General features: G+C 44.4%; 77 protein-coding genes (2 of these 77 running past the window's edge). 38 read left to right on the forward strand and 39 right to left on the reverse strand.

What is annotated here, in order from left to right:
- Positions 1-188, reverse strand: partial view of an efflux RND transporter periplasmic adaptor subunit gene (locus tag QUF19_RS25240; protein WP_286300895.1) — the 5' portion only. The gene continues 868 nt to the left of window position 1, outside the view; only the first 188 of its 1,056 coding nucleotides appear in the window; the start codon lies at positions 186-188; the stop codon falls past the left edge of the window.
- Positions 188-1,276 carry an efflux RND transporter periplasmic adaptor subunit gene (locus QUF19_RS25245; protein WP_286300897.1) on the reverse strand — a complete coding sequence of 363 codons (1,089 nt, stop codon included), beginning with the start codon at positions 1,274-1,276 and terminating at the stop codon, positions 188-190. Before QUF19_RS25245 ends, QUF19_RS25240 begins: the two co-directional genes overlap by 1 nt.
- A gap of 150 nt (positions 1,277-1,426) precedes the next feature.
- Here QUF19_RS25245 and QUF19_RS25250 point away from each other — a divergent pair, with 150 nt between their 5' ends.
- A complete protein-coding gene (locus QUF19_RS25250; protein WP_286300899.1) occupies positions 1,427-2,173 on the forward strand; it encodes a TetR/AcrR family transcriptional regulator in 747 nt (248 codons plus the stop codon).
- Positions 2,174-2,292: 119 nt separating this feature from the next.
- Here the strand turns inward: QUF19_RS25250 and QUF19_RS25255 are convergent, their stop codons facing one another.
- From QUF19_RS25255 to QUF19_RS25265, 3 genes are all read right to left on the reverse strand, one after another.
- Complete coding sequence (locus QUF19_RS25255; RefSeq protein WP_102434911.1) at positions 2,293-3,564, reverse strand: DEAD/DEAH box helicase; 1,272 nt, start codon at positions 3,562-3,564, stop codon at positions 2,293-2,295.
- Between the two features lie 57 nt (positions 3,565-3,621).
- Positions 3,622-4,233 (reverse strand): acyl carrier protein phosphodiesterase, encoded by a 612-nt coding sequence (locus tag QUF19_RS25260; RefSeq protein ID WP_017105911.1) that lies wholly within the window; start codon positions 4,231-4,233, stop codon positions 3,622-3,624.
- A 174-nt stretch (positions 4,234-4,407) separates the two neighbouring features.
- Positions 4,408-4,536 (reverse strand): hypothetical protein, encoded by a 129-nt coding sequence (locus QUF19_RS25265; protein WP_017059831.1) that lies wholly within the window; start codon positions 4,534-4,536, stop codon positions 4,408-4,410.
- A 446-nt stretch (positions 4,537-4,982) separates the two neighbouring features.
- On the opposite strand from QUF19_RS25265, the gene QUF19_RS25270 reads away from it, so the two are divergent.
- The 3 genes from QUF19_RS25270 (at position 4,983) to QUF19_RS26535 (ending at position 8,318) form a co-directional block, all read left to right on the forward strand.
- A complete protein-coding gene (locus tag QUF19_RS25270) occupies positions 4,983-6,206 on the forward strand; it encodes an aromatic amino acid transport family protein (protein ID WP_102434913.1) in 1,224 nt (407 codons plus the stop codon).
- 148 nt (positions 6,207-6,354) lie between these two features.
- Positions 6,355-7,779 (forward strand): methyl-accepting chemotaxis protein, encoded by a 1,425-nt coding sequence (locus QUF19_RS25275; RefSeq protein WP_286300909.1) that lies wholly within the window; start codon positions 6,355-6,357, stop codon positions 7,777-7,779.
- Between the two features lie 323 nt (positions 7,780-8,102).
- A complete protein-coding gene (locus QUF19_RS26535; protein ID WP_080585209.1) occupies positions 8,103-8,318 on the forward strand; it encodes a hypothetical protein in 216 nt (71 codons plus the stop codon).
- Here the strand turns inward: QUF19_RS26535 and QUF19_RS25280 are convergent.
- The 3 genes from QUF19_RS25280 to QUF19_RS25290 form a co-directional block, all read right to left on the reverse strand.
- On the reverse strand, positions 8,260-8,988 hold the full coding sequence (locus QUF19_RS25280) for an HAD-IA family hydrolase (protein WP_286300911.1): 729 nt from the start codon (positions 8,986-8,988) through the stop codon (positions 8,260-8,262). The two genes, QUF19_RS26535 and QUF19_RS25280, sit on opposite strands and share 59 nt — an antisense overlap.
- Positions 8,989-9,322: 334 nt before the next feature.
- The gene (locus QUF19_RS25285; RefSeq protein WP_286300913.1) at positions 9,323-11,119 is read right to left on the reverse strand and encodes an HD domain-containing phosphohydrolase; all 1,797 of its coding nucleotides are present in this window, start codon (positions 11,117-11,119) and stop codon (positions 9,323-9,325) included.
- A gap of 60 nt (positions 11,120-11,179) precedes the next feature.
- The gene (locus tag QUF19_RS25290; protein ID WP_286300915.1) at positions 11,180-11,674 is read right to left on the reverse strand and encodes a hypothetical protein; all 495 of its coding nucleotides are present in this window, start codon (positions 11,672-11,674) and stop codon (positions 11,180-11,182) included.
- A 248-nt stretch (positions 11,675-11,922) separates the two neighbouring features.
- Here QUF19_RS25290 and QUF19_RS25295 point away from each other — a divergent pair, with 248 nt between their 5' ends.
- The 4 genes from QUF19_RS25295 to QUF19_RS25310 all read left to right on the forward strand — a co-directional run bounded on the left by QUF19_RS25295 (position 11,923) and on the right by QUF19_RS25310 (position 18,095).
- Positions 11,923-12,399 carry a CreA family protein gene (locus QUF19_RS25295; RefSeq protein WP_102434919.1) on the forward strand — a complete coding sequence of 159 codons (477 nt, stop codon included), beginning with the start codon at positions 11,923-11,925 and terminating at the stop codon, positions 12,397-12,399.
- Between the two features lie 116 nt (positions 12,400-12,515).
- Entirely contained in the window at positions 12,516-13,820 is a 1,305-nt protein-coding gene (locus QUF19_RS25300; protein ID WP_102413509.1) for an inosine/guanosine kinase, read from the forward strand.
- Positions 13,821-14,114: 294 nt separating this feature from the next.
- Positions 14,115-15,863 carry a formate--tetrahydrofolate ligase gene (locus QUF19_RS25305; RefSeq protein WP_286300924.1) on the forward strand — a complete coding sequence of 583 codons (1,749 nt, stop codon included), beginning with the start codon at positions 14,115-14,117 and terminating at the stop codon, positions 15,861-15,863.
- A gap of 327 nt (positions 15,864-16,190) precedes the next feature.
- Positions 16,191-18,095 (forward strand): sensor domain-containing diguanylate cyclase, encoded by a 1,905-nt coding sequence (locus QUF19_RS25310; protein WP_286300925.1) that lies wholly within the window; start codon positions 16,191-16,193, stop codon positions 18,093-18,095.
- A gap of 90 nt (positions 18,096-18,185) precedes the next feature.
- On the opposite strand, the gene QUF19_RS25315 is transcribed toward QUF19_RS25310, so the two are convergent.
- Positions 18,186-18,791 (reverse strand): beta-phosphoglucomutase family hydrolase, encoded by a 606-nt coding sequence (locus QUF19_RS25315; protein ID WP_102352214.1) that lies wholly within the window; start codon positions 18,789-18,791, stop codon positions 18,186-18,188.
- Positions 18,792-18,878: 87 nt separating this feature from the next.
- On the opposite strand from QUF19_RS25315, the gene arfB reads away from it, so the two are divergent.
- Positions 18,879-19,289, forward strand: a complete 411-nt coding sequence (arfB, locus tag QUF19_RS25320; protein ID WP_286300928.1) for an alternative ribosome rescue aminoacyl-tRNA hydrolase ArfB — start codon at positions 18,879-18,881, stop codon at positions 19,287-19,289.
- Positions 19,290-19,383: 94 nt separating this feature from the next.
- Here arfB and QUF19_RS25325 read toward each other — a convergent pair whose 3' ends face one another.
- Positions 19,384-19,701, reverse strand: coding sequence for a helix-turn-helix transcriptional regulator (locus QUF19_RS25325; protein WP_102434922.1), 318 nt, complete (start codon positions 19,699-19,701; stop codon positions 19,384-19,386).
- Positions 19,702-19,902: 201 nt separating this feature from the next.
- Between QUF19_RS25325 and QUF19_RS25330 the strand changes: the two genes are divergently transcribed.
- The gene (locus tag QUF19_RS25330; RefSeq protein ID WP_286300930.1) at positions 19,903-20,229 is read left to right on the forward strand and encodes a hypothetical protein; all 327 of its coding nucleotides are present in this window, start codon (positions 19,903-19,905) and stop codon (positions 20,227-20,229) included.
- 100 nt (positions 20,230-20,329) lie between these two features.
- On the opposite strand, the gene QUF19_RS25335 is transcribed toward QUF19_RS25330, so the two are convergent.
- The 3 genes from QUF19_RS25335 to QUF19_RS25345 all read right to left on the reverse strand — a co-directional run bounded on the left by QUF19_RS25335 (position 20,330) and on the right by QUF19_RS25345 (position 23,907).
- A complete protein-coding gene (locus tag QUF19_RS25335; protein WP_286300932.1) occupies positions 20,330-21,391 on the reverse strand; it encodes a S1 family peptidase in 1,062 nt (353 codons plus the stop codon).
- Positions 21,392-21,656: 265 nt separating this feature from the next.
- Positions 21,657-22,790 (reverse strand): glycine cleavage system aminomethyltransferase GcvT, encoded by a 1,134-nt coding sequence (gcvT, locus tag QUF19_RS25340; protein WP_029223675.1) that lies wholly within the window; start codon positions 22,788-22,790, stop codon positions 21,657-21,659.
- 493 nt (positions 22,791-23,283) lie between these two features.
- A complete protein-coding gene (locus QUF19_RS25345; RefSeq protein WP_017105927.1) occupies positions 23,284-23,907 on the reverse strand; it encodes a helix-turn-helix domain-containing protein in 624 nt (207 codons plus the stop codon).
- Positions 23,908-24,348: 441 nt separating this feature from the next.
- Between QUF19_RS25345 and QUF19_RS25350 the strand changes: the two genes are divergently transcribed.
- The 3 genes from QUF19_RS25350 (at position 24,349) to gcvP (ending at position 29,041) form a co-directional block, all read left to right on the forward strand.
- Positions 24,349-25,641, forward strand: a complete 1,293-nt coding sequence (locus QUF19_RS25350; RefSeq protein ID WP_017105928.1) for a serine hydroxymethyltransferase — start codon at positions 24,349-24,351, stop codon at positions 25,639-25,641.
- Positions 25,642-25,692: 51 nt separating this feature from the next.
- Positions 25,693-26,073: a glycine cleavage system protein GcvH gene (gene gcvH, locus QUF19_RS25355; RefSeq protein ID WP_004730871.1), complete on the forward strand. Its 381-nt coding sequence runs from the start codon at positions 25,693-25,695 to the stop codon at positions 26,071-26,073.
- 88 nt (positions 26,074-26,161) lie between these two features.
- Positions 26,162-29,041, forward strand: coding sequence for an aminomethyl-transferring glycine dehydrogenase (gcvP, locus tag QUF19_RS25360; RefSeq protein WP_286300949.1), 2,880 nt, complete (start codon positions 26,162-26,164; stop codon positions 29,039-29,041).
- Between the two features lie 139 nt (positions 29,042-29,180).
- On the opposite strand, the gene QUF19_RS25365 is transcribed toward gcvP, so the two are convergent.
- Positions 29,181-30,020: an alpha/beta fold hydrolase gene (locus QUF19_RS25365; protein WP_286300951.1), complete on the reverse strand. Its 840-nt coding sequence runs from the start codon at positions 30,018-30,020 to the stop codon at positions 29,181-29,183.
- A 342-nt stretch (positions 30,021-30,362) separates the two neighbouring features.
- The gene (locus QUF19_RS25370) at positions 30,363-31,577 is read right to left on the reverse strand and encodes a DUF3644 domain-containing protein (protein ID WP_286300953.1); all 1,215 of its coding nucleotides are present in this window, start codon (positions 31,575-31,577) and stop codon (positions 30,363-30,365) included.
- Between the two features lie 397 nt (positions 31,578-31,974).
- On the opposite strand from QUF19_RS25370, the gene QUF19_RS25375 reads away from it, so the two are divergent.
- A complete protein-coding gene (locus QUF19_RS25375) occupies positions 31,975-33,357 on the forward strand; it encodes an MATE family efflux transporter (protein WP_286300955.1) in 1,383 nt (460 codons plus the stop codon).
- A gap of 96 nt (positions 33,358-33,453) precedes the next feature.
- Here QUF19_RS25375 and QUF19_RS25380 read toward each other — a convergent pair whose 3' ends face one another.
- The 10 genes from QUF19_RS25380 to dsdA all read right to left on the reverse strand — a co-directional run bounded on the left by QUF19_RS25380 (position 33,454) and on the right by dsdA (position 45,731).
- Positions 33,454-33,996 (reverse strand): type II secretion system protein, encoded by a 543-nt coding sequence (locus tag QUF19_RS25380; protein WP_286303308.1) that lies wholly within the window; start codon positions 33,994-33,996, stop codon positions 33,454-33,456.
- A gap of 385 nt (positions 33,997-34,381) precedes the next feature.
- The gene (locus QUF19_RS25385; RefSeq protein WP_286303309.1) at positions 34,382-35,908 is read right to left on the reverse strand and encodes a methyl-accepting chemotaxis protein; all 1,527 of its coding nucleotides are present in this window, start codon (positions 35,906-35,908) and stop codon (positions 34,382-34,384) included.
- A gap of 454 nt (positions 35,909-36,362) precedes the next feature.
- Positions 36,363-36,989, reverse strand: coding sequence for a LysE family translocator (locus QUF19_RS25390; protein WP_055319497.1), 627 nt, complete (start codon positions 36,987-36,989; stop codon positions 36,363-36,365).
- Positions 36,990-37,273: 284 nt separating this feature from the next.
- Positions 37,274-38,134, reverse strand: a complete 861-nt coding sequence (locus QUF19_RS25395) for a delta-class carbonic anhydrase (protein WP_286300960.1) — start codon at positions 38,132-38,134, stop codon at positions 37,274-37,276.
- Between the two features lie 364 nt (positions 38,135-38,498).
- Entirely contained in the window at positions 38,499-38,930 is a 432-nt protein-coding gene (locus QUF19_RS25400; protein ID WP_286300962.1) for a hypothetical protein, read from the reverse strand.
- A gap of 134 nt (positions 38,931-39,064) precedes the next feature.
- Positions 39,065-39,442 carry a VOC family protein gene (locus QUF19_RS25405; RefSeq protein ID WP_286303310.1) on the reverse strand — a complete coding sequence of 126 codons (378 nt, stop codon included), beginning with the start codon at positions 39,440-39,442 and terminating at the stop codon, positions 39,065-39,067.
- 218 nt (positions 39,443-39,660) lie between these two features.
- Positions 39,661-41,727 (reverse strand): M4 family metallopeptidase, encoded by a 2,067-nt coding sequence (locus tag QUF19_RS25410; RefSeq protein WP_286300964.1) that lies wholly within the window; start codon positions 41,725-41,727, stop codon positions 39,661-39,663.
- A gap of 400 nt (positions 41,728-42,127) precedes the next feature.
- Positions 42,128-43,150 carry a tryptophan--tRNA ligase gene (gene trpS, locus QUF19_RS25415; RefSeq protein WP_286300967.1) on the reverse strand — a complete coding sequence of 341 codons (1,023 nt, stop codon included), beginning with the start codon at positions 43,148-43,150 and terminating at the stop codon, positions 42,128-42,130.
- A 296-nt stretch (positions 43,151-43,446) separates the two neighbouring features.
- Positions 43,447-44,220, reverse strand: coding sequence for a hypothetical protein (locus QUF19_RS25420; protein WP_286300969.1), 774 nt, complete (start codon positions 44,218-44,220; stop codon positions 43,447-43,449).
- A 161-nt stretch (positions 44,221-44,381) separates the two neighbouring features.
- Positions 44,382-45,731 carry a D-serine ammonia-lyase gene (dsdA, locus tag QUF19_RS25425; RefSeq protein WP_286300971.1) on the reverse strand — a complete coding sequence of 450 codons (1,350 nt, stop codon included), beginning with the start codon at positions 45,729-45,731 and terminating at the stop codon, positions 44,382-44,384.
- A 157-nt stretch (positions 45,732-45,888) separates the two neighbouring features.
- Between dsdA and QUF19_RS25430 the strand changes: the two genes are divergently transcribed.
- A complete protein-coding gene (locus QUF19_RS25430; RefSeq protein WP_286300973.1) occupies positions 45,889-47,082 on the forward strand; it encodes an MFS transporter in 1,194 nt (397 codons plus the stop codon).
- Positions 47,083-47,097: 15 nt separating this feature from the next.
- On the opposite strand, the gene QUF19_RS25435 is transcribed toward QUF19_RS25430, so the two are convergent.
- The 3 genes from QUF19_RS25435 to QUF19_RS25445 all read right to left on the reverse strand — a co-directional run bounded on the left by QUF19_RS25435 (position 47,098) and on the right by QUF19_RS25445 (position 50,022).
- Entirely contained in the window at positions 47,098-47,895 is a 798-nt protein-coding gene (locus QUF19_RS25435) for a helix-turn-helix transcriptional regulator (RefSeq protein WP_286300975.1), read from the reverse strand.
- A gap of 64 nt (positions 47,896-47,959) precedes the next feature.
- On the reverse strand, positions 47,960-48,493 hold the full coding sequence (locus QUF19_RS25440) for a YbhB/YbcL family Raf kinase inhibitor-like protein (RefSeq protein ID WP_286300978.1): 534 nt from the start codon (positions 48,491-48,493) through the stop codon (positions 47,960-47,962).
- 203 nt (positions 48,494-48,696) lie between these two features.
- Positions 48,697-50,022, reverse strand: a complete 1,326-nt coding sequence (locus QUF19_RS25445; protein ID WP_286300980.1) for a metal-dependent hydrolase family protein — start codon at positions 50,020-50,022, stop codon at positions 48,697-48,699.
- 441 nt (positions 50,023-50,463) lie between these two features.
- Here QUF19_RS25445 and QUF19_RS25450 point away from each other — a divergent pair, with 441 nt between their 5' ends.
- The 4 genes from QUF19_RS25450 (at position 50,464) to QUF19_RS25465 (ending at position 55,793) form a co-directional block, all read left to right on the forward strand.
- Entirely contained in the window at positions 50,464-51,873 is a 1,410-nt protein-coding gene (locus QUF19_RS25450) for an ATP-binding protein (RefSeq protein WP_286300982.1), read from the forward strand.
- Positions 51,851-52,501 carry a response regulator transcription factor gene (locus QUF19_RS25455; RefSeq protein WP_286300984.1) on the forward strand — a complete coding sequence of 217 codons (651 nt, stop codon included), beginning with the start codon at positions 51,851-51,853 and terminating at the stop codon, positions 52,499-52,501. The genes QUF19_RS25450 and QUF19_RS25455 overlap by 23 nt, the downstream gene beginning before the upstream one ends.
- Positions 52,498-53,316 carry a DUF2861 family protein gene (locus tag QUF19_RS25460; RefSeq protein WP_286300986.1) on the forward strand — a complete coding sequence of 273 codons (819 nt, stop codon included), beginning with the start codon at positions 52,498-52,500 and terminating at the stop codon, positions 53,314-53,316. Before QUF19_RS25455 ends, QUF19_RS25460 begins: the two co-directional genes overlap by 4 nt.
- A 161-nt stretch (positions 53,317-53,477) precedes the next feature.
- Positions 53,478-55,793 (forward strand): glycoside hydrolase, encoded by a 2,316-nt coding sequence (locus QUF19_RS25465; protein ID WP_286300988.1) that lies wholly within the window; start codon positions 53,478-53,480, stop codon positions 55,791-55,793.
- Positions 55,794-55,908: 115 nt separating this feature from the next.
- On the opposite strand, the gene QUF19_RS25470 is transcribed toward QUF19_RS25465, so the two are convergent.
- Positions 55,909-56,811 (reverse strand): LysR family transcriptional regulator, encoded by a 903-nt coding sequence (locus tag QUF19_RS25470; protein WP_286300991.1) that lies wholly within the window; start codon positions 56,809-56,811, stop codon positions 55,909-55,911.
- 127 nt (positions 56,812-56,938) lie between these two features.
- On the opposite strand from QUF19_RS25470, the gene QUF19_RS25475 reads away from it, so the two are divergent.
- The 5 genes from QUF19_RS25475 (at position 56,939) to QUF19_RS25495 (ending at position 63,202) form a co-directional block, all read left to right on the forward strand.
- Entirely contained in the window at positions 56,939-58,003 is a 1,065-nt protein-coding gene (locus QUF19_RS25475) for an HlyD family secretion protein (protein WP_286300993.1), read from the forward strand.
- 3 nt (positions 58,004-58,006) lie between these two features.
- Positions 58,007-59,557 carry a DHA2 family efflux MFS transporter permease subunit gene (locus tag QUF19_RS25480; RefSeq protein ID WP_286300995.1) on the forward strand — a complete coding sequence of 517 codons (1,551 nt, stop codon included), beginning with the start codon at positions 58,007-58,009 and terminating at the stop codon, positions 59,555-59,557.
- Between the two features lie 330 nt (positions 59,558-59,887).
- On the forward strand, positions 59,888-61,477 hold the full coding sequence (locus tag QUF19_RS25485; protein WP_286300998.1) for a response regulator: 1,590 nt from the start codon (positions 59,888-59,890) through the stop codon (positions 61,475-61,477).
- The gene (locus QUF19_RS25490; RefSeq protein ID WP_102434952.1) at positions 61,471-61,803 is read left to right on the forward strand and encodes an Hpt domain-containing protein; all 333 of its coding nucleotides are present in this window, start codon (positions 61,471-61,473) and stop codon (positions 61,801-61,803) included. The genes QUF19_RS25485 and QUF19_RS25490 overlap by 7 nt, the downstream gene beginning before the upstream one ends.
- Positions 61,804-62,305: 502 nt before the next feature.
- Positions 62,306-63,202 carry a sigma-70 family RNA polymerase sigma factor gene (locus tag QUF19_RS25495; protein WP_286301003.1) on the forward strand — a complete coding sequence of 299 codons (897 nt, stop codon included), beginning with the start codon at positions 62,306-62,308 and terminating at the stop codon, positions 63,200-63,202.
- Between the two features lie 145 nt (positions 63,203-63,347).
- On the opposite strand, the gene QUF19_RS25500 is transcribed toward QUF19_RS25495, so the two are convergent.
- Together QUF19_RS25500 and QUF19_RS25505 are read right to left on the reverse strand one after the other, a co-directional pair.
- Positions 63,348-63,701, reverse strand: coding sequence for a hypothetical protein (locus QUF19_RS25500; RefSeq protein WP_286301005.1), 354 nt, complete (start codon positions 63,699-63,701; stop codon positions 63,348-63,350).
- Between the two features lie 218 nt (positions 63,702-63,919).
- Positions 63,920-84,865: a tandem-95 repeat protein gene (locus tag QUF19_RS25505; RefSeq protein WP_286301009.1), complete on the reverse strand. Its 20,946-nt coding sequence runs from the start codon at positions 84,863-84,865 to the stop codon at positions 63,920-63,922.
- A 186-nt stretch (positions 84,866-85,051) separates the two neighbouring features.
- Between QUF19_RS25505 and QUF19_RS25510 the strand changes: the two genes are divergently transcribed.
- The 10 genes from QUF19_RS25510 (at position 85,052) to QUF19_RS25555 (ending at position 99,591) form a co-directional block, all read left to right on the forward strand.
- Entirely contained in the window at positions 85,052-85,414 is a 363-nt protein-coding gene (locus QUF19_RS25510; protein WP_286301011.1) for a hypothetical protein, read from the forward strand.
- Positions 85,415-85,417: 3 nt separating this feature from the next.
- Entirely contained in the window at positions 85,418-86,767 is a 1,350-nt protein-coding gene (locus tag QUF19_RS25515; protein ID WP_286301013.1) for an HlyD family type I secretion periplasmic adaptor subunit, read from the forward strand.
- A gap of 3 nt (positions 86,768-86,770) precedes the next feature.
- Positions 86,771-89,002, forward strand: coding sequence for an ATP-binding response regulator (locus QUF19_RS25520; RefSeq protein WP_286301015.1), 2,232 nt, complete (start codon positions 86,771-86,773; stop codon positions 89,000-89,002).
- Positions 88,977-90,401, forward strand: a complete 1,425-nt coding sequence (locus QUF19_RS25525; protein ID WP_286301017.1) for a TolC family protein — start codon at positions 88,977-88,979, stop codon at positions 90,399-90,401. Before QUF19_RS25520 ends, QUF19_RS25525 begins: the two co-directional genes overlap by 26 nt.
- Complete coding sequence (locus QUF19_RS25530) at positions 90,391-91,977, forward strand: ABC transporter transmembrane domain-containing protein (RefSeq protein WP_055319490.1); 1,587 nt, start codon at positions 90,391-90,393, stop codon at positions 91,975-91,977. The genes QUF19_RS25525 and QUF19_RS25530 overlap by 11 nt, the downstream gene beginning before the upstream one ends.
- A complete protein-coding gene (locus QUF19_RS25535; RefSeq protein ID WP_286301024.1) occupies positions 91,974-94,112 on the forward strand; it encodes an ATP-binding cassette domain-containing protein in 2,139 nt (712 codons plus the stop codon). Before QUF19_RS25530 ends, QUF19_RS25535 begins: the two co-directional genes overlap by 4 nt.
- 107 nt (positions 94,113-94,219) lie before the next feature.
- On the forward strand, positions 94,220-94,594 hold the full coding sequence (locus QUF19_RS25540; RefSeq protein ID WP_286301026.1) for a hypothetical protein: 375 nt from the start codon (positions 94,220-94,222) through the stop codon (positions 94,592-94,594).
- A 214-nt stretch (positions 94,595-94,808) separates the two neighbouring features.
- Entirely contained in the window at positions 94,809-98,036 is a 3,228-nt protein-coding gene (locus tag QUF19_RS25545) for a response regulator (RefSeq protein ID WP_286301028.1), read from the forward strand.
- 9 nt (positions 98,037-98,045) lie between these two features.
- Entirely contained in the window at positions 98,046-98,522 is a 477-nt protein-coding gene (locus QUF19_RS25550) for a hypothetical protein (RefSeq protein WP_286301030.1), read from the forward strand.
- Between the two features lies 1 nt (position 98,523).
- On the forward strand, positions 98,524-99,591 hold the full coding sequence (locus QUF19_RS25555; RefSeq protein ID WP_286301032.1) for a sulfate ABC transporter permease: 1,068 nt from the start codon (positions 98,524-98,526) through the stop codon (positions 99,589-99,591).
- Between the two features lie 89 nt (positions 99,592-99,680).
- On the opposite strand, the gene QUF19_RS25560 is transcribed toward QUF19_RS25555, so the two are convergent.
- The 5 genes from QUF19_RS25560 to istA form a co-directional block, all read right to left on the reverse strand.
- A complete protein-coding gene (locus tag QUF19_RS25560; RefSeq protein ID WP_286301034.1) occupies positions 99,681-100,091 on the reverse strand; it encodes a type 2 periplasmic-binding domain-containing protein in 411 nt (136 codons plus the stop codon).
- Positions 100,092-100,100: 9 nt separating this feature from the next.
- Positions 100,101-101,237: a hypothetical protein gene (locus tag QUF19_RS25565; protein ID WP_286301036.1), complete on the reverse strand. Its 1,137-nt coding sequence runs from the start codon at positions 101,235-101,237 to the stop codon at positions 100,101-100,103.
- Between the two features lie 119 nt (positions 101,238-101,356).
- The gene (locus tag QUF19_RS25570; protein ID WP_286301037.1) at positions 101,357-102,823 is read right to left on the reverse strand and encodes a methyl-accepting chemotaxis protein; all 1,467 of its coding nucleotides are present in this window, start codon (positions 102,821-102,823) and stop codon (positions 101,357-101,359) included.
- Positions 102,824-102,945: 122 nt separating this feature from the next.
- Positions 102,946-103,668: an IS21-like element helper ATPase IstB gene (gene istB / locus QUF19_RS25575; RefSeq protein ID WP_286291966.1), complete on the reverse strand. Its 723-nt coding sequence runs from the start codon at positions 103,666-103,668 to the stop codon at positions 102,946-102,948.
- A 10-nt stretch (positions 103,669-103,678) separates the two neighbouring features.
- On the reverse strand, positions 103,679-105,211 hold the full coding sequence (gene istA / locus QUF19_RS25580; RefSeq protein WP_286291968.1) for an IS21 family transposase: 1,533 nt from the start codon (positions 105,209-105,211) through the stop codon (positions 103,679-103,681).
- Positions 105,212-106,020: 809 nt separating this feature from the next.
- On the opposite strand from istA, the gene ggt reads away from it, so the two are divergent.
- Positions 106,021-107,751 (forward strand): gamma-glutamyltransferase, encoded by a 1,731-nt coding sequence (gene ggt, locus QUF19_RS25585; protein WP_286301040.1) that lies wholly within the window; start codon positions 106,021-106,023, stop codon positions 107,749-107,751.
- 189 nt (positions 107,752-107,940) lie between these two features.
- Here the strand turns inward: ggt and QUF19_RS25590 are convergent, their stop codons facing one another.
- Both QUF19_RS25590 and QUF19_RS25595 read right to left on the reverse strand, forming a co-directional pair.
- Positions 107,941-109,017 carry a tetratricopeptide repeat protein gene (locus QUF19_RS25590; protein WP_286301042.1) on the reverse strand — a complete coding sequence of 359 codons (1,077 nt, stop codon included), beginning with the start codon at positions 109,015-109,017 and terminating at the stop codon, positions 107,941-107,943.
- 93 nt (positions 109,018-109,110) lie between these two features.
- Positions 109,111-110,442 (reverse strand): anaerobic sulfatase maturase, encoded by a 1,332-nt coding sequence (locus QUF19_RS25595; protein ID WP_102434970.1) that lies wholly within the window; start codon positions 110,440-110,442, stop codon positions 109,111-109,113.
- A gap of 137 nt (positions 110,443-110,579) precedes the next feature.
- Here QUF19_RS25595 and QUF19_RS25600 point away from each other — a divergent pair, with 137 nt between their 5' ends.
- Together QUF19_RS25600 and QUF19_RS25605 are read left to right on the forward strand one after the other, a co-directional pair.
- The gene (locus QUF19_RS25600) at positions 110,580-111,368 is read left to right on the forward strand and encodes a formylglycine-generating enzyme family protein (protein WP_286301046.1); all 789 of its coding nucleotides are present in this window, start codon (positions 110,580-110,582) and stop codon (positions 111,366-111,368) included.
- 149 nt (positions 111,369-111,517) lie between these two features.
- Positions 111,518-113,200 carry an alkaline phosphatase family protein gene (locus QUF19_RS25605; protein ID WP_286301049.1) on the forward strand — a complete coding sequence of 561 codons (1,683 nt, stop codon included), beginning with the start codon at positions 111,518-111,520 and terminating at the stop codon, positions 113,198-113,200.
- A 122-nt stretch (positions 113,201-113,322) separates the two neighbouring features.
- Here QUF19_RS25605 and QUF19_RS25610 read toward each other — a convergent pair whose 3' ends face one another.
- The gene (locus tag QUF19_RS25610; protein ID WP_286301052.1) at positions 113,323-114,417 is read right to left on the reverse strand and encodes a substrate-binding domain-containing protein; all 1,095 of its coding nucleotides are present in this window, start codon (positions 114,415-114,417) and stop codon (positions 113,323-113,325) included.
- 81 nt (positions 114,418-114,498) lie between these two features.
- Here QUF19_RS25610 and QUF19_RS25615 point away from each other — a divergent pair, with 81 nt between their 5' ends.
- A protein-coding gene (locus QUF19_RS25615; RefSeq protein ID WP_286301055.1) for a substrate-binding domain-containing protein crosses the window boundary here: on the forward strand, positions 114,499-115,343 show its 5' portion. The gene runs 274 nt beyond the window's last position; only the first 845 of its 1,119 coding nucleotides appear in the window; it begins with the start codon at positions 114,499-114,501; its stop codon lies off the right edge, out of view.

Genomic DNA, 115,343 nt, shown 5'->3' on the forward strand with positions numbered 1-115,343 from the left:
AATGCCAATGGTGTGAGTTCAGCAGGCATCACCTGTCCGTTAAAACTTCTGAATTGATCAGTCAGTGGTGCACCTACTTCAAAGGTTGAAACCAAAAGTGAAGGTTGCTCACGGTGGTCAGTTCCACTATTACAAGCTTGAAGCAATAACGCAGATACAACCACAACTGATAATTTGGAAAGGTTCATTAAATACCGCCCTCACGTAACCAAGCTTTTACTTGTTGCCCATCAGATAACACATCGACACCCGCTTCTACGATCAAGTCGCCAGAAGACAGGCCTTCAATAACCTTGCCTTGCCCATCAAGGGTGACTTGTACTTTAGAAATCAATTGAGACTCTGGGTTGTAGCGCCACAGTTCACCGTGGTCTGCTTCTTTGCTTAACCAAGCTGAATCAACAATGCCAATACCGTAGTCCGACTTATTTTTCTGAACTTCAACTTGTGCCGTCATGCCAGAAAGCAGATTAATACCTTCAGGTTTTTCTATAGACACAACTGCTTGGTAGCTGTTGGTGTCTTCGTCTGGTTGCGTTGAGATCTCTTTAAAACGTGTTGGGATACGAATGCCGCGGTGGCTATCCATCACAACCCACATGTTTGAGTTGGTTAGGTCTTGAATAGAACGGTCTTCAAGCTTTGAAACAGGAATAGAGAAAGTCACATCCATCTCGCTGTGATTCAAAATATTAAGTACCGGCTGCTTTTCAGCGATTAACTGATATTGCTTACCAAACACCATCGATACCACGCCATCGAATGGAGCAACTAATGTGGTGTAACCAAGGTTTGTTTGTGCTTGGTCCAACTCAACTTCAGCGGCAGTAAAGGTGTTTACGGCTTGGTCGTAGTAATCGGTGCTTACAAGCTTCTTCGAGTACAACTCTGACGCTTGCTTGTATTGGCTGTTCGCCAGATCAAATTTTGCTTGAGCTGCATCAACCGCAATACGGTAGTCCGTTGCATCTAGCACAGCGAGTACTTGGCCTTTCTTCACCTCTTGTCCCATGCGAACAGAGAACGTTTCAATATCTCCACCCACTTGGAATGAAAGTGCGGCACGGTCGGTCGCATCCACTTTTGCGATAAAGCTATCAAGCTCGATATCCGTCTGCTGAGGGATCTCAAACAGTTTGACTGGCTTAACAACTTGAACCGTTTCTTCTGACTGAACCTTATTACATCCAGTCAAAGAGCCTGCGAGTAATAGTGCAGCAAACGCCACTCCTATCTGCTTACCCGTCTTGGCTTGAATAGACAACTTGGATTGCATGATGCTTCTCCATTTAATTATTATGATTTATTACACAGGTGGGCAGTATATTCAAAATCTCGGAATCCACAAGCTTTACTTTCCACCTGTGCAGTATTTTTTATTTGAGTAAAAACAGTGTAGAATGTGGTAATCAGGTAAATGTGTGAAATGAAGATGACTGAAAAGAAACAAGGTAGAAGAAGCGCTAAAGACGCTGAAGAGACTCGATTTCAAATAATGGCTGTTGCAGCAGATATGTTTTGTGATGCAGGTTATGAACGAGTTTCGTTACGTAATATCAGCGAAAAAGCTGGGGTATCTCATAGCCTCATTCGCCATCACTTTGGTAGCAAAGAGAAGATATGGCATGCAATAAGTGATTGTTTACACGCATATTTTCAGTCTTATATCAGCAAAATCATGCAAGAGTTACCAAAAGACATTGCGCCAAATATTTCGATCTATTTATTCGCGATGCGCCTTTTTACCAACATGATTCACTCACGCAGACCGATGCAACTTCTCTCGGATTCTGTACGTCAAGAAGACAACCTCGTCGATTACTTCATCGACAACGTGGGCGACCTTGAGTACGAAATCAATATGTTGGCTGACCAATACAACAAAGCAAATCCGGAAAAAACCGTTAATATTTTCGAAATAAAATGGCAAATGATCATGTTCGCCAACGGAGCGGTTTGTTTAACTCCTTTCATGGAAAGCACTTGGAACGAAGGCGACATGGAAACGAGTGCAGAGGAAGCTTTAATGAAGCATTGGCAAATGTTCAATTCGCAGATGATCAATCAATTTAGTATTGAGGAGAAATGGGTACTTAACCCGGAGACTCTTGAAGAGCTAATTTACGAAGTGCCGTGCGTGTGGAAGTGTAATCCAGAACACAATAAATCCTGATACTGTTCTCCAAGTCCGAAGCAAGTGTACTTAATACAAAAACGCGCCGTTACAGAACCAACTGTAACGGCGCGTTTTTATATGTATAGATCTTTAATCTAGTTCTTTAAATCGGCTTATTAGCGACGTGCTTTACCGCGGTTTTGGTGAATCTTAAGCTTTGCTTTCATCTTACGTTTTTCTGATGAGCGACCCTTACTGCGACCACCGCGATCAGGTGCCACGTCTTTCTCAAGGCTTGGTTCAAAGCCTTCTAGCCACTCTTGAGGTAAACGTGTATCCAGTAATCGTTCAATATCACCCAGTAGGTAAGCTTCATCCTGACTCATCAAAGAAATCGCTAAACCGCTGTTGCCTGCGCGGCCTGTACGACCAATGCGGTGTACGTAATCTTCAGCTTTGAATGGCATGTCATAGTTAACCACTTGTTCTAGCTGTTGAATATCGATACCACGAGCTGCCACGTCGGTTGCAATCAACGCGCGTACCTTGCCTGATTTGAAATCGTCCAGTGCCTTTTGACGCGCACCCTGGCTCTTATCACCATTGATTGATGCTGCTTTAATGCCGTCTAGCTTAAGTTCTTTAACCAGAGCATCCGTACCCTGCTTAGTTTTAGTGAATACCAACACTTGTTGCCAGTTCTTTGAACCGATCAAGTAAGCCAGCAGTTCACTCTTACGTGATTTATCAACCGGATAAACCATCTGGGTAACCGTGTCCGCAGTGCTGTTTTTTGGCGTGACTTGAATTTCACTTGGCGACTGCATCATACGGTGAGCAATCGTCTTAATCTTATTATCAAACGTTGCCGAGAAAAACAGGGTCTGACGAACGTCATTCATGCGTGAAAGAATGCGTTTAATATCAGGCATGAAGCCCATGTCCAACATGCGATCCGCTTCATCAAGTACCAACACTTCAGTGTGGTTTAGTACGATGTTCTTAGTGAAAATATGGTCGATAAGACGACCAGGCGTTGCCACTAAGATATCTGCGCCGCCACGTAGGTTATCAGTTTGAACCTTCATGCTAACGCCACCGTAAGCCACAACCACTTTAATGTCGGTACCTTTCGCGTAGCTGGTGACGTTATCAAACACTTGTTGTGCTAGTTCACGTGTTGGCACTAACACCAATGCACGAACTAACTTAGGGTTTGGGATAACGTTGTCTTTAGTCTCGATTAATCTTTGAATAATCGGCAAACCAAAAGCAGCCGTTTTACCCGTACCCGTTTGCGCACCAGCCAATACATCTTTGCCTTCTAGCACCAATGGAATCGCTTGCTCTTGAACACTGGTTGGAGCCGTAAAGTTAAGCTCGGTGAGTGTTGTAAGCAATTGGTCAGACAATCCAAGTTGGTTAAAAGATTTAGTAGGTTCAGACATAGTATGATGCTCAAAGATTAAATAGGCGCGGATTGTAGCAAACCTGCATTACGCTGTTTACCTTTCCTTTTGATTTTTCGTCAATTGAAGCGCACTAAACTGGTTTGCTTCTTCTAAAACGCTTGGATATAGCTCATTAAAGTGACACTGCAACTTATCATAGTGGCGTTCTAGGTCGTCATAACAGTTTTTGAGCATACCTAGCTTAGGCCTTCTTAACGCCATTCGTTGTAATACCAACTCAATGGAAGACATGTCTTGATAGCTTTCCAACCACCGCTGTTCCGCCATCTTCTGATGAATAGTAATGAAGTTCTCAGGCCAGTGTGACTCTTGATGTTCGAAAATCTGCTGATGACTGTCTGAACAAAAGTGCTCTAATGATTGTGTCGAGAACTGCCCCCAATGATTGGCTAAGCAGTGATCCCAGAAGACATCGAGAGCAATAGGAGCAAAACGCTTTGTTTGATCTGAAAAGAGAGATTTTGCAGAACGAGACACATCATGACGGTCGGTATAACTATCAACGAATCGATGAAGTCTTATCCCGTTAGAAAGCGAATCTGAATAGTGTTTATTAGGGTCACCCTTAACGAAGTCACCTAACAGATTACCGGCTAAGTTACTGTTGCAGTGTTGGGCGATGTGCAGGTGTGCGAGAAAGTTCATTGAACCTCATTAAAGTATCGAGAACTAAGTAACATGGTAAACGTACTCGTTTATCTTCGCGAACTTTAATGAGGATAGTTTTGATATGACGTGTGAGCGAATGAGATTTGCTCAGTTTAAGAATTGTCTAATTTGAGAACGTTGAACTACAGAAATCTTTAGTTCAGGTAAAACTTAGTTCGAAGACTTAAAAAGTTCTTCTGCTAATTGTTTAACTGTTTGTTCATAGTCAGATAAATCAATGCCAATTTCCATAGCATCTAACAACTCAAGACTTTCGTCATTATAAGATTGGTCACTCATAGTGCCCCCTCTATTCCTTGATGTGGACATAATGTCCTGTTAACCAGTGCACCATCTTGGACTTATATTATGTCACTTTGATGAACGCACTCTACTCTACCCATTCCATATTTATAGCTTGAAGCTACTCGCGTTCATTAACGCTTGTTTACGTTAAAGGGGTATACGCGAACGACATATGTACTGCCACCTTACACCAAGTACAACAAATTACTCTACAAATTTTGAAGCCGATCATGGTCAAACGTTTGCTTAGGCATTTTCGATGCCCTGCCACCCACCAATGTAAACATTAATTTACAGTGGATATTTTTAATTACATTAGAGATTGCATTTGGAATTAAACTCAATCAGAATACTTCAAAATCGAGATATTCTTTGGGTTTATGCGCTTAAGCTAGAAGAATTACAATGAAAACACACTCTAACGTAAAGAATTATATACAATGAATAAATCAAAGGTTTTTGGTAGTACTTTGATCATTGCAGGCACCACTATTGGTGCTGGCATGCTCGCTCTTCCACTTGCGTCTGCAGGTATTGGCTTCTCAACTTCGCTTTTCTTAATGTTATGTCTTTGGGCATTGATGGCCTTTACCGCTTTATTAATGGTAGAGCTTCATCAGTTCGCAGAATCAGACGCAACCCTACACACTTTAGCTCACACAATTTTAGGGACCAAAGGAAAGTGGATTGCGAGCTTCGCCGTTATGTTTCTGTTTTACGCTTTATGTGCGGCCTACATTGCAGGCGGTGGTGCTCAATTCAACCAACGTATTGCGGATATTGCGGGCATTGAACTCAACGGCCAAATCACAACCCTTCTATTTACTCTGTTAGTTGCTGGCGTTGTGACGATTGGTACACACAGTGTTGATAAAGTTAACCGTGTTTTGTTTGGCTTAAAGCTAATCGCGATGGTTCTAGTACTTAGCTTTCTAGCACCTAACATTACTTCTCAGTACCTAATGAGCATGCCTTTACAACAAGGCCTGATTGTTGCTGCGATTCCGGTTGTGTTCACCTCTTTTGGTTTCCACGGCAGCATCCCTTCGATTGTTCGATACCTAGATGGTGACGTTCGCTCTTTACGTAAGGTCATGATTATTGGCTCTGCACTGCCTTTGGTCATCTATGTTTTCTGGCAGAGCGTGACTTTAGGTGTGATTAGCCAAGAGCAACTATTGTCAGACACCAGTTTGGGCGCACTGTTAGTGTCACTGTCACAGACCGTTCATCAATCTAACCTTAGCGTGATCGTTGGTGTGTTTGCCGATCTTGCACTGTTAACCTCATTTATTGGCGTGAGCTTGGGCCTATTCGAATTCATGGGCGATTCATTGAGCAATAAGTTAGGTAGCGCTAAGCGCGTTAAAACGGCATTGATCACTTTTGTTCCACCACTTGGCTTTGCTTTGTTTTACCCACAAGGCTTTATTATGGCTCTGGGTTACGCAGCAATCGCGCTAGCAGTACTTGCAATCTTGTTACCGACAGTGATGGTTTACAAAGTTCGTTACACTGATTTCGCCGTTGATGGCCAAAATACTCAAGAGACTTACCAAGTATTAGGTGGAAGCAAAGCGTTGTTTTTAGCGGGCAGCGTTGGCGTGTTTATCATTGCAATTCAAATCCTTATTTCAGTAGGGTTACTACCTTCATTAGGCTAATAAACCTATACGCTGTATAAATACTTGATTGAGATCTCATAAACGATATGTTGGTATCATTAATTTTCACAATTAGTCGATTGGCATCACATTTTTATTGAGGTCGGTTATTTAGAGTCCACGGTAAAGGATTTACCGTGGAGTTTTTATGAAAGAAGTACAATTTCGAACGATAGACAAGCTGTTTATCAAAATGTCTATCAACGACAAGTTTTGGGTCATTTTCTTAATCTTTTTTGCCGCTGTGGCAAGCCTAGCTGGACTCAACTACGTCAACAAAATGGAACAAATTGACGCGAGTGCAAAACAACAGGTTGAGTATCAACTCAAAGGGATTTTATCAGCGTCAGATTCCCCTGCCTCTGTTCGTTCTGTTAGCCAACAAACTCGTCCTCAAGAAACCATCATTGCTAACAATGGCGCGGTTACCGCAACGGCTATTGCACAAGATGGTCACTACTACTCTCTTACCGTTTCAAATAACGATACACAAAACCAAAAGCAGCAAGCACTGTACACTTTATTACTCAGTCTTTTATGGTGTGTGCCTTTTGGTCTTTTCTGTTACTGGGTTGCGACCTTCCTAGGTGGTGCTTTATGGGTTCTTTACTCAACCACTCAGAAGATTGGTGACGGTGACTTAACCTCACGTCTTGGCTTCCATCCTGGCCGTGATGAATTTGGTACGATTGGGTGCGCACTTGACCGTTCAATGGACACGCTAAGTGAGCTAGTGAACAACGTAAACCGCAGCGCAACGACACTAAGCGAAACGTCAGCTTCTTTCGAGACAGAGATGAAGCGCAGCGAAACACAAATCATGAGCCAAAACGCGTCTCTTGACTCTGTTGCAACCGCAATGGACCAAATGACGGCATCAGCTAACGAAGTGTCGAATATCTCTGCACGTTCAACTGAACAAACAGAACAAGACGCACAGCAGATCAACGATAGCCACTCGAAGGTTCAACAAGCCATCTCAGAGATCAGCACACTTTCTTCTCTGATTGAGCAAACCTCATCTTCGGTTACCAGCTTAAATGTGAACACCAGCCAAATTAACGAAGTGATCACAACGATCAACGCTATCTCAGAGCAAACCAACCTACTTGCCCTGAATGCTGCGATTGAAGCGGCTCGTGCGGGTGAACAAGGTCGTGGATTCGCAGTTGTTGCGGATGAAGTACGAACGCTGGCAAGCAGAACACAATCGGCTACCGTTGAAATCCAAGCGATGATTGAGCGCCTGCAACAAGAAAGCCAAAACATCGCTAAAATCACAGAACAAACGGTTGACCAAGCACAAACCAGTAGCCAGCTGATTTCAAATATCGGTGATGACGTGAACTCTATCGCAGCTTCTGCTAATACGTTAATGGACATGAGTATTCAGATAGCCACTTCTGCCGATGAGCAAAGTAATGTAGCGAATACCATCGCAGCAGAACTTAACGATATCCGTAGCCAATCAGATGTGATTAAAGATGTCGCTCAAAACTCTTCAAATGGCGTATCTAAGCTAACTGAAGCGTCAGTGTCTCTGTCTCAAACTTTGGCTAGATACCGCACTTAGGGCTCGACGCTATAAAGTCCAAAGCTATAACGTTCAAAACCAACGCTAAAGTGGCTTCCAGCTAACGTGAATAGAAAACAAACTAAAAAGGACTCACAATGAGTCCTTTTTTATTGGCGACCGTTAATAACAACTCCCACCAATAACAACTTCCGTCAATACCAATAGGAAATACATGGTCTTTAACGATGAGATTATCATTACCATGAAGCAAGTCGCAAAGGAGAGATTATGAAGGGGCAAAACTGTCTAATAATCGAGCTTAGGAGTAATCTAGTTAAACGGGTCTTATTTTCGCTTACCCTCTTGCTGCAGGTGACATAATGAATAATACAGAAGCACCAAACAACGAAGACATCACATGCCCTCTATGCCAACACGACGAATATCTGCTCTCAGAAAGCGGAGAGAAGTTTACGTGTGCATCTTGCGGTTTCCACACAAAACAATTTAGTAAAATAGTCAGCCTTCAAATAGGCACTACCCCACCAAAACTCCAGAGTTCGGTATACCGCTCGTTGAGCAATGCTTGCCATTAATCCAAACTGAAATCTCTTCCAAACTGTAAATATCCTGAGCCGCTAGCTCTGCTATGTCGGCTTCTGGATCATCATTCAATGAATCTTCAATCGTTGGTCGTAATCTAAAAGATTGAATCCCAGCTCGAACGCCAGCTTCAATGCCTTTCACTGTGTCATCAACATAAATACATTCGTTTGGTAAAAAGCCCATGTTCATTGCGGTATACATGATCAGGTCAGGCTCCGGCTTCCAACTATTTGCGTCAAAAGCCGAAAACACTTTCCCTTTGAAGTCGTCGAGCATGCCCGTCATTGCTAATGATGATTCGACTCTCGATTTAGGCGCATTTGAAGCGATACAAAACTCGATGTCTTGTCGTTTGAGAAATTCAATCAACTCAATCGCGCCATCCATAGGCTTCAAGTGACGTTGGAAAAGCGCTTCGAGTTCTGTGCGATAGAGGGGTTCAAGCGTATCAACGGATATCGAAAGTCCAAGGCGTTCTTGTGTATCCACCAAGATATCAGCCAACTTTCCACCCTGAAAATGGGCATAACAGTCGTTCACGTTTAGATCAGCGCCAAAACGTGAAAATACGTTCACCAGCGCCTGACAGCACAGTCTTTCGCTATCGATTAACGTTCCGTCACAATCAAAAATTACACACTTAGTTTGTTCCAACCGCATAGAAATCCCACTCGCTTTGAATCCAAGCTTTATCCTATAGGGTTATCTTCAGAGTCGGCATGATTAAGCTAACACTTTACCGAAACCTAGTTATTTTTCTTTGCAAAATATGCAGCTGATCACCTTATGATTCAATATGCTTAAGCATTTTCATCTAACTTAGAGAAATATGAATAGTGTTTTTAGCTTCGTATTTTATAAATGATAATCAGTTTCAAATGTAAATATAAACAAGTGGGATATGTAACGTAGAATGGATGACGGAATGAATGGGTTTGCTCGCTCTACTATGAGCTAACTAAGAACTAACTAGCTAGCTAACTAGGAGCTAAATTTACGCACAATTAGCTTCCTGAGTATTAGCAGCTAATGTAATAGGTTCTGAATGGGAACTATCAGGGTAAGTATCTCTGATCGCGACAAACTCTGGTAAATGCTTCAACAACAGCTTAGTAAGTTCAGGATCAAACTGTCGACCGCACTCACGTTCAAATAGGTCTACAACCATTTCTAATGGCCATGGCTCTTTATAACAACGTGCGCTCAACAAGGCGTCGAAAACATCGGCTACGGCAGTAATGCGCGCAAACAAATGGATTTCATCAGCAGCCTTGCCATTTGGGTATCCTTCACCATCCCATCGCTCGTGATGCTCATTGGCGATAATCGCCGCTAAGTTAGTGATGTCACCCGCTCCACTGATCAGCAAATTGTAGCCTGCCGTCGTGTGCAACTTCATCACTTCCCACTCTTCATCCGTTAATTTACCTGGCTTGTCGAGAATCGATTCAGGCACTGAAATTTTACCTACGTCGTGCATCGGGCTGATGATCTCTATCATCTCGACTTCTCGGTGACTTAAACCACTATGCTTCGCCAATAGTGCTGACAGCTTAGCAACGCGCTTAACGTGGTTACCTGTCTCACCCGAGCGCGTTTCAATGGCTTCACCTAACACATGAATCATGTCTTTCTGAACGTTCAGTGTTTGCTTCTGTAGAGCGAGGATCCGCTTGTTCTTCTTTGCCAGTTCTTTCTTCTGACGTAAGGTGATGAACTGCATCAAGATGATCAGGCTTAAGCCCGCAATCACCATGGTTAAACCCATCAACAGCTGGAAGTTCTTACGAATAAATGAAGAAGGTTCATTGATAACGACCGACTCTTCAGGTAATGCACTCTCACCGATACCGAACTTTTTCATCGCAGGATAATTGAACACAAAGCGTATGTTGTCACCCGGCACCAATGGTGAAGAGAAACCAAGCGATACGTACTTGTCTAACGCATCAACGGCCTCTTCTCCCATGCTTTGCGAATGATTAACGTAACCGCCCAACACATCACCTAAGATATAAAACTGCCACAGCGCGAACACAGGTGCCGCACTCGATACTGACAAGGTTTCAGCGATCTCTTGATAAGAGTGATAAACGCCTTGTGCGAGTTCCGTGTTGTAGTGACTCAGCAGAACGGCATCATCAGCAGAAATAGTTTTTAAGTACTGGCTCGTCTCTTCAAGGGTTTTGTTTCGGATTTCAACCAAATTGATATCAGGAAAATCAACCATCACCTTCTGTACTTCTTTGCGAATCAACTCAGAAGTGACACTGTAATCATTTACAAAGTACAGGTTCTTAAGGTTTGGTCTTAACTGTGAGATCAACTCGATGTTTATGTCGATATGGTCATTTTCATGAAGCACTGTTGCTCTGTCAGTAATGGCGTACATGTCGGTACTGGTGTCATTAATACCTACCGCAACAACAGGTGTATTTCGGTCAATTAGAGAGCTTATGGATTCAAGAAAATTTGCAGCGTTATCATCAGCAACAATGACGCCATCAAGGTGGTAACCCGAATACTTGGCTTCAAAGTAGTTGACTAGAGAGTCGTAATATTCTGGACTGTTGATACGCTTGGTATCTAGGTACTCAATTGAAAGTTTAACTTCGACTTGAGATTGACTGAACGCGCTATCTATTCCCTTTTGGAAATCGGCGGTCCATTGATAGGAAGGTCCATAGGAGTGGATAACTAGGATGTGCTTGATATCCCAGTTGTTAGCGTAAGTAGCTGTAGAAAAAGCGCTAACACACAATACAGCGATTGATATCAATAGCTTGTACATACCGAACCCTGTTTAAAAGACGGTGTATTGTACTCAGATTAACGCTTTCTCAAAGACTCTTTAGCTTTCCAACCATACTTTATGGCTAGAAACTTGATCTTGTGCCCAAAATTCGTGTAACTGTTTAGCAAACCCAATAGCGTCTTGGTCATGCTGGTTTACGACATCTGAGATCAGCACTGAATCGTCAGTCGCAGTAACAATCGCACTCGCCACTACATCGCCATTCTTGGTGCCTACATATAGTTCATGCTCATCTGACAACATTATCTGGCTTAAGAACTCTAAAATATGCGCTCTTTCGCTTTCATCTTGATACGCGCTAGCTTGGTTAAGCGAGAACAGAACCGTCAGTTTATGAAAGTCGACTTTGTGTAATTCGTCTAGTTGAGTAGGTGTTTGATCTTGCGGGAGGAGTTGATACGTTTTCTGAGGAAGCTTGCTTTTATAGAGGTCTCGACCGAGAAGGCTCTCTTTTGCGGGGTACGCAATGTCGAGTTGGCTGAACAGCCATTGGTTTTTCTTGTGTGCATTTTCAGGTATTTCGTTATTCATTCTATTAGTACCTACGTTTAGTATCCCCAAATATCACAGTTATTTGGAAGACATATGGTCGACTGAGGTGCCGAGCTACAAGCAGAGAGCATACAGAGCATGACCAAGGCCAACAAGTACTTTAAATGCTTCATATTTTTCATTCTCCAACAACATCCTTTAAGAACTCGGTGAAAAGCTCTACACTCGTATTCAAGCTTTCAATATTCCTATAGTAAACAGAACTATATAAATAAAAAGGACTTCTTATGAAAAAAGCCTTAATAGCAGTTGGTATCATGACATTGTTGGCTGGCTGCTCAGACAACGAGGTTGGCGACGTTTCTCTTGGTTTCTTCACAATGAAGGATATCAAGATGTCTTCTTTAGACGACGATAAGATCGCGGGTGTAACTTGTCATATCGCATCCATCGAAGCGAACCTTAGCCTATCGGATCCAAGTGATAGCTCAATCTCTTGTCGTCAAACCGGTGAAATCACCCCTGAAATGATTGCTCAAATAGATAAGAGTAAATCAGGTGAAGTGGTATTTAAGAAATCGAAAAGTATCTTTTTCAAAACAATGAAAGTTCGCCGCATCTACGACGCAGAGAATCAATCATTGCTCTACTTGTCTTACACCACTAAAGAAACAGAGGGTAGCTTCAAACACAGCCTTTCCACTGTTCCTCTATGGGGTACAAAGGCTTACGTTGATCCTGCTACGTTAGTCCCTACGGAATAATGAGCTTGAATCACCTGTACAGACATTGTGCAGGTGATTCAAAATGTAATAAAAATGAAAGAAACAGAAACAAAATGTGATATCATGCGGCAAAATTTTTTCACTGTATTTTTCATATGAAGTTTCCTGGACAGCGTAAATCTAAGCACTATTTTCCAACTCACGCCCGTGATCCGTTGGTCAACCAAATTCAACAAACGCCTAAGTTGCATCGCGCGACTATTGTCGGCGTAGGTCAAACTATTGTTGATATCGAAGCCCGTGTTGACAACGCGTTCCTTGAAAAATACGAACTGAGTAAAGGTCACTCGCTTGTACTGGAAGAAAGTAAAGCCGATGCCCTGTACGAAGAGCTAGTTGAACGTGGTTTGATCACGCATCAGTACCCTGGCGATACCATTGGTAATACGCTGCACAACTACTCTGTTCTTGCAGACAGCAAATCGGTTCTGCTTGGCGTTATGTCTAAGAAAATCGAAGTAGGCTCGTTTGGTTACCGCTACCTTTGCCGTACCTCTTCTCGCATGAACTTAAACCACCTACAAACAGTTGATGGTCCAATTGGTCGTTGTTACACGCTGATTACCGAAGATGGCGAACGTACGTTTGCGATCAACGAAGGACACATGAATCAACTGCTTCCTGAAAGTATTCCTGAGCAAATTTTCGAAAAAGCATCTGCATTGGTTGTATCTTCATACCTAATGCGCGGCAAGCCTGAAGATCCAATGCCAAAAGCCGTACAAAAAGCGATTGAATATGCGAAAGCACACAATGTGCCTGTTGTACTGACGCTTGGTACTAAATACGTGATCGAAGGTAATGCTGAATGGTGGCAAGAATACCTGAAAGAGAACGTCACTATCGTCGCTATGAACGAAGACGAAGGTGAAGCACTAACCGGTGAAAAAGATCCATTACTTGCAGCGAATAAAGCGCTTGAATGGGTTGACCTTGTTTTATGTACCGCTGGCCCTATTGGCCTGTACATGGCAGGTTACACGGACGAACTAGCGAAACGTGAAACCACACTGCCACTGTTACCGGGTAACATCCCTGAGTTCAACAAGTTTGAATTTAGCCGTGCTATGCGTAAGCAAGACTGTGTAGACCCAGTAAAAGTGTACTCTCACATTGGCCCTTACCTTGGTGGTCCACTTGAGATTAAGAACACCAATGGCGCAGGCGACGGTGCACTTTCTGCACTGCTACACGATATGGCAGCGAACAGCTACCACCACGTGAATGTGCCAAACTCAGAGAAACACGAGCACGCTTGTCTAACGTACTCGTCATTGTCTCAAATTTGTAAGTATGCCAACCGTGTAAGCTACGAGGTATTGACTCAACACTCACCTCGCCTTTCTCGTGCCCTACCGGAACGTGAAGATAGCTTAGAAGAAACATACTGGGATCGTTAATCGATCCTATTAGGTTGTCTACTGGTTGAGGTTAACGCCTAGTTAGATTACCCATTTATCGAAGGGCTGCTATATGCAGCCCTTTTTGTATTCGTTATTTATGCAAACACAATTAAAGGTAATCAAATCGAATATTTTGCTTGTTTAAGATTTGATCTCGCGCAATGACTCTTTAGATCTGTTATCTTCCAGCACATAATTCGTGTGGTTTGCCTTTACTTGGCAAAATTATACAGTACTATCGCCACGCAAACGTTTACGTACCACCTTTCGGTTCTGATATAAGGATCAAATATGCTATCTGATATTGATATTTGTCGCTCTACTCCCCTTAAAAACATCAGTGAGGTTGCTGAACAAGCAGGCCTGAATCAAGATGAACATCAACCGCTAGGACTCCATAAGTCTAAGGTTTCTTTAAGCTCCCTTGAACGCCTGTCTGGGCAACAAGACGGCAAATTGATCGTTGTGACTGCTATTACACCTACGCCACTCGGTGAAGGTAAAACAGTCACCACAATTGGTCTTGCACAAGGTCTCGCTAAAATTAACCAATCTGCGATGGCGTGTATTCGTCAACCTTCTATGGGGCCAGTATTTGGTGTCAAAGGCGGTGCTGCTGGCGGTGGTTATTCTCAAGTGGCGCCAATGGAGCAGTTAAACCTCCACCTAACTGGCGACATTCATGCAGTGACAGCAGCTCATAACCTCGCCTCTGCCGCTATTGACGCTCGTTTGTATCATGAGCAACGTGAAGGATTAGAAGCCTTTGAAGCACGCTCTGGCTTAAAAGCGCTAGATATAGACCCAAGCAGAATCGTTTGGCGACGCGTGCTCGACCATAATGATCGTGCACTGCGCATGATCACTGTCGGTAAGAACGAGGCAGACAAAACAATCAACGGTTTTGAACGCGAAGATGGCTTTGATATCTCGGCCGCTTCAGAGCTCATGGCCATTCTTGCGTTAGCTGACGACCTTCAAGACCTGCGCAAGCGTATTGGTCGTGTGGTACTCGCTTATAACCACCAAAGCATGCCATTAACCGCAGATGACTTCAACGTTGCAGGCGCAATGACCGTAACAATGAAAGATTCAATTGAACCAACATTAATGCAAACACTTGAAGGGGTGCCAACGTTGATTCACGCAGGGCCTTTCGCAAACATTGCACATGGTAACTCTTCAATCATTGCCGATAAGATTGCTCTCAAACTGAGTGATTTTGTTGTGACTGAAGGCGGTTTCGGCTCCGACATGGGTTTTGAAAAAGCGTGCAACATCAAGGTTAAAGCATCGAATAAAAAACCTGATTGCGCAGTGATCGTCGCAACACTACGTGGCCTAAAAGCTAACTCAGGCTTATACGATTTAAGACCGGGTACAGCATTGCCAGAGTCAATCTTCAATGATGACCAAAACGCCCTTATCGCTGGCTTTGAGAATCTAAAATGGCACATCAACAACGTTAAGCAATACCAAGTGCCTGCCGTTGTCGCCATCAACCAATTCCCACAAGACTCGATTCAAGAATTGAACACGTTGAAACAGCTGATCACCGATTTTGATCCGAATGTGACCGTTGAAATCAGCGAAGCTTTTGGTAAAGGCGGCGAAGGTGCGACGTTGTTAGCTCAAGCCGTGGTCAATGCTTGTGAAAGCGAGAGCGACTTTAAACCGCTTTATGAGTCGGAGCAGAGCTTAGAAGAAAAGCTAATGGCAGTTGCCGAGGTCGGTTATGGTGCAGCAAGTATTTCGCTATCACCTTTAGCGAGGAAACAACTCGCTGAATTCAATCAACATGGATACAGCAACCTGTCAGTGTGTTTGGCAAAGACACCGCTATCTATTTCGACAGAAGCACAAGTTAAAGGCGCGCCTACCCAGTTTGATGTACCCGTTAGAGAACTGAAGCTTTGTGCCGGAGCAGGTTTCATCTACGCTTTGTGTGGCAATGTAATGACCATGCCTGGCTTACCGGATAAACCAGCTTTCATGTCTCTCGACATCGATGCCAATGGCAACATTATCGGATTAAGCTGATTTATTGATTCACTAATTCTTTATAATTCATCAATAAACGCAGTTACATGTTAACTGCGCTTATTGGCAGTTCTGCAATAGAATCCCTATTGAACCCAATATACTTCCACCAAACCGAACGACCATCAGCAACCCCAAAACACTTAATTAAACACAAACGGATCTGCAAAGTTTTCGTGGTACTTAATTGTCCAACTGGCAAGCTTAATTGCAAAAAGTTGCACTAAAACCATGATTATATGCAAAGCTTGTTTTAAGTTCTGGGTCAAGATCACATTAAAAACCCCATAAAATATATAGTATTGCGCTGATTCTTTGAGGACAGTGATGAATACGAGTATAAAAAAACTAGTCAGCCAATTTCTATGTACCATTTTTGCCCTAGGACTAGTCCCTGCCCTCTATATTAACTCTGAGTTTGATCGGATAGATGCTCAGCACACGCTAAATATTAAGCAATCAAGTCAAAACCAAATTGAATACAGCTTCCACGAGCTTTCTGTCATCGTGGAGCAGATATCTAACTCCGTTCCCTCTATAGCAAATTCACAAACCCTTCTTCGTGCCATTGAAGAACCCTCAACGATTCACAAAGAAACGCTGCAAGACTTGTGGGTGATGCTTGCTCGCGGACAAAAATATTACTCACAACTTCGTTATCTCGATATCCAAGGAAATGAAGTGTTCCGCATCAACTACAAAGACAACCAAGCCACAGTCGTTGCAGACAAGGAACTGCAAAACAAATCAGCGCGCAGTTACTTCGATACTCTTCAAAAATTAGACATTGGGCAAGTTAGTTCAAATGGTATCGATCTAGAAGTCGAAAACGGTGAAATAGTTCATCCGTTAATACCGGCTCTTCGTATCATGACGCCTGTGACGTCAAAAAATCGCATCATTGGTTACTTTATTGCAAACCTCAATATGCTTGAGATTTATGATCGCCTGCATTATCAAATCGGAACATCGTCTGCTGTTCCGGTACTCCTGAATAAAACAGGCCATGTCATCATGGGTCCCGACCCAGAAGAATCATTTGGTCATGTTCTTGAGTCTCGTGCTGACATCACTTACGCCAAGCGCTATCCAGAGTTATGGGAAGCAATTAAAGACAACACGTCCTCTAGCTATTTTGATGGCGAAAACTGGTATTTCCACTCGGATATCAGCCCTAAGATAGATCAGTTTGAAGGGCCTATTTATATGGTTCTTCACGTTAAAAACCATCAGTTTAATAACCAGTATCAGCAAGAACACCACGCTATCATCGTACAGATCATTACCTTAACGATACTGATATCAATGATTTCTGCTGGGTTTGTGCTGTGGAATCGAAACCACAAGAAGAACAGCATTGATAGCCAACTTGCTAAAGCAGCAATGAATGGTATGTCGGCCTTGGTCATCACCGATAGAAACAACCGAATAATCAAAGTAAACCAAGAGTTTACCCGCGTAAGTGGTTACAGCCTGGAAGATGTAAAAGGTCACCAACCTTCTATGTTTGCCTCTGGTCGCTACAATCAAGAATTCTACATAAAGATGTGGAGCATTATTACTAAGACTGGAGTATGGGAAGGTGAAGTGGTAAATCGCCGCAAAGACGGTTCTCTGATCACTGAAATACTACGAATCCAAACGATTAAAGACTCAAAAGATGTGATTCAGTTTTATGTCGCGTCATTTGTCGATATAAGCAAACACAAAGAACTTGAGAATAAACTGAGAAACCTAAGTGAAAAAGATTCGTTAGCAGGCTGTTGGAACCGTCGCAAGTTCGATCTTGAGCTGCGCGATGAATGCTCTCGTGTTAATCGTTACCCTACTCGCGAGCAGTCTTGTTTAGCTATCTTGGATATTGACTACTTCAAACGCATTAATGACCGATTTGGGCATGACTACGGAGACCGAGTCATTCAAACGGTCGCTAAAGTGCTCCAGCGCGAATGTCGCGAAACCGATTTTGTTGCTCGTATTGGTGGAGAAGAGTTTGGTGTTATTCTGCCTCACACTTCAACAGAAGAAGCTGAATACGTCCTTAACAGGTTGAGAGTCGCTGTCAGTCTTGAGCTCGACAACGTAGTGACTGTGAGTGGCGGAATCACTAACATCACCAGCGATCCTGCTCTTAACTACAAGTGCGCCGATTTAGCGTTATATGAGGCCAAAGCGGCAGGTCGAAACAAAGTCTGTTTATTTCTAGACAAAGAAATGAGCGAAATCGCCTAGCAAAAATCTACACCGTCCTGCTAGGCTTTAATCAGACCGAGAGCCATTGACTTAGCAGCCTTATCTTTCAGTAACATCACAATTTAGCAATCAGCTTGGTGCAGGATAGAACTCTAACTTATTCCCTTCGACCACCAGAATACAATCCATATTCGCCGCATGAGCAGCCTGCTTACCAAGATTAGTATCTTCAAACACAACACATTGCTTGGGTTGCAATCCCATACCGAAACACGCGTCCAAGAAGGTATCTGGATTTGGCTTATGGTTCTTCACATCTGTTGCTGTCACTAAAATATCCAGCTTGCTCAAGATATCCGTTTTATCTAATAGCTGTTCTGCGCTTTTACGCTGGCTGCCTGTCCCTACCGCTATTTTCTTGTTGCCTAGATGTTCTATTAGAAGAGAATGCGTACAAGGAATAATATCTCCTTTGTCTTCAATCGCCGCAAACGACGCCATCTTAAACGTAGATACCGCTTGTGGGTCGAGTGACAAACCGTATTTACTGTTCACCTCACCCGCGATCTTATAACTCGGCATGCCACCTAAGCTGTGCAGCCAAGATGCTTCGAAATGAAAGCCGAACTCTTCAGCCGTTTGCTGCCATGCTTTTACATGTGCTGGCATTGTATCGATCAACGTACCGTCCATATCAAAGATTAATCCTTCATACGCCGTTAAATCTATTTTCATCACTGCTACCACTCTTTAAGAAAGTTACTGATACCATAACCAATATTCAGTATCATGACCCCATATTACCGTTCAAAATGGAAGTTTATGTTACAAATATCTAACTCTGTTTCGATTCAAGACTGGGAACTTCAGTTAACCGCGATCAGAGCACAAGGAGCCGGCGGCCAAAACGTCAATAAAGTATCGAGCGCGATACATTTACGTTTTGACATCAAGCACTCCACCCTACCTGATTTCTATAAAGAAAAACTCCTATCGCACAAAGATAGCCGTATTACTAAAGATGGCGTGATTATCATTAAGGCGCAGCAGTATAGAACTCAAGAACAAAACCGTGATGATGCTTTGGTGCGTTTGAAAGAACTGATCTTGGAAGCAACAAAGGTTCAAAAAGTAAGACGAGCAACTAAGCCGACGCGTGGCTCTCAGAAAAGACGTTTAGAAGGTAAGAAGCAAAGAAGTACCACCAAACAACTGCGTGGAAGAGTAGAATAATTGTTTCATGTCCCCCAGTGACCACGTCACCCATGAAACAACCGCTCTAACTCTATTTATTTAAATAAAAGACGACACCGATTAGACCAAATCGCTACGGCTGTTTTTTGACCGACAAAATCAGTTTGATCAACAACATTCTCTCTTCGCTGGTCAGTAAACGACTGACAGCTGCAACATCTTCCGCCGTGGCTTGCGTTGCACCAACAATATCTAGCACGACATCCAAATCCGTCACTTTTAAGGTTCTTGTTATAGAACGATACTGAGACATTTTGATGTCAGCTTCCCCTCGCTCAATACGTTGATAGGTTTTTAAACTCATTCCTGCACTTGAGGCTAACTTCTCTTGCGACAAATTGGCTTGCTTCCTGCGCTCAATCAGCGCCATGACGATGGGCTCTTGTGACATGAGCTTCTCCTAACTAGACAGTTATGACCTAAATTCAGCAAGAAGCAGACCATATTGACTCGTAACGGTTTACATACGCCATCAAAGGCATATTATGCGATTATTAAAAAACGTTACGTTTCATAAACTTTCACACTTTGATCGGTCGTGGACGTGCAGGCTAGTAAACTTGATTACTCAAGTGTTGGGAAATAATAGAAATTGCAAATTGCGAATAACAAAGACGTCAAATTGGAAATTGCGAATCGTTATACATTGGCATTTCCTTGCATAAAGCACGCTTTAGAATCAGAGAATACCCGCAGTCAAATTATCGCGGTACAGCATAGGCTACTCACCTATAAAGAAGTGTTGTTGCACGGGAACATGTTGGAAGATAAGGAATTAAAACGGGCTTTTTCTGCATTAAACCCAAGCGAAAAAGGTGTCGCGCAAGGTGGTATCAAAAGCATCAATGATGCAATAAAAGAAATGGATGAGATTCTAGAAAGGTACAGCCGAAAAGCGGTTGTAGAACTAAGCAGCTAAGTAACTAAGCGGGTAAATGACTAAACAGATAAACCTGCAGAGATAAAAAAGTCGACGCTATAGTTAGATAAAGCGTCGACTTGTTCAAAACATTGAAGTTCTAACGTAACACGGCTTTTCTAAGACCCGCGAACAACATCAGCATACCTAGCAAACCAAATGACACACTGCCACCGCTGCTACCAGAGCCAGTTGAAGAACTTCTACCAGCAACAGCAACTCGTTTTGCTTCTGTCGCGGTAAATTGGACAGTTTCAGCGCTATCGATTACTCCATTAGTCACATCAGTTATCCAATCTTTATAGTCATATATCTCTGTAAATACCGATGTAACACCGATGCCAGCACCACAAGTGGTCGGTCCAAAACTCGTTATACCGACCTGTTCATATGTAGAGCCATTTTTCCAAAATACCGGACCACCGGAATCGCCTTGGCATGTACCACCGTATAGGCCATTATCCGGTCCATTACCATTGAAACAAATTTGTTTATCAGTGACTAACGGACCGAAGACAGCTTTACAATTAAGAGTATCAACATATGTCAGGTCTACTTTTTGCAACAAAGTAGTGCTGTCCTCTCCTGATTTTGTATTACCGTGTCCTACTGCAACAAAACTGTTATTGATATCGCGATATGTTTCGAAATCAGGAATTTGAGTTTCTGAGGATGAAGTCAAACCAAGAGATGATTCTAACTTCAAAATAGCGATATCGTTCGGCAAAAGATTGGCTTCGAGGTCTGAATAGTCACTACGATAATAAACGTCAGATACTCGAACTTTCTGGACACCGCCACTTGGGAATAAAGAGGTATCTTGTAATTGCGGAACAACTACAGTGAAAAGTTGAGCATTCTCGTCATCATAGATACAGTGAGCAGCCGTTAACACATGATAGTTATCTAAAATGGTCGCGCCACAGTAAGGGCCTGTAGAGTAAACACCATCATAATCAATACGATCAATGAACAAGCTCGCCATTGAAGGAAATTCAGTTACCGAAGCATTGCTACCATTAACGATATAAGGTGTTACGCTCGCGTCAGGAGTACTTTCGATCGAGTTTTCTGTCGCCATAACACTTGATGTATAGATTAATGGCGCTAAAAGCCCAAGAACGGTCTTACGAACCGGACTCATTGTATGGTTCTCATTCATAGATAACTCCTTGTAACCCCTACTACTTATTTACAAAATTAATGAATCGCCACCATAACACGTACTAATCATCATTATAGTAAGTATTTGTAACGATATGGCCACATCTCTCATTTTATAAACGAATTTATAAACAACTTACCTCAGCTCATCATCTTAAGTTTTATACGTTACGAAAAACAAAAAAGCCTACCGTTAAACTCCTCAATACAGAGAAGCAAACAATAGGCTTTTGGTTAAACTTGGTGGTTTCTCTTAAAAGAGATTAGCCACGGTAGTAACGTTGAGGTACGAATGGCATTTTTTCTACTGTCATTGGTAGCTTCTTGCCACGAACGTCAGCGAATACTTCAGTGCCGATCGCAGCTAGGTCAGTACGAACGTAAGCCATTGAAACTGGCTTACCAGCATTAGGGCCGGCTGTACCACTTGTTACAACGCCAATCTTGTTGTCTTCAGCATCGAACAGCTCAGCGCCTTCACGTACTGGAGCCTTAGTTTGACCCACTAGACCAACACGCTTACGTTGAACATCTTTAGTCGCGATTTGCTCAAGGATGATATCAGCGCCAGGGAAGCCGCCTGCACGTTCACCGTCAGTACGACGAACTTTTTGAATACCCCATAGAAGGCTAGCTTCAACTGGAGTAGTTGTTGTATCTAGGTCATGACCGTATAGACATAGACCACACTCAAGACGAAGTGAGTCACGAGCACCAAGGCCGATCCACTCTACTTCTGCTTCTGATGTTAGTTTACGAGCAAGCGCTTCAGCGTGATCGTTCGGTACTGAGATTTCGTAGCCATCTTCACCTGTGTAACCACTGCGGCTCACGATGCATTCAACGCCGTCGATATCAACTTTTTGAACGTCCATGAACAGCATGTCAGCAACGCTTGGTTGGAAACGAGCTAAAACTTCAGACGCTTTAGGGCCTTGAAGTGCTAATAGAGCGCGATCATCAATCACTTCCATTTCTACGTCAGCTGGAAGGTGCGCAGTTAGATGGTCGATATCTTGTGTCTTACATGCTGCATTCACAACAACAAACAGGTGATCGCCTAGGTTAGCAACCATCAGGTCATCCATAATGCCGCCCTGCTCGTTAGTAAAGAACGCATAGCGCTGTTTACCAGAAGGAAGGTCAATAATATCTACAGGAACCAAAGATTCTAAGACAGCAGCTGCGTTCGCGCCATGAAGACGAAGTTGCCCCATGTGAGAAACATCAAAAAGACCGGCAGCATCACGAGTGTGTAAGTGCTCTTTCTTTACACCTAGTGGATACTGAACTGGCATATCGTAGCCAGCGAAAGGAACCATTTTTGCACCCTCTTCAACGTGAAGTGCATGCAGTGGTGTTGTTAGTAGGTCTTGATTAGCGTGTTCTTGAGTCATTTTCTTCTCCATGAAGCGTTGCAGGCTTTCCAAATCGAGTCTGCCGCTTATATCTCTATTTAGAGTCGCTTCTAACGATAAGTTTCATCATTAGTCACCTCAGCGTATTCGCGTCAGTAACCTTGGCGTCTTAACCTTAGAAACAGTAGATAGTAAAAAGTGATGTCTTTTATATAGGCTTATATCGTTAGCTTGATAAATCAGGTTAGCTGTACAAAAGCTCTACAAGTCACTTTCTAAGAATTCACTTCAGTAAACTTCAATCAACATGAGTAAACCGTGTTCACTATAATAAACAAGCCTGCGTCAGTTTTACACCCTTAACAATAGTCAAACAGCTCAAAATGTGACATTTAACAATTTAAAAACAATTATTCGGTACATACAAAAACGCGATATTGATGATTATCACACCAATATCGCGTCTATTGTCTAACGTTCGAAACAAAAGCAAACGTTTGCATTCACTATAAGAAATTCTGAGATTGTTAATTTATTTTGCAGTCACCCACAAAATGAGCGCGTCTTCTGCGCTGGTCGAGATAAGCATATGACCCATATTGGCATCGTAATACATGCTATCGCCTTCACTCATCGGTACGGGTTCATAGAATTCTGAGTAGAACATCACATCGCCAGAGATGATCATTAAGAACTCTTCCCCGTCGTGGCGAACCCAATCATTGTACTCTTCAAAAGTACGCGCTCGCACGCGGCTCTTGAACGGCATCATCTTCTTATTAGACAGCTCAGTGGCAAGCAGCTCATGCTCATAAGTCGGTGTTGGGTGTGGTTTACCTTGGCCAGCCTTGGTTAAGTCACGACGTCCTGTTGCAACTTTTTTCCTTGGTGGTTCAAAGAGTTGAGGCATATCAATTTGCAAACCCATCGCAAGTTTTTGCATAGCCTGAAAGGTTGGCGAGATTTGTTCGTTCTCAATTTTGCTGAGCGTAGAACGCGCCAAGCCAGTTCTTTGGCTTGCTTCTTCTAGCGTAATCCCAAGCTTGCCGCGGATATCTTTAATGCGCTGGCCAAGCCTAAGTGGTTCAATATTCTGGTCTAACGTTTCCTTCGCCAACGTTAAAGATGGGTACTCATCATAAATGTCTTCTGACATAGGTCCCTCATTAATTTCTTGCTTCCTGTCTATTAATTTCATTGTTGCATGAAGCGCTTTGTTGATTAAAGAGCACACAGAGAAATAAAGCGTGCTCCCCGTAGCAAAACAAGAAAAGTTGTTTCCTATTGGAAATTTTTGTTGAAAATTGATTTTATCGGAGCTATGTTATCGACTTGTTAGATGAAGAGATGCTACTTCAGCTTGCAGCAAATGATAGATTTAACATTTGTAAGAGCTGTTTTTTACCCGAACTTTTTGGGAAACAATTCGTGCTGCATTGACCCTACAACGATCGCTTAGACGCTGTAAGAGTATATTTATAACGCAATTCACGTTTATCTATACCTATATAGCGCAAACGATACCGATGCAGAAATCAACGTAAGACCTAATGGACTATAAAAACAATCACCATTAGCTTAATGAAAGGTCTCGACAATGAACGCTTACCAAAACCATAGCTTAGACAGTTTTTTCACTACGAACCTATCTGGAACAGACGATGCAGTATTTGCTGGCATCCAAGCAGAGAACACTCGTCAAAATGAACAAATCGAACTTATTGCTTCTGAGAACATCGTTTCTAAAGCAGTAATGCAAGCTCAAGGCACTTGCCTAACAAACAAATACGCTGAAGGCTACCCAGGTCGCCGTTACTACGGTGGTTGTGAACATGTAGATACAGTTGAAGCGATTGCGATTGAACGTGCGAAACAACTATTCAAATGCGAATACGTAAACGTACAGCCTCACTCAGGCGCTCAAGCAAACGGTGCAGTTAAACTTGCCCTACTTCAACCTGGCGACACTATCCTAGGCATGTCTCTAGACGCAGGTGGCCACCTTACACACGGTGCACGTCCTGCAATGTCTGGTAAGTGGTTCAACGCAGTTCAATACGGCGTAGACCGCGAAACTCTAGAAATCGATTACGAAGCGGTTCGCGCTTTAGCTATCGAAAGCCAACCTAAAATGATTATCGCTGGTGGTAGTGCTATCCCACGCGTTATCGATTTCGCTAAGTTCCGTGAAATCGCTGACGAAGTTGGCGCTATCCTAATGGTCGATATGGCACACATAGCAGGCCTTATCGCGACAGGTGCTCACCCTAGCCCACTACCACACGCACACGTTGTTACAACAACAACGCATAAAACACTTCGTGGCCCACGCGGCGGTATGATTCTTACGAACCACGAAGACATCAACAAAAAGATCAACTCTGCAGTGTTCCCTGGCCTTCAAGGCGGCCCACTAATGCACGTTATCGCGGCTAAAGCAGTGGCGTTTGGCGAAGCACTTGGCCCAGAATTTAATACTTATATTGATTCAGTGATCGACAACGCAAAAGTTCTTGCTGAAGTGTTGCAAACTCGCGGTTGTGACATTGTGACTGGCGGAACAGACACGCACCTAATGTTGGTTGACCTTCGTCCTAAGGGCTTGAAAGGTAACGTAACTGAAGAAGCATTAGAGCGTGCAGGGATCACATGTAACAAAAATGGCATACCATTCGACACAGAGAAGCCTATGATTACTTCGGGTATTCGTTTAGGTACGCCAGCTGGAACCAGTCGTGGTTTTGGCACTGAAGAATTCAAACTTATCGGTGAATGGATCGGCGATGTACTTGATGGCTTAGTTGAAAGCCCTGAAGGCAACGCTGAAGTTGAGCAACGTGTTCGCAAGCAAGTTAAAGAGCTTTGCAAACGCTTCCCTCTTTATCGTTAAACCGTTTTTAAGATTTAAATTAAAACCTCATAAATTTTTGGAGAATAAGCAATGGACAATACACTAAAGTTTGCAGACAGCCACGAGTGGGTAAAAGACAACGGTGACGGTACTGTAACTATCGGTATTTCTGAGCACGCTCAAGAGATGCTAGGTGACGTTGTGTTTGTTGACCTGCCTGACACTGGAGACGAAATCGAAGCTGGCGAAAGCTTCTCTCTAGTTGAATCAGTGAAAGCAGCTTCTGATATCTACGCACCAATCTCTGGCGAAATCGTAGAAATCAACGAAGAATTAGAAGATAGCCCTGAGTTAATTAACGAAGAATCTTATGAAGGTGGCTGGATTGTTAAAGTGAAGATGTCTGATGCGTCTGAACTAAACAACCTTAAAGATGCGGAAGAATACCTAAGCTCTATCGAAGAAGACTAATAGGTTCCTCATTACGATAAAGCTGCTCTTTAGAGCAGCTTAATTTTAGGGGCTAGCTCACGGCTCCAAAGAGAAAGTAGAACATATCATGACTGAATTACTTCAAAGCCAATTACTAAAAGACTTGGGTACTCAAAACGAGTTTGTTGCTCGTCATAACGGCCCTAATAAAGCAGACCAGCAGAAAATGCTTGATGCGATCAACGCGACTAGCTTAGACGCACTGATCGACGAAACAGTTCCTGCACAAATCCGTCTTGAAAAACCAATGACACTTGCTGCGCCACTGAGCGAAATGGACATGCTGACCTCTCTTAAAGAGATCGCTAACCTAAACCAAGTGAAACGTACTTTCATTGGCCAAGGCTACTACAACACATTCACTCCAAACGTTATTCTACGTAACGTTTTAGAGAACCCAGGCTGGTACACAGCTTACACACCATACCAACCAGAGATTTCTCAAGGTCGTCTTGAAGCTCTACTCAATTACCAACAAATGGTAATGGACCTAACAGGTATGGAAATCGCGAACGCATCCCTTCTTGATGAAGCGACAGCGGCTGGCGAAGCTATGACACTGTGTAAGCGTGCTGGCAAAAGCAAGAGCAAAGTATTCTTCGTTGCTGACGATGTTCACCCTCAAACACTAGAAGTTGTTAAAACTCGTGCTGAGTACATCGGTTTTGAAGTAATGGTTGGTGCTCTTGAAACACTTCCAGAGCAAGACGTATTTGGTGCGCTTCTTCAATACCCGAGTACAACGGGTGAAGTTCGTGACCTAACAGACATCATTGCGAAAGCTCAAGCAAACAAAACACTGGTAACGGTTGCTACTGACCTACTTGCTTCTGCTCTACTTAAGCCTGCGGGCGAAATGGGCGCGGACGTAGTAATCGGTTCAGCGCAACGTTTCGGCGTTCCTATGGGTTACGGCGGTCCACACGCTGCATTCATGGGTACTCGTGAAAAGCATAAGCGTACAATGCCAGGTCGTGTAATCGGTGTATCTATCGATACTCACGGTAACCAAGCGCTACGTATGGCAATGCAAACTCGTGAGCAACACATCCGCCGCGAGAAAGCGACATCGAACATCTGTACAGCTCAAGCACTTCTAGCAAACATGGCGTCTTTCTACGCGGTTTACCACGGTGCAGAAGGCCTACGTACTATTGCTCGTCGTACACACCACATGACAGCTATCCTAGCGGCTGGCCTGACTAAATCGGGTTACGAGCTAACAAACAACAGCTTCTTTGATACCATCACGATCAACTCTGAAGAGAAGACAGATGCACTGTACGCGAAAGCGCAAGCAGCAGACATCAACCTTCGCCTTCTTAAGGGTAAAATCGGTATCAGCTTAGACGAAACAACAACGATCGACGACGTGAATGCACTGTTCGCAATCTTCGACGTGAAAGAAGACGTTCAAGCACTATCTTCTGACATTGCATCAAACGAGTTTGCAGCAATTCCAGAAAACTGCCGTCGTGAATCTGAGTTCCTAACTCACCCAGTATTCAACACGCACCACAGCGAAACGCAAATGATGCGTTACCTAAAACAGCTTGAGAACAAAGACTTCTCACTAACGCACGGCATGATCCCACTGGGCAGCTGTACGATGAAGCTGAACGCTGCTGCTGAGATGATTCCAGTAACATGGCCTGAGTTTGGTTCAATTCACCCATTCGCACCTCTTGATCAAGCAGCGGGTTACACTGCGCTAGCGAAAGATCTTAAAGAGAAGCTATGTGAAATCACTGGCTACGACGATTTCTCACTACAACCTAACTCTGGTGCATCTGGTGAATACGCGGGTCTAATCGCGATTCAACGTTACCACGCAAGCCGCGGTGAAGCTCACCGTAACGTTTGTCTGATTCCGAGCTCTGCGCACGGTACTAACCCTGCAACAGCATCAATGGTTTCAATGAAGGTAGTGGTTGTTAAGTGTGATGAAGATGGCAACATCGACATGACAGACCTAGCAGCGAAAATCGAGAAGCACAAAGAAAACCTATCAAGCATCATGATCACTTACCCTTCTACGCACGGCGTATACGAAGAGCAAGTGAAAGAAGTGTGTGAACAAGTACACGCAGCAGGCGGTCAGGTTTACCTAGACGGCGCGAACATGAACGCTCAAGTAGGTCTAACTTCACCTGGCTTCATCGGTTCAGACGTATCTCACTTGAACCTACACAAAACATTCTGTATTCCACACGGTGGTGGCGGTCCGGGTATGGGTCCTATCGGTGTTAAATCGCACCTAGCACCTTTCCTACCAGGTCACATCGAAAACGGTGTACAAGGTTCTGACTACGCGGTATCAGCTGCAGATCTAGGTAGTGCTTCAATCCTACCTATCTCTTGGGCTTACATCGCAATGATGGGCGAACCTGGCCTAACAGACGCGACTAAAGTTGCGATTCTGAACGCGAACTACGTGATGGAGAAACTACGTCCTCACTACCCTGTTCTTTACCGTGGCACTAACGGCCGCGTAGCGCACGAATGTATTATCGATATTCGTCCGCTTAAAGAAGATACAGGCATCAGCGAAGAAGATATTGCTAAGCGTCTAATGGACTTCGGTTTCCACGCACCGACTATGTCTTTCCCAGTTGCTGGCACGCTAATGGTAGAGCCAACTGAATCAGAAGATTTAGAAGAGCTAGACCGTTTCTGTGAAGCGATGATCGCAATCCGTCACGAAATGGCAGCAGTGAAAAACGGTGAATGGCCACTAGACAACAACCCTCTAGTGAACGCACCGCACACACAAGTTGACCTTTCAGGCGCAGAATGGGATCGCCCTTACTCTCGCGAACTGGCTTGCTTCCCATCGAAAGCAACGAAGAACTCGAAGTACTGGCCTACTGTTAACCGTGTAGACAACGTATACGGCGACCGTAACCTAATCTGTTCTTGCCCAAGCATCGATAACTACGAAGACTAATTTTTGTAGATATTAGATAAACAAAAGCGAACCACTTGGTTCGCTTTTTTGTTTTTGGAGAATCAATCATTTCAAGGTGAGAGGCAAAGATCGATCAAGCTGACCAGCAATCCACATATTAGCTTTCTATTATCGTTATTCAATATCTAAGCTTTGTTCTATTTGTAACGCCAGTAATAAACTTATCTACCTCTTCATAGAATTTGGCAGGGTCGTTTTGCACCCAGTGGTTTGCCCCCTCAAACGAAACATTGTCTAGCGTACTAATAAACGCTTTCGCACGTTCACACCCCTTTAGGCTGTCAGTACCCCAAAAATATACTTTAGGTATGGATAAGTTTTCGTAGATTTGCCCACAGCCAACCACGCCACGGATATCTTGAGTCGCATGTTGCCCGTAGATTTCACTGGCGGTTTGACCAAGAACCTCTGGCTCACACCGTCTAACTGACGAAAGATACTTAACACCCGCTCCGTGTCCCCACGCCATGGCAAAACGTTTTGCGAAACCTTCTCCTTTCACCCAGTTCGTAAATTCGTCAGTACTTAGTTCAGAATATGTGTCTGCAATAATCTGGGATAGGATGATGCTTTCTTCGTGCAACCCGCCTTCAGCATTAATGAAACCACGCACGATACCTTTCGTGTCGTATTCACAAACCAACGTCGATGTATCACCTCCCCAAGAGTGCCCAAGCAGAAAACAATCATGGATGCTCAATTGGTCGAGTGCTTTCAACATTCGCTTTGCTTGGCTTTCTGTTGAGTGGGATATATTTGAAGCAGGAGAATAGCCATAACCACACAGGTCGAACATGATTAAGTTGTAATTCGGGAGCCAATCTAACGCGTCGGAAAAACATAAATGTGACTCACCCAACCCATGAATTAACACTAATGTTTCCTGAGACTCTTTGATGTCAGTCGACAAGCAATAAAGCTGGTCACCATCAATCTCTAACCACTTTTCTATCAGCAACTTACCCTCTCACTTCTAATCGCAGAATTTGAATTTATCATAACGAATCCAACACGATAAGATAGGTTAAGTTGATTAAATTTTATAAACTCATTGACCTTACCGTAAGGGAAAGGTTTAAGGTGAAAAGAAATTCACGCTCGATTAGGAAATGATTATGGGGTGTTGTAACAAAGCGCCAAAAGGTGGAGCCCCTCTTGGCCTGCTTCTAAAAGTAACGCTTGGGATTGGGTTATTTGTGTTTCTGTTGGCTTTGTGGCAGTAGGAAGCTAAGAAGTGATGGTTAAGTAAGGGTTAGATAGCGCCAAATTGATATTGGCGCCATAGTCGTTTGTTATATGCTTACTTCACCCGTGCCCTTTCGTACCATTGGTCAAATTGGTCGATGACCCTGTTGTGATAGAAAGTTTTACTAATACTTTTAGGGTTGTCCGGATCTAATCGGCGCAATTTACAGTACCTTTCACCTTCAGCTTTTAGCGTCCTCATTTGGTCATGAAAGACTTTATTTTGCTTAAAGTTCGTATAGCGTGCCTTGATTATTTCTAGCAGCTCGTAGTAATCGTGTGGATAGTTTTTCAGAGCATCTTCTTCGGAAAGAACAATTTCCGGAGCATCAGGATCATTAGTTAGACGCACTTGTAACGCTTCATCATTTGTCGTTTTTACCAGCTTAGTATGAAGTTTCAACGATATAGCAAAGTTTGCATCTTTTTCATGCTCATGGTCTTTCTCGATATCTTTCAGATACTTCAGGAGGTTTGACTTAACCTCACTGTCCACGCTAAAACTAGCAACATCTGAAAGATGGAAAAATGATACAGGCATAAGGTAGAAGTTGTACCGACTAAAGTCATGGTTGAACCAGTTCATAGCAAGAGTCATGAAGTTTTTCAGTGAAGCTGTACCAATTTCTTGGATATTAGTGCTCAATTCAAGATCACCGCAGACAAAATGCACTGAATCATCTCGGATGTTCATTAACAATCGAATGTTATCTCCGACTACGTTTGGGATAGAACCATTAGCTAATAAACGATTCAGGGCAGCTCCCAATGAAATCGTTTTAGGGTTACCACTTGGGGATATTACAACTTGCGCCTTGTTAAAAATATGGATGGACTCAGGATTGTCACCAGCATCTTTTACCAACTTTGACTTTAAAAGAAGTTCCCATGCATTTGTCATTAGAATTGAGAAAGTCTCTTCTCGATGCTGAAAATTAGGTTTGTTGTATATTTCTATCGCTGAAATACACGCTGAGATAGCCTTTTCTAACATAATCTGGTGAAGGTACTTATCTACTTCATCTTTTTGGCTTTGGTGTTGGCGAAAAGTAGTTGAGTTGAAAGTTGTGATAACTTCTGTGACCTTATAAGCATTGTTCTTTCGCTCCAGCAATGAAACCCATTTTTTACGTAAATACGTTTTTACTGTAGATACGCTCCAACCTGTCTTTTCAGCTAAGTCATCTAACGTGAACTCGTGTCCAGATTGAAAACTCTCAAGGAAGAATGTATAAGCCTTGTCTACTTGCAACCATTTTTTCTCTGACATAAACCTACCTACTAACTGCATACAATAGTTCTGAGACCGAAAAGTTCTGCATTTAAATACATGATTTTTCTATCTAGTTTTTTATGCCATCAATTGTACTGGTCTTTGCCTTTTCATAACAATTACTTATACCGAAACATTAGTGATTAGCGTGGCAAATATAGAATTTATCTGTCTAGTATGATTCCCGAAAAATCATTAACTTACGCGCGTTAACCCTGTGTTTTAACCATCAGAACCCTTGACTGTCTCAAAGCTAATTGAACTCTATAAATCCAAAGCTTGACCCTATACGGTAAGGTGTTTATATTGTCGCCCGCCCAACGGGGCACATCCTAAAATGCACACCGGCCATCCTGCCATCATTCGTGTATTTATATTGGTGTTGTGAACTTCCATGCTAACGAAATTTCGTCCTTTTATTCGTGAATCGGGTGCGCTTATGCATCTTTCGATTCCAATCATTTTGACTCAAATAGCGACCCAAGCAATGGGGTTTGTAGATACGACAATGGCTGGCCAAGTAAGCCCTGCCGATCTCGCCGCTATTGCACTTGGCACCAGCCTTTGGATCCCAGTTTTACTGCTACTGCGTGGTGTGATTATGGCGCTAACGCCTGTTGTTGCTTACCACCGAGGTGCACGTGATTTCCAAAGTATCTCTGTTGAATTCTTCCAGATGGTTTGGTTGGCATTAATTGCTAGTGTGCTCCTCATCGCTTATTTGGTGAGTGCGAAACCGATTTTAGAATGGATTGGGGTTGCCGCTGAGATCATCCCTATCGGCAGTGACTATGCTTTCGCCCTAGCCTTTGGTGTACCGGGTATTGCCCTGTTCTACACTTTGAACGGCTTCTGTGAAGGGATGAACAACACCAAAGTACCAATGATCATTTCTGTGGTTGGTCTGTTAGTAAATATTCCGGTCAACTACGTGCTGATCTACGGTAAGTTCGGCTTCCCTGAAATGGGCGCTGTCGGTTGTGGTTGGGCGACAAGCTTGGTGTATTGGCTAATGTCGGGGATGCTGTATTCCTACATTAAAGGTCATCACCACTACAAGTCCATCATCAGCTTTGCAGACGCTAAGCCAAAAGCAAAAGAGATGCTTCACCTTCTAAGATTAGGTTTACCTATCGGGATGAACATCGCGGTTTGTGGCAGTATCTTTGCGGTAATCGCACTGATGATTGGCCGTATTGGTGCAGAGAACGTGGCAGCGGCACAAATTGCACTTAACATCTCGATCCTAACTTACGTGATTCCTATGAGTATCTCGTTTGGCATTACGATTCGTGTTGGACATGCACTAGGCGAGAAAGACGAACTAGGCGCAATTGAACGCAGCAAAGTCGGTATCTTGGTTGCGGCGTTGATTTCATTACTTTCGGTTGCGATGTTCCTTCTGTTCCCGGAGTGGATCATTAGGCTTTACACCACCGACCCTGCAATTAGCGCGACAGCAGCAGTATTGTTGACGTTTACGGCGATGTACCAATTCAGCGATGCATTACAAACGTCTGCTAACGGCGCACTACGTGGCTATAAAGACACTAAGATCCCGATGATTTTAGCTATCGCTTCATACTGGGGCTTAGCACTACCACTGGGCATGGTATTGGGCTTAACAGACCACATTGTTCCTGCAATGGGTGAAGAAGGCTTTTGGATTGGTATTCTAACGGGCTTGAGCGTTTCAGCGACGCTGATGTTAATTCGCTTGCGATACGTGATTAAGAAGCGTGACTTGCCACCAGCAAGTGCTCCATTGGCAAACTAAGACAAATCAACAAGCTAATACAAAAAAGCACGTTATTGCTACTCGGCAATAACGTGCTTTTTATTGAATTTCTATAAATCAGTTAATGTGTACGATTTAACAATTGTTGTTAACAATACGAACTGTACACTCGCATCCTTCATCAGGACACTGGCTACCATTGGTTCGGCCAAAAGAGTCATAAAGAACAAAGCAACCTTGGCGTTGCTCTAAGTCAGCGTCTGTTATATTCGTACTATCTAGTTCTGCTTGAGTAAAGTCATAATCATACCCGACCACGGTATGTCGATTACCGAGTTCTGAAGTTAAGCTATCATCATCCGACAAAGTTAGGAAGTGGAGCATATTTAACGCATCTCCTGATTCACCTTCACTTTCAGGGCAAAGGGTTCCCCAGTCGACTTCAACGCTACCAATACCAAAGTCAATCACATAGTTGCTCTGGTCACCTGGGTTTGTTGCGTCCGGATTAAGCCCAACAATAATCGCCTTAGAGGTTACTTGTGTGATCACCCCTTCCATTGCACCTGCAACACCTTCAAGCACCGCTTCTCTCGCTGACTCTTGGATATTAAGAAACCTCGGGGCTGCCGTTACGGCTAAAACACCGAGTATCACGATGACAACGATTAATTCCATTAACGTAAAGCCGTTTTTCTTCATAACACCCACATCATGTGACAACTAAAAGATTCAATAACTCAATGAATTATCACTAACTATACATTGTGGAGAGATGCGTAACACCTTATGTGTCGCATCAAAGCTGCTGTTTAGTCGGTTTTTTGAACTTGCGCATGTGAAGTAAAGGGAAGTGGCTTCATGTTACTGTCTTATTTATTCACGTTCTTTTGAATAAGCTAAATTGTCACGATATAGCGACGCGCTTACATTCTTGATCTCTGTTGTGCGCTATTGGTGTATTTACTTTGGCATCTCGCAAAAAAATAGCGCTCATGTATGACATAAGCGCTATTAAATAACTGGAGACCCACACATCTCTCAAAGAGATATGTTGGGAATTCTAGATTTTAAATGAGCCGACATAACGGTCGAGAACTTGTGACAACTCTGCCAGCTGCTGGCTTGATTGCTCTAACTTCTCACTTGCGCTCAAACCGTTTTTGACTGAGCTGTTAACCGTATCCATGTTCATATTAATTTCATTCGCTACCGCTGATTGCTGCTCCGTTGCCGTTGCGACTTGCGTATTAATATCGAGAATAGCCAAAACTTGCGTGGCAATTTTTTCCAAAGCTTGGCGAGCCATTTCAGTTTCAGTCGTACCCTCTTCAATTAAGTTCTTGCTATTACTCATCGAGCTAACAGCGTTCTTAGCTTCGGTTTGAAGTTGGTTGATCATCGTGTCAATTTCATCGGTCGACTGTGCTGTTTTTGTCGCTAGGTTACGAACTTCATCAGCAACGACAGCAAAGCCTCGGCCAGCCTCACCAGCACGCGCAGCTTCAATTGCAGCATTAAGCGCAAGCAAATTCGTTTGCTCAGAGATACCTCTAATAACATCAAGAATAGTACCGATCGATTGGGTATTATCAGCAAGGCTAACAATGATGTCAGAAGCACTATTCATCTCGGCTTCAAGGTTCGAGATTGAGGTCGTGGTCTTCTCAATCGTCTTATGACCTTCTTGAGTTTCACTCGCCGCCATGTTTGCCGCGCTTGCAGCACCAGCCGCGCTAGATGCAATTTCATTAACCGTGGCAATCATTTCATTCATAGATGTCACGACCAACATGGTTTGTTCGTTCTGTTCTTGCCCTCTTTGCAATGCTTGCTGCGACTGTTCACGAAGCCCAATAGCTGTGCTATTTAATTCGACACCAGTATTCACTGTTTGCGTAATTATCTCGTGCACCTTGCCAACGAACACATTGAAAGCCGATGAGATTTGAGCGACTTCGTCATTCCCTTTAATTGGCAAACGTACTGATAGATCACCATCGCCTTCAGAAATATCATGCAATGTATTTTTCAATACCAAGAGAGGTTGCATCAGTTTGCTAAGAAGAAGTGATAGAACAACGAGACAAACAACAAAAATGAAAACCATTGAAGCGAGCTGGTAGCTAATAATGCCATTCGTTGCTTGGCTAACCTCTGTGATAGGAATACCGATATCAAAAGTACCGTACAGCTCACCGTTGACGTAGATAGGTGCCATGATGTCAAACACCCAAACTTGTTGAACATCAGCGTACCATTTTGAATACTGTTGGACGCCTTGGGTTGCGCCTTTAACTGTATAACTATCTTCATAAACTTTATTCAGTTTATTTTTGTCGCTGTGAGCAATAGCACTTACGTTACTATCAATAACAATGGCATAAGTGACATCAGATCGCTGTTTCAGCTCACCCACCAACTTTTGTAAATCTTGAACTGGATTGTCCGAATTCTCTAAGATATACCCCGCATTTCCAGCCAAGAATTCAGCTTGAACTTGCGATTTGTTCAATATTATCTCATCAATTTTTTCGCTTGAAATGAAATAAGTTGACGCCATACTCGCAGCGACGGCAATGCCAAACATAATAAAAACGGCAAATAGGATTGTTTTCTTCATTTAGGTTGTCTCGACGCAAGTTTGTTAAAAGTTCTCTAAAGGTTTCAAAAACTGAAACCAAAGCTCACACGTTTTATCTCGTGTTAGAGCTCGCCTCTATTTCTTTATCTGTAAAAATCCTGATAACTTTAGTCAAATCATGCGAAAAACATATGTTAATCACGACTTCTTAACATATGGGCGAATTCAACACGGAACCTGCACTTGGAAATCTGATTAATAAGTAAAGTCGTCGCTTAATCATTACATTTGAATAAAGAGTCGATTTCGCGTATTGAACCAGAGAACTGGCATCTTGTGGAATGTTAGGGCTTGGCGTAAACCGTTTACCTAATAGTGCTTAATATTCTCGCTTCTAGTTGGTGCAATAACACAAAAAAGGCGAACCATTGGGTTCGCCTTTCTACATGAAGAATCGTGCTTATCGATTTATCGCCAAATATGAGCCAGCCGCAATCATTATTCCACCTGCACTTTGATTTAATCTTTTATGAGCGCGTGGCGTTTTAAGTAAACTTGCCATTCTGCCCGCGCCCATTGCAATGAGCATTAAACCAGACATCAGAGCAACCGCCGCTAAGACAGAAACCAATATAATATCTTGCGACTGCAAAACCGTCAGGTCAATGAACGTCGGCAAGAATGAAATATAGAACAAAATCACTTTCGGATTTGATGCTGAGATCAAAAAGCCTTGCGCGAAGCTGGCGAGTTCTGATTTCTGACTTTGCTTGGCTGCGAGCTCCGCTGAGCCTTGCACTTCAGGTAGGCTCTTAAACATCTTGTAGCCCAAGTAAATCAGATAAGCGGCACCAACGTAGCGAATCACCTCAAAAGCAAACGACCAGTTCTCAGCAATCGTCGCTAGGCCAAAACAGGCAAGCGCAAGATAAATCAGATCACTGCATATCATTCCTAACGAAAGAGTGATGCACTTTCGCCAACCGTTAACCATGCCACGAGCTAAAATCGCAAATACGCCAGGCCCCGGAGTAATACCAAATATAAACATGGCAATAAAGAATGTAACTGCGCCTTCTAGTGACATCTGCCGTCCCTCAAATATCATTCAACATTATAATTTTCGAACGTATCATGGAGCCCCGATTCGGGTAAAGAACGTTTTTGTCTAAGAGCGTGTTTGACTAACAGCGTTTTAACTAAGAATGATTCACACGACTCATGTTTTGAATAAATGTCACACGTAATTTCCTCACTAAGCATGCCCGCAAAGCTAAAAGCTAAACCCCACGTGTTTTTTGTTAATACACGAAAAAGGCGAACCTAGTGGCTCGCCTCTCAAAATATTGACTACAAATCAACGCAACAAGATTAGTTCGCTATTGGTGACAACAACTCTGGGTTTACAACTATGTTTCTCACACCATGTGCGTGATCTTCATTGAAGTCGTTTCCTTCACACCAGTTGCCAACCGTCGCGATGTTTACTTTCGCCACTTGGGGTCTCACGCTCCATGTAACTTGGAAAGGCGAACCTTGCTCATTGTAACCTGGCCCCGTTGTAGAGCCTGCGTATTGAATCGCTGAGCCAGTATCTTGTGGAATATTCGGAGCTTGATGCAAACCGTTAACTTTAGAGTGCTTAGCCAATGCTTCGAAGTCGAGTGCCTTGTCGTCATTCACTAACACATAAACTTGGGTTTCAACACGCAGTTGCGGGTTGGTAATCGCATCGTTGAAACAAGCACCAAGGGTTTCTCCCGGTTCAACTTGAGCGGTTGAATACACGTAATGCACTTCGATAGTGTCGCCCGAATGCAAAGAACCATGATCGCTCGGACAAACCTCGCCCTCAAATGGTTTCAGCTCAGCAGAACTCAGCTTGCCTGTGTATTTAAAGCCACTCTGGAAACCTTTACCATCACCGTTACCAGCGTATTGGGTGAACTCACCACCTTTGTGTTCTGCGTTCTTATGGAAGTGAATATTACATAAATTCATGGCAGTTGAATCTGGCGCATCGGAAAACAGACGAGCGTTAGTTCCCTGCAAGGAACCCAAATCACGGGGGGCTTGTGGGCCGAAACCTTTACCTTGCGTGTTTTCAGACAGGTTCGCTCTTTGTTCAGCGATAACACTGTCTGCTACAGACTCATGGCTCGCGTCAGATGCGTTCGCTTGAGCCGCCAACATGGCCATCGCGACGCTTAAAAATACACTCTTATTCTTCATATCTCTTCCCTAGAATATTGATAACAAAACTAAATACCGGATTTCACGGCAAACATACTACTATGCTCACAAGTGAATATCAGACATTGTCTTTGTAAGATTAGATTTCACGGTTTATTTTGGGAAGAGTATTAAAACCCTTGATGCATATAACAAGTCAAATACGGTAAATACGGCGAGTCCATTCCAGAACGAACAAATACCTACTTTGCTGACTGTCTCTTGACTCAAGCCGACAAACAAGCGAACAACAGCTATAGCCAGAACTAAAAGCAGAACTAATAGTAAGTTTCAGATATAAAAAAGACGAACCACTTAGCTCGCCTTGTTTACTGATTCGATGTTCTTCGTTCGAGCTATTCGCTCAACCATGGCCTGTGGCAAATATACCAAAGGTCAGAACGTTCAAGGTGTCTGTTACTCCCTCGAGCGATTTGATGACTTTCTTAGTCGGCTCGTTATTAAGTAATAGGTAACTTCCCAGCCCTTTCTCATTGTCGGTCTCGACTTCACCTTGTTTCGCTGTTATTTGAGATGAGTGTACTTCAGACTCTTCGACCGCTTCTGAAACAGTTTCTGATTCTGCTTTAACGTTGGCACTAGTATCTTTAACTAAATCAGCACTTGCATCATCAGCAGACTCAGCAATGACGTTTAAATTCGCATCATCTTCGACACTTTTCGACAGAGTGTCTTCGTTGCTCAGTGTCTTCTCGTCGATCTGCTCATTACTCGTTGTAGAGCAAGCGGTTAAGAAAAACAGACTAACGATGAATGTGACTAGGTTACGCACCATGACGATAAGGCTCGAATTAATAAAACATTGTTCGATTGTAATTTATTTGTCTTGCTACATCCAGTCCCAAGTGGCTTAAGAGCGAGATTGATTGAATCTAAAGATAAAGTGGAAATGAAGTTTGACGCTAGAGCCTAATAGTTAGAAACCTCAATCAGATTACCATCAGGATCTCGAACATAAACAGATACGATTCTTCCCGTCGCACCGGTTCGCTGTACTGGCCCCTCTTCTATCTCTATTCCGTTCGCTTTGATATGTTCGATTACCTGTGTCATTGGTGTGCTGGTAATAAAACAAAGATCGGCACTCCCCGCTTGCACACGTTCAGCCTTTGGTTCGAACTCATTGCCTTGCTGGTGAAGGTTTATCTTTTGAGTACCAAATGACAACGCCAAACGACCTTCTCCGAACTGGATGGGCTTCATGCCTAACACGCGCTGATAAAAATCCACCGTCACGGTTAAGTCTTTAACGGTTAACACTAAGTGATCTAAATGACTGATTTCCAATTTAATCATCCTTGTTTCGTCGTTACTGAATATTGCGTGCTAAATGCCGAATAAACCTTAGCCTTAGCCTTAGCCTTAGTAACATACTCTAATGTCCAAAGTGCTAACACAAGATCAGCATACATCTTCAGCTCTCACTTTGAACGAATGAAGGGAGCACGGACTGCGCTCCCTTCTCATCAGTTTTAGCTAACTTAAATCACTTTAAGTCGTTTTAGCTAGTAACAAGAACCTTCAAATACCCAGTACCAATAATTGTTGAACGGGTCAGCTCCCCAGTTATCCGCAGACGCTGTGAATCTGTTGCCATAATATTGAATGGCTGTGCCTGCCGGATAATAGTAATTTGGATTCCACTCTTGAAGGTTATCGCACAAGCCTTGTGGCTCAGGTTCTGGTTGAGGCTCTGGCTGAGGTAATTCAAACTCTGCGCTAACGGCCACGTAAGCATCCATTGAGCTTTGAGCACCGTCCACCAGCACGTAGATATCCTCACCTTGCACGCCACCAAAACCGCAGTATTCATTGTTATCTGAGTTGGTAGAAGAGCAATCGTAGTCGTTTAGTGACGCAGGTCTGCCGATTGCGACATACAAGTCAACGTTGCCGTAACCATGGTAAGTCTGAATCCAAGCATCACTTCCAGGTGCATTCTTTAGAACGAACTGTTGCTGATCATCGCCACCACTCACAATGGGTGTTGGCACGTTTATCTCTAGCTCGACGACACCAGGTGTTGGAGTTGGAGTTGGAGTTGGGGTTGGGGTTGGAGGATTAGGGCTCGGATTTGGCTGACCAGAACCACAGTTTTGTACATCGATACCTACTTCGTTAAACGCAGATTTCACTGCTGAGGTCTCATAACCTAACTTTTCAGCAGCTTTGCAAACCCCGTTGGCACCTTGTTGGAAATCCGAGTTTGGTGTCCAGTAAAGTTGGTTAGCGGTTGCGTAAGCCTTAAACGCTTTTTTGATACCCCAACTGTTGCTCGTGGCTAGATGGTAGAACGCTTTATTAAAGATCCCTGAACTATGGTGAACATCAATGCCATTGTAATACTGGTTGATGTGACCGATAGACATACCATCTTGACTTGGGTTAATGAAGTAACGCATCGCATCACTATGTTTCATTACATGCTCACCCATCTTCCAATTGAAAGTGCCATGTACATATTCACTAAGCGCCGCAGCAGCTACATCAGAGAAAGATTCGTTCATTCCGCCCGACATACCACGATATTCAAGGTTTGAGTTTTGCTCAGTAAAACCATGACTGACCTCATGAGCAATCACGTCCCACGTCGCCAATGGATACATGGATTGGTTACCATCTCCAAACGTCATTTGGCGGCCATCCCAGAACGCATTCCCATAGTTCGAACCGTAGTGAACTCGCATAGTAAGCTTTTGCTGAATAGGACGTGTGTTCAACCAATCTTGGTACATGTCGAACACACGTTGGCCAAAGTAGTGTGCGTCGTTCATTGGTGCATACGCACCGTTAACTGCGCGATAATTATTGACGTTCTTACCGTAATTTCCGTTACAGCTAAATTGATGGATTTGCCCTGAACCTTGTTGGTTGTTCATGTTCATAGTCACAACGTTTTGGCTGTCCATCTGGCAATACGAGTTGACTTGGAATCCGCCAAACTGCGTGTTCGAGCCAAAGTAATAACGGCCACTTTTCTGGTTTCCACCCGGTCCTTCTGCCTCTATGAACGCAATCCCTTCCCATCGATCCAGTAACTCACCCGATTTAGCATCAACAAGCGTAATCGGTCTTGAGGGTGCCATGCCCAGAGTCTGCAAGAAATCGACCTTATAAATCAGGCGCGCTTGTTGCTGTTCATCAAGCCAAATAAGAAGCTCGGTGTTAGGATCACGAATAGTCGCTGCGGCAACCCCTTTGTGCTGTGACTTTGCAATATCGACAGCTTGCTTTGCGCTAATCATTGGCAGTGTCGATCCAATATCTGACTCAATACCCGTTAATACTTGGCCATCAACCGCTTTCGCAAAGCCCTTCTGAGAAAGATCAACCACTACCGATTGACCGTAAACCGGAATCCCGTAGTGAAGTTGTGTTTTACGTAGGAGTGTTGTTGTACCAGTATTCACTCGACTTGCATCTTGGTAAGCAAGTGGTTGGCTTACAGCGGTAAAACCCTGTGTTGTTTGATTGAGTACTGTAGATAAATCGACTTGCGAGTAGTCGACAACATTGGCAGCTTGAGAAGTAAACGCTATCGGAAATAGCATTAGTAAATGTGCACCACGCATACATCACCTTTATAATTATGTTTTTATTAATTCACCAACTAGATGAACTAGCATCTTAACGATAGATATTGCACATAAAGAAATTAATCCAGTTGCATATGTGAGGTTAATTCAAAACATAATTAATGATGTATTTCGAACTGAGATATACAGCAAAAATTTATTTAAAATCTTATAGTTAGCTAAATATTGAAGTGTCATTTCTATAAATAGGAAGTGATAAATCGCACAGTAATAAGCATTAAAACCAATCCAAAGAAGTCAGTTGAACGATAACCTCTTTGGTGGTTTTAACACTGGTCGGGTAACCGATGGCGAAATCAGATCGCTATCGGGCACTCATCTAATGAATAAGTGAAGGATGAAATGTGAATAGATGAATAATAATCGCTGCAGAAACTTACAAGATGTTCAGGCCAAATAGTTCTTTAACATCAAACAACACGGTTTCTGTTCTTTCTCTCGATAGCTGCGTGCCTTGGCGCAAGATATCGATGAGTTGCGCTTTGTCATCCAACAATTCGGCTCTGCGTGCTCTAATAGGGCGAATCATCTCTTGTAGACACTCTTCCAATACCTTTTTAGTTTGGCCATCCCCTAACCCGCCTCTGCGATAGCGATCTTTTAGTTCATTGACGTATTGAGTGTCAGTATGGAAAGCATCAAGATAGGTAAATACGATGTTCCCTTCTACTTGGCCAGGATCTTCGATTCGTAGATGATTTGGGTCGGTATACATGGATTTGACTGCGGTACGAATCTCTTTCTCGGTCGCACCAAGGTTAATCGCATTCCCCATCGATTTTGACATCTTGTTCTTACCGTCGGTGCTCGGAAGACGGGAGGCATTGCTAAGCAGAGGTTTACACTCATTTAAAACTGGCTTGCCCGCGAGCGAGTTAACTTTCCTCACGATCTCATTGGTCTGTTCAAGCATTGGCAATTGGTCGTCACCCACTGGAATCAAGGTCGCGTTAAAGGCTGTTATATCAGCTGCTTGTGAAATGGGATAAGTTAGAAAACCAGCCGGAATTGAGCGACCAAACTCCTTGTTTTGAATTTCACTTTTAACGGTTGGATTGCGCTCCAAACGAGCGATAGACACAAGGTTGCTGTAGAACATGGTGAGTTCTGCCAGTGCTGGTAACTGTGATTGAAGGCAGATTGTGGTTTTTGTTGGGTCGATACCGACCGCTAGATAGTCAGCCACCACATTAAGAATGTTAGACGAAACCTTGGCAGGATTATGTGCATTGTCGGTAAGGCCTTGCATGTCGGCAACCAATATCGTTTGGTCGTGAATATGCTGCAACGAAGTACGCTGCTGAAGTGAACCAACATAGTGACCCAGATGTAAAGGTCCCGTAGCTCGGTCGCCAGTCAGAATGATTTCTGGTTTGTTCGTGTTTTGAGGTGTTTTCATGGGGTATCTCCAAGTAATAAAAGCTACTGGAGATAAAAAGAGACGACATTCTTGGTGACATTCTTAACTACCTTCCAGCAGCTAAAGAATGTGAGTATTCCGTGCTGCTCTAGATAGAGCACCACCAAAAGAAAATTGACGTTGAAGCGGAAGTAAATTTCATTATTAAAACCTACCAATAATAAGGGTTAGCGACAACCCTTTTATTGGTAGACAATAAAACTAACGTACCGAAACCAGTTTTCGATGCGTTTTAAAACAGAAACCATTGAAGATGGATATCGTAAGTAAATGTATTAATTACATAAATAAATGATTCTAGAGCGCATAGCTTGGTTGACGTTAAAGTGAGCATTCAAAAACTCAAGCTGTGCCAGAGCCGATTCTGCCGTACGATCGTAACCTTGAGTGAAGGTTGGCAATAAATCAGCGAATTTAGGAAAGCGCGCCTCTAGCCTTCTGTCAGACATAAACTCATCGACAAATTCAGGTTGTGGGCTTTCTGTTTGATCCACAAGATCGATCAAACGATCAAGCGCGTAGGATTGAACAAACCGGCTCCCAGAAAGCTTTTCACCTCGATTATAGCGAGACATACCCACATAAAGATTGGTCAGTGCTTCACCGATGATCCATTCTTGAGAGTTCGTTTCAGGGACACCTTTTGTTGGTGGAACACAACATTGAGTATCAAAGCCAGCTTCCTGCCAAACAATACGACCTTCAGCAAACGGAATATGCGCTAATTCGTGTGGTTCGAATACCGCAAACTCACAGAATATCCCATCGGCATAAAGTACTTTATAGCCATCGACTGTGTTCCTTACCGCATAGTCGATTGGAAGAATGTCAGATAACCAATGCAAGCTATCTAAGAAATACTGCTTGTGCCCCGTTTGCACTATCGCGAAGAAATCCACGTCTGAATATTGATCCAATCGTTCCGTTTCAATGCCGACAGAACCTAGGCCTAACAAAGCATGCGCCTTACCTGAGGCCCTTAAAGACTCTCCAATCGCATCTAAACGTTGTAAGAGTTTTTCTGGTGTATTTGGCTGTTGTGCTTGCATTGCTCTATCCCTATCAAGTTGAATGCCACTCAACCTAACTGATAATTAGAACACCTATGAAGTCTAATTTATAAAATATGTGTTTGGGATAACGATCTGCGCAACTTATTGCTTCGTTTAAACTCACAAATCATCCACTAGCGTCCGACTTTCTATCCGATTTACACCGAAGACTTAGCTAAATACGCTGCCATTTCTTGCTCTGGTACCATGCCTCCGCCCGTCGCCCAAACAAGATGTGTGGCATTGGCTAACGTAGAATCATCGATGCCTAACCTTTCCAGATACTCACTGTTGTGTTCAACATGAACTGCGCCCGGCATACCAGCCAATGCAGAAGGCTCTAACTGAATACCTTCGGCTTGATTCAATTCACTTAACAGTTGATACATACGCTCGTCGGTCAACGTGTAATAGCCATCTAATAAACGTTCCATTGCTCGGCCAACAAAACCAGACGCACGGCCAACGGCTAGGCCATCTGCGGCAGTTAGGTTATCAATACCCAGATCTTGAACTGCAATGTCATCATGCAAACCAGTGTGAACGCCCAACAACATACAAGGAGAATGAGTCGGTTCAGCAAAGATGCAGTGAACATCATCACCAAACGCCATCTTTAAGCCAAATGCCACACCACCGGGGCCGCCGCCAACACCGCAAGGCAAGTAAACGAACAATGGGTGTTCTTGGTCGACGATAACCTGTTGTTGTTCGAATTGCTGTTTGAGCCTCTCTCCCGCCACCGAATAACCGAGGAACAAGGTTTGAGAGTTTTCATCATCAATGAAGAAACAACGCGGGTCTTGTTCTGCTTCTTTACGCCCTTGCTCTACCGCTACACCATAATCTTGCTCATACTCAACCACATTAACGCCATGCTCACGCAGTTTGTTTTTCTTCCACGCTCTCGCATCAGCAGACATGTGAACCGACACCGTAAAGCCAAGCTTGGCACTCATGATGCCGATGGACATGCCAAGGTTACCTGTCGACCCTACGGCAATACTGTATTGTTTAAAGAAGTCGCGAAACTCGGGCTCTAGCAGTTTGCTGTAATCATCGCTCTCACTCAATAATCCGGCTTCAAACGCTAATTTCTCGGCGTGGGTTAACACTTCATAAATACCGCCACGGGCTTTAATTGAACCAGAAATCGGCAAGTGACTGTCTTTCTTCATCATCAAGCGACCTTTGATAGACAGCTGATAATGCGCTTCCAATGTTGATTTCATCGCAGGGATATCAACAAGCTCAGACTCAATAATGCCATTAGTGATTTGAGTTTCAGGGAAAGCCTTTGCCAGATAAGGCGCAAACCTTTGTAATCTTAGGCTTGCAGCGTGAATGTCTTTCTCGCCCAAACCCACATAAGGTAATCCCTGCTCTAGCGTTTTGATGTTTGGGTTAAACCAAGTCACCTCTTCCAGCGCTACAAGTTGTTTTAACAACGGAAAGTCGTTAGTGAGCTTATCTAGGTTAAATTCACTTTTTGGGTTCAATTCAGTCATGGGTTACCTTCTCTGGTATAAAGCAACCTGCGCTGCTATACAGCGACATGCACTCGTTCAATCACTTGGTTTTGTGCCTATTAAAGCGGTATTTGTGTAATCATTCAATGATCTGTAGGCTAGCGTTTCTTCTCATAAGCACACAGTAGAACAACCTATGAGCGCCTCACTTCGTAACAGCATTTTCATCATGTTAGGGATTCTATTCCTTTCACTTAACCTTCGCGGGCCTTTTACGAGCTTGGCTCCGGTGCTTTCTCAGGTTATGGAAGGGCTCAACCTTAACTCTTCTGCTGCTGGGTTTTTAACGGCTTTACCGCTGCTAACGTTCGCCTTGTTCTCACCATTAGTAACCAAGATATCCCAACGAATCGGCCTTGAGCCTAGCCTGTTGTTAGTATTGGTGTTGATCACGACAGGTATTACGCTACGTTCTTTTGGAATTATTCCGACCTTATACATCGGCACTGTGATGATCGGGCTTGGTATCGCGATTGGTAACGTGTTGTTGCCGGTTGTGGTCAAAATCAGCTTCCCGACACGCATCGCTACCGTGACTTCTTTGTATATCTTTACGATGGGTATTGGTTCGACGTTAGGTTCAAGTTTGATGGTTCCATTTTCAGAACTGACCTTATTCACATTGACAGGTTGGCAGTTAGCGCTGTTAATGAACCTTGTATTTCCAATATTGGCCTTGATGATCTGGTTACCTAAAATCAGAAAGCGTTCTTCTTCTGCCACCAATAAGAAGCAAGAAGATAAACCGCTGCCGATGAAAAAGATGATTAAGAGCGGTGTCGCGTGGCAAGTGACGTTGGCACTTGGGCTTAACTCATTTACCTTTTATTCTTTGGCTGGTTGGTTACCACAGATCTTGAACGATCTTGGCTACAGCGAGATCGATGCGGGTTACATCTACGGATTCCTGCAGTTTTCAACCATGGTTCCAGGGCTACTGTTACTGCCGTTCTTAGGCAAAAGCGATAACCAACAATGGCTCATCACCCTTTGCACTTCGAGTGTATTTATTGGATTGATTGGCCTACTGTACTTACCTGATTTTGCCATATTTTGGGTAGGACTGTTTGGATTGGCGAACTGTTCTACGTTTATTATTGCGCTTTCTTTTGTGGGCCTGAGAACCTCAAATAGCAGCCAAGCCGCTTCACTGTCTGGCATGGCTCAGGGCATTGGTTATGCTCTAGCGGCGACTGGCCCGACTTTGGTTGGTAAGCTTCATGCTATGACTGATTCTTGGAGTTTACCGATTCTATTGATAGCAACTGTCGCATTTGCCTGTACGATTTTTGCAGCGCTCGCAGCAAGAGACAAGAAAGTCAGCGTTTAAACGACAGCAGAATAGTTATGGCCTTGCGTCTGTCTTGCTGGCGACTGTCTTGATATATTCACTCGGCGACAAACCAAACTTGCCTTTAAAACGCTGGCTAAAGCGCCCTTCTGATTGATAACCACAAGACTGAGCCAGCATTGCAACGTTCTGTTGTCCATTCTGCATCAGGAAAAGTGCGTGACTTAAGCGCACTTCCGCCAGTACCTCGCGATATTGCATACCTTCAAGTTTCAACTTACGGATAAGCGTGGCGCGGCTCATAGCAAAACGTTCGGCTACCGATTCCAACGGATGCTTGTCGTCCGGTGAATGCGAAAGATAGTGGCTAAGCTTTTGGCTAAACGAAACGTTTGAACTAATAAACAGTCGATGCAACACGCCCTTCTCTGCTAATTGCTGATACAAACCCTGTAACCAAAACTGTTGGGTTTGCTCACTCATGCTCTGACGATCAAACGTAAACAACGCATTGAGCGAATCTTGCAAACCACGGTCAGCTTCAACGGTAGGTAGATCCAGTTCATTTGCTCGTTCTTCACTTAAATCGAGCATGGCTTGCGTAGGTTGGAAATGAAAACTGAATACGCGCGAAAGGAAGCGTCCTTTGTGAGGCATATTCTCAAAGCTCAATGAAGCCGATGCTTCACACAACAACAGCTCAGAGTGAGAAAGCTCTGCTGCTGACTCTTTCCAAAACAGGCGCTTACTGCCTGTGATTATCTGAATAATACTAGGGGATAGAATCCTCACATTGCGCAGCTTTTGTAATTGCTCGGCACGAAAGACTGTCACTTGATATTGATGATTCATCTCATCCCCTTATCTGTTTTGTTGTACTTATTGTTCGTCTGATACTGATTGCTTGATTAGCAAGCTAACGAGTATAAGTTGTTGTTAATCTCGCTTTGTCTAACGCCATGCTGTTGAGCGTAAAGCCCACAACAGCTGATGGTGTATTTTCGTCTAGGTTAAGTTTGTCAGTTGGTAATGCCCAAACGGTGAATTGGTAACGGTGCATGCCATCTTTTTCTGGAGGACAAGCGCCACCGAAACCAACCGTGCCGTAATCGATGCGCCCTTCTTTACCACCCAACTTAGAGATGTCGACACCACGAGGTAATTCATTCACTGTTGCAGGAATATCAAACGCCACCCAATGCCAAAAGCCGCTTTCAGTTGGCGCATCTGGATCGTAAGCCGTAATCGCAAAGCTTTTAGTGCCAGCTGGCGCGTCTTTCCACATCAACTGAGGTGACAAGTTATCGCCATCACAGCCCCAGCTTGAATATTCAAACGTCTTCGCCATTGGGTGCCCTTCTTGAATATCATTACTGGTTAATTCGAATGCCTGAGCCGAGCCCGCAGTTAAGATGCTAATGGCCAATACTGATTTAATGAGTGTTTTCATGGTGGTTCCTCTGATTAGGTATGAGTTAAGTATATTTACTCACACATGAACACACCCAACATTAAGTATCATATTAAAACTAGAATAGCTATCTAGTGATACTTTTTGATCTCATCGCAATTTAGTAAGGATTCTATAACTAACAAGAAAAACCGGAAGTATTGAAACGTTCCGGTTTTTCCGTTAGTGCGATTTTCAGTGGTTTAGTAAGACGAAACGACTTCACCTTCAATTTTCACTATCTCTCCATCTTTAATAATGGTTGATAGGTACGTTTTGGGCTGGGCCACGATTTGTATGTCCTCTAATGGGTTAGCCGAATACAGAAGTACATCAGCCATCGCACCTTCTTCAATCACACCTACTTTGCCATAAGGATTGCGTTTACCGGTCAGTTGTAGAATTTCGCTGTTAGTGCCCGTCGCTTGAATCATGATTTCTGCTGGCGTGAACCACTTTTCACGCAAAGCTAAGTCTTGTAGCTGTTGCTCTCGGTTATCTAAACCTTCCAACAAATCGGTTCCCCATCCCGTCTTAACATTGTATTTCTTAATATGGTCAAAGATATTGTCTAGATTATCCCAACATTGCTTTGCTTTAAGGTAACGCGGATCGCTTTTGTCTATCGTGTCGAGCAGCTGTTTAGCCACCAATACTTGAATCGAAGTATAAAGCCCTTCGTTGGCAATCATTGCGAATGTCTCTTCATCTGCCATTGCAGCATGTTCGATGGTTTTTACACCTGCTTTAATGGCTCTCTGAATACCTTCCGAAGAATGCGCATGAACCATTACATACGTGCCGTAATCAGAGGCAACTTTCACTGCTGCTTCAATCTCTTCCAATGTGTATTCGTTCACGTAAAGCGGATCGGTGGTAGAACTCACACCGCCAGTTACTGCCAATTTAATTTGAGTGGCACCTTGGTAAAGATTATTACGTGCAGCTGCCAATACTTCATCGGTGCCGTTCGCTAAAATACCAATACCCATTTGTTCGATTGGATCTACCGGACCGCCCCACTCTTTGGGTAAGAAGTTCGGGTTTCTGAAATCAACATGCCCTGAATATTGACCAATCAGTGCCTGTGATGGATAAATTCTTGGCCCCGGTATGAACTTATTGTCGATGGCCATTTTCAATCCAGCCGAATTTCCTGCCGCATCTCGAATCGTCGTGACACCACGCAATAACATGTCTCCAAGTTCGTCTACCGCAATCGCATCAACGTATTGGTTTGGTGCTCGTAAAAGTTGGCCTAAAGGGAGTCCGAGCGTTGAGTGCCAATGGTTATCAATAAGACCGGGAGTCAGGGTTTTCCCTTCGCCATTAATAATCGTTATGTTTGGCAATGCTACTAAGTCCTCGCCAATTTGTTTGATGATATTATCTTCAATAATGACATCCATGTTCTTCTGTAGTTGCTTTGATGTGCCGTCAAAGATATCTACATCCTGAATAATAATGTCCGAAGCGAAGCTAGGAGTTTGGACTGCAAGTAAGATGGCGCATGCCAGTAATTTTTTCATGGGTAACCTTTACGTTAATTAAAATGAGTCATTGCCCCCCTCTAATATTTTCCAACATATGTAGTGGGTGCGTTTTGATGAGGTCACTTTAACGACCGGTAAGATCACTAACATCACAACCAAATAAAAACGGCATTAAACTTAAATAAAACGCTAATATTCAATTACTTAATGTTAATATTTGAATGCAATTTCGGTGTGTTTTATTTGTTTTTTATACAGATTTGATATCGTGATTTCTTTGTATATCCTTACGGTGGATATTGGGGCGACGCTAGGCTCAGTTTGATGGTTCTGTATTCAGAACTGACCATGTTCACGATGTTTGATTGGCATGCTAATCACAGTTTTCAACAAAAGTGCACTTGTTGACATTCAGGTTACAAAACTTGACCAAAACACTTTAGACTCACCTCAACAACTTTTAACGAGAATGACTGGATGCGCAGGCTGACATTAGCCCTTTGTTTGACCCTTTGGCTCCCAACATTAGCCAACGCCCAAAGTTTGCAAGACAAGTGGCAAACCCTGTATCAACTCAGTTGGCAATCGTCCCCTATCTCAGTTTCTCAGCAAGAGTTAACCCAATACCCGAAAGCGCTTCTTCAGGAAAGCAGTCGTTACCCGGACTTCAACAAGTTCAGTTGGGATGACATCGCAGAGTTAGCCTCGGTAAAAGACAACTGCCGAGCGATTGAAAGCAATAACCCTTCATTAGATGATGCCATCGAGTTTGAGCTCGCTTTGTGTCAGCAACAAGCATTGGATTCCATTTGGTTTGCGGCACACTCAAAACGACACCCTGCTGGTGGCAGTTTTGCTGATCGTTATGTTGCTCACTACCCAGAGAGCAGTGAACAAATCCATTCGTTTTTGAGTATCAGCAATCCTCTGCACCCGTTGTTTACCAAGCTCGAAAGCTTAACCGCAGACGGGAAAGAAGCTCTACTCAATGGATACCGTGCTTGGCAACAAGGTGATGTGCTTTGGTTGAGTGGCGAACAAGGTTGGAAAGCGATCCCGTCGGAAGTTTGGCAACCTATCGCAGAGCAACAAGAAGTGACATTGTCGGGAGAGAATTGCACTTTTCGTTATAGTAACGTGTGCATGAGTGAATCGAGTAATGACAGGCTTGTCATGAAGCTTGTGACTCTCTCATTACTTTTAACGCTATTTTCCGTGCTAAGTAGAGCCTTATATCTGCGAAGAAAAGAGCGCAAAGAGAAACAGTTTGTGTTGCAGCTTCTCACACATGAACTGCGCACACCGATCACTAGCCTTGGCTTAACCGTCGAAATGTTTAGAAATCGCTACGATGAATTTCCCGATGATACCCAAGGTGCAGTTTGGCGCTTAATCTCAGATTATCAACGGCTCTCTCAACTCACCGAAAACAGTAAAGTGTATCTAAGTGCCGATCAGTCCGAGCCTTTATTGAAGCAAAACGCATCATTAGAAGAGTGGCTCGACCATGTTTGCGAAAAGCACAATATTGCTTATCAATGTGAAGCAAGAGATGTTGAACTGAACCTGCCTTATTACTGGCTAACCATCTGTTTAGATAACTTGATCAAGAATGCCAAGCAACACGGGCAAGGTAAGGTTTTAGTCAAGGTCACCCTTGCCGATAAGCTGAGTATAGAGGTACAAGATGAGGGTCACTTCCCCTCTTTGATACAACGACTTATTTCAAGAACGACACCGTGCGCCAATCACAAACAAGATAATATGGGCATTGGCCTAACTATTGTCGAGCACTTGATGAAACAAGCGAATGGCCGCCTCATCATTCTCCGTAATCCAACCCGATGTATTTTGGAAATCGCTTATGAACACTCTACTGCTGATTGAAGACGACCAACTACTTGGGCAAGGCCTTGTCAGTTTCTTTGAATCCAATGGGTATCAATGCCTTTGGGTGCAAGATGCTCAGAGTGTCAGTAAGCTGTGGTTACGTGCCGATCTCGTGGTGCTTGACCGACAACTTGAAGACGGCGATAGCTTACGACACTTGCCTAATTGGTTACTGCTCAAAGCTCTGCCTGTGATTGTGTTAACGGCCAAAGTGGAAGTTCAACAACGCGTAGAAGGTTTAATGGCAGGCGCCAAAGATTACGTAACTAAGCCTTTCTCGAACGAGGAATTGCTGGCACGAGTGATCACTCAACTTCGCCCGTTAGGTGTTAGCCACTTGCATTACGCCAACATCCAAATCAACTTGTCAGAAAGAATCGCTTATTTGGATGACAACCCTATCGCGCTCAAGCCGAAAGAGTTTCAGCTATTGGTTTTGTTTGTTCAAAACCAAGGGCGCGTGTTCCACCGAGATGAGTTATTAAATAAAATCTGGGGATATCAAGCATTCCCAAGTACACGAACCGTTGATAACCACATACTGCGTTTACGTCAAAAGCTACCAACGCTGAATCTAGAAACGCATCGTGGAGTTGGTTATCGTTTGGCTGGGGAATCACAATGAAAGTAAGTTCATTAACAGCACTGCTCTGCACATTGCCCTTTGCGTGTCATGCAGCTTGGTTTACCAATACGCCATTGCAACACACCTATCAATCGTTGCTCGATGATCAACCGCAAGTGGCATGGCAAGAACTTCAAATCGCGCTTGATCAGGCGGAGCTAGATAGTCAACTTTGGTTACCCGTGAAACAAGAAATCCTGAGTCGAACTCAATGCGGAAGCACTCTTGAACAAAGTGCTACGCCCAACAACCACATCCAAGTCAGCTTTATCAAACGCCACGGTCTTTCGTCACAAGGCTATCAGATCAAAGTGTCTGCGGAGCAACTCAGTGAAGCGTCAGAAGATCAAACGCAACGCATTTCTCTGGTTTCGCCTAATGGGAAAGTGGTTATCGACGGACAGCTCAATGTCGATGTCGAATATCAAGAGATCGAAACCAGCGAGATGTTCCTCAAGCCTGAATCGGGTGTTTATCGGTTAATGATAGGGTCGAACAACTACCCTATTGTTGTCGCTTTGGACGATAACAAGCGGTGGCTAGCACTCGAAAGTAAACTTAACGACCCGCATATTGTGGTAACACCACCAGAGATAATCGACAACTGCCCAGACACCAATGTCAGTTGGCAGTGGTTTGATGAAAACTACGATATGCTAGGTTTCAAGGTGCCAATCAAAACAACGCAAGCATCTGTTCCTACAGAAAGCCCGGCCGGAGCTAAAGCTAAACACTTAAGTGCATCGGTTGAAATGTTTGAATACCAAGGCGCAATTGAAGTCCAATATGTACAGCGTGTCGCGGTGCCTTTCTAACAGATATTCGCTTCTAACAGACAGCCGTTTCTAAGAGACATTCACAACAAGGTGCAAGACCTGCAATAAGCCAATGGAGCTTCAAATAGAGACATATAGGTGACAAAACACAAGCGCGACTTGGGTGTAATGACCGTACTTACCCTTTACGGAATCTAGATATGCTCAATGTTCGTCATCAACTTAATTTTACGTCTTGTGCCATTGCGGCTCTATTCGCGACTTGTGCGTTCTCGGCAAACGCACAAGACAGCCAGATAACGCTAACGAATACCAACAACAGCAACACAGTATCGATTTCAACAAAGACACTAGCGATAGATTGGAATGACTTAAGCGTTAATAGCGCTGCTTTGACCGTTGATCGCCAGCCTCAAAAGGTTACTCATCTAGTCACAGACTCAAAAACCAAAGCTTCTTGGACGCTAATGCCAAGCGGAATCAATGTTAAAGCAGAACTTAAGCAAGGTGATCTTCTTGTCCAATTCACCTTACCTTCAAACACACAGGTAAAGCGAGACCAACCCATTGAACTCGCTTGGTTTGACCTTGCTGAACAACAAACTCAAACCCTATTCCTGCCCTTTAGCGAAGGGATGCGCGTGCCTACCAACAATAAGCAGTGGGCAAACTATCTAATCGACAATCATTCAGGAAGTAACACCACTCAAGACTTAAAGATGCCGTTTTGGACCGTACAACAGAATGATCAATTCATCAGTTATCAGATGATTAATCCAACCAACAACCAATTGCTTTTTTCTAATGCGTCATCGGATATGTCTTCTGATAAGAAGACCAAGATTGATATGAGCGTTTCACACCAATTTACAGCGCTGAATCAATCACAGCCTTTTACGGTTCGTATAAAACTTGGAAACTCTTGGCTAGATGGCGCCAAACAATACCGCGATTGGCGCATCGATCATGGTCTCTCTGAATCGCTTGTCGACAAGCAAAAGCGTAATTCAGATGTGAGTAAGCTGATTGGTGCGAGTCACGTTTATCTGTTTGGTAAAGACCCATTAAGCATCCAAGATGTGAACGACTGGTGGGGGTTAAAAGCCTGGTACTTCGAGGACTCTCAATTAAACATTTCAAATGAAGCGAAGCGAGAGTTATCTCCTTTATCCAAGGGGAAAGATTGGTTTAGCCAATATCACAAACAGCTGCTGTTGGACTCTATCAGCCAGTCACTTCAAGGTTTGTACCCTATTGCAACGCCAACACTTGCTGATAACACCATAAAAGCTCAACACACCGCAGCTCAACATAAGAAGAACTGGTTGATTAAACACGCCTCTTCTTATCTCAATGCACCTGATACTTGGGGGCAAGCCCTATCGTCGGATATGGTCAGCAACCTAAATAAAGCAGGCCTGAATAAGCTTTGGCTGGGTTTTGACAACTGGATGCCAGCTTTCTATCAACCGAACGCGGTGGAACTGGCTAAACAATCTGGTTATTTAGTTGGAACCTACGACTCCTACAACACAGCCATACCCGCCAAGTCAAACGACAACTGGCTAACGGCTCAATTGCCGAAACCCATTCGCGAGACTTGCGCGATTGAGTTGGCGGATGGCAGTTTGAAAAAAGGATTCCGAGGAAACGGTTTCTATCTAAATCCGAATTGTAATCTAGATTACGTGAAACAGCGCGCCCTCGACATCATGCGCTTTGGTCACTTCAATAGCTTGTTCTTAGATGTCGATGCGACCGCCATGGCGCGTGAGGATTATCGAGACAATACCAATGAGCTGGATATGCTTTCTGCCTTCAATAACCGAATGCAGTGGTTAAGCGAGCAACCAGATTTAGTACTGGGTTCTGAAGATGGCAATAGCTTGACAACAAAAGGCATCGCCTTTGCGCACGGCTTAGAAACGGTCGGCTTTGGTTGGACAGACAAAGACATGAAAGAAAATCGAAAGTCGCCTTATTACTTGGGCCGTTGGTATCCTGATCATAAGCCTGATTTCTTCTTTAAGTCAGCTAAAGTCAAAGAACCCTACAAGTCATTGCTGTTTTCACCTCAATACCGAATTCCGTTATACCAAGCTGTATTCCATGACGAAGTGATTAACACCCACCATTGGCATTCAGACAGCTTAAAATTCACCAATGTAAAAGCCAATCGCGATTTAACTGCCATGCTTTACAACACGCCAGCGATGGTTCATTTAACAAGAGATGAAGCGTTATCGAGCTCAAGTCCCAGGCTTAATGCATTAAAACACTATCAAGATGGGTTTGAGCCAATACACGAACAACTATGGGACAAAGCGCTGGTTGACTTCATATGGCTGGATAAGAGCGGCAAGGTTCAACAAACCTTATTTGACGATGGCAGTAAGATCATCGCGAACTTCTCTGACCAAGCGTTTCACCAAAACGGTGTCGATGTTGCGGCAACGTCTATCAAAGCCGTATTAAGTAATGGACAAGTAGTAGAGTGGCAACCAGCGCTCGATTGATCGCACTCTTACTATTTCATTAGTGAGTGAGTTAGTTTTGCAGTTCTTTAGTGTTCTATATCGATACTAAAGAACTGAGTATTTGTGTCGCGATTTAAGAGTGATTAGACAAAAGCTATTCATGGTTTCGGCTTTGAAATGCAGTGAGTAGATAGTCGATAAAGACCTTTTTACGTTTAGGCATAAGCTGCCTGTCGGCATAAACCAAACTCACCGAGACTTGGGGCATGTCATATTCGGGCAGTAAGTGCACCAGTCGACCAGTTTTAAAATGGTCTCTACAGATGAACTCAGGGAGCACTGCAAGTCCTAACCCATCGACACATGCTGTTAAACACGCGGTAATGGTATTCACCTTCAGTTGGCTTGGAAGCTCTATCAGCTCGGATTCACCGTCATCAAGCTGTAACTTCCATTTAGGCAAACGCGCCGCTTTATTCGAGACTTCAATCATTCGAAATGGTGATTTGAGATCCTTCGGTGTTTTTATTTCGCCAAATTGTTCTAAATACTCCGGGCTTGCGACCAATACACGCTCCGAGGTCGTTAAGTAACGAGAGACCAAACTCGAATCCACCAACTCACCAATCTGCGCGTAAAGATCGATGCCTTCACCAATAATGTCGACTTCACGGTTAGTTAGTTCCAAATTCATCGTTACATTCGGATGTTCAAGAAGAAAGCTGTGAATATACTTCGCTAACACTTGGTGTCCCAATTCAACAGGAAGCACAACGTTTAGAGGGCCTCGAATCAGATCTTGGTTAGCTGAAACTTCTAATTCTGCTTGGTTCATGATCTCATGCATTTGCATGCTCGATTGATAGAAGCGCTCACCTTCCGGTGTTAACACCAAACTTCGTGTCGAACGAGTGATCAACCTCACACCTAAGTGCTGTTCTAGCTCAGCAAGTTTTCGGCTTACGGTCGACTTGGTCATGTTCAATGCCTCAGCGGCATGCGTGAAACTCCCACAATCAACGACTTGTGTAAAAACAGTGACTGCATTTAAGTCCATTCGACCACTCCAAACTAGTAATTAGTAAAATTATTGCAACAGTGTTTCTCTTTTTTCCTATCTTATCAATCAATGAGATTCATTTACAATTCGTTACATCTAAACAAAATCAAAATGAGAAAAAGAAATGACAGATATCAATAAAGCTTCGCAACCAGTAAGCACAAAAAAACGTAAAAAAGCACCGCTTATTGCTACTGCGATCATGCTGTCATTGGGCTTAGCTGGCGCTGGATATTGGTATGGCTATGGCCAGTACTTCGAATCGACCGATAACGCCTACCTACAAGGCGACATCACCAATATTAGTCCAAAAGTGTCTGGCTACATTGTTAAGTCTTACGTCAGTGATAACCAGTCGGTTAAAGAAGGTGATTTATTGGTTCAAATTGATGATCGTGATTACCAGTCCGCACTTGCACAAGCTCATGCCCATTTAACGGTAGTCGAATCAAGCGAACACAATCTTGTCGCACAACAAACGTTACAACGTAGCCAAATCAACCAAGCAGAAAGCCGTGTCGATTCAGCACAAGCCGAATATGAGCGTGCTATTCAACAAGTCGTTCGCTCTCGTAGCCTATTGAAACGTAACTATGCTTCGCAAGATGAAGTCGACAGCATGGTCGCACAACAAAAAGTCACCCAAGCAGAACTCGAAGAAGCGAAAGCAAACCTCGTCGCAAGTAACGATCAATTGATCGTAATTGCCAGTGAAATCGAACAAGCAAAGGCCTCAGTAACCGAAGCTCAGGCACAAGAACAACAAGCGCAACTTAATCTGGATTACACCAAAGTCTACGCGCCAACAGACGGTGTGATTGGCAAACGCAGTGTCCGTGAGGGTTTGTTGATTCAAGCAGGTGCGCCATTAATGAGTTTGGTACCAAACAACCAAGTATGGATTGAAGCCAACTTCAAAGAGACACAACTGAGCGGCATTCACAAAGGTCAAACTGTTGAAGTTGAATTGGACGCTTTCCCAGGCCAACCACTTGAAGGCGTTGTAGATAGCTTCTCTCCTGCTACGGGTGCGAAGTTTGCACTGCTACCGCCAGAAAACGCGACAGGCAACTTCACTAAAATCGTTCAACGTGTGCCTGTGAAAATTACTATCTCAGATCAGCAAGAGTTGAAAGGTCGACTGCTTCCTGGTTTGTCTGTGGTCGCGACCATCGATAAACGAGGCTAGACCATGAGCAACACCGCTGTTGTCAGCCCAACTAATGATGAGAACGAGGTTTCAAGACGCCATTGGATCGCCCTATTTGGTGGCCTAATTGGCGCGTTTATGGCGATCTTAGACATTCAGATCACCAACTCATCACTCAAAGACATTCAAGGCGCACTATCTGCAACCTTAGATGAAAGCTCGTGGATCTCTACGTCATATCTCGTCGCAGAGATGATCGCTATCCCACTCAGTGGTTGGCTTTCTAAAGCGCTCGGCAAACGTCGTTATATAACCTGGACGACGGCCATTTTCACCATTTCATCGTTGTTATGTTCGTTCTCGTGGAATATGACCTCGATGATCGTGTTCCGAGCAATGCAAGGTTTCAGTGGTGGCGCTTTAATCCCGCTTGCTTTCTCGCTAGTAATTCAATTATTGCCTGTTAATAAACGTGCCGTGGGTATGGCATTGTTTGGTGTCACTGCTACGTTTGCTCCATCTATTGGTCCAACGTTTGGTGGTTGGCTGACGGAGAACTTCTCGTGGCACTATATTTTCTACATCAACATTCCGCCCGCTCTGCTCGTGATCACCATGATCAGATATGGTTTGGACGATGAAAAGCTCGACCTTGGCACCTTGAAGAAAGCAGATTGGTTCGGCATCGCAACCATGGCGCTGGGATTAGGTTGCTTGGAAGTGGTGTTAGAAGAAGGTAACCGCGAAGAGTGGTTCAGCTCGAGCTTTATCGTTGGCCTGAGCATTGTGTCCGCCGTGAGTTTGGTTTACTTCGTGATAAACGAGCTGCAACACAAAAAGCCACTGGTGAATTTGCGGCTATTGCGGGATGCGCAGTTTGCGATGTCTTGTATCGCCTATCTGATTTTAGGGATGGCTTTGCTCGGCTCAATCTATGTATTGCCGTTGTATTTAACGCAAATCCAGCAATACAACGCGATGGAGATCGGTGAAGTCCTGATGTGGATGGGTTTCCCACAACTACTGATATTCCCAATAGTGCCCAAGCTGACGCAAATCATTAAGCCTAAATACTTGGTGACCTTTGGTTTCGCGATGTTTGGTTTCAGTTGTTACGTAAACACGCACATGACCATTGATTTTGGTGGCCAACAGCTGATCTTGTCTATGGTTCTGCGCGCTATCGGTAGCCCGTTTATTATGGTTCCGCTGTCTTTAGTTGCTATGAAGAACATCAGCAAAATGGACACCCCTGACGCTTCGACCTTAACTAACGTAATGCGTAACTTGGGTGGCGCGTTCAGTATTGCGATTATCGCTACGCTACTGGATAACAAAACCCGTGAGCATCTTGCACACATCAAAGAGTCGCTACCCTCGGTGAGTCAATTAGGTTGGCAAACCCTCAAAGATCAGCAAGCGTTCTTTATTCAGTCAGGAAGTGATGCTGCGACCGCGATGCAACAAGCGCAAGCAAGCCTGTTAGGAACAATGCAACGTGACGCCGCTATCATGGCTTACAACGATGTGTTCTTAATGATGACGGCATTCTTGGCGTTAGCCGCCGTGTTGATTCTTAATATGCGCGATTAGAATTAGAGCCTTTTATTAAGCTTCACTATCGACATCAAGCCGAAGCGAACAAACAAACGAACAAACAAACAAACAAGAACAAAATATCGAACAAAAGCTCGAATCACAAAATACAGAGGCAAACTTTACGGCTTGCCTCTTTTTGATTGATAAAACCTGTATCACCACACAAAACCTAGGTGAAAAAAGCAAGTGTAAACTGGGTTTAATAAATGTTGTCGAATACTCTTTAATTACCAATAGTTTATTGAGTATTTACATGTGAGCTAGGCACCTTGACAATGTGCAACCTGACACCTAAATTAAAAATAACATTTGGTATTGAGGAAAATGGATTTGACCTTACCACCAGACCTACGGGTTTTGATTGTCGACGACTCTAAAAGTGCAACGATACTTATCAAGCAACAATTGGCGAGCCTAGGCATTGCGCGTGACTGCATCTTTATTGCAACGGATTATCGACAAGCCATTAAAGCGGTCGAGACGCACTCTTTTCATGTACTCCTCATCGATTACCATTTAGAACAATCCTTTACGGGGTTTGAACTTTTGGGGATCCTGTATCGAAATAGATTGATCGATCATACGGTAGCGACGATTTTACTCTCTGGAGACATGCGTCAGGAAACCGTATTAACCGCCCTCTCCGGCGAGGCGCATCATTTCATTTCTAAGCCGATTCACACTCAGTCGTTGGGTAAGAAAATCCAAAACGCGGTGTTCGAGTCGCAGCAAATTGATCAACTAAACCGTCTCTACCCGATTAACACTCCTGAGTTGCTTAAACAGGCATTAGACATCCCGAATAACCAAGTGAATGTTCAGTTCGAGGCAACACTCATTGAGCATTTAATTGCGGGGCAAAAATGGGACTTGCTGTCGAGTGTTATCACTAACTCGAAAACGAAAATGCACCCGACCAAATTAGTGGCAGAAGCATTGATTTTAGACAGCTTAGGCAAACCGAACCTAGCGATAGAGAAACTGCACAACTACCTGATTGTTCAGCCATTGTCATTGAACGTGATTGATTGCTTAAGCTGCATTTATGAAAAACATAAGATGCTGCTGCCTGCACTTAAGTTGGCGATCCGAGCATTTGAAATGACGCCAAGTATCAGCCATCGCGCAATAAGAGCGATCGACTTAGCAGAGAATGTCGACAATACGCACATGCTGATTAAGCTTGGGGAAATGTACGCGACCCACATTTCATCCGCCGACATTGATTTGATTCACTCCATTGGTACGCACTATGACTCGCTAAAAGCGACCTACCAACGCGAAACTCAAATACAGAATAAACGCATGTTGCTTGAGCACGCCAATCAGTTTACTGAGCTGGTTAATTTAAAGCTGCCTGCGAAACTGCAACAACAAGTGTTAGCAAGCCTTGCTCTGTTTCAAAGCAGTATATTACTGATAGAAAACAGCCCATCGGTTGCCCATAAAAAAGTGATACGAGCAACCAAGCTTTTATCGAATCATTTTTTCAACCAACCTACTTCACTGCTCGCTCAATTATTGCCTTTGCTCAGTCATTTTGGTGAATACTCGTTATATCACCTTGTGGCTGAATGCCTAAAATCTCGTGGTGAGAAAGTACAAGATCAACTGGCGTCAAACACGGCCGACCCTTCGACTTGTATCAACATCGGAAATTCGGGGTCAATACAAGAATTGAAAGATTACATTCACAGCTACCCTTATTCAGTCGCCGCTAAACTTGACTATCTATATGCCGTCAATAACGCTCACATAGAAACAAACCTTAGCGACGAATACGTAGAAGAACTGACTCAACTAGAACTTCCACCAAGATGGAACCAATGGATCAGTGACTCATCACGCAACGGTTTTTCTACTAAGCCGCCCAATCCATTTTCAACATGCAGCCGACAGGAGTCCACATGCTAGATTTTGATGCTTTAAACGCTTACTTAGATAACGACAGAGACGTAATTTTCGCTGTGTTATCAACGTACCAAGAAGATCACGGAAATTCGTTACAAGAAATAGAAGAATTAGTACAACAGCAAGACTGGGGCAAGCTTCATTTTACTGTGCATACTTTGAAAGGAATATTGGCTAGCTTTGGCGAAGAGACAGCAACGGTCGCTCTAGAGAATGTAGAACAAACCACATTCAATAAGCTGGCGCCTCAAGCTGACGATCTCTCCGTCATATACAGCGAAATGAAGATCATCAATCAGCAAATCGATGAAGTACTCAGCACTTATTAGTCAATTCACTGAAGTTTATTAGTAATAGATTTTAGTCTTGGCTAATAGCTTTTAGCTTTTAGTTTGGGATAAATCTCTAAGTATGAGTAATAGCTTTCAAGCTTTACACGGTGACCAATGTCAGCTGAACAGGTTAAAGAGCAGAGGTACTTTGGAAACATGGAACCTCGACTCTTACCATTTTCTCCTCATTATTCGCTGTCAATTACATAGTCCAAACACACTTATAAATTCACCTCATCTATCTACATATAACGATGTATAACACGTGCTTTATAAACACTGCATGTTCATGTTTTAACTGCAGTAACGTCCCTCTCAACAAGATGCAACTTAGTTAAACATTTGTAGTTCTTTTTGTGACAAATACATACGAAATTGCATTTTATTTATTGGTAAAGAAGAAACTGTTACCTACACTCTAATGAAACCAAGCGTTAATCACTTGGTGGCATAATAATAAAATAAAAAAACGTTCAGTCGGCTAAAAAAGGACAAGGAAATGAACAATGACAGTTTTGCTGCGTTTCAGGGGCTCACGGATGACACACCCATTAAAGAATCATTTTCTACCACTGCAGAACCTTATGCTCACTATCTAAAAGATATTGTGGGCATTGATCTGTTGTCGCGCGAAGATGAATTGTATTACGCAAAATTGAATCGTTCGGGTGATAAACAAGCACGCGACGTCATGATCGAATCGAACCTGCGCCTTGTTGTAAAAGTCGCAAAGAGTTACCTAAAGCGTAAAGGCAATAACTTCACACTCCTCGACCTTATCGAAGAAGGCAACATCGGTTTGATCAAGGCCATCGATAAGTACGATCCAGAACCCGGCTATCGTTTTTCGACCTATGCTGTGTGGTGGATTCGCGAAAACATTGAAGCGGCTTTAATGAACAAAGGTCGTACCGTTCGCTTACCTGCTCATGTGTGCAAAGAAATTAATAGCCTTGCCTCAAAGAAGCTTGATGTAAGCAAAAAAATGCGCAAAGAAATTTCGATCTCAGAATTATCGAACAGCTCAGGCGTAAAAGCTGAACGTGTCGATCAACTGGTCGCGTTAAGCGGGTTTATTGATGTAACAACAACGGTTGGTATCAGCCACGCTCCCCTCGTGTTAGAACAATGCGAAAGCGATTACATCCCCGACCCTCAACAAGATTGTGAAGACCGATCATTCACACATGCGCTAGAGCAGATCATCAACACACTGCCACCGAAATTGCAGAAGGTACTCATTCATCGTTTTGGTTTCTTCGATAACAACGTTAAAACGCTATCTGAAGTCGGACAAATGTTGGATGTAAATGTGTCTAATGAGCGAGTTAGACAGATGCAGAAAGAAGCGGTTGAGAGAATTCAAAAACGACTTAAATTCGATGGCTGGGTCTAAATAGCTAAATAGACATCTAAAGAACAATCACAAGGGTAAGCCTCAAAAGCTTGCCCTTTTTGTTTGCCTACTTTCTTAGCAAACTTGAGTCATCATAAACACTCAAAACAAGCAATCATGATCAGCGAACCTAGACTGCGTTTAATCACCTTAACGAAGTTGCTCTTTCGCTGCGTAGAATGAGGTAATTAACATAGGTGGTTTCAAGGCAATCTTGCTCCCACAACGACAAGATACGCTTAGTTGCAAAGTAATAGTCTTTGTTCCTCAATAACATGCCAACGGTACGGCTGAGTTTCTCAAATCGAACTTGGTCACTTGCAGAAATATAATCGTCTTCACTTTGAATAATTGGAGCTAAACCATCGGCAAACCAATTATTTAGAATTTCTCGCATCTCCAATTCAGCCTCAGGCACATCCACACTCGACAACTCACGATGTTGAGGTGGTGGCACGATGTATTTGGATGCTTGTGGTGAACTGACATATCGATACATGTCGTCCCTCCTTTTAACTGACTCTTCTAATAATTAAGGACATTTTTATCCATTAACAAGTTTTAGTGCCTAGTTTTTACGGGCAATGTTTATAGACAAGAAACAAGGAATAACGACAAATAAAAAAGCCACACAAAGCTCGCTCTGCATGGCTTCAATGAGGGCAACATTACGCTGCCCTATCTGTTTGTTGGCTCAACTGAACCAAACCTTTCTGGTTAGATCGAGCTTTGATCGAAGTCGTTGCCTTGATCGGTTCCAGTTTGAGAATCTGAATCGAAGCTTCCAGAGTCGTCCGTGAAGTCAACACCTTGATCTTGACCACCTGAACTTGTCCAGTCGCTGCCACCAGATTCCATACCGGCCATGTCTGGTTGCTGCTCTTGAGTAGAACCTTGCATGGTGTATTGATCATCGACCTCAACTTCAACAGAACCGCTTGCACCGTCTATTGAGCTACCCAATTCGTCGTAACCTTGGAATTGGACCTCGCTAGTCCCTTCATAACCCTCAGGAAGTTCAACCGATACCGGCTGTTCTAAGTTGCCACTGATTGTGAAACTACCATCACCGTTATCCAGCGCGTTACTCACAGTAGAACCTTCAGGTAAACCAGACATCTCAGCGTAATCAACCGATTCGTTACCACTCACCTCATCTGGAATCGAGATAGAAATAGTATCGCCCGGAGCCGCCGTTACGTCAGCCACGCTGCCTTCGGCTTCAGCATCTTGAGCTTGGTCATCAGCTTGTTGAGCCACTTCCACTTGCTGCTCTTCAGTTGCTTGAGCGACTTGTACTTGTGGTTCTTCACTTTGCACTGATTCGTCGGCCACTTGGATACTTACGCTGTGGCTTGATACTTCACCGCCGTCGTTGACTTCAACATTCATCGCTAAATTGCCATCGAAGTCCTCATTAGGCCAATAAGTCCACTCGCCTTCACCAGATTCAGCAAAGAAGCCCGCATCGTTCGCGTCGGAAACATCAACAACTTGTGCTGTATCGCTCACGCCCAACTCATCCACCAGCTGCGATTCGGTGATCGTTAATGAACCATCATCCGCTAAGGCATAGCCTTCACTCGCGGCTGCTTCATCGCCACCTTGGATATCAACATTGAAGAAGCTTTCGATGCGATTTTCGCCATCGGTCGCTATAAATCCAACTTGAACATCGCCAGTGTAATCTTCAGCAGGTGTGAATTGATAGTTACCTTGGTTATCGCTCTCTATCACACCCTGACCTTCCATCAAGCTCACTGACTCAATGCTCAAGCTATCGCCCTCTGCATCACTCAGGTTCGCTAACATGTCTTGATCAGTGAACGACAAGGTTGCATCCGCTGCGATTTCAGTGGTTGTGATGCTGTTAACTTCTGGTGCAGCATTCTCTTGTGAATCGCCTTCTTTCACGACCACGCCAGTTTGCTCATCATGAAGCACGCCATCTTTATCAACTACGTAAGCAATGTCTGCTTCGCCAGTAAAGCCAGGTGCTGGGGTGAACGTCCAAGTGCCATCGCCATTATCGACAATCTCACCTTGGCTGCGGTCGGCTAGATGAACCAGTTTCACTTCATCATCGCTGTCTGCATCCACGTTCTCAGCCAATCCAATTAGGTCATCCGCGGTTAGGATGATGGAATCACCCGCTACCGTTTCGAAATCACCAGAATCGATGCCATCTTCGAACGCTTCAGGCTCATCTCCGTAATCGACCGTGGTTGCACTTACGGTTACGAAGAACTCACCATGGAAGTCTTCAGGTGGCGTCATTTGAATGTTTGAGATATCCCAATCGAACAGGTCGATGTATTGACCCGGCTCAGTGATCATCACGGTGTTCACACCATCGGTTACTTCGAAACCAACAGGGAAACCAGTCATCACTAAGTTACTTAGTGTTTCTGAATCATCGACTAGACCAACGTTCAATCCTAAGTGACCCGTTTCATCTTCACCGAACACCAATGGACCGTCATGGTCAGTTGAAATAACTGCACCATCTGCGACAGGACGTACGTACACAGGAACATCGAGAACCGTTTCGAACTCACCGTCACTTACGACAACTTGTAGGTCTGAAACGCCTGCAAAGTCACCCGTTGGTGTGAATGTCCAAGTACCGTCGCCGTTGTCTGTTACTTCTCCGCCATCTTCACCGTCGGCGGTGATGATGCGTGAAACCACAAGGTCAGCCGTATCAATGTCACCGAACAAGTTCATTAAGTCGCCAGCATCGAAGGTGAACGCGCCATCTTCGTCTGTGGTCATCATCGCGTTACCGACATTAAATGGAGCGTCGTTAACTGGAATAACATCCACATTCAGCGAACCATCAACCACTTCTTCGCCATCAGTTGCTTGATAACCCAGTTCTACCAAGCCATTGAAGTCTTGAGTAGTCACTAAGTGATACATGCCATCTGGCTGCTGAGTTAAGGTCGCATTGGCTGGAGCACGAACCGTGATGCTTTCGATGCTGATCTCGTCACCATCAAGGTCTGTGACTTGATCCGCGATGTAAGCTGGGTCAATCACCATGACCACATCTTCTTCGCCTTGCATCTCAATCGTAGGTGCTTCAGGCGCATCGTTCACTGGCGTGACATCGATGTGACCGTCGACTGAAATCGTCTCTTGGCCATCGCTAACGGTAAACGTCATTGGCACATCGCCATTGAAGTTTTCGTTTGGCGTAAATGACCAAGTACCATCTTCGTTGTCTAGCAACTCACCTAAGCTAGGGTCGATTTGTAGACCAGAAGCTGATAGTTCATCTGCGGTGTTATCGATGTCGGTAGCTTGAGCTAACAACATGTCTTGTGTGATAAGAATGGTGCTGTCTTCGGCTGTGGTTAGTTTCACATCCTCAGATTCAGGTCCATCGTTAACGGCCAGAACTTCGATACCCGCCGTTGTTGTGGCTGTTGCACCGTCATCATCGGTTACAACCACATCTAGGCTAATATTACCGTTAAAGTTCTCACTCGGCGTGAAGGTCACAGAACCATCATCGTTTTGAACCAATTCGCCGTCAGAGCCAGTGTAAGTCACGCTTTCAAGCGACACTTCACCATCAATGTCTGAACTGTTGGCAATCAACTGCTCAGGGCTAATGGTAATCGTGCCATCTTCGTTCATTTGGTAAGACGTTGAACCCGCCACTGGTGCATCGTTAATGTCCGTTACCGTCACATCAATATTGGCATCGACCGTCTCAGTGCCATCAGTCACTGTGAAGCCAAGGTTTACATCGCCATTGAAGTTCTCGTTTGGAGCAAAGCTATAAGTGCCGTCACCGTTGTCAGTGAACACACCCTCTGCGCCCGTGTAAGACACATCCGTAATCGACAAGTCATCGCCATCAATGTCTGCAGCGCCTGCTAATAGGTCTGCATCCGTGAAGATTAGCGTTCCATCTTCCTCAACGGTGAAGCTTTGGTCTGCGGCTGTCGGTAGGTCATTGACTGGGTTAACCGTTAGGTCGACGCCAGCTTGAACCGTTTCAAGGCCATCTGACACATCAAAGCTTAGGTCAATGTCACCGTTGAAATCAGCCTCCGGCATGATAGTGAATGAACCATCTTCGTTTGCTGTTACGGTTGCATTGTCACCTGCAGATAAGTTGCTTGCGGTCAGTGCATCGCCATCAACATCGGAAGCGTTCGCCAACAACTGTTCTTGAGATAGCGTAATTGAACCATCTTCATCAACCGAGTAAGCCACGTTACCTGCTACTGGTGCATCGTTGACAGCAATCACTTCAATACCAGCCGTTGTTTCAGCCGTTGCGCCATCGTCATCAATAACCGTCACATCAAGGTTGATGTCGCCGTTAAAGTTTTCATTTGGAGCGAACGTGACTGAACCATCTTCATTTTGAACCAAGATTCCGTCGGCACCTGAATAGCTAACGCTATCAAGCGACACTTCACCGTCCACATCGGAGCTATTAGCAATCAACTGCGCAGGACTCAATGTAATAGTGCCATCTTCGTTCATTTGGTAAGACGTTGCGCCTGCCACTGGTGCATCGTTAACGTCTGTTACCGTGACGTCGATGTTTGCATCAACCGTCTCTGTACCATCAGATACTGAGAAGTCCAGACTTACGTCACCATTGAAGTTCTCGTTCGGTGCAAAGGTGTAAGTACCATCACCATTGTCAGTGAACACACCCTCTGCGCCAGTGTAAGACACATCGGCAACTGAAAGTTCGTCACCATCAATATCAGAGGCACCCGCTAGCAGTTGCTCGTCTGTAAAGGTAAGTGAACCATCTTCTTCAATGGTGTAAGCGACATCTTCTACAACCGCGATGTCATTCACTGGATTCACAGTAAGGTCGGCCGTTGCAACAACCGTTTCAGTACCATCAGAAAGGTCGAAGCTAAGGTCAATGTCGCCATTGAAGTCGGCATCCGGAGTAATGGTAAATGAACCATCATCGTTTGCCGTAACGGTAGCGTTATCACCCGCAGTTAGGTTGGCAGCGGTAAGATCATCGCCGTCCACATCCGATGCTTGAGCAAGCAGTTGCTCTTGGCTTAGCGTGATTGAACCATCTTCATCCACTGAGTAAGCCAAGTCACCTGACACTGGCGCGTCGTTAACCGCGATAACGTCAATACCCGCGGTAGTTTGCGCGGTTGCACCATCTTCATCAGCAACAGTGACATCTAGGCTGACATTACCGTTGAAGTTTTCGTTTGGTGCGAAGCTGTAAGTACCATCACCGTTATCAGTAAAGATACCGTCTGCACCCGAGTAAGAAACGTCACTAACGGATACATCACCTTCAATGTCGGAACTGTTCGCAAGAAGCTGAGCATCAGAGATAATAATCACATTATCTTCATCAACGCTGTAGGTCGTTGAACCTGCAACGGGTAGGTCATTGACAGCAATAACGTCGATGCCTGCCGTTGTTTCAGCCGTTGCGCCATCCTCATCCATAACAGACACATCAAGACTGATGTCGCCGTTAAAGTTTTCGTTTGGAGCAAAGGTGTAAGTACCATCACCATTATCAGTGAATACACCATCAGTGCCGCTGTAGCTTACATCGCTGACAAACACTTCCCCTTCAACGTCCGAGCTGTTCGCCAGAAGTTGTGCATCGCTTAGGGTAATACTGCCGTCTTCTTCAACGCTGTAAGAGGTTGTGCCTGCAACCGGTACGTCATTGATTGGAACCACTTGAACATCAATGTTCGCCGATACAACATCAGTACCATCACTCACATCGTAAGTTAGGTCAACGCTGCCATTGAAGTTCTCGTTTGGCGCAAAGGTGTAAGTACCATCGCCATTATCCGTGAACACACCGTCGGTGCCTTCGTAGTTAACCGACTCGACAGAAAGGTCGTCGCCATCGATATCCGTCGCACCAGCCAGTAACTGATCATCAGTGAAGGTTAACGAACCATCTTCATTGATGGTGTAGTCGTGGTCGTAAATAACCGAAAGGTCGTTAACTGCTGTTACGGTCACGTCTAGTTCCGCTGGAGTAACCCCACCGTTGCCATCGTCTACGTTGTAGCTAATCGAGAATTCACCATTGAAGTTCTCTTCCGGTGTAATGGTGTAAGTACCATCACCATTGTCAGTGATAAGAGCGTTCTCAATTGAAACATCTCCAACACTTGGTTCGTTACCACCCGTTTCACCAGAATCATCACCTTCCTCGCCGGTTAGCAATTCAGAGATATCAATGCCGTTTTCATTCGCGAGCGCTTCTTCTGCCGTTGGTAAATCAAACGCATTCTCGCTGCCTACATCTTGGCTTGGAACAATAACGCCATTCACGATATCAAATACATGCCAATGGTCACCTGATGGGTTTTCAGATAAATCAGGGCTAAAGGTTTCAACCAATGTATCGCCAACAAATACCTGAACCTGTACATCTTCAACACCATCTACATCCCAACTTCTGCTGGTGTAGTTGTGTACTGAATAGTGCATGTCCGCATCTTGGTAGTTTGGAATGGTGATGGTTTCAGGGCCGCCACCATTTGTGTCATCTACATCTTGTTGAACAACGTTACCTTCACCCAAATCATGGCTCATGTCGCGATAGTAAATATGGTCCAGCTCATTGCCATTTTCTGTATCGTAGAGCCATAGGTGGTTGTCCATATCACGTGGGCTTTCACCCCATGTGACCACGATACGCATATCTGTTTCTTCAAGCACTTCCGATATTGCGGTTACGCCACCATTGGTATCTCCACCTGCTGGAACTAGGAAGCTGCTAGTAATAGAGCCTTCTTGTTCAATAGTCACGGTACCTTGGTCAACAACTGGACCGCTCACAGAGTAGTTACCGGATTGATCGGTCACCGCTGTGTAAGAGTGACCAGCATTGTCGGTTAGCGTCACATCCGCACCTACGATTGGATTGCCAGTTTCAGCATCCAATACAGTACCAGTAACGGTCGTTTCATCGCCCTGCTCTCCGATAATTGCGGTCATGTCATCATCTTCGATGTCAGTCGCGAATTGTAGGAGCTCTTCTTGAGTAATGGTGTATGAACCATCTTCTTCAATGGTTATCGCCACGTCAGCAGAGACAATTGGCGCGTCGTTAACTGGATCAACCGTTAAGCCTAAGTTAGCGGCAATTGGTGTGTCGCCATCGTTGATGCTGTAGGCAACATCGATGTAGCCATTGAAGTTTTCACTTGGAGTGATTGAGAATGTGCCATCGCCATTATCGACAATCGTTGCATCGTCACCGACCAAGGTTAAGTCGGAAGCGACAAGATCATCACCCTCAATATCAGCGGCATTGGCAAGTAACTGCTCCTGCGTGATAGTGATGACATTGTCTTCATCAACGTTCGCGTAAACATCAGATGTCGTTGGCAAGTCGTTGACTGGGTTTACGGTCAGATCGGCGTTCGCCACAATCGACTCGGTGCCGTCCGAAATATCAAAGCTTAGGTCGATATCGCCATTGAAGTTCGCATCTGGCGTTACCGTAAAGGTGCCATCGCCATTATCAACAACGGTTGCATTATCGCCTGCACTTAAGTTGCTTGCGGTTAGGTCATCGCCATCCACATCAGATGCTTGAGATAGCAACTGCTCTTGAGTCAGAGTAATCGAACCATCTTCATCAATGCTGTACGCCAAGTCACCCGATACCGGTGGATCGTTAATTGGAAGAACATCAATACTTGCGCTGGTGGCTACTGTCGCACCGTCTTCATCAGTCACCACTACATCGAGGCTAACATCGCCATCGAAGTTTGCGTTCGGTGCAAAGCTGAATGTGCCGTTACCGTTGTCAGTAAAGATACCGTCAGCGCCTGTGTAAGTAACGCTATCAATCGCCACTTCACCCTCAATATCAGAAGAGTTCGCCAACAGTTGCTCTGCACTGATGGTGATAACTTCATCTTCATTCACTGAGTAGCTGGTTGAGCCTGCGATTGGTGGATCGTTCACCTCAAGTACAGTAATTCCGGCGGTGGTCGCTTCTGTTGCACCGTCTTCATCGGTAACAACCACCGCTAAGCTGACTTCGCCATTGAAGTTTTCGTTTGGTGAGAAGGTATAAGTGCCGTCGCCATTGTCCTCAAACACACCATCGCTGCCAGTGTAAGTCACGCTATCAATCGCAACCTCACCTTCAATATCTGAAGAGTTGGCTAATAGCTGTTCATTACTGATCGTGATTGAGTTGTCTTCATGCACAGTGTAAGACGTGCTGCCCGCCACTGGTGGATCGTTCTCAGGCGTCACGCTCACATCAATGTTGGCTTGAACCGTATCCGTTCCATCTGAGACATTAAAGCTGAAGTTCACATCACCATTGAAGTTCTCGTTTGGCGCAAAGCTGTAGCTTCCGTCACCATTGTCGGTAAGCACACCATCAGCACCCGTGTATGTCACACCTTCTACTGTTAGGTCATCACCTTCAACATCCGTTGCACCCGTTAACAGGTCAGCGTCAGTGAAGTTAAGAACCCCATCTTCACCAATAGTGAATGCTTGGTCTTGTGGCTCTGGCGCATCATTGACAGGTGTTACCGTCAAGTCTAGGCCTGCAGCGACCATGTCTTCCCCATCGGTGACATCGTAACTAAATTCGATATTACCGTTGAAGTTTTCACTCGGTGTAATGGTGAAACTGCCATCGTCGTTCATTTGAACGGTCGCATTTTCATCATTAGTAGTTAGGTTGATTGCTGATAGGTCATCACCATCAATGTCAACAGCGTGCTCTAGCAACTGCTCTTGCGTTAATGTGATGCTGTTGTCTTCCGCTGTGACCGCGCTGATATCACCTTCTACCTCTGGTGCATCGTTCGCAGGCGAGATGTGAATCGTCACATCTTGCGTAGCTGTTGCGGTTGTACCGGTATCAACATCTGTTGATGTCGCATTGACCGTTAATACCACATCACCATTGAAATCACCTGAAGGGATAAACTCTAGCCCTGCAAGTTCTTCTGGCTGTAGAGACCACGTACCATCGCCGTTATCGGTACCTGCAGAAAGCGAACTTCCCTCTGGTACATCTTCAATCAAGATAGCGAGATTTTCTGAACCATCGGTATCCGTTAGTGCCGCATCAATATCCAGTGGCACTGGTGTGTCTTCAGTACCAATGATTTGGTAATCCGCGTCAGACACTGAGATTTCGATGTTGTCGATGCCAAACGACTCATCATTCACGCTTTGATTCAGAGTTGAACCGAAGCCAAGTTCAAGTTGGCCGTCTTCGACGGGTACCGTTAGGTTGATTTGGTGTGCTTGGTCGTTCCAGCCACTGAAGCCTTCACCTTGCGACACGCCGTGAACCACTTCGCCGACTTCATTACCTTCTGAATCGTAAAGCGTTGTTGTGCCATCTTGAGTTTGGAACGCCGAGTTGTCTAACGAAGTAAGCTCTTCGCCGCCGACAAAGATTTGGAATGACTCACCATCCCAAGAGTCGATTTCGTAGAAGCTAAATGAGATATTAACTTCGCTCACATCACTTGGAATGTCGTAAGTTTTGCTGACCGCTTCATCGCCGCCCGTACCACCGATACGACCCAGCATGTCACCCGATTCGAAGCCTTGTGAGCTTTCTGTGCCTGTGTTCCAACCATTCGAGCCAGACTCGAAGTTATCAGAAGCAATCACCAAGTCAGACGCAATCGACAGCTCTGGCATATCAACCACAGATTGAACGTCAATCGTCGCTTCTGCTGGTACTGTCGCAGTGCCGTCATTCACGTCGAACGTCACATTCACATTGCCGTCGAAGTTTTCATTCGGTGCGAATGTGTAAGTGCCGTCGCCGTTATCAACCAAAGTACCGCTATCTGAAGCAACATTTTCAACCGATAAGTTATCGCCATCAATGTCGCCCGCATTTTGCAGCAGTTGCTCTTCTGTGAAGGTAAAGCTGGTGTCTTCTTGAGTCACAAATTGTGGCTCACCAACTGTTGGTAAGTCGTTGACTGGGTTAACCGTTAGGTCTGCCGTTGCTTGAATCGTCGCATCACCATCGGTAATGTCGAAGCTCAAATCAATGTCGCCATTGAAGTCAGCATCTGGCGTGATAGTGAAACTGCCATCATCGTTCGCAGTAACGGTCGCATCACCGCCAACGGTTAGGTTAGATGCTGATAAGTCATCGCCATCAACGTCACCCGCTTGAGCAAGTAACTGCTCTTGGCTTAGGTTAATCGAACCATCTTCATCAACACTGTAAGCCAACTCACCCGATACCGGAGCATCATTCACAGGCAGAACATCAATGTTTGCTGTGGTAGTTGCGGTTGCGCCATCTTCATCGGTCACGACCACATCAAGGCTGACATCACCGTCGAAGTTTGCGTTCGGTGCGAAGCTGAACGTACCGTCACCGTTGTCGGTAAAGATACCGTCTGAACCGGTGTAGTTAACGCTATCAATCGCCACTTCACCTTCGATATCTGAAGCACTCGCCAACAGTTGCTCAGAACTGATGGTAATCACTTCATCTTCATTCACAGAGTAACTTGTTACACCTGCGATTGGCGGATCGTTCACCTCAAGTACTGTAATACCTGCAGTTGTCGCTTCTGTCGCGCCATCTTCATCCGCTACGACAACATCTAGGCTCACTTCGCCATTGAAGTTTTCGTTTGGTAAGAAGGTGTAAGTACCATCTCCGTTATCTTCAAAGACGCCGTCTGTGCCAGAGTAAGTCACGCTATCAACGGCAACATCACCCTCAATATCCGAAGAGTTAGCTAGAAGCTGCTCATCACTGATGGTAATTGAATTGTCTTCATGAACTGTATAAGACGTGCTACCAGCAACAGGTGGATCGTTCTCTGGTGTCACGCTTACATCGATATTGGCTTGAACCGTGTCCGTACCATCTGACACATCAAAACTGAAGTTCACGTCACCATTGAAGTTCTCATTCGGTGCGAAGCTGTAACTGCCATCGCCGTTATCGGTAAGGACACCATCAGCACCTGTGTAAGTTACACCTTCAACCGACAAGTCGTCCCCATCGATATCGGTAGCACCCGTTAGCAGGTCTTCATCTGTGAAGTTCAAGACACCATCTTCGCCAATGCTGAACGTTTGGTCTTGCGGCTGTGGTAAATCATTAACTGGATTCACCGTTAGGTCAGCGGTAGCAACAAGTGTGTCTGCCCCGTCGTTGATGTCGAACGTTAGGTCAATATCACCGTTGAAGTTCGCATCTGGTGTGATGGTAAAGCTACCGTCGTCGTTAGCAACAACCGTCGCGTCGCCATCAACCACCAAGTTAGAAGCAGTAAGGTCGTCTCCATCTACATCGCTAGCTTGAGAAAGAAGCTGCTCTTGGCTCAAGGTAATTGAACCGTCTTCCTCTACGCTGTATGCCAAATCTCCTGATACTGGAACATCATTAATTGGTAGGACATCAACCGTAATATGAGTATCAACTTGAGCGCCGTCTTCATCTTGAATGGTCACATCCAACTGCACTTGGCCGTTGAAGTTTTCATTCGGTGCAAAGCTACATGTCCCATCTCCATTGATAGAGAAGATGCCGTCAGGACCATCGTAGTTGATCTCAACAAGCTCAACATCACCCTCAATATCTGAAGCATTGAGTAGTACTTGAGACTCGCTGAATGTCAGAACTGAATCTTCGTCGATTGTGTATGATGTTGGACCCGCCACTGGCGGATCGTTCACTTCAAGAACAGTAATACCTGCGGTGGTGGCTTCAGTCGCACCATCTTCATCCGTCACAACAACATCTAGGCTAACTTCGCCATTAAAGTTCTCGTTTGGAGAGAAGGTGTAAGTGCCGTTACCGTTGATTTCAAGCACACCATCGCTACCACTGTAAGTCACGCTATCAATCGCCACTTCCCCTTCGATATCCGAAGAGTTCGCAAGCAATTGTTCGTTACTGATGGTAATGGAATTATCTTCATGAACGGTGTAAGACGTACTGCCCGCAACCGGAGGATCGTTCTCTGGTGTCACGCTCACATCAACATTCGCAGTGACTGTATCTGTACCGTCTGATACATCAAACGAGAAGTTCACATCGCCGTTAAAGTTTTCGTTCGGTGCGAAGCTGTATGTGCCGTCGCCGTTATCGGTTAGGACACCATCTGCACCAGTGTAAGTGACACCTTCAACGCTTAGGTCATCTCCCTCAATGTCCGTAGCTCCTGTTAATAGGTCTTGGTCTGTGAAGGTTAATACACCATCTTCGTTAACTGTGAACGCTTGGTCTTGTGCTAATGGACCGTCATTCACTGGTGAAACGGTTAGCTCTAGATTGGTAGAGACAACATCATCACCATCCGAGACATCGAACGTAAAGTTAACATCACCGTTGAAGTCAGCGTCTGGCGTTAATGTGTAAGTACCATCGCCGTTATCCGTGATGGTCACACTGTCATCATCAGTTGCTAAGTTAAGCGCTGTGAGTTGGTCACCATCTAAATCGCGAGCATTTGCCAACAAGTCTTCTTGCGTGATGATAATAGAACCATCTTCTTCCACTGTTGCTGCGACAGGAAGTGCTTCAGGTGCGTGCTCAATGTGCGCGCCTGTCGCATTAATGTAGATAGTTTGAGATACCGTTTCAGAATCATCATTCGATAGCTCTGTTGCGGTTGCAGTTACGTGAACTTCAAGCTGTTCATTGAAGTCTTCTGGTAGCTGGATTTGCAGCTCTTGTGCAATCGCCGTTGTTGGTAGCGTTACAGAACCATCTGGGCCAACAGTCACTTCACCGCTATAGATTTGGCTGTTTACCTCACCCACATCAATCGTGAAGTTGAAATCGGTATAGTCAGCGTCACCGCCTCCATAAAGATCTTCAAACCCATAAACCAGCTCGCCGTCTTCATTAACCGTGGTGCGAGTATGTTCGATACCATCTTGGTTTAGTTGAGCGCTTGAACCACCGTGGAAGATCGCGTCACCATTCTGGCCTTGAATCACTGTTTCAGTGCCATCGGCAGCAACAAAGACAAGTTGAGGATCAACCGTGTCCATGTTTGCAGGCGAACCATCCTCTGCACGGAACTCATACTGACCCTCTTGCATCGAGTCAAAGTCGTTGTGCTGATGTCCGTTTGGAATCAAGAACAGGTTGAAGCTTTCACCTTCTGCAACTTGGAAGCTGAATTGATCTTGCCCTGGGACAAGGTCACCGCCGCCACCAACTTGTGATGCGTTCTCATAAACAACTTCAACACCTGTGATGTTGCCGTCTTCGTCAACTTTGTAGTAACCCGCTGCGTTTTGGTAACCCGCGGTTTCGCCTTCAAACGTTACTGTGATTTCAGTATCGTTGTAACTGGTGATACCGTTCTCTTGGTCATTCAGAACGCCTTCGTTATCGTATTGGATAACCGAGCCTTCTGGCACACCATCTACCGTTACAGTGAGTGTCTCAGACAAGTCTTGGTCGACAAGTGCCGCTGCGATGTTCAGTTCAACAATGCCGCCTGGCTCAACCAAAATAGCTTGGTCATCAACGTTAACGCCATCGCCATCAGTAATCACAAGATCCGGCGCATCCGCGACCGCTTCAATGTGAACATTGAGATCTTGCTCTACTTCAGTTGTGCCGTCGGTCACGGTAAAGCTGAACTGTAGATCACCACTAAAGTGCTCTTCAGGAACGAAGCTGAACGTGCCGTCGCCGTTATCGGTTACTGTGCCTTCATCACCAGAGTAATTGACGCTAGTAACGCTTAGGTCGTCACCATCAATATCAATCGCACCACTCAATAGATCTTCTTGAGTAAACAGGATGCTGCCATCCTCTTCGATGTGGTACATGCCTGGTGCAACAATTGGAATGTCATTCACCGGATTCACGGTCAATGTCATATCATTAGACGTGCTCAGCTCACCATCGCTCACCTCATAAGTGAATGCGATATCACCGTTGAAGTTCTCCGAAGGTGTTACTGTGTAAGTGCCATCGCCATTGTCTACGATGCTTGCATTTGGATCGTTGGTTTCAAGTGCACTCGCAAACAGCTCATCGCCATCTTGATCGCTCGCGTTCTCTAGCAACATCTCTTGTGTAACCAGAATTGAACCGTCTTCGTCGACATCTGCAACCATTGGTGTTGCTTCTGGTGCGTCATTGACGAATTCAACTTTCAGGTCGATGTTTGCTGCCACCACATCAGTGCCGTCACTCACATCAAACGCTAGATCAACATTGCCGAAGAAACCCTGTTCTGGCGTTAGTGTGTATGTGCCATCACCGTTGTCCGTGATTTCTACCGTGTCGCTCGCGCTCGTCACATTCACAACTGACAGTTCATCACCTTCAACGTCTGTCGCTTGTGCTAATAGTTCAGCTTCGGTAATAGTAATGGCTTGACCGTCTTCCGTAGTGAAAGACATGTCAGGCACATCTGGAGCATCGTTGATTGGATTTACGGTTAGGTTAAGGTCAGCGGCGACTGTCTCAATCGCATCTGTCACATCGTAAGTAAACTCAATCTCGCCAAAGAAATCTGCGCTTGGTGTAATCGTAAAGCTGCCGTCTGAGTTTTCTACGATAACTGCATTTGGATCGTTAGTTGCTAAGTTAACGGCTTCAAGATTGTCGCCATCGACATCCGTCGCGTTCGCTAACAAGTCCTCTTGAGTAATGGTGATAGAGCCATCTTCATCAACTGCCGCTTGAATTGGACCGCTCACTTGAGGGCCTTCGTTGACAATCTCAACGTCGACTGTTGCAGTGCTTGGAGCACTAGCTTGACCATCACTGATATCAAAGGTCAGATTCACTTCACCAGAGAAGTTCTCAGCAGGTTCAAAAGTGAATGTGTTGTCACCATTATCCGTTAACGTACCTTGCGTTTGGTCTGCAAGTAGCAGGTTCTCGACATGGAGAATGTCACCATCGACATCCGTCGCGCCAGATAGAAGGTCTTTCGCTTCAATGACAATAGAGCCATTTTCTAGCATTTGGGTGTGTAACGGTTCACCTGGAACTGGAACATCGTTAACAGGCACAACCGTTAGGTCTAGGTGCGTTGCCACTTCATCAGTACCATCGAACACCTTGTAGTCGATGTCGATCTCGCCATTGAAGTTTTCATTCGGCATGAAGGTAAATGTACCATCGCCATTGTCGACTAAGTCACCGTCATCACCACCATAAGTGATGTCAGAAATCGACAACGCATCGCCTTCCACATCAGTGGTGTTTGCTAACAAGTCATCAGCGCTGAACGTGATACCTTGATCTTCATCTGTCGATAGAACAATTGGGCCAGAAACGATTGGCGCATCATTCACCGACTCGAAGTTGATGTTAATGATGTTGTCGTCGGTCAGCTCACCATCGCTAACTTGATAACCCAGTTCAATTTCACCGTGGAAGTTTTCATCCGGTGTAACCGTCCAAGTACCATCACCGTTATCTGTTAGTGTTGCATGCTCTGAGTTTTCACCCACCAACTCTAGGTTTTGAATATCAAGATCATCGCCATCAATGTCTGACGCTTGAGCTAGCAACTGTTCTTCCGTAATCACAACAGAAGCGAACTGAGCAGAACCTTCAGTATCGATAGTGATATTAGGAAGATCCGCCGTTAGCTCGATTTCGTTATCACCCGCATGGATATTCAATTCAACCGTTTCAGTAATTTCTGAACCGTCTACACCAATCGATGTGAACACGGCTTCATCATGACAAGTTTGTGACACTGTCATGTTTTGTACAACATAAGTACCATTACCTTGCACTGTACCCAGTTCAAAGTAAGACACAGGTTGGTCAACGGTTAGGGTGTAATCTGTCTCGTAATTACTTCGGTCTTCCTTGTGGTAAGTCATCGAGTCGATCAACTCACCATCATCATTGAAAGCGCGAATTTCGACTTCAGTGAAGTGACGAGACTCTTCCATGAACCAACCGCCTAAACCATCTAGGTGGAAGCTGATTTCATTGATGTCTTGACCTTCAACCGAAACAGTCAGTTTTTCATCACCGCTCAAGCCTTGACGGTCGGTATCACCGATACCATGACCAATGTGCGTATTACCATTCCACGCACCAAGCGGATCATCGTTACTTTGAACCGTAACCGTTAAGTCGCCATCCGAGAACTCACGAGTGTATGGGTCAACTTCGGTGCCCCAGTCATCAACGCTCGCGTTATCATCGAAGGTACCAATTTGCGTGGTATGTGTACCTTCAGCTAAAGCGTCTTCACTTGGTACAAAGCGCACTTCTGTGTCGGCTGGTACTTCTTGTCCAACTTCGAGTACTACCCATTCATTATCAAGATTTGCTTCGATGATGCCGTTTTCTGGCGCTTGATCCAGACGTAGTGCTGGCTCTTCACGAAGCGTCACACCAACCGTCTGATCTTCTTGAGCTTGAATGAAGATCTCTTCACCGGCTTCCGGCGCATCATTAACTGGATTAACCGTTAGGTCGAGTGTGGTCAGAACTTCGTTGTCACCATCACTGATGCTGTATGTGAAGTCCAACTCGCCATTGAAGTTCTCGGTATGCGTGATAGTGAATGAACCATCGTCATTCGCAACAATCGTCGCATCGGGGTCATTGGTTTGAAGATTAGACGCCGTTAACTCATCACCTTCAACGTCGGTCGCATTCGCAAGTAACTGCTCTTGAGTAATAGTGATTGAATTATCTTCGTCAACTTCAGCCTGTATTCCAGACGTTTCAGGCCCGTCATTCACAGCGATAACATCAATGCCAGCTGTAGTAGTCGCCGTTGCGCCATCTTCGTCAACGACAACAACATCCAATGATATGTCACCGTCAAAGTTTTCATTTGGCGTGAAGGTGTATGTGCCGTTACCGTTATCAACGAATGAGCCGTCGTCACCTGTGTAACTAACACTTGATAGAGCAACATCACCTTCAATATCAGAAGAATTCGCTAATAGCTGCTCATCACTAATAGTGATTTGGCCATCTTCTTGCACTGTGTAAGACGTTGAGCCCGCAACTGGCGGATCGTTCTCTGGCGTTACGCTGACATCAATGACGGCAGCCGTTGAACCTGTGCCATCAGATACATCGAATGAGAATTGAACATCACCATTGAAGTTCTCGTTTGGTGCAAAGCTGTAGGTACCGTCACCGTTATCACTCAGTACACCATCTGCACCGGTATAGAGCACATTTTCAATCGACAACTCATCACCATCAATATCCGATGCTCCAGCAAGTAGATCTCCATCGGTAAACAGTAATGTGCCATCTTCTTCAATTGTGAACTGTTGATCTTGCGCTTGTGGCAAGTCATTAAGCGGATTAACTGTGATATCTAGACCAACTTGAACCTCACCACCATCGTTATCGATGATATCGAAGCTCAGGTCTAAATCGCCGTTGTAATCAGCGTCTGGTGTAATGGTGTAGCTGCCATCGTCGTTTTGTTCGATGGTCGCGTTTTCATCCGTCGAAAGGTTAATAGCTTCTAGGTTTTCGCTATCAATATCCCCTGCTCGCGCTAATAGCTGATCTTGGCTTAGCGTGATAGAGCTGTCTTCGTTGATGGTGTAAGCCAAATCGCCCGATACTGGTGGATCGTTAATTGGCAGTACATCGACATTAATCTGTGTCTCTACCGTCGCACCATCTTCATCTTGAATGGTCACACCCAGTTGAACCTGACCATTGAAGTTTTCGTTTGGTGCAAAGCTGCATGTACCATCACCATTTACCGTGAAGATACCGTCTTCCCCATCGTAATTGATACCGACAAGCTCGACGTCACCTTCTACGTCTGAAGCATTCACTAGAATCTGAGATTCACTGAACGTTAGAACAGAATCTTCATCAATGGTGTAAGACGTTGGCCCTGCAACAGGTGGATCGTTCACTTCAAGAACGGTAATGCCTGCTGTGGTTTCATCAATTGCACCCTCTTCATCTGCAACAATCACATCAAGGCTGATATCACCACTGAAGTTTTCATTCGGAAGGAAGGTGTAGCTACCGTCGCCGTTATCTTGGAACACACCATCTGTGCCACTGTAGGTCACGCTATCAACCGACACCGCGCCTTCAACATCCGAAGAGTTCGCTAGTAATTGCTCATCAGAAATGGTGATCGCATTGTCTTCATTCACCATGTAAGAGGTAGAACCCGCAACTGGCGGATCGTTCTCAGGCGTCACGCTCACATCAATGTTTGCGCTAACTGTTTCTGTGCCATCAGAGACATCGAAACTGAAGTTCACATCACCATTGAAGTTTTCGTTTGATGCAAAGGTATAAGTACCATCACCATGGTCTGTTAATACACCGTCACCACCTGTGTAGCTGATGCCTTCTACTGTGAGGTCATCGCCATCAATATCGGTGGCACCGGTAAGCAGGTCCGCGTCAGTGAATTGCAGCGTACCGTCTTCTTCAATGCTGAATTGTTGGTCTTGAGGAACCGGTAAATCATTAACAGGATTAACGGTTAAGTCCGCGGTAGCTTGAACCGTGTCAGTACCATCTGTGATGTTGAATTGGATATCAACGTCACCATTAAAGTTCGCATCAGGAACAATGGTGAAGCTACCGTCATCATTGGCGGTTACTGTCGCGTTGCCATCAACCGTTAGGTCGCTCGCAGTGAGGTCATCGCCCTCAACGTCAGATGCTTGAGACAGCAATTGTTCTTGGCTCAAGGTAATTGAACCGTCTTCGTTAACGTTGTATGCCAAATCACCCGATACTGGTGCATCGTTAATTGGCAGAACATCGACGTTGATGACCGTATCAACTTCTGCACCGTCTTCATCACGAATGGTCACATCAAGTTGAACTTGGCCATTAAAGTTTTCATTCGGTGCAAAGCTACAAGTGCCGTCACCATTTACAGAGAAGATGCCATCTGGGCCGTCGTAGCTAATGCCGACAAGCTCAACATCTCCTTCGACATCAGAAGCGTTAAGTAGCACTTGTGACTCACTGAATGTAAGTACAGAGTCTTCATCAATGGTGTAAGACGTTGGGCCAGCAACTGGCGGATCGTTCACTTCAAGTACGGTGATACCCGCAGTTGTCGCATCGGTCGCGCCCTCTTCATCAGCAACCACAACATCTAGGGCGATTTCACCATTGAAGTTCTCGTTTGGCGAGAAAGTGTAAGTGCCGTTACCATTAATTTCAAGGACACCGTCACTACCAGAGTAAGTCACGCTGTCTATTGATACATCCCCTTCGATATCAGAAGAGTTCGCCAATAGTTGTGCATCAGAAATGGTAATAGAGTTGTCTTCATTAACCGTGTAAGACGTAGAGCCCGCCACTGGCGGATCGTTCTCTGGAGTCACGCTAACATCAATGTTTGCAGACACCGTATCGGTACCATCAGACACATCGAAGCTAAAGTTCACGTCGCCATTGAAGTTTTCATTTGGCGCAAAGCTGTATGAGCCGTCACCATGGTCTGTAAGTACCCCATCAGTCCCTTCGTAACTGATACCTTCAACTGTTAAATCATCACCTTCAATATCGGTTGCGCCTGTAAGCAGGTCTGCATCGGTAAATTGTAGAGTTCCATCTTCTTCAACACTGAATTGTTGATCTTGAGGAACGGGCAAGTCATTGATTGGATTAACGGTTAGGTCAGCAGATGCTTGAACCGTATTCGTACCATCTGAGATATCGAAGCTGATATCGATGTCACCATTAAAATTCTCATCCGGAGTAATAGTAAAGCTGCCGTCTTCGTTCTGAGTGACTGTTGCGTCACCATCAACCGTTAGGCTACTTGCAGTTAGGTCATCGCCTTCCACGTCAGATGCTTGAGAAAGCAGTTGCTCTTGGCTTAGACGGATAGAGCCATCTTCATCGACTGAATAAGCTAAATCACCAGAAACTGGCGCGTCATCAACTGCGGTTACGCTTACATCGACGTTCGCTGAAACCGTATCGGTACCGTCAGACACATCGAAGCTGAAGTTTACATCGCCATTGAAGTTCTCGTTTGGAGCAAAGGTGTAAGTACCATTGCCGTTGTCGGTAAGAATACCGTCACCGCCATCGTAGGTAACCCCTTCAACAGACAGGTTGTCACCTTCAATGTCTGTCGCGCCGGTTAGCAGGTCAGCATCGGTGAAGATGAGCGTGCCGTCTTCTTCAACACTGAATTGTTGATCTTGAGGAACAGGCAAATCATTAACTGGGTTAACCGTCAGATCTGCAGAGGCTTGAACCGTGTTGGTACCATCGGAGATATCAAAGCTGATATCGATATCGCCATTGAAGTTCTCATCTGGCGTGATGGTAAAGCTGCCATCGTCGTTTTGAGTAACGGTCGCATCACCACCAACCGTTAGACCACTAGCAGTTAGATCATCGCCTTCAACATCTGATGCTTGAGACAGTAGTTGCTCTTGGCTTAAGCGAATCGAACCGTCTTCATCTACCGAGTAAGCTAAGTCACCCGACACTGGCGCATCATCAACCGCAGTTACGCTTACATCGATGTTTGCTGAAACCGTGTCAGTACCGTCAGACACATCGAAGCTGAAGTTTACGTCACCATTGAAGTTCTCGTTTGGCGCAAAAGTGTAAGTACCATTACCGTTGTCGGTAAGAATACCGTCGCCGCCATCGTAGGTAACACCTTCAACAGAGAGGTTATCGCCTTCAATGTCTGTCGCACCTGTTAATAGGTCGGCATCGGTGAAAACAAGCGTGCCATCTTCTTCTATTTCAAACGTTTTACCTTCTGGTACCGGTGCGTCATTAATAGGACGAACCGTTAAATCAATTGCGCTGCTTATTGTTTCTTGACCGTCACTGATATCAAAAGTTAGATCAAGTTCGCCATTAAAATCTGCAGAAGGAACAACAGTGAAAGTGCCATCACCATTATCTTGAACCGTTGCATCTGCGCCAACTTGAACATTTGAAGCAACCAATGCATCGCCATCAACATCACTTGCGTATTCGAGTAATTGTTCTTGAGTGAATGTTATGGAACCATCTTCATCCATGATGTAAGCCAGGTCTTGTTCAGCTTCTGGTGCATCATTTTCGCTTTCTACTTTGATTTTGAACGTTTCGCTTACCGTCTCTGAATCAAAGTCGTCTTCTACTTCACTGATGGTCTCTTCGTCAGAAGCTTGAACATCAACGGCGAATGTCTCTTCTACCGTCTGTGAATCTAAATCATCACCGACTTGTTGGTCGTCTGACTCAGAAGATGCAGCACTTGGAGCTGCAGACGTACGTGCAGCTTGGCCTTGCTCTTCGTTACCTTCAGCGCTCGAAGCACCTCCAGAACCTGCGGCATTTTCGCCACCGACAGCTTGAGCGCCAGCACCCGCTCCGCCGCCACTACCAGCTGCATTATCTGAGCCGGCTTCAGAAGCCGCACCGCCAACTACATTGGATTGGGCTGCATCTGAGTCTCCATCGCTTTCTGGTGTCTCTTCTTGAACAGCCGCACCAGAAGCCGATGCTTCTTCCGCATTACCTGCACCACTTGGATTGTCTTCCAACGCTTGGTTAACTTCGTCTGCTGCATCCGTATTTTCAGCACCCGTCGCTACCGTCGACGCAATCGTGTTCTGTTGATTTTGTTGATTCTGCTGTTGGGAGGGCGTACCCGCGTCGTTCGTGTCCGTCTGTTCTACCGCGTCATTGAGATCTTCATTTTGGTTGTTTTGGTTATTTTCGCCTGCCATTACAGCCTCCGTTGCTACTAGCTAACTGATCGTATTTAGAGGCATTAAAGGACACCATTTTGGAAAACCAAGTTTTTATACAACTTTTTTCATATTTTTGTTTTTATACATAAAGAATCAAAAAAAATTTGAAAACTGCCTTTAAAGATCCTTAGTTATTGTGATTAAAGCAATTAAGGCAGTGGAATGATGATAGACATGACGAATTTGTTGCGTTCAATCGACAACGACCACAAGGGGCTGCAATTGCTGTTAGGAGACTTTTATAAGGACTTTTCGGACGCACCAATGAACATAGAGACACTTCATAAAGGGAATCGTTTTGACGAACTCAACAACTACTCTAAAAAATTGAAGACTATCTTAACGTTGTTATGTGACCAAGACCTGCCGCCAAAAATGGCCAAGCTAGAACATTTGAGCAAACACGAGTTCCCTGCTCCAGAAGCGCTTTTAGAGGATGTAAAAACTGAACTACAAAACGTCAATCGACAAATCAATCACTTGCTGGATATTAAGGAAGTGGTCGATGACAAGTCATCGAGGTAGGTCATGAGTAATAACCAAATAGAGCACCACCTCAGAAAAGCACTCGTTTCTAATAACGAGGCTTCGAAGGTGACGGCAGATGACACCATCGTACTTGCAAGTGCCATGACCAGCGTTCATAAAACCTTGCTCATCATATTCCTACTCGCTTTGGTCGCGATCGCCGTTGCGTCACAGGCGCGCATCGACATTGTCGTTTCTGTGCGTGGTGAGCTGCTGTTGGAATCTGACGTCGAGAAGGTTCAACACTTAGAAGGCGGCATTTTAGAAGAGCTGTTAGTCAGAAAGGGGGAAGTTGTGTATGAAGGTCAACCTATTGCGCGAATCCGCTCACTCGACCGCAACACCCAACTCGATACCGTGAACACCGAAATCATTCAGTTGGAACTCGACAAGATTCGTTATGAAAGCTTGCGCGACATGATCGAACCAAACTTTGCTTCTTACATCGAAAAGTTTCCAGAACAAGTTCAGGTCAATATGAATACGTGGCAACAAGAGTTTTCGAAAAACCGCTCCAACGAAGAGCTCATCACCCACGATATCAAACACAAAAATTCGCTTATTAACTCAATGTTTAAACGTCGTAAAAGTTCAGAGAACCAACTCTCACTCATTCGTAAACAACTCAACATCAAAAACACGCTGTATAAAGAAGAGATGGCGTCCTATGTAGACGTTCTCAATATGAAAGTACAAGAGTCCAATATGGTTCGTGAGATTGAAAACCTTGATGAGTCGGTCATGAACGAACGTTTCCAACTCGACAAACTCGAGAAACAACATCGAGATTTGGTTGAAAACCGTAACTCCGAGTACCAAGCGCAAATCATTCAGGCCAATAAAGATCTCAAACTGAAACGGATCCTTCAACCACAACATTCTGACAAGGTTGATCGCCTGATCGTCTACTCGCCAGTGGATGGTGTGGTCGACAAATTACACTTCAACTTCCGCTCTGCGGTAATACCACCCGGCGAGAGCATCGCTGATATTGCACCAATCAATAACTCCCTACACGGTGAAGCGAAGATCCCGCGTAAAGACATGGGGTTTGTTGAAATTGGCCAAGCGGTGAAAGTAAAAATGGATACCTATAACTTCGCAAAATATGGATTTGTTGAGGGAACCATCGCCTCAATCAGCCGTTCATCCTATGAGGAAGAAGATGCTGAATTCTATTTGGCAGAGATTGAAATTGACCGAAACTTTCTTGAACGAGGAGGCACTCAATACAAGCTATCACCTTATATGGAATTTACCGCAGATGTAAAAACAGGCTCACGTCGCGTGATCGAATACGCAGCGAAACCTGTGATGTCAGCGATCGAAGATGCATTCGATGAGAGGTAATCAATGAGCGGAAAACCTTCTTACAACATTTCCGTACCAGCTCTGCGTCTGAGCATCTTGTTTAGCGTGGTTCTGGCTGCGTTCGCTTTCTATTTATACTTTTCTTGGTCAAAAGTAGATTCGGTTGCGCAAGTGCAAAGCGCCCCACTTCTGATACAAGCCCAAAAGCTCAATCAGACCATAGAATTTGATATTCAAACCTTGCAGCACTGCTTAAAAGCCAACAACTGCAGTACCCGTGACTTTAACCTGTCTACTTTGAAGAATGAGATTGATGAATTCCGCTCTTTAGCCTCTTTGAACAAAACCGAATTCAGTTTGGTTGGTGCGACCGAATACACCCAACTTGAATTAGCTATGAATCGCTTTTCCGACAGCGCTAAAACACGCAATGACATACTCGACTTATACCTATCGCTGACGAACAACTACCTACAGATGGATGACAACTATCGCACCATGTTTAACAACCATGCGAGCGACTTAATGTCAGAGAAAAATGAGTTCTTTGTCTGGTTGTTTATGGTGGTCGTGATATTGGCCGTGATTGCCGTTTTTTCTAACTCAGTTGCCATGTTGAAACTGAAGAAATCCAGCTCTAACGAGCGAGAAATCGACTATGAGTTTGATGCCCTGTATCAAGAGCTAAAGGAACTCGATTTACAAAGACTCGAAGAGCTTCTTAATGAAGTGAGCATCAACCCCAAACAACGCCAAATCTACTCTCACCTCAAGTTGATCTTCAGTAAATTGGAAGACCAAAAGCGCAATAACGACCTCTACAAACAACTATACGCACTGATTGGCTACGAGATACGCGGAATCACCAACACCATCAACGGTGGTGTCCAATATCTGGTTCAAGAAACCGATGAAAACGGCGTATTGATGGCGAAGGATATTACCTCTGCATGTAGTACCTTGTCTGAGTTAGCAGAAAACTATAACCGTTTGATTTCACAGGGTACGGAAAGTAAGTCGAAGGAGTTCTCTCTACTGAACGTGTTGTCTGAATTGATGATTCATATCAGCGCCAAAGTTCAGAGAAACGAAGGTCAACTTGACTGCTTTATCTCTGACAACTTGCCGAACCGTGTGGAGGGCCAATCCACCAGCTTATTCTGGATCTTGTTCCTGCAGCTTTCTAACGCAATCCAGCTTAAATCAAACAAGAAGTTATTCGTGACGATAGAGTCTGGCGCGGCTTCGGATATGGAAAATACGCGTGTCACCATCAATCTCAACTTCCTTTCAACGTTGGATGTCTCTGTAGCTAAGCTCAATAAGCTCCATTGGAGCGATCATAAACACCATACTGCTAACACAGACGACTTAGCGAAAAGCGTATTAAAAGATTACGGGTATTACGAAAGTCACTGGTTCCAATCGGGTACACAAGAACGTTTTCAGATTGAGCTTGATCTTAAGGCGAAGAATTTCCATACAGAGAAAACTCGGTTCGACGGCAAACGTTTACTGCTGTGTGCCAATACTCAAGTTCGTATCGATGTAATGAAGAAAATGCTCAGCAACTTGGGGCTTGATATCACCGAAATTCGCACTGCCAATGAGTTATTTTCGGCGGCAAAAACCTTCGGTGAGTACGATGCCATCATGTTGACCGACACCTTTGAACCCAACAAATTACCGTCACTGAGTAAAACAGTAAAATCTCAACTTAAGAGTCACCCAAATACCAAGCTATTGTTGTCAGTAACCAATACTCAGCATGCACAAGAGTGTCACAGCTTCGTCGATAAGATCATCAACTCCCCTGCGATTCCTTATGAGTTCATCCCTAACTTGCTCACCATTATGGAAGCAGAAGCATCAGAGGAACAGATGGAGAACAGTTCGTTCCTTATCGTAGAAGATGACCGAGTTCAGCAAATCTTACTTAAACGAATTCTGACCAAACAAGAGTATGAACCAGACACGGTTGGCGATGGTGCCGACGCAGTGGAGCACTTCATGAATAAACGTTCTGACATCATCTTCATGGACTGCATCATGCCAGGTATGGGCGGCATAGAAGCGACCAAACGCATTCGCCAGTTTGAACAAGAAAACGAGAAAAACCCTTGCACCATCATAGGTGCAACCGCATTGACCAGCAGTAACGAACACCAGGCTTGTATTGAAGCCGGAATGGATTACGTGATCAGCAAACCTTACAAAAGCGACCAAATCATTAAGGTGATCAACAAGTATGTGGCGGTACAGAAACTTAACTAGCAGCATTATGGCTGCGCTTGTATTCAGCACAACACCTTCAGCATCGGCAACGACCCTGCTTGAGGCAGTAGAACTCGGCCTGCAAAACAGCCTGTCCCTTCGCGCCAGTGATAAAGGTGTGGAAGAGAACGAATACAACATTGGGATCAGCCGCTCTAAATTTCTTCCTTCGCTTAATGGCGCTGCCGATACCACATGGAATGAAAACGAAACCTTGTTATCGAGTGTGCCTGATGAAACCTCAAGCTATAACTCAAATAGCTACAGCCTTTCCCTTTCGCAATCGGTATTCAACCTAGGCGATATTTTCAAATACGGAACGGCAAAGCTCGACTTCAATATCGAAGAGATTAAACACGAGAATAAAATCCAAAGCACCATCTCTGAAATTGGCTCACAGTACTTTGAGTATTTGAAAAACAACGCACAGATAAAAGCGACCAAGGTCGAACTTAAATCGTCTGAGACGCGTGAACATCAGATGCGACGAAACGTAGAGTTAGGCAACACAGCCGCTAGTGAACTGTACGAAGTTATCGCTCAGAAAGAAGGAGTCTCGAATCGATTAAGAACCTTACAGAAAGACCGTAGAGTCATTCTCAACGGGCTATCGATTCAGATTCAATACCCTATCACTCCGTCGCAAGATATATACGAAAGCGTGCCATTAAAAGAGATTAGCGAAAGTGAACAGCGCTCAATCATGGATCAAGCATTAAAGCTCAACAACGACTTGTTAGTGGCGAAAAAAAACGTCGAGAGAAGCCGGAGAAGCTTAAAAGAGAGTGGTACAAACTTCTTACCTACCGTGTCGCTTTCAGCCAGTTATCGTCACGATGACGCCAATAACTACGATAAAACCGACATCACTGCGACAGGCGAAAGTAACTCTACCAGTGTTGGCTTGAATCTAGCCTTGCCTATTTTGTCTGGTGGTTCTGATTATTACGGATATCAAAAATCATCGACAGCGATTGAACGTACCGAGCTGCTTTATCAAGATTCGCTTTACGCCACACGCAACAGCGTGAACACATCTGTGCTCAACATTAATGATTTCTCGCAATCTATCAGCAGTTACGAAAACATCATTCGCGCCAACTACGCCTCGTACAAAGGTATCCAAAGGGCTTACCAATTAGGCACGCGTACGATCACCGATTTATTGGCCGCCGAAAGTAAACTGTTCAGCGCCTTAAGAGACTATGAAAGCGCACGATACGACTACATCATCGAAACCATCAAGCTTGAGCAAGTTAAGGGCGTACTCTCGATTCAGTCAATTCAGAGCATCATGCAATTAATGAGTGATATTGAAGGGCGAAACAATCAAGAACTCGTGCCGAAACACCTTCTCTCAACGGAGTCGTTGAAAACAGGAGGTCGCAATGCAAACTGAGCAATTTTCTCAAAAGATCAATATGGCAGATAAGTGTTATCTGACTTTCTCTACGATAATTTCCACCCTGTTTGGCTTGGTACTGCCCTTCTCTATTCTGATCATTTTTGACCGAGTGTTACCCAACCAAGCACAAGATACGTTGTTCTTATTGTTCGCGATTATCTTGATTTCCATCTTCCTTGACTACCACCTGAAAAATCAGGAAGAGAAGATATCTTCCGTCATCATGAGGCAGTTTGAGACCAACTTAACCAACAAGGTGTTTCAATCCATCTGTTTGGCTGAAATCTCTAAATTCCGCCGTTTAGAACCGGGGGAATACTTAGAACGAATCTCAACCATTCCGGAGTTGAAAACCTTCTTTGGCGGAGAATCGGTTCGAGCCCTTATAAATCTTGCTGTCAGCGTGATAACCATCCTGATTATTGGCCTTATCAACATATGGGCTGGCGTGACGCTTCTGATTGCCTCGCTCATCTTAGCCATTTTCGCTTGGAGCCTTTCTAAACAAAAGATTGGCAGCTTACAAAACAAGTCAGACATAGAAGGCTTAACCACTTCTAAAATTATCGAGATCATCTCTAGCCCGCTGGATATCAAAGCGCGAAATATGGAATACCGCGTTGAAAGCCTGATGACACAAATGGTGGAAGAGCGTGAAGTGGAGAACATCAAATACGAACAGATTGAATCGAACTTCGGCTTGATCTTGGCGCTCATCCAACAGCTTTCCATTGCTTGCGTTGTTGTAGTACTAGCAACCGCCGTTATCAACATGGAATCAAGCCAAGGCATCATGGCCGCGATCATCATGCTGACCAACCGTTACTTCGCGCCCTACCAACAAGTGATGCGTACCGCGAGCCGTTGGGAATTAAACAAACTCCATATACAGCGTATTGCCGAGCTTCTTGAACTGGCAGCGTCTGTTGAACATCAACATGAGACAACGGAAGTAGAACGTATTTCTGTCAAATACTCTGAAAAGCAGCGTATCGAATTCGAACTCGGACAAGCCTATTTACTGACCGGGAAAAGTGGCACAGGCAAGACCCATCTCGCCAATTGTATTACGCGGCAGAACAGCGATAACAAACTGGACATCATGATTAATGACACGCCTCTGGATGACGTGAACTACAACGTTTGGCGTAACAGCGTGCTGATGGTCGATAAGACAAGTTCATTCGTGGAAGGGACCATTATTGATAATCTAACTTGTTTTCGACCAAGCCTGAATAACACGGCTTTCGCCTTATGTGAAACCATGAACATCAAGGCACAGATTGATGGGTTGCCTGCTGGTTTCTATACCGAACTGAAAGGACACATGCGTAATCCATTCTCTCGCCAAGTTGGGTATGCTCTGTTATTAGTCCGTGCCCTGCTCGCCAGTAAACGCGTATTGATATTCGACGACATAGACTGCGTCTTCGATGAAGAATTTGCACGCGTCGTTCTCACTAGCACCGCCTATCGTGCCAATGACAAGATCTTAATCATCGCCAGCAATAAAATGGACAAACTCAACCACCGCCTCAAACGTGTCAAGCTTACGGGAGGTGACCAATGAGTATCCTAGTTGACTTCAACAATGTGCCGCAGCGTGTATTGGATTTTGAATCAAGTGGTTATGATGAACGCTACGGTCAGTCACCGCTGATTCGTGGCTTAGCCTACACCTTGATAGCACTCGAATGGGAAGGCACGCCTTCTATACTCAGTGACGCTTTTATTCCTAAGCCAAAAGACAGCGACAGTTTTACTGCGACCATAGAGCGTCTTGGATACCGCTGTGATGTGACCAAGCTAAAGACTCTCGAGAATATCGATCAGTACCCTCACCCATGCTTTATTGAGATAGAGAACCTTAGCGCCATTTTCTTAGGTACTAAGGATGGAAAGTTACTCCTGTTTGATTACACGAACAACAACACCATTGAATACCCAATGTGTAAAAAGCCCTGTTTGCTGATTTCGATTAGCGAATATTCTCGTCTATTCCGCGAACCACCGCCGGAATCGCAAGACAGAAGCAATTGGATAAAATACGCTTTCTATCGTTACAACAATGAACTTAAAAGCCTGATCATTCTCAGCTTCGTCATCAGTATTCTCGGTGCATTGCAGCCATTCTTTATTATGAGTGTGTATAACTTCGCGCTCACTTCGAGTTCTCAAGCCACACTCTATTGGTTAACCTTATTTGCCATTATTGTTGGCTTCTCGGAGTATTTCTTCAAAAAGATGCGGGTCAACATCATTGCCACGTCCGGTAAAGATCTCGCCGTGCACATCTCGCAAGCCGTAATATCGAAACTTCTCTGGCTACCTTATGCGATGACATCAACCGCTGGGGTTTCGTCGCAGTTGGCTCGTTTGAAAGATATCGATACCTTCCGACGCTTAGTGACCGCAGAATCAACGCTTAGCTATTTTGATATGCCATTTGTGATTGTATTTATCATCGCGATTGCCCTGATGTCGGGTACGGCAGCGCTTGTAGTGATGGGTGGCTTAATCTTGATGTTGGTGTTCTGTGTGTATTCTCGCTATATCTACTCGCAAGCCACATCCAAAAGCTCGCGCGCCAATGCGATGGTCTCGTATCAATGGAATGAAATCCTTCGTGGTATCAAAACTATCCAAGGCCTGCCTTTACTTCGTGTCGTTCAATCTCGATTCAGTGCTTCACATATGCAAAGCACCAGTGATGCCGAGAACGTTGCCGTGACTAACAGTAAGATTCAGGCCGCTGGCGGCAGTTTGATTCAGGTAATTGGTACCGCAAGTATCGTGACCGCAGTAATCGGCGTAATGGAAGGGACTTCTGATGCTGGTGCAATGCTCGCGACAGTGATATTGGTTTGGAAGGCGTTAGGTCCGATCATGGGTATCTACAACTCAATTTCTAAATTCCAGTCGATTAAGGCTTCATCAGCACAGATCAATAACTTAATGTCGATGAATGACGATAAACTGACCTTAGAGAAGAGCCCGCCTATTCGCTTGTTCCAAGGTAGTATTGTTGGCAGTGGTGTCAGTCATCGTTACACAGGAGCAGCAACCGGCTTAACTAACTTGGGGTTCAAAATACCACCCAGTGCAAAAGTGGTCATTTGTGGCCCTACGGGCTGCGGAAAAACCACCTTAATTTCAATCATTGCTGGGCTAGAAGACCGCTATCAAGGCGCAGTTTCTGTCGATGGTTACAACATTAAACAGTTCAATAGCTACCGTTATCGCACCTCAATTAACTACATCCCTTTTAACCTGCATATTTTTGAAGGCTCACTAGAAACCAACTTCATTCTGCATAACGGACTCATTCCAACAGAGAAGATGCAAGAGATGGTGAGCTTCTTCGAACTGGACGAATGGCTACCAGAAGGCTTAGCCACTCAATTGAGTGTCGATAAGTGCAAAGGTCTTCCAAATGGAATTCAGCAAAAACTTCGTTTGGCCCTTGGCTTAGGTAACTGTGAGCAATCTCTGATAATCATTGATGAGCCCTTCAACGGTGCCGAGCAGGAAAACGCGCAATACTTTAACCGTTTGTTCAGCGATAAGTTGCTGAATAAGACAGTCATTTTTTCGACCAATGATCCCGGCTTAATCGCCACATCCAACATGAGTTTGGTTCTAGAGCCAGATGGAAACTTGAAATATTTTGGCTTAACAGACAAATACTTAAACAGTTTGAGCTAAATCATAACGCTTACTCACAATTCGTCATTTCGCGAGATGGATGTAATTGACAAAACCATAAGTGAGAGAGATGATTCGATCCAATACCACAGGTAACAAGGAAACAAATGTACACATTCGTTGCAGACAAGCTTGATGTAGCTTACTTATCCGCAATTCCTGAAAACCATCAACTTCAGGACTGCGATGTTCCTGAAGAGGAGATCGAACTTCGAGAGATCGTTGAGGTTTGGTATGAGTGTGCCTTTCTCCCTGCTTTCAATCTTCAGAAAATCAATATCGAGAACAAAGCTGAGCTAACCGTCGTACAAACCCATGTTTTGAGCAACGATACAAATACGCTCGCTTTCCTACTCAAAAACAGAGTGTACCGCGCTGCATTGAACAGAATGCTCGGTGTTTGGGCGTTAGAACCCTCGGCAAAAACCGTGTTAGAGCAACTCCTATTTGAACTAAGTCTCGATAAAAATCGTCCTCATTAAGTCGACTTTTAAGTCATTCATCAATAAGCATAAAAATCAAACCGACTGACAAACGCTATAAATTGCTAGTGATACAACATATTTCAAAATAAGCTCTGGAATCACAAGAACTTATACCCCTCCCACACTTCCATCAAATTTACAGTTTCAAAGTTTCAAAATCGCAATTTTTATTCTACTGTTTTTATATAAAAACAGTTGGATGGATCCTTATATGGCGATTACGGTCTGGAATAACCTTTCAGTCAAACATAAACTCTTTGGCTTAGTTCTACTTCCCATTTCTTTACTACTCTTCCTTGCAGGCAGGCAGGCGTATTTCTTAACCACTCAATTGACAGATTTCGAGAGAACCAGTCAGTTATCGGTGTATCTCGAAGATATTTCGGTGTTATATCGAAGCTCATTTGCCTCCAATCCAGAAGAGTTTACCCAACAAAGTAATCAAGTCAGCGCAGAATTGAAAACACTCTCCCCAAGTATTTTCCTAGGCGCTTCCAATAGCATTAATCAGCTGGTTTCTGACTTTAACGAAGCCACCCTCTCTACGATGGAAGCAACAGACAGCTACGACAAGTTGGATGCTCTTGAATGGCAAAGTGACTTGTTCAAACAGCTACTCCTAGAAATTGAAAAAGTCCCATTCGAAAACACCAAGCGCGAAATTCAACAACACCTTACCGCGTTACAACAGCTTGAATGGCTGATGTTCTGGTCAAACGAAGAGTTCAAACTGGGCACTTCACTTATCGAAATCTTCCAAAATAGCCAAGAATACGACCCAGAACTTGCAGAGCAAATTGCAACCTTGAGTCAAAGACAGCAACTGTTTTTAGAACGCTTCGTATCTTTGAATGCCAACGAGCATCAAGTGTCTTTAATGGTCGAAGTGTTCAGAAGTGATGTGTTCGCACAAAGCCAAGAAATCAGAAGTGCCCTGCTCGACTTAACGGCTATCAGCCAACTCACTCCGCAAGAGATTTCAGTGGGGCTTGAAGCAATGAGCGCCAGACTTAACTTGCTGCAAAATCTTGGTGGTGTGATCAAACAAGAATTCCAACAAGAAGTTGGACAAGCTATCTCTGATGCTCAAATGCAACGAACGCTATTCATCTCTATCGTTGCCTTGCTTGCGACAATTGTTATGGGATTAACCCTAAGCTTGGCACGACAAGTCACCAACAACCTGAATTTGGTGTTGGCTTTCTTGAAAAGCGAAAATGATGAAACCCGCCCTTCTTTGGACAAACTGATTCAAGGCAAAGATGAACTCAGCTTATTTGCACAGCAAGTAGAACGACTCACCATCGAACGAGAACACGCAAAAGAGAAATTAACCTTAGCCGTAGAAGACGCAGAGAAAGCCAAAGACCACGCAATACAAGCCAGTAAAGCGAAGAGTAGCTTCTTGGCGAACATGTCTCATGAAATTCGAACGCCGTTAAATGGTGTAATTGGTATCTCAGAGATTCTTTCAGACACACCACTAACACCCACTCAAAGAGATTACGTTGATACTATCGAAACCTCTTCTCAACTGCTTCTGAGCTTGATAAACGACATACTAGACTTCTCTAAGATCGAATCAGGGATGCTATTGATCAATCCTCATTCCGCTTCCATTCGAGAGTCTATCTACGACATCGCTTCAATCGTCGCACCCAAAGCGAAAGAGCAAAAAATCACAATTAACGTCGACATTAGCTCAGACACTCCAGCAAGAGTGATGATCGATGACCACCGATTAAGACAGATCTTGATGAACTTCATGTCCAACGCCGTGAAGTTTACCGCTGAAGGTGGTGTGACCTTAACTATCAAGACCCTCAACAGAACAGAGAATAACGTTACCATTCGATTTGCCGTTCAAGACAGCGGTATTGGTATTGATAAACAGCAACAGAAACAGATATTCGAACCTTTCGCTCAAGAAGATGATTCAACAACAAGACAGTTCGGTGGTACCGGATTGGGCTTAGCGATCAGTACTCAATTAGTCGAATTAATGGGCGGTCAGATTCAATTGGACTCAGTCAAAGGTGAAGGCAGTTGTTTCTATTTCGAACTCGATTTACCTATTGACTTAAACGTGCCAAAACCAAGCCAGGCGACTGCCGATATCTACATCCTTGGCGGAGACAACGAGTTATCACAACGCATTGAAGGAGACCTCAACTTCTATGGCTTGCAAGTCGCGCAAATAACCAATGATGCCTCGGTCATTACTGATAAGTTTGCAACACAGCCACACAGTAAACCGATCACCGTCATTTTTGCCGAAGATAGTGCTTTCCATGCAAGCGACTACACGAATGATTTAAATCGTTTACATGATAACGGCATTACGATTTGTCTAATTCGCTCATTCCTAAGTGACCCAGCAGACATAGGTAATTGTATTACCGCACAAGTCTCACAGCCACTTCTGGGTTCACGTTTAATCAAAGCGGTAGAGTTGTGTGACACTCAAGGTTTAGCCGAGCTATCGGAAAGCAAACAAGAAGCTGCGCCGACCCAACAAAAAATCCTGATTGTTGAAGACAACAAGATCAATCAGAAAATAGCTGGCCTACACGTTGGTAAAAGTGGGTTTGAGTTTGAATTTGCGAATAACGGTCAAGAAGCTGTCGACATGTTCAGCGCCAACCCACACTACGCAGCAATCTTGATGGATTGCATGATGCCTGTGATGGATGGCTTTGCCGCAACAGAGAACATCAGGCGTGTAGAAAAAGAGACCAAATCCACGCGCCGTATCCCTATCATCGCCCTCACAGCCAGTGTGATTGACGATGATATCCAGAAATGTTTTGACGTCGGTATGGATGATTACGTTCCAAAGCCGTTCAAATTTGAAATGTTGAAAGAGAAAGTGCTAGCCGCGGTTGAAGCAATGCCATTACCCGCAACTGACAGTGGGTCACCTGCCCCAACCACATCAACGGTTACCCCAATTCACACCGCAAACTCCAGTTCGACTACGAAGACTGGCACTTCAAATACGCCTACAGCCAACGTTAAACAAACGCTACCGGAAGCACCCGAGCAAAATACAGTGCCGAGTAAATCAGAAAGGATCCTTCTCGTTGAAGACAACAGAGTAAACCAAAAAGTCGCTTCGGTCATGTTAACTAAAGGAGGCTATGCCTTTGAGATTGCGGATAACGGACAAATCGCTGTGGATATGTACCAAAACGACAGCAGCTTCGACATCATTTTAATGGACTGCATGATGCCCGTGATGGATGGTTTCACGGCGACCAGGGAGATAAGAGAACACGAGAAAAACTTAGGCTTAAATAAAACTCCGATCATCGCGTTAACCGCCAGCGTTATCGACGACGACATTCAAAGGTGCTTCGATTCCGGCATGGATGGGTATGTGGCGAAGCCCGTTAGAAAAGAAAAACTCTTCCATCAAATTGAAAGTGCGACCTGCTAGGAGAAACCAATGGATTGGCTCAGAACAATAAAAACTGCCCAACGCAGTAGTGTCATACCAGCAGTGATCGGACTGCTCGGGAGCTTACTACTCTTTAACCCTGCTTATGCTGCTGAGGAGTACGCAATATTCTCTTTAGATTCTGGATTTGAAGCGATATCGATAAACAAAGCGAGAAAATTATACAGAGGGAAAACCAAACGCCTCAATGGCAAGCGTGTAGAACTGTCTGATTGGCCTGAAAACAGCGCTGAACGAGAGAGCTTTTATCAGCTTTTACTGGGGAAAAACGCCGCTCAAATGAATGCACACTGGGCTGGACTGTCTTTCTCAGGGAAAGCACGTTATCCACGGGAGATCAAAGCTGCCTCAACAGACAGTTTGGTTGACTGGCTTGATGACAAGCCCAACCGTATCGGCTACTCCCCACTCTCTTCAGTTCCTGAAAATGCCAACGTTCTCTACGTTATAAGCTCGGAGAAATAACATGAAAAAAATAATTACGTCAGTGCTATGTGCTTCATTCGCCTCTCCAGCCTTCGCCATCATTGAGCTTACCGATAATTTATCCTTAAGCGGTTTTGGTTCAACGTCTTGGGCAACGTCAGATAACGACAACCCATTAATTATTAACCGCGGCTTTACCGATGAGAACTGCTACGACTGTGATACCACATTTGGTGTTCAACTCGACTACTTCTACAACTCATTTAAAGCATCGGTACAAGTTGTTAAAGCGCCACAGTTTGATTGGAGTGACCCACAGCTTGAATGGGCTTACCTTGGCTATGAGTTCAATGACTTTGATGTCAGTATCGGTCGATTGAGACTGCCACTGTTTCTTGCTTCTGAATACTACTATGTCGGCCAAGCCTACATGACCGCTAGGCCACCTACAGAGGTGTATAACGCTGTACTGGGTATTACTGCTTTCAATGGTATTAAAGTGAGTTGGACTCACGATGTTAGTGACGAAGCGACGCTATTGCTTACTCCATTCTTAGGTATCAAAGACAACAATGAAGTCGACTTCAATTCGAGTACAGAACTGGAATTTGAAACCAATCGAATGTTCGGGGCTAACCTCCAGTTAAGCGGAGAAAATTATCGTTGGAACTTATCCTTCTTAGATTCAAACTTTGATCAGACGGTTAAGATTAAGAACGTTGGATCTCTTCCAAAACAAGACAACCAACACATTCAACTTTGGTCATTAGGTGCTGAATACGAATTTGGTCAAGCAATACTGGCCAGTGAAGGACAAACAAGTGACTTCTCGTCATCAATGTACGCGAGTTTAGGCTATCGACTCAATACGTTTACTCCGTACGTCGTTTACGGTGCAGAGTTTGATTCACACGAACACCTAACAGGAAACAGCTACCTAATCGGCGTGGACTATGATGTGTTACCGAACGTTTCCATCAATGGTGAAGTGCAATACTTTGAAGCTCGTAAAACAAACGGTGCCTTTGTAGAAGATTTTAACGCACGGACAGGCTTTGATGATAAAGATGCCGTGCTATACACCATCATGTTGAGTTTCGTTTTCTAACCTAGAATTGAACAATCGTCATGAAAAAAACAAAGCCCAAGATAGTCACTCTACCTTGGGCTTTTTTATGATAGACAAGTAACAGCCGATTAGTACTTAAATAAAACCTTCACATCACCTGTCACTGACGCTTCATCAACATATCCAATAGCGTTAGTTTTAGACGCTACAGTTGTAATTGCTGCATTATAGTCAGATACCTGAATAGGAGCCTCAGCTTTACCTGTAAAGACGAGTCGTGACCAAGCTGATTGAAGCTGTGATTCACTGCGCCCTGTCGCTACCTCGTGAAAGGCTAGTCGCCCTTCAGAACCATCAGCCAGTTCGACTATTTGGGCTTTCGTACCATTTGATAGCTTGCTCTTTTTACCCATAAAGAGTTTTTTAACATCAGATTTTGATAATGAATCAACACCTGCATTGTTACCAATAACGACCATTCCAGCAGAAGCATTAAATGAAAGAACCGCTATGGTTATTGCTGTCAGTAAACTTTTCATGTTGCCTCCTTAAAATACGAAATCAAGACGTGCTGAATAAACAATAGAACTGTCTTCAAGGTAGTTACCGGTCGCAACATATGGATTTGCAGTTGTTTCAACATTGCTTTGGAAACCGCCACTTGTGTCGCGGTAATCTACGTAGGTAACATCCGCTTTTAAAGACATGTTCTTAGCGAAATCCCAGCGGCTACCAACAGAGTAAGAAAGACGTTCATAATTCATTGACTCCTTCACAGCCGTGCTCATCATGTTCTCACGTTCTTCGTTATCTGTTGTTTCAACCCAACTTACAGAAACATAAGGCGTAAATTCAGTAATACGGTAACCAACCAAGCCAGATACCGATTGATAATCATAAAATTGACCTTCTAATTGAACGTCAGCGGCTTCTACATTAACCAGTAAGTCACCGTTGTCATATTGAGCACCAAAAGAGATAAACTGGCCATCTTGGCTATCTAAAATCGCGCCTAGTTGACAGTACGGATCTTGCGAACTTTGAAAGTCGCAAGATGGGTTAGATTCGGCAACGAAATATGAACCACGGAAGGTAAAGTCATCTACATTCCAGTTGGCGCTAATACCAAACAACTTATCCAGTTTAACTTCACCAACAATTGAGTCGTCTTCATCAATAGTACCAATACCGACCACAGGCTGAAGAAGAATACTTGAATCTTCAAGCTCAATCGGAATCAATAAATCAGCCCCCGTATAGCCCTTTAAAACAATGTTTTCATACAATTCTTGAGAAGGTCTGATCATAGGATATGCATAACCAAGATCTGTGTAGTCTGAATAGAAGAACAGAGGTAGACGCAGTTTACCCGCACGGGCAGTAAATGAATCAAAATCATAAGAGGCGTAAGCCATTTCAATTTTTGGCTCATAGTCATAGCGGCTATTTGCAACAATTTGCGTCACGAACTTCGCTCGCTCGTTAACTTGGAAATCGAACTGCAAGCCCGCTAATGTTTCTTGTTCCCAATCCAATTTTTCGTCCGTATAGCCGGCATAACCGATTGCGTTATCTGATTTACCGATACCTACAGATCCAAACCCGCTAATACGAAGATTATCCATATTTGCAGCATTTGCTCCAAACGCCATACTTACTAGGGCAGCAACCACTGTCTTCTTCATAACTAACTCCAATTTGTTATGTTATTTTCTTGTTTTTATGTAATGAACCCAGATCTTGGGCATGCTCCCGCCCTCCTTTAGACATAGTCTGAAAGAGAGAAGGAATAATTCGTGAGGGCTTAACTAACCTTAAAGTGGCCAGTTAATGTTGATATGTTACGAGTGACTTCCTGAATGTCATGAGCAACTGCGTCGACTTGTTGAACGCTGTTGCTTGTACCTTCTGCCATTTTTCTAATTTCTTCGACAAAAGTTTCTATACGAGTTGAAGTTTGTTCCTGCTCTTCAGTTGCAGCGGCAATACTTTCGTTTCGCTGACTGATTTCAGTTATCTCGGAAGTGATTTTTTGTAGCGAGTTTTCAGCAACCAGTGACTTTTCAACGCAGGTTTCAGCTTTCATCACGCTATCCGAAATGATCGTAGAGGCTGTTTTAGCTTGCTCTTGTAACTGCAAAAGTACAGATTGGATTTCTTGTGTCGACGTTTGTGTTCTTGATGCTAACGTTCTAACTTCATCAGCAACAACAGCAAAACCACGACCTTGCTCACCAGCACGTGCCGCTTCGATTGCAGCATTTAGTGCCAGTAGATTTGTTTGCTCAGCAATAGCGCTTATCGCCTCTAAGATAGATCCGGCACTTTGAGTCTTGTCATTCAACTGCTTAACCACTTGTGAAGCATTGCCTACATCTTGCGTCAGTTCTTGCACGGCTAAAATGGTACTTTTAACCTGCTGCTCTCCTAGTGTCGCCTGCTCACTGGCACTCGAAGCAGAAGTCGAAGCATCATTCGCGTTCGTTGCGATCTCTCTGGCAGCAACAAACAACTGATTTAATGAACTAGATACTTCTTCAATAGAAAGATGTTGTTTGGTCGAAAGTTCGTTAGTGACCTGACTAGAGCTCACTAAAGCGCTAGAAATAGTGTCCAATTGAGTGACGTTCTCGATTGTATGCGTCACGTTTTGTTGTAGATGAGAAACAAAGCTATTGAATGATTCAACTAGAGGTTTTAGTTCGTCGTTTTTCTCGTGTTGTAAGCGAACCGTTAAATCACCATCCCCTTCCGCAATATCGCGCATTTTGTCACTGATGTTTGCTAAATCTAGCCGTATACCTTTTACAACAAACCATCCAAAGATACACATAGCAAGCATGGCTAATGCACCTGAAATACTCATGATCTGGTTAGCTGTTTTGTTATTCGATTCTAACTCTTGCACTGCGTTCTCAAACTCTGACTGACGAGCCGACGAAAACTCACTCATCCCCGTTGTAAGTTCGTCTAAGATTGCAGTGCTTTGCTTCGCGAGACGACCCGCCTCACTAAGGCTAATCTCTTCGTCGATCATGCCTTGCGCGATACGATAAGCCAGATCGAAATATTGATTGGTTTGATTTTGCAAAAGTGCGGATGAACCCTGTAAAGATGGGTTCAATGAAATTTGAATATTGAAGTTGCTTTGGATCGCAGCAAGAGTTTGCTTATTCATCTCCAAAATCTCTTCATCACCGAGAGTCACTGCTAAATTAAAACGCTCTGCTAATTGAGAGATTAAAACACTATTCAACGAAGCAGAATTCATGACAGGATAAGTCACTTGGTCAATTGCGTATTTCGGCTGATGTGACCCCTAGTTTCGTTTTTAATCGACCACCTTTTTAAGCCTCTCTTTTCTCTTCCTTAGTTTTACTCCAAGTGGTCGATTTAAGCCAGTTTTCTCATTGATTCCCCTCGTAACTCGATTCTATGACTTTGATGAACCAACCTATCTAAGATCGCATCAGCGATCGTCGAGTTGTCGATCATCTCGTGCCATTCTTTTACAGGTAGTTGGCTGATAATGATTGTACTGCACTCTTGGTATCTATCTTCTAGCACTTCGAGAAGATTACTTGCATGCTCTTGGCTGAGTTTTTCCATTCCCCAGTCATCGATAACCAACAGTTTTTTCTTAGACAAGCTCAGTAGCAGCTTTTGATAGCTGCCATCAAGGCGGCTACTACTCAGGTCATCAAGTAAACGATTTAGGCGATAATAACGACTTGGGCAGTGTTGCTCACACGCCTGCTCGGCGAGCGCACAAGCAACATAGGTTTTACCTGCACCTGTTGCACCTGTAATCAGGACATTCTGTCGCTTTTGTAAATAAGTGCCTGATAATAACTCTCCCATCATTGCTCTTTTTAAGCCTCGTTCTGGGCGGTAGTCCAGTTGATTACCGCTAGCGCTTAGGCGCAGCTTGGCTTGCCGTTTAAGTCGTTGGATTTTGGTTTGATCTCGGTTCACTATCTCATGATCAAGGATGAGTCCTAACCTTTCTTCAAAGCCAAGTTCAGCATAGGTCGCGGGGTGTATCCTTTGCTGTTCCAGTGCATCAGAAGCATGACTTAGGCGTAGTGATTTTAACTGTTGGATTATTGCGTCCATATTGTTTCTCCTAGTGGTAGTAGTTGGAACCACGAACATTAGTGTGTTTAAGGTTTGGGGTATCAGTGGAAGGCTGAGAGAGAGTGCCTTCTCGATGGTTCTTCAATAAGTTTTTGACGAAGCCAAGGTATGGCTTCTCTGTCACTAAGGCATCTCGGCAAGCTTGTTCTAACCGTGCGTCTGAGTGCTTTTTGGCAAGACTTAGTAACCCAAAGCAACTTCTAAAGGCCAATGCTTCATGCTCTGGGCGTTTGAGCAACATCTGAGTCAGTTCACCTGTGGCTGGCCCAATAGATTTTCCCCAACGGATAAAACGCTCGGGTGTCCATGATTGGTATTGATGGTTGCTTGGCATATGCTCGTAAACGGTAGAGAGACCATATTCTTTTTGGCTTGTGCAGTGGTGAGCAACAATGCTCCCTTTGTGGTAGATACGTATTATTTGATGCGTTGCTTCAAGCTCAACTTGTTGCCCAACAAGTTGGTGCGGCACAGAGTAGAAGTGCTTTTTATATTGAATGTGATAATCAGGGGAGACGGTTGCTCGTTTAGTTTCGATATACACATATGGTTGCGATGGCAGTGGTTTTAACGCTGGACGGTCAACTTTGTTGAACAAGTCATGTCGATTGACACCAAGCTGTTTCATCTCTCGTTGGTTTAAGTCATGCATCAGCTTTCGGATAGCCAGGTTCAGCTCAGCCATTGTATAGAACACTTGGTGGCGAAGGCGCATCATTATCCAGCGCTCTACGATGAGAACTGCGTTCTCAGCTTTGGCTTTATCTTTAGGCTTGTAGGGCCTGGCTGGCATCACAGCAACGCCGTAATGTTGTGCCAGTTTTCGGTAGCTCTCATTGAGGATAGGGCTATGACAGTCTGCTTTCGTTACAGCAGATTTCAGATTATCAGGTACAAGTAGATTCGGAGCACCACCAAAGTGATTAAAGGTATTCACATGAGCCATGAGGAAGTGTTCAAGCCCTTGGCTCTCACTCGCCTCGACATAGGTGTAATTTGACGCTCCTAAAGTGGCGACAAATACCTGAGCATGTCGGCATTCTCCTGTATCTGGATTCACAACAGGGATCGTTGGGCCACAGTAGTCAATGAAGAGCTTGTCACCAGCATGGTGAAGTTGGCGCATACTGCGTTTTTGTGTCTTTAGCCAACGTCTATACAGTTCGCAGAACTGTGTATAGCCATAGGCTTTGTCTTGATGCTGATGACAATACTCTTCCCAAAGCAAAGCTTTAGTCATCCCTTTACGCTTCAATTCTAAGTAGCAGAGAGTGAAATCAGGCATCACTTTATGCTGAGAAGATGAGCGACCATCAAACAAAGCTTGGGTGACTTGATTTTCATGATGAGTCTCTTCCAGTGGCCACGTGAGGCCACTGGATTTAAATCGGGATAGATGCTGGGATACAGTGGAATGAGCAATATTGAGGCAAGCGGCGATCTGTCGATTAGAAAGATTGCACTCGTATCGGAGGCGTAAGATTTCCTTAATTTTATTCATTGGCATTCTCTTTTTCGGCATGATTTATCCTTAGTGCTCTCAACATGAAAGACTCAGGTTAAACCTATTGATTTAAAAGAGAAAAGAGGTTTATTTCGGTAAATCGACCATCGATTTCGGAAACACACCGAAAAGTGGATGATTAAAACCGAAATGAGTGGTTGGTTAAAAACGGATTTGGTGGTCGATTAAAACCGAAATAGGCGGTCGGCTAGCTCCGAAATATGCAGTCAATTCGATTAACCTGCTTTGTATTGTTAGTTAATGTATCCCCTCCAACAAATAGAATACTAATAAACCCGACTAACGAAACTAAACATAACGCTAGAATTCTATTCTTGATCGATAGTGTAAACATAAGCTTTCCTTGCTAAACAGTATGATAAACTGCACTAATTATTCGAACAATAACAGATCTGACCAGTATATCAATCTGTTACGCCAAAAATAGTGACAGAAATGTTAATATTATTTATAAACTGTTATATCAGAAAAATAACCATATAAATCAACATGTATAAATAACCATTTTATTAAAAGCCCCTAGTCATCAAAATATCGGCCCTCTATTTAAAATATAGTTCTGCGGTTTTTGTCCTCATTTTTATTATTTAAGAGCAGACCTATCGTCACGCTTAAATCGATATAAAGAAGCCAAACCCCTGCTTACATTCAACTTGGTAATAAATTAACGTCGCAGAGTGATCTACAATTTAATGGTTCTGTCAGAGCCGTCAGCATTGTGTAAAAAGGCTGCAAACTCACGAACTTCACCGCCCTTACTCGGTCAATCTTAGAGCGAATAAACAGATACCTTAAACGGAGAACGCATGCGAATAGCTACTTTATCTTTAAGTTTGGTTTCAGCGGTCGGTTTCGCGGCTGAGCCAAATCCTTTTCCAATTACGCCAGATGAAAGTGGCGAAGAGTTTATGGTAAGTGCGACTAACCCATATGTAAGCAGTACTGGGTATTCGATACTCAAAAAAGGCGGCAACGCCATTGATGCGATGGTTGCGATGCAGATGACCATGTCGGTCGTAGAACCAGATATGACTGGGATCGGCGGCGGCACTTTTGCGCTGTTTTATCAAAAAGACAAAGACCAATTTCTTGCTCTTGATGGACGGGATGAAGCGCCCTCAAGTGCGACTCCAGATATGTTCATGGAAGGTGGTAAGGCACTCAGTCGAAATGAGATTTTAGGGCCAAGATCTGTCGCAGTACCGGGTACGCTTCGTTTGCTCTATAGCGCACATCAAGAATACGGAAAACTGCCATGGTCTGAGTTGGTTCAGCCTGCGATTGAGCTTGCCAGTAAAGGTTATGCGATGAACAGCTACACCTATGACATCGTGGTTCGTGAGCAAGAACGATTGATTGAAGATCCAGAGATCAAAGCGCTCTATTGGAATAACGACGAGATTAAACCAACAGGCACTTTGATGAAGAACCCAGAACTTGCCAACACACTGACCAATATTGCTCAGCAAGGTGACAAATACCTTTATGGTGGTGAGTTTGGTAAGCATATCGTTGAAACGGTCAACAACCGTATCGACTCAGACCACGCTAAGCTGTCTATCGAAGACTTTGAGCAGTACCACGTTAAACAGCGTGATGTCATTGAAAGCGACTATCGAGGCAATAAGATTGTGTCGTTTGGCTACCCTGCCTCTGGTGGCGTGATGGTCGCTCAAAGTCTTGAAATGCTAGAAGCCTATGATTTAGCAGACATGTCCAAAACCGATGTGGAACCTTGGCGATTAATGACGGAAGCAATGCGAATCGCAAAAGCCGACCGAATCGCTTATGCGGGTGATCCTGATTACGTTGAAGCCCCTGTGAATGCCCTGCTCGACAAATCCTACATCGATGAACGACGCAAACTGATCCCTGAAAGTGGCATTGCTCAAAACAACCCTAAAGCGGGGAAAGTCACCGATACCGAATACGCACAGTATCAAGGCTTTGAGAGTCAAGATACCGGACACATTTCCATTATCGACAAAGACGGAAACGCGATTGCAATGACAAGTACTGTCGGCACAGGCATGGGTTCAGGAGTAATGGTCGATGGTGTGATTCTTAATGCCCAAATGGCCAACTTCTCCACCAAGCCCACCATAAACGGTAAACCGACACAAAACGCTATCGAAGCAGGCAAACGTCCTCGCTCTGCGATTACGCCGTTAATGGTGATCGACAAAAAAGACGACCTGCGCTTAGTGGTCGGGTCTCCGGGTAGTTCGCAAATCCCAGGTTACGTGTTGAAAACCGTGGTTGGCGTTCTCGATTGGGATCTCTCCGCACAAGAAGCAATTGACCTGCCGAACATTCAGTACGGCACTAAAATTGATCGAACCAAACCTTATGACCCAACAGGTTTATTAGTTGAGAAGAAGACTTACGCTGAAATGCTTGTCCCAGAATTTATGCAGCTTGGTTATCCAGTGCATGTGATCCCAGTGGTCAGCGGTTTGAATGCCATTGAAATCAAAGATGGCAAGATCCATGGCGCAACAGACAGACGTCGCGCATCTACCTCAATGGGCGAATGATTTAACTAAATGGGTGAGCGAACAAGCTCACCCACTTTAGACACCTCTAGCTTACTTCTTATTCTAAAACACATTCCAAACAGAACTCTATGACCCGTCTTGGTATGAGTCGACACTAAATGTAAAAAAGCCAGTCGAACATTTCGACTGGCTTTTCATTAGCGGCTTCGCTATTTACTCATACAAGGATTATGAGCTTGGTGCTACTCGCTTCTCTTTCAGCTGATCAATTACGTAACCCGGTGCCACTTTTGAAAGCTCTGCCAAGCATTCATCCGTTTTTTCATTACCGTAACGTACGTAGATGTCACATACTGCGTATAGCTGCTCTGGTGAACCAGAGATCAAATACGCTTTCTCGAAAGATTTAGTCGACTTGTCGATATTCAACTCTTCTTGCAATACTCCATTTAAGTACCAATAGTAGCTGTTATCTTTCGCAAGTTCTGCTGCTACTTCAATCTCATTAGCCGCAGCACTCTTGTCTTCAAGACGAACCAGTGTCAAAGATTTAGAATAATGCATCGCTGCATTGTCTGGCACGTTCTTCAAACCGCGAGCTAGCACTTCCACCGCTTGTTGGTCTTTGCTCTGTGATCGGAAGTTATCAGCATAGCTCAGCCAAACTTGTGGCTCTTTGGGATGAGTTTTGATGAGCTCTAGATAAACCGTTTCCGCCTTATCCCACTCGTTGTGCCAACGAAGCACATCAGCAAACAACAGTTGAAACTTTTCAGATTCTTGCGTTTCCAAGAAGCTAATCAACTCTTGTACTGGTGGTTCAATTTGTGCTTTTTGTTGGTCATCTAGAACATTAAAGTCACGAATCAAATTTGACGTTGCCGTGTGACGAACCATGGTATCGCTGTCTTTTAACAGTGGTGACACCAATGCCCAACGATGCTCAAGTTGGTAAGGTTCAGAACCAATCACCGCCGCTTCACGAACTTCAGGGTTTTGATCTTTTAAGCCCCTAGCAACCGCCACCAGCGCATTCTGGCTTGGGTATTTCGCAAGTTCTTGCAATGCACCAGTACGGTTCTCGATCGATTGATTCTGATCTTGTGCCATGTAAGACAGCTGTTGAATGCGGGTTTGAGTGTCCGTCATTTCAAGTACTTGATTGATATTTTGCGCTGGCGCATCAACGGTTTCTTGAACGCCATTGGCTGCCATCGCAGACGTTGAAATCAATGCGGACGTTGAAATAAATGCGGACGTTGAAATAAATAAAGCAACCGCAGTCGCTAAAGTCTTCTTGATCATAGTATTACCTTAAGCTGGAGAACTTAGCCTGTCCCTAGACTCATATCTGATTAAATTTTGTTAGGATCGATAACTCTGAACCTAGAACTTGACTTAAAACTTGGTCTCGAACGTAGCTTGTTGCGCCTGTTCTGCTCGACGAGCCATCATGACCGAATCACTGAATTTACCATGAGCAACTGGGTGCCCCATCGCTCGAGCGACGTAAGCCATCGACTTATCAACGTGAGAAAAGAACTTGTGCCAACCCGCACATAAGTAGTTCAGACCCGGCTCACCGGCACGAGTTTTGATAAAGCGGTTTTTAGGGCACTCGCCATGACAAGCAAACTTGTAGTCACATTGCTGACATTGACTGGTCAATGTGCGTGATTTAGCGAAACCAAATTTTTGTTGTGGCGCGCTGTACGCCAAGTCATCAAGTTTATCGTGGTGGATATTGCCAATTTTATATTCTGGGTAGACATAGTGGTCACACGAGAACACGTCACCGTTAGGCTCCATTGCTAGGCCTTTGCCACATATCTCGTTCAAAGTGCAAAGCGGGTTCGGGCGACCAATCCACGTTTCTAAGCTCGCTTCAAAATACTGAACGAACACTTTACCGATATCGTTCTTTGCCCACTCGTCAAACACAGCAATCAGGAAATTACCCCAAGCCAAATCCGACACACACCAAGATTCCATGATTGAATCTTTATGGCCAGGGATCAGACGCTTGTCACCTTGCTTAAGTTGCTCACTCACTTGAGACGTTTGTGGCGCAACCGTTCTAAAGGTTTTCTGTTCAACGATAGGAATAAACTGCATTTGTGGAGACTTCACCACATCACGTAGGAAACGATACACCTCTAATGCATTTTGGCTGGTGAGGTTATTTACGCAGGTTAGCGTTGCGAATTTGACTTGGTGTTTGTGCAGCAACTCTGCAGCAGCCATCACTTGTTTAAATGTGCCACGACCTGCTCTGTTGACACGATACGCGTTGTGCAGCATTTCAGGGCCATCAATACTCAAACCGATCAGGAAGTTATTCTTTGCTAAGAAGCGACCCCAATCATCATTCAGCAGTGTGCCGTTGGTTTGTAGATCGTTTGAAATCAAAACACCTTCAGGCTGATACTTTTTCTGTAGCTCAACCACACGTTCGAAATACGCTAAACCCAGCATGGTCGGTTCACCGCCCTGCCATGAGAAGATGATTTCAGGGGTATTTTGACCTTCGATGTATTGTCGGATGTAAGTCTCTAACGTCTCATCATCCATTCTTGGAGAACTGCCTTTCTTGTACTCCAACAAATCTTGCTTACTTAGGTAATAACAATATTTACAGTCAATGTTACACGCTGCGCCAATCGGTTTAGCCATAACATGCAAGCGCTTAGACGCTTTACCGTTATATTGTGGACCTTGAGTAATGTGCATGATTTACCTACCTATCTTATTATCTTGTTCCCATCATAATTCCTAATAAAGTCAGTGGCATGTTATACCCTTTATAACCAATAGGAATGACCTTAAACGTTAGAATCACGGCCTATTTCGAACATTTGAGGCACGTGATGAAATTTTTCAATTACAAACATTTAGCAGCAGTTAGCAGCGTCACCATGACTATTTTCTTGAGCGGCTGTGCAAGCGTGCCTACACACCCTATTGCCCAACAAATCGACCAAGAGATGGTGTTGGTTGAAGGCGGCACATTCACCATGGGTTCAAACAGCCCAGAAGCAAGCAAAGCAGAACGACCTGCGCGAGATATAACTGTAGATAGTTTCTACATTGCGAAGTTTGAGGTGACTCAAGAATTGTTCGAATCGGTGATGGGGTCATCTCTCAGTTATTTCCAAAACCCGCAAGTTCCGGTCAATAACCTAAGTTGGCAACAGGCGAACTATTTCGTTGAACAGTTGAATGAACTAACGGGCGAAGAATACCGCCTGCCGACTGAAGCTGAATGGGAATTTGCAGCAAAGGGTGGCAACAAAAGCAAAGGCTATACTTACAGTGGTTCCAACAACTTAGATGATGTTGCGTGGTACTCAGCAAATTCAAAAAATAGCGCGCATCCTGTCGGGCTAAAGAAGCCAAATGAACTAGGCTTATATGACATGACAGGAAACGTTGGTGAGTTTGTCATTGATGCTTTCGATGACACCTTCTACAGATTCGGTCCAACAGACAACCCAAACAATGCTAAACACAGTGACGTTGGTTTATCACACAAATCAGTGCGCGGTGGCAGCTTTGCTTATGACGAAGATGAATCTGAAAGTTACCGTCGTGATTTCGCAAGCCAATCGATCACTATGTCAGACATGGGTCTGCGCTTAGTCAAAGATGCGGACTAAACCACTAACTTGTTATCGACTATTAATATTAAAAACATGATTGCGCCATCCAAACATTAGAAATCTGACCAAACGTTAAAACACTGATCAAGTATTAGCTCACTGATCAAGTAGTAGGATCATGCGGCCACACTGAATAAGGACACTCTATGCAATACACCAAGCTTTCAGGACTTACACTCGCGTTACTCTGTGCCTTTCCTGCATCAGCAGCAGAGAAGCCAGATCTAGTCCTTCAAATCACGGTAGATGGCCTGCGTGCAGACCTTATCGAGCGGTATAAGCACAACTTCGGCGACGGTGGTTTTCGTTACTTAATGGATGACGGTACCTACTACACCAATGCGAACTACCAGCACGGCAACACAGAAACCATTGTCGGTCATGTGTCGCTAGCAACGGGCGCTCCACCGAGTGTTCACGGCATGGTAGGGAATGTTTGGTATGACCGTAGTGAAAAGCGTTTGGTGTATAACGTAGAAGACGGCAACTACAAAATGCTGACTTCAGGCGCGGGTGTCGATAAAGCAACCGAGATCGATCCAACGCAAAAGACAGCACAAGGTGATGGTCGCTCTCCAGAGCCAATACTGGCCACCACCTTTGGTGACGAACTGATGATTTCCAATAGCGGAAAATCGAAAGTCTTCGGCGTATCGGTAAAAGACCGTGGCGCGATCTCCCTTGCTGGACACAGTGGCAAAGCGTTCTGGTTCTCGAAGGCACAGTCTGAATTTGTCACCAGTAACTATTACTACGACGAATACCCAGCTTGGGTATCTCGTTGGAATGAAAAAGAAATTGCTGCTCAATACTCTAAACAGAAATGGGATCTTTCCTTACCACGTGAGCAGTACACCCTGCAAGAACACAACATGGACCACAAGGTTAAGCTAGGTAATTTCCAACGCACCTTCCCTCACCCTTACGGCCCTGCGAGCTATAAGTATTACAGCACAACACTAACTGTAAGCCCAGCTGGTGATGAAATCACCGAAAACTTTGCAAGCACGTTGTTAATGCAAGAGAAGCTTGGACAAGGTGACGCGACGGATTACCTATCGGTTAGTTTCTCATCAAATGACTATGTAATTCACCTCTACGGCCCTGAAAGCCTAGAAACCGAAGACAACTTAATCCGCCTCGACAAAACGATCGCTAAACTTCTTAAAACCGTGGATAACCACATCGGGCTAGAGAACACGTTAATTGTACTGTCTGCCGACCATGGTGTTCCTGAATCTTCACCTGCGGCAAATGCTTTAGGTTTCAGTCAAGCTCAGTACTTCGACAAAGACGCGCTGCTATCGAGCGGTGTAGAGAAACGACTGAAAGATGATTTTGGCTTAACCAAAGACGCAATTCGCTTATATGCACAGCCTTACATCTATCTGAATCACGATTTGATCGCCGAGAAGAAACTGGATCTCGCGAAAGTTCAAGAAGCGATTGCGGATGAGATAGCAAAAGTGAAAGGCGTTGCGTTTGCTGTATCAAGCAGTGATATCGCGGCAAACCGAGTACCAGATACTCACGTGATGCAGCTCATCAAGAACAACTACCACCCTGCTCGTTCTGGCGATGTGTATGTGGTATTTGCTCCACGTAGCTACATTAACGACATGGAAGGCCTTCAAATTGCCTCGACTCATGGTTCACCTTGGAAATACGACACGCACGTGCCGGTTATCTTCGCGGGCTATGATGTGGATGCTAAAAAGGTTTCTCGTCCAATCACGCCATACGACATTGCACCAACGCTTTCCAACAAACTGGGTATCACTCAACCAAGTGGGTCTATTGGTCAGGTTTTAGAAGAAATTACTGACTAATCACAGCTACTCAGGTTTGAACCAAACGTGCTCATAGAGTATCAACCATAAAAAGAGCCGCTTATTCTGATTAAACTGAATAAGCGGCTCTTTTGTGAAATGCTAGATAGATTAAAGCGTGCTTAGTTCTTACCCGAGTAACGAAACGCTTCTCTGGTTAACTGATTCAATTCCTCATCAGTCATTTTGTTGTGCACAACATTAATGCGCCCCAAATAAACCAACGGAACTTCCGCTTCTCTCTCTTCCAAATGAAACTTGATGGCTTCAGCCGTTGCCACGCCAAGATCATCACTCATTCGCATGGGTGTCGCGTCCAATTCGTCTGAACGAATCTTTTCTATCTCTTTGGCTGTTCCGCCCCACCCCGTGACATAGATTTGCGATAACATACCGGCTTTACCCAATGCATCTACAGCGCCCATGGTCATCGCTGTATTGGCATTGTGAATCATGGTCACTTCAGGGAAATTGCCGAGCACCAAACGAATCCCATCAGCTCCACCAATTTTTTGATACTGCCCAAAGTGCTCATACACGGTTAGCCAGTCACCTTTTTCCTCTACGCAATCAATGAAACCTTGCGAGCGTTGAGTATCGGTGATGCCAGGAATCCCTCTATTAGCAGAAAACTCGACTTCACTCCCTAACTCTTCCAACACATGGTGACACAGCACTTTCGCGCCCATCGCACTTGAGAAATCGAACCAACTGTCTGGTTGGTGTTTCCATTGTTCATTCGGGGTGTGAAAAGCCCAAATAAAGGTTTTGAACTCTGTTGAAGCAGACAGTTTTTGAATATTTTCGGCTTGCATTCCAAGTTCAGAAGGACCAAAAATCACGAAGTCATAGGGCGTCTCTGAGCTCAGAACTTGATCGGTGTATTGGGTCTGTAATGAGTGTTCAATTTGTCTCGAAGTAAACTCTCTGATCTCGAATGGCAGCTCCAACGCAATCAATCTTTTCTTCAATGCGGTGTAATTTCTTATCCAAAAGTCAGAAATATCTGCACTTGGGTAAATTAGTGCAATTCTCACTGGGTTTTCGAGAGAGCTAGCCTCCAAGACGATTGGCTCTCCACTTACAGTCTCTTGAAATTTATCCAGTTTTATCAAATCGGCGTCAGACCTTATGCCATCAGCGTTCACGTACAAAGGAAGCGTAAAACAAGCGGTTAGCAGGGTTGGTAAAATGTTTTTATAAATCTGACCCATCATAACTGTTACCAAATGTTTGAATGTTTATTAACAATATTATAAATATATACCGACAATGATTTAAAGCACTTTATAGAATTCATGAATAAGATAATTAATTTTGCGAGTTTGTTGCTTGCTACCACCTGCTACTCAAACAGTTTTGCAGGTAATCCAGAAGACGATTTCTTCCTATACGCTGAAGAAAAAGTAATGAGAGCGGTGTCCAGTCAACGAACTTGGGGAGGGCCAACACAAGGGCCTGCTGTGCGTCATGAAAAGAGTGTTATCTTCGTCGCGTCAGACCTACGTAATGGTGGCGTGTATGGCGTAGGGAAAGGCATATCTGAAGCCATTTCTCACATCAATTGGCACCTTAGGTTCATCGATGGTTTGGGTTCAGAAGTGCGCCAAGGTGCGGCGATCAGAAAAGCGATTGGCTTTGAGCCCGATGCCATTGTTCTCGGTGGGATTGATGCCGTCCGACACAAAGACATATTAAAACAAGCCGAAAGTCTCGGGATTGTTGTCATTGGGTGGCATGTGACTGAATTGGCGGGTGGAAACCCAGATATTGGCTTATACACCAATATTACCACCGACCCTCTCGATGTGGCCGAAATAGCGGCCCTACTCGCGATCGTTAACTCAAATGGTCGAGCCAAAACCGTGGTGTTCACCGACCCTAATTATGAAATAGCGATGATCAAAGCCAACGCTATGGTCAACACGATTAAACGTTGTAAAACATGTCAGGTTCTAGAACTGAACTACCTGCCATTAGAAAAAATCGCCGAACAAATGCCCGCGACATTAAAAGCGCTAGAAAAGAAATACGACGAAAAAATCACGCACATGCTTGCAATCAACGACCTATACATTGATTACGCTATCCCTTCTCTCGAGTCCAATCTCGAAGAATACAGATTGATTCCACAAAACATTTC

Source organism: Vibrio sp. FE10, from assembly GCF_030297155.1.
In the GTDB taxonomy this organism is placed as follows: Bacteria; Pseudomonadota; Gammaproteobacteria; order Enterobacterales; family Vibrionaceae; genus Vibrio; species Vibrio apostichopi.

Coding starts and splice junctions, on each gene's coding strand:
- QUF19_RS25520 (WP_286301015.1), top strand. CDS start 86,771: ATGAGCGGAAAACCTTCTTACAACATTTCCGTACCAGCTCTGCGTCTG.
- QUF19_RS25480 (WP_286300995.1), top strand. CDS start 58,007: ATGAGCAACACCGCTGTTGTCAGCCCAACTAATGATGAGAACGAGGTT.
- QUF19_RS25570 (WP_286301037.1), bottom strand. CDS start 102,823: ATGAATTCTGCTTCGTTGAATAGTGTTTTAATCTCTCAATTAGCAGAG.
- QUF19_RS25440 (WP_286300978.1), bottom strand. CDS start 48,493: ATGAAAACACTCATTAAATCAGTATTGGCCATTAGCATCTTAACTGCG.
- QUF19_RS25500 (WP_286301005.1), bottom strand. CDS start 63,701: ATGTATCGATATGTCAGTTCACCACAAGCATCCAAATACATCGTGCCA.
- istA (WP_286291968.1), bottom strand. CDS start 105,211: ATGCCGAAAAAGAGAATGCCAATGAATAAAATTAAGGAAATCTTACGC.
- QUF19_RS25545 (WP_286301028.1), top strand. CDS start 94,809: ATGGCGATTACGGTCTGGAATAACCTTTCAGTCAAACATAAACTCTTT.
- QUF19_RS25555 (WP_286301032.1), top strand. CDS start 98,524: ATGAAAAAAATAATTACGTCAGTGCTATGTGCTTCATTCGCCTCTCCA.
- QUF19_RS25400 (WP_286300962.1), bottom strand. CDS start 38,930: ATGGTGCGTAACCTAGTCACATTCATCGTTAGTCTGTTTTTCTTAACC.
- QUF19_RS25285 (WP_286300913.1), bottom strand. CDS start 11,119: ATGTACAAGCTATTGATATCAATCGCTGTATTGTGTGTTAGCGCTTTT.
- QUF19_RS25385 (WP_286303309.1), bottom strand. CDS start 35,908: ATGTTTGGCATTGCCGTCGCTGCGAGTATGGCGTCAACTTATTTCATT.
- QUF19_RS25610 (WP_286301052.1), bottom strand. CDS start 114,417: ATGATGGGTCAGATTTATAAAAACATTTTACCAACCCTGCTAACCGCT.
- QUF19_RS25490 (WP_102434952.1), top strand. CDS start 61,471: ATGCTAGATTTTGATGCTTTAAACGCTTACTTAGATAACGACAGAGAC.
- QUF19_RS25540 (WP_286301026.1), top strand. CDS start 94,220: ATGTACACATTCGTTGCAGACAAGCTTGATGTAGCTTACTTATCCGCA.
- istB (WP_286291966.1), bottom strand. CDS start 103,668: ATGGACGCAATAATCCAACAGTTAAAATCACTACGCCTAAGTCATGCT.
- QUF19_RS25325 (WP_102434922.1), bottom strand. CDS start 19,701: ATGTCACAAGAGCCCATCGTCATGGCGCTGATTGAGCGCAGGAAGCAA.
- QUF19_RS25430 (WP_286300973.1), top strand. CDS start 45,889: ATGAGCGCCTCACTTCGTAACAGCATTTTCATCATGTTAGGGATTCTA.
- QUF19_RS25295 (WP_102434919.1), top strand. CDS start 11,923: ATGAAAAAAGCCTTAATAGCAGTTGGTATCATGACATTGTTGGCTGGC.
- QUF19_RS25310 (WP_286300925.1), top strand. CDS start 16,191: ATGAATACGAGTATAAAAAAACTAGTCAGCCAATTTCTATGTACCATT.
- gcvH (WP_004730871.1), top strand. CDS start 25,693: ATGGACAATACACTAAAGTTTGCAGACAGCCACGAGTGGGTAAAAGAC.
- QUF19_RS25530 (WP_055319490.1), top strand. CDS start 90,391: ATGCAAACTGAGCAATTTTCTCAAAAGATCAATATGGCAGATAAGTGT.
- dsdA (WP_286300971.1), bottom strand. CDS start 45,731: ATGACTGAATTGAACCCAAAAAGTGAATTTAACCTAGATAAGCTCACT.
- QUF19_RS25250 (WP_286300899.1), top strand. CDS start 1,427: ATGAAGATGACTGAAAAGAAACAAGGTAGAAGAAGCGCTAAAGACGCT.
- QUF19_RS25435 (WP_286300975.1), bottom strand. CDS start 47,895: ATGAATCATCAATATCAAGTGACAGTCTTTCGTGCCGAGCAATTACAA.
- arfB (WP_286300928.1), top strand. CDS start 18,879: ATGTTACAAATATCTAACTCTGTTTCGATTCAAGACTGGGAACTTCAG.
- QUF19_RS25260 (WP_017105911.1), bottom strand. CDS start 4,233: ATGAACTTTCTCGCACACCTGCACATCGCCCAACACTGCAACAGTAAC.
- QUF19_RS25505 (WP_286301009.1), bottom strand. CDS start 84,865: ATGGCAGGCGAAAATAACCAAAACAACCAAAATGAAGATCTCAATGAC.
- QUF19_RS25265 (WP_017059831.1), bottom strand. CDS start 4,536: ATGAGTGACCAATCTTATAATGACGAAAGTCTTGAGTTGTTAGATGCT.
- QUF19_RS25370 (WP_286300953.1), bottom strand. CDS start 31,577: ATGTCAGAGAAAAAATGGTTGCAAGTAGACAAGGCTTATACATTCTTC.
- QUF19_RS25445 (WP_286300980.1), bottom strand. CDS start 50,022: ATGAAAAAATTACTGGCATGCGCCATCTTACTTGCAGTCCAAACTCCT.
- QUF19_RS25335 (WP_286300932.1), bottom strand. CDS start 21,391: ATGAATGAGAACCATACAATGAGTCCGGTTCGTAAGACCGTTCTTGGG.
- trpS (WP_286300967.1), bottom strand. CDS start 43,150: ATGAAAACACCTCAAAACACGAACAAACCAGAAATCATTCTGACTGGC.
- QUF19_RS25420 (WP_286300969.1), bottom strand. CDS start 44,220: ATGCAAGCACAACAGCCAAATACACCAGAAAAACTCTTACAACGTTTA.
- QUF19_RS25590 (WP_286301042.1), bottom strand. CDS start 109,017: ATGATCAAGAAGACTTTAGCGACTGCGGTTGCTTTATTTATTTCAACG.
- QUF19_RS25410 (WP_286300964.1), bottom strand. CDS start 41,727: ATGCGTGGTGCACATTTACTAATGCTATTTCCGATAGCGTTTACTTCT.
- QUF19_RS25475 (WP_286300993.1), top strand. CDS start 56,939: ATGACAGATATCAATAAAGCTTCGCAACCAGTAAGCACAAAAAAACGT.
- QUF19_RS25350 (WP_017105928.1), top strand. CDS start 24,349: ATGAACGCTTACCAAAACCATAGCTTAGACAGTTTTTTCACTACGAAC.
- QUF19_RS25565 (WP_286301036.1), bottom strand. CDS start 101,237: ATGAAGAAGACAGTGGTTGCTGCCCTAGTAAGTATGGCGTTTGGAGCA.
- QUF19_RS25280 (WP_286300911.1), bottom strand. CDS start 8,988: ATGCGGTTGGAACAAACTAAGTGTGTAATTTTTGATTGTGACGGAACG.
- QUF19_RS25485 (WP_286300998.1), top strand. CDS start 59,888: ATGGATTTGACCTTACCACCAGACCTACGGGTTTTGATTGTCGACGAC.
- QUF19_RS25270 (WP_102434913.1), top strand. CDS start 4,983: ATGAATAAATCAAAGGTTTTTGGTAGTACTTTGATCATTGCAGGCACC.
- QUF19_RS25535 (WP_286301024.1), top strand. CDS start 91,974: ATGAGTATCCTAGTTGACTTCAACAATGTGCCGCAGCGTGTATTGGAT.
- QUF19_RS25380 (WP_286303308.1), bottom strand. CDS start 33,996: ATGGAATTAATCGTTGTCATCGTGATACTCGGTGTTTTAGCCGTAACG.
- QUF19_RS25605 (WP_286301049.1), top strand. CDS start 111,518: ATGCAATACACCAAGCTTTCAGGACTTACACTCGCGTTACTCTGTGCC.
- QUF19_RS25465 (WP_286300988.1), top strand. CDS start 53,478: ATGCTCAATGTTCGTCATCAACTTAATTTTACGTCTTGTGCCATTGCG.
- QUF19_RS25395 (WP_286300960.1), bottom strand. CDS start 38,134: ATGAAGAATAAGAGTGTATTTTTAAGCGTCGCGATGGCCATGTTGGCG.
- QUF19_RS25600 (WP_286301046.1), top strand. CDS start 110,580: ATGAAATTTTTCAATTACAAACATTTAGCAGCAGTTAGCAGCGTCACC.
- ggt (WP_286301040.1), top strand. CDS start 106,021: ATGCGAATAGCTACTTTATCTTTAAGTTTGGTTTCAGCGGTCGGTTTC.
- QUF19_RS25275 (WP_286300909.1), top strand. CDS start 6,355: ATGAAAGAAGTACAATTTCGAACGATAGACAAGCTGTTTATCAAAATG.
- QUF19_RS25300 (WP_102413509.1), top strand. CDS start 12,516: ATGAAGTTTCCTGGACAGCGTAAATCTAAGCACTATTTTCCAACTCAC.
- QUF19_RS25375 (WP_286300955.1), top strand. CDS start 31,975: ATGCTAACGAAATTTCGTCCTTTTATTCGTGAATCGGGTGCGCTTATG.
- QUF19_RS25290 (WP_286300915.1), bottom strand. CDS start 11,674: ATGAATAACGAAATACCTGAAAATGCACACAAGAAAAACCAATGGCTG.
- QUF19_RS25495 (WP_286301003.1), top strand. CDS start 62,306: ATGAACAATGACAGTTTTGCTGCGTTTCAGGGGCTCACGGATGACACA.
- QUF19_RS25560 (WP_286301034.1), bottom strand. CDS start 100,091: ATGAAAAGTTTACTGACAGCAATAACCATAGCGGTTCTTTCATTTAAT.
- QUF19_RS25345 (WP_017105927.1), bottom strand. CDS start 23,907: ATGTCAGAAGACATTTATGATGAGTACCCATCTTTAACGTTGGCGAAG.
- gcvP (WP_286300949.1), top strand. CDS start 26,162: ATGACTGAATTACTTCAAAGCCAATTACTAAAAGACTTGGGTACTCAA.
- QUF19_RS25255 (WP_102434911.1), bottom strand. CDS start 3,564: ATGTCTGAACCTACTAAATCTTTTAACCAACTTGGATTGTCTGACCAA.
- QUF19_RS26535 (WP_080585209.1), top strand. CDS start 8,103: ATGAATAATACAGAAGCACCAAACAACGAAGACATCACATGCCCTCTA.
- QUF19_RS25595 (WP_102434970.1), bottom strand. CDS start 110,442: ATGCACATTACTCAAGGTCCACAATATAACGGTAAAGCGTCTAAGCGC.
- QUF19_RS25470 (WP_286300991.1), bottom strand. CDS start 56,811: ATGGACTTAAATGCAGTCACTGTTTTTACACAAGTCGTTGATTGTGGG.
- QUF19_RS25510 (WP_286301011.1), top strand. CDS start 85,052: ATGATGATAGACATGACGAATTTGTTGCGTTCAATCGACAACGACCAC.
- QUF19_RS25460 (WP_286300986.1), top strand. CDS start 52,498: ATGAAAGTAAGTTCATTAACAGCACTGCTCTGCACATTGCCCTTTGCG.
- QUF19_RS25455 (WP_286300984.1), top strand. CDS start 51,851: ATGAACACTCTACTGCTGATTGAAGACGACCAACTACTTGGGCAAGGC.
- gcvT (WP_029223675.1), bottom strand. CDS start 22,790: ATGACTCAAGAACACGCTAATCAAGACCTACTAACAACACCACTGCAT.
- QUF19_RS25525 (WP_286301017.1), top strand. CDS start 88,977: ATGTGGCGGTACAGAAACTTAACTAGCAGCATTATGGCTGCGCTTGTA.
- QUF19_RS25550 (WP_286301030.1), top strand. CDS start 98,046: ATGGATTGGCTCAGAACAATAAAAACTGCCCAACGCAGTAGTGTCATA.
- QUF19_RS25245 (WP_286300897.1), bottom strand. CDS start 1,276: ATGCAATCCAAGTTGTCTATTCAAGCCAAGACGGGTAAGCAGATAGGA.
- QUF19_RS25450 (WP_286300982.1), top strand. CDS start 50,464: ATGCGCAGGCTGACATTAGCCCTTTGTTTGACCCTTTGGCTCCCAACA.
- QUF19_RS25515 (WP_286301013.1), top strand. CDS start 85,418: ATGAGTAATAACCAAATAGAGCACCACCTCAGAAAAGCACTCGTTTCT.
- QUF19_RS25305 (WP_286300924.1), top strand. CDS start 14,115: ATGCTATCTGATATTGATATTTGTCGCTCTACTCCCCTTAAAAACATC.
- QUF19_RS25390 (WP_055319497.1), bottom strand. CDS start 36,989: ATGTCACTAGAAGGCGCAGTTACATTCTTTATTGCCATGTTTATATTT.
- QUF19_RS25315 (WP_102352214.1), bottom strand. CDS start 18,791: ATGAAAATAGATTTAACGGCGTATGAAGGATTAATCTTTGATATGGAC.